The following is a 93,988-nucleotide window of genomic DNA, read 5'->3' as shown; positions in this document are numbered from 1 at the left end:
CAGTCAGGTCAATCTGTAAACGCTGGACTTCAGAGCCGGATCGATTCATCATAAACCCAATCCATCAAATGCCGGGACTGAACAGCTAGGCTCCGGGGCCAGAAGATCCATGGAAGCCGGATAGAGCGTAGGCACGTATTTCTGACCACCAACCCAGGCGTCGATCAGGTTGGCCCATTCCTGCATCATGTGGCGGCGCTGGTGCTCATATTCCGCCTTGTTGTAGATGCCCCGTGAGGATCGGCCATCCTCGTGCGCCAAGCACTTCTCGATCCAGTCGCTGTTGAAGCCCAGTTCGTTCAGCAGAGTCGAGCCGGTGCGTCGGAGATCGTGAACCGTAAAGGACTCCAGCGGGATTCCTTCCTTCTTGGCCCGCACCACCACCGCCGCCGTGACCCGATTGAACGTGGCCCGCGACATCGGCGCGTCAGCGTCGTAGCGCGACGGCAGGACGTATTTCGAGTTACCGGCGCAGGTCTTGAGAGCGATGAAGATGTCGAGCATTTGCTGCGATAGATAGACGTTGTGCGCCTTCGAGCGCTTCATTCGCTCCTTGGGGATCGACCAGACGGCGTTCTCAAAATCGACCTCGTCCCAGACTGCATCCTGCAATTCGCTCTTTCGCACCATCGAGAGCAGGATCAGCTTTATCCCGAGACGGATCGTCGGTATCGTCGGTAGCGTCGGGACATGCTCAAGCTGTCCGAGCATGATGCGGATCTCCGCGGGAGATAGCGACCTGTCCTTCGGCATGAAGGTCGCGATCGACGATGGGCCAACCTCGTCGGCCGGGTTGGCGACCTTCTCCCCGTGCAGGATGGCGAAGGCGAAAACCAACTTCACAATGTCTCTGACGTGGACCGCTGTTGCCGGCGCCCCGCGTTCCTTTACCTTCGTGCACAACCCGCGCAGATCCTCTGGCAGGATCTCGGTTAGCAGTCGATTGCGAAACGCCGGCAGGATGTCGCGCTCGAAGATCGACTGCCGCATCGCGCGTGTACTGTCCGCCATCCCAGCTTCCTGAAGCCAGCGTTCACCGAACTGGCCGAAGCTCTTGGCTTCCTTGATCCTCCGCTTCTCGCGCTGCTTTTCCTGCGCCGGCGAGCGACCCTCGGAAATCGCGCGCTTGGCATCAATCAGCTTCTCACGCGCTCGGGCCAGAGATAGACCCGCCGGGCCATAACGACCCAACGTCAGGGTCTCCCGACGGCCGTTGAGCCGGTAGTCCAAGCGGAACACGATTGAACCTGAAGGTTGGACCACGACGTACATACCGTCACGATCCACAATCTTGTATAATTTATCTTTTGGTTTCAGTGCCTCGATGGCGGCGTCGGTCAGCATCTGCACCCTCCAGATCGGTCAAAAAATGCAGGAGAGCACCCAATTATACCGTCAGGCCAAAATTGGACCGCCTGACATGGGTTTTATTCAACACTTACAAGTGCTTAAGCCAAAAAAATATACCGTCAGAAGCTCTCTTGCCCCTGACGGTATATGCGTTTTTCGGTTGAGACAGGACGCGCCATACGCCAGCCATACCGTCAAACGGGAGGCTAACCCGGCGATAGACGCCGAAAGCCTCAGAGAGATTTTTTCAGCATTTTCATTGGTTTATTTCGTATTATAGCGTGATGTTGGATACGCCCGGATGGGCAAAAATTATTCCCACTCGATGGTCAATGGGTTTGAGTTCGTATTGTAAATATTGGTCTTTCCGCCTGCGCTCCAAGTCCATACCAACTGCGATACCACCAAGCCAAGGGAACTGGATTCGTGGATTCTCTCCAGCGACCATCCCGCTATCAGCGTGCTCGCATCATAAACGAACGTCGGGAGAATGCGGAGCAAAAGAGTCGTAACTTCGAGAGCAGATGCCTCCCCTTCGTCAGCCTCGCTGGACCACGACCGATAGTGATGAGGATTACGTTTTCGTTGCAGCCACCGACCACCGGGCCGCTCAGTCGATACCGAGCTTGTTGAAGAAAATCTTGTTCCGCATTTCCGCGTCGCGCAGCAGCTTTGTCCAGCTAACCACCTCCATATAAAGGCTGATGTTGCCGAACCAGTTGAACCATCCGAGCCCGTCGGGCATCGGGGTAAAATTCTTCTCCTTTTGGAGCCAGTCTTTGACCTTTTTGGTCAGGTCGCAGACGACATAGCCGTAGAACGGTGTCGTATCGTTCACAAGGATGTCGCGTCCGGTCGGGGTCTTGAACTTGCCCTCCCGGATTTGATTGACGTAGCGGATAATCTGCTGAACTGGGTCTTCCTTCGAGGACGGGTCGGCAAAATCGTCCCGTTGCGGCTTCTTGAACTCGAAAATCGTGATGGGATTGCTGGCTTCATTGTCGCCACGATAGGCCACGCGGCGATTATAGACGGTGATGTCAGTGCGGTCCCTCGACGATTGCAGGGGTTTGTCGGACGATACATAGGATGTGAAATTCAGCCGCTCGTCCAAAATCCAGAGATTATGCGCGTCGTAATTCAATTCCTCAGAGTCCTTCTTGCGCGGCATGATGATGTCATGCACATCGCCTTCGGACTTGTGTTTTCCTTCGGCTCCGATTTCCAGCGACTTGGAAAATAACTCAAGGACGCATTTGCGCATGGAGACGTAGTGGATCAGGTCGTTCTTGCTGGTGTCTGAAATCTTTTCGATCAACTGTGAGATTTTCTCGCCAAGCTCATCGGGGTTTTCCGACTTCAGCAGCGCCGTGACCTGCGCTCGCGTCGTTATCTCCTGCTCATACTTTTTCTTTTGAAGGTGAAGCTCGATGTCCTGATTTGATGGCCGCATGGGCAAGGCGCTGAAATCCACCTCTTTTGCAAGGATGCGATGCCAGGGCGCGTCATTGGTCACATACTCAGCGATGCGCACCTCCTTGCGCTTCTTCCGTTCGGCGATCTCCGCGCCCACCGCCGATTGCGCGATCTCGGCGGCCTTCTGCTCGATGTCGGTCTGGGATATGCCGTTCAATAGGTCAGTGTCGGTTTGAAAACGAAACTCGCCTCTTTCGAGAGATACGTTATCGTTCAGGTAGTCGCCGAACACATAGGCTTTGATGACGAAGTTGCGTCCCTTGGCCAAATCCTGATCCGGCCCCGGCTCGAAGAACTCCTCCCCAAATTCAGGAATGTATGTTTGGAGCGGATTGTCCGTCACCTCCCGCCGATGCGCGACAAGACTGATCTTGCTCTTCGCCATTCGCGGCGCGAAGAATTTGAACACGCGGACCTGAAAGGATTTTTTATCTTCGTTCGCTGATAGCGAAAACGTCCCTTCGTCCACCTTCATCTCGACGATCTGGCTGTTCTCCTTGCCTAGATAGTCATTGAGGGAGAGGGAATCGGATGGATTCTTGGCTTCCCGGATCACCACGCTCGGACAGGGGCGATCTTGATCCACGAAATAGGACAGCAACCGCTCCACCACAACACGGCTGATGGTTTCCAGCTTCTTATCGGGAAATCTGACCGACTTGATACCAGAAATCTCGATGGTAGCGCCGGCCGCCTGCGCCTGAGACGGACCTTCCTTTTCATCGACGATGATGTCCTTGTCCAAGCCCATCCTGAAAGAACGGTCATGGAAGGCATCGCCTTCGGCGAAGGTGCTGGATACCTTCACCCGGTCAAAATATTTCAGGCAGGTGAAGCGGCCGAATCCTTTGCCTCCATCCGCGATTTTCTGCTCGGTGTAGAGAGTGTCGAAGGCGTCGCGGTTGGTCTTGGTGAAGCCTATGCCGTTATCCTTAACCCTAAAGCCGTCAACCTCCTCGAGGCGATCGATTATGTCGGCTTGTCCGTTTCGGAGAACTTCGATTTCGACCAAGCCGTTCTGTATGCCTTTTGCGTCGATGGCCTGAATCGCATTCACGACCAGCTCTACCAACGGTGTGTATATATTGGTGCCGGAACGAATGTTCTCGACCAGCCGCTTGACGTTGACATTGCTCATGCCAAATTCCCCGGCAAGGGCGACGCGCTGTGCTTTACAAGACTGGCGGTCTTCGGATCGTAGACAAATCCCGTAATCGTGCCGTCCTTGATCTTCTCCACCGCATCGTCGATCACGAACAACGGCACGAGGAACCATTCACGCGGGATGACCGGGTTGCCGAACCTATCCTTGATCTCGATGTCGAGCCGTGCGGGGCCGAAGATGCGGTGGATCAGGTTTTCCAGCCGGGTGCGGTTGATGTTGTAGAGCTTGTAGGTCGCTACGATCTCCACGTCCGCCAATAGGAAAGTCGGGTCCAGCTTGGCGTTGGCGATACGTTTTACGACATCGCTGCCGGTGACGCCGATCTTGTGAACGAGGTTGCGGTTGGCGGCGACAGTGGAATTGTCCGACTGGCTACGCAGCACATAAATGGTGCCGCTGGCGAGGTCGTCGGTTTCGCTTTCGCTGGCGAACAACGGCCCGGCGCTCGGCTCGGACACGCTGCGGCTGGTTTCGTCCTTGTAGAGCGCGCGTTGCAGGGACCGGAGTAGCAGGTTGCTCTCTGTGCCGTTGGAATAGATGACGCGCAGGCGGGCGTCGCTTTCGCCATTCGGCGCTTTGAAGGGTTCGCCGACTTCGGCGACGTAGGCGATCTGTCCGCCAAGGATAAAAAACTCCCCAGCCTTGATGTCGGTTTTCAGGAAGCCAGCGTCCTTGCGGATCGGTTGGGTGATGCGCGCGCCGCTGTCGATGTCAGCCTGGACGGTATCGAATAGCGGCTTGAAGCGGGGGAAGTCCTCGCACCGTTCACGGTTGGCGATTTCCTCGGCGGCGCGCTTTTCGGCGGTGGTGCGGACGTGGCGAACATCGGTGATGTCCGTCGTGCCTGCCGCGCCCTCCAGCTCGGCGAGCAATTCATCGTCGTCCATTTCCTCCGCCGGAGCGGCAACCGCATCCTCTGCACCCGCAAGCAAGCCTTGATGATCGAGTGATGTAAGAAGAGAACGGCACTCTTCCAGCGCGCGCAGGCGGTCGAGCCGCGTGGCGTAAAGCCGCTCGAAAATATCACGCTCCTCGCCATGTTGCGGGGCACGGCCATGCTGATCGACGAAACGCTGAATTTCCTCGAAGCCCGCGATGATGCGTTCCTCGCGTGCGGAGCGTCCGCCCTTCTTTTCAGGCTGGGCGAAATCCGCGAGTTCGTTGCGCAGTTCATCAAGGTCGAGGTCACTCATAGCGGCCCTCATCCTTGAAGCGCACGAAGGCGGCTGCGCCTTCGGCCAGCAGCTTCTCCCAGGCATCGGTCGAGCTGATTGAGGGCAGCCGTCCGCGCTCCTTCTTAAACTTGACCGCGCGCACGGCGTATTCCTTCGCCTCCTCCGGCGTCAGCGTGGTGCGCTTCGCGGCAATCGCGGCTTTCACCTGTTGCAAGCGTTCCTCGTTCATCGTTTTGGCGAGGATCGAATAAGCTTCCTTGAACGGGTTGATGCGGTCGATCAGGTCGATGTCGAGTTCGCGCACGTCCATCGCAAACTTGCGCACGCCATCGATCAGGGCGGTGTTGGCGGTCGGTTCGCCGTTCACGCGATCAAGCATGGATTGCTTGGCCTGCTGAGTGATGTTGAGCGCGGCGATAGCGTGCTGGCGGACCGCCTCCTGGTCTTCGTCGCTCAGCTCGGGATATTTGTCCTTCACGATCTTGCCCATACGAACCTGCGTCAGTTCCTCGGGCACCAGCTCGTCGTCGAACAGACCGCGCTCGATGGTGGTCTTGTCCTGAACGAAGGCGGCGATCACCTCGTTCAAATCCTGCTGGCAGATGCGCGCAGCCTCGTGACTCTTGGGCTCGACAAGGCCCTTGATCTCGAACTGGAAGACACCGCGCTCCTCGCTGAAACCAACATTGCACTTGTTCGGATCGTAGCCGCCTTCACCATAGTCGAAGCCTGGGGTCGGCCCGCTTTGCGGGTTCTTCGGCTTGAACTCAAAGCGCGGGGCAAGCACCTGCTCCATGAGCAGGCTGGCGGCGATGGCCTTCAACGTGTCGTTGACGGCCTCGGTCACGGCATCCTCGGCGGCATCGGGTTCGGCGATCAGATTGGTGAAGCGCGCGCGGGTCTTGTTCGGCGCATCGCGGGTCGCGCGGCCGATGATCTGCACGATCTCGGTGAGGCTGGAGCGATAGCCGACGGTCAGCGCGTGTTCGCACCAGATCCAGTCGAAGCCTTCCTTGGCCATGCCCAGCGCGATGATGATGTCCACATGGTCGCGGTTGTTCTTCTGCGTGGGGTCTTTCAGCGCCAGGGAAACACGGTCGCGCTTGTTCGCTTCGTCATCGACGAGATCGGCGATGCGGAGCGTCCGGCCACCCGGCGTCTTGACGAGCTGGAATCCCGTGGCAGCGTCGATGCCCTGCCAGTCGCCGAGCGCGCCGATGATGTGTTCCACTTCCTTGATCTTGTCCTTCGTGCTTTCGCGCGAATTGACGTTCGGAATATGGACGATGGTCTTCTCGGTGGGATCGAGTACCGCGAGGATGTCGTCTGCATAGGAGCCGGAATAGAAGAAATAACCGATGTCGAGCTGCTTCAGATATTCGTAGCCGTTGAGCTGTTCGTAATAGGTGTAGGTGACGGACTCGAACTTGGCCTCGTCCTGTGGGGCCAGCACCGGCACGGCGTCGCCACGGAAGTAAGAGCCGGTCATCGCCACGATATGCGTCTTTTCGCGGGCGATCAGTTGACCGAGGTGCTGGCCGAGCTTGCTGTCTGGATCGGCCGAGACGTGATGGAACTCGTCTATGGCGATCAGTCGGTCGTCGAAGGCTTCCACCCCGAACCTGTCCACGGCGAAGCGGAAGGTGGCATGGGTGCAGACCAGCACCTTGTCGTCGCTGTTCAGGAAAGCCTCGACCGAATTGACCTTGCCGCCATTGTCCGAGCCGGGGGCGTTGCAGAGGTTCCATTTCGGCGCGACCATCCAGTCGGTCCAGAATCCGAAGCGGGACAACGGCTCGTCGTTGAAGCTCGCGCCGATGCTTTTCTCCGGCACGACAATAATGGCTTGCTTGAGCCCCTGGTTGGCGAGTTTGTCGAGGGCGACGAACATGAGCGCGCGGCTCTTGCCGGAAGCCGGCGGCGACTTGATGAGAAGATATTGCTCACCGCGCTTCTCATAGACGCGCTCTTGCATGGGCCTCATGCCGAGCGAGTTGGCCTTGGTCGAGCCGCCGTTGTGCGCATAGGTGACGGAGACGGAGGGAATGGATTTGGCTTCTGGCTTCATTTTCTTTCCCCCGCTACGCTGGCAAGCGCCGCCTTCAGCACCTGAAAACAGACTTTCGCCGTATGTTCGTCCGGTGTGAAGCCGGATACCATTTGTTCGTATGGATGGATGTAGTTGCGAAAATCCCGAAGCCCGTGACTGAACTTCTTCACGTCCGGCTTCAGCAACCCAGCCTCACAGGCGACATCTATGAACTGTGCGAGGCTCCATTCGTGGAAACGCTTCACGCTGCCGTCCACGGCCTTCGGGCTGGCCGAAGCCCTGTTGAAGCGCGCAGGCTCTTTCTGTGCCGCTCCGAGAAGGACCGCCTCCAGCACGCTACCACACAGGAAGATAGTAGAGAGGTACGCGCCCGCGCCCATTGCCGCCCGCGCTTCGTTCAGGCGACTCTCGATGATCGGCACGGCCATCGCCTCAATCGGCAATTTCTGAATGTTGGGAATCGAAAATTCGCTATGCAGAAAGTCGTCAATGGTCTGGGTCGGTTTTGCAGGCGCGCGCACCCCTGAAAGACGCGCGACGATGCCGCGCGACTTTTCGAGAACCGACGCCTCTGCATCGCGATTGTTCAGGGTGCAGTCTGCCTCATAGGCATCCAGCATCTCTCCAAGCACTTTTCCGACCAGAACATCGGGCTCTTGTTCCCAGAAAGCCCGCATCTTCTTGGCCTTGGAACTGCCGTAGGTCTGATACTTCTGGCCGTGAATGTTGACCCGGTGGCGGTTGAAAAATTCGCCAAACGTCGCATCGGAATAGTCCAGAACATAGCCGCTCTGCATCCCGAGCAACTTTTCAAAATAGCGTTTTTCGATGTCGGTGAGGCTGCTCATGCGGCGCTCACCTTTCGTTTCTTCCCCACCCCTGCTTCGGCGGTCATCTTGGTGTAAAGCTCGAATAGCTTTTCCAGCCGCTCGGTGTCGTTGCGGAACCGGCGGCCGATATAGATGCGCTCCAACACTTCATCGTTGCGCTCATGGGCTTCGCGCAGGTCGGGGGGCATGTTGTCGGGATCGTAAAGGTCGGCGATGGTCGCCGGGAAATGCGCCTCGCGCGCCAACAAGATGTCCTCGACACAGCGAGTCAGATCGGCCTTGTTCTTCTCTGTGAGCGTCGGCACTGGAAAGGTATTCCAGCCGAGCGTGTTGGAATAACGGTATCGGGTTTCCAACTTGCCGCACACTGTTGCAATCCAGACGAGATGCAAACGTGAAGCGATAAGCGCGATGCTGAAAACGGGCGCATCGTATAGTGCATAGGCGAGATTGCTCAGAACTGCGCGCTTATCAAAGAGCGCGACAGGGAGGTACTCTCGACTTTCAGAGGAGACCCCTCCTACTCCTATCGTGTGAGAGCGCGATTGCCCAGCCAGATAAACGAACCTGTGCGGTCTATCCGCGAACTCCTGAGTAGAATCTAGGGGGCTTTCGGTTCGCATAAGGCGGACCTTTTCAAGCCTGTTTGCAATATAGGGAACTGTCGTGGCAACGGACAGTTGGTCGTCCTCTATCCAAAGACATTGGCGTTGATTGCCTTTGATCAGCTCATCGGTTCCAACATAGGGACGGATGAAATCTGCTGCGTGCGGATGCGCGTGCGTGAGTTCGGCTGCCTCATCGAATGATAGAATGAGGTGTCCCCCATCCCTAGGCATGCTGCCAGTAATCATGGGGGACAGTTGCGAGAGTGGCTTTGGAGAGGTGTCTACGAAGATGTTTGATGTAGAAAGTAGGTAAGGACTAATATTATTGACCGACCTAACTTGGCCTCCATCAAAGATTTTCCTGTCGGATCTGGATACAAGATTGGAGACGCCGACGATATTAACTGTAACACCTGCGTTGTTGGTGGCCAGATTCGCCCATTTGAATGGACGATACGCGAAGGTGATATGAATACCGCCCTGAAGTATCTCCTTCCAAAGTACTGAAACCTGGAGCCCCTCGCAATTTGAACTCGTGCAGACAAATGCAAATGTTGCGGGTTGCCTTTCGATATAGTCTTTGCCTTTAAGGAACCATCCAGCAACATAATCCAAAGACTTCCACTTTGGAATCCGCTTTCCGCATAACTGTAAAAGGTCATCCTTCTGGTGCTTGGTCTGTTTTCGGCTCCCGTAGTATGGCGGATTTCCGCAGATGTACGTTTCGCCGCCCTCGTTCACAAAGTCGATCTGCGCTTGATCGAGCGGCGTATGAAATAGGTCGTCGGCTTGATGCTTTACGCCGGTCCCAGTTGGAGGGCAGACGCTCAACCAGTCCAGCCGCAGGGCATTGTCGCAGGTGATCCAGTTCTCAGCGTCGAGCGGCAGGAAGTCCCGCAGGGCTTCCTTCTGGCCCCGATAAAGGACATCACACTGATATTCGGCGATGATAAGGGCCAGCCGCGCGATCTCGGCCGGGAAGCTGCGCAGCTCGATCCCCCGGAAATTGGTCAGCGGGATTTCGCTCCGCCTGTCCGGTTCGCCGCGCCGACTGTTGATCGTGGCCTCGATCTCCCGCATCTGCTTGTAGGCGATGACAAGGAAATTGCCGGAGCCGCAGGCCGGGTCGAAGACCCTGATCCGCGACATGCGCTTGCGTAGGTTCAGCAACATGCGGGGGTTGTCCCCGGCTTCGTCGAGCCGCGCGCGCAGATCGTCGAGGAATAGCGGATTGAGCACCTTCAGGATGTTCGGAACGCTCGTGTAGTGCATCCCGAGCGCGCCGCGCTCCTCGTCCTCCGCAACGGCCTGAATCATCGAACCGAAGATGTCGGGGTTGATCTTCTTCCAGTCGAGACCGCCGATGTGGATAAGGTAGGAGCGAGCGATCCGGCTGAAGCGCGGCACATCCATACTGCCGGAAAACAGGCCGCCGTTCACATAAGGAAACGCATCCGCCCAGCGGGGGATGTTAGCCGCCGCGCGATCCTCGATCTTCGTGTTCATGGCGCGGAACAGCGTCCCGATCACCTCATGGGTGTTGGACGAGTCCTTCGCGCCCATCTGCGCAACCGTCGCCGTGAATAGATCGTCGCCGAAAAAGATGTCCGTGCTTTCGGCGAAGAAGCAAAAGATCAGCCGCGCCATGAAGTGATTCATGTCGGGGCGGCGGTCGGCAGCGCCCCAATCAGGGTTGTCCTTCAACAACTCCACATAAAGCCGGTTCAGGCGGCCGGTCGCCCGGATGTCGAACGAGCTTTCGCGCACCTGCTTAACGGTGGTGATCCCGGCAAGCGGTAGGAAGAATCCGAAATGGTTAGGGAAGTCGGCATAGGTGCAGGCGACCGTTTCGCCTGTATCCAAATCTTCCGCCTCGAAGGCTACGCCGTCCGTGGCGAGGATGAAACGCGCCTTCGCCTTCGTCGTGGCAGGGCTGACTTTTAAGGCGGCCAGAGCCGCCGTCGCCGCGCCCGGCACGCAAACGGCGATATGAATGTGATTGCGTTGCAGGACGCCGCCGAGGTCGGAGCTATTCGACGCGCCGGCCCGCAGCCGCTTGATCGTGGCGTCCTTGTTGCCGAAGGCTTGCAGGAAGGCAAACGGGAACTCGCCGCCGTCGAACGGCAGTTCGGCAAGCGCCGATATGGCTTCCTCGATCTCGACGGCGTTCATCTGCCCCCTGCACCGGCCTTCATGCCGGCCGTTCTTTCTGTTGCTCCTCGACCTTGCGCTTGATCCAGCTTGCGATTGCCTGCCGCTCGAAACGCCACGATCCGCCGACCTTGAAGCCGGGAATCTCGCCCGCGAGGGCGAGCTTGTAGGCGGTCTTCTCATTGAGCTTGAGAAGCTCGGCCACCTCCCGGATCGTCAGGATTTCGTCGGTCATGCGCCCGCCGTGAGTCGCGTTCCATGAAGCATATAGAGGATCAGGGAAAATTCGAGAAGATAGTGGTGGTCGCTGTCCGCTCGGCAAGAACCGAAGCCGTAGCAGCATCATATTGGAAAATCGGCCTTGAAAGCGGATTTTCGAGTATGACTCATATGCGGAATCATATTGAAATTTCCGCTCTATAAGCGGATAATGGGATATGATTCGAATCGAACGATCAGCCTTATCCTCCTACGCTTCCGGCTTGCTTGCCAGGGGCCGGGGGGTCTTTTCTGCGGATGAGGCACAGAAGGAGATCGGCGTCAGCCGGGGCGCGTTCCTCGACGCCGCCGAGCGTTTGCAGCGGCACGGCCAGCTTATCCGGCCCCGACGCGGCTTCTATGTGGTAGTGCCGCCCCAGCACGCCACGGCAGGAGCGCCGCCGCCGGAATGGTACATCGACGCCCTAATGCGCCATGAGCAGCGACCCTACTATGTAGGGCTGCTGACGGCGGCGACGGCCCACGGCGCTTCCCACCAGGCCGTGATGGAGTTTCAGGTCGTCACGAATAAGCTCCTGCCCGACATCGAGGCGGGGCGGACGCGAATCGTCTTTTCCTACCGCAAGGGTATGACGGCGGTGGCGGCGGGAATCGAAGATCGCAAGACGCAATCGGGCTATATGAAGCTGTCCTCGCCGGAACTCACGGCGCTCGATCTGGTGCGCTACCCGCAGTCCGGCGCAGGTCTAGACAACATCGCGACGGTGCTTTCCGAGCTTGCCGAACGGCTGCAACCTAAAAAGCTCGCCGCCCTGTCGGGCGCTTTCGAGAAGGCGGTCGTGCAGCGCCTCGGGCATCTGCTCGGAAGGCTGGGGCATCCGCAGATCGCGGAGGCGATGTTCGTGGCGCTGTCGGCGCGCGGATCGCTGCCGTGGGTCGAACTCGATCCCAAGCAGGCGGGCGATCCTGATTTGTCGCCGCCGCCATCCGAACGCGATGCACGCTGGCGCGTGATCGTCCGCCGGCCGCCGGAGATCGACGAATGATCCCGCAGGATTACATCACTGCCTGGAGCCGTGTCGCGCCGTGGGCAAGCCAGCGGCAGGTCGAGCAAGACCTCATCATCAGCCGCGCGCTTGTCGCTATCTTCTCCGATCCGTTCTTGCGCGGCGAACTGCGCTTCCGTGGCGGCACGGCGCTCAACAAGCTGCATTTCCCCGCGCCGCTGCGCTATTCGGAAGACATCGACCTCGTGCGAACGAGCGCCGGCCCGATTGGGCCAGTCCTCGATGGTGTTCGCGCCGTGCTGGAACCGTGGCTTGGCAAGGCAAAGTCCGATCCAAGCCCCGTCGCTCCCAAGCTTCGCTTTCGCGTCGATGCGGAAGGCGAACCCGCCGACGTGCGCATCAACCTCAAAATCGAGATCAACACGCGCGAGCGGGAAGCCTACGATCCGCCCATCGAGATACTGTTCGGCATCGAAAATCCGTGGTTCATCGGCAGGGTCGCAATCCCGACATTCTCGCGGGAGGAAATGCTGGCGACCAAGTTGCGGGCCTTGCTTCAGCGCAACAAGGGCCGCGACCTGTTCGACCTCGATCACGCGCTCACCGTGTTCGATGGGCTGGACACCGCCAGGATCATCGCATGTTTCCGCCTCTATCTCGAAAAGGCGGAGACTACGATTTCGAGGGCCGAAGCGCAGCAGCGCATGTTCCAAAAACTTGCCAATCCGACCTTCTTCACCGACATGCGCCCATTGCTTGCAACGGATCGCGCCAAAGCTCTGACCGACGAAACCCTCAAGACCACGTTTGTCCGGGTGATGAAGGAACTGATCGACCGGATACCCGGCGACGAATGGGCGAAGGCCGCAGACATGCGGGAGCGGTTCGGAGTCTAAACATCCCCACGACGCTGTTGCGCTCAGCCTCGAACGCCTCTTTCCCCTTTGCGGCCCAGAGCGCCAATGCTTTCTCGCTCATCGCTTTGACGCTTGTCAGCCATCCAGAGCGTTGCGCCGTGACGGCTTTCCTTCCGTTCCATTTTTGCTTGCGTGTCTTTGCGCGGCGTTGCCGCGCGATGGCGGGCGGCGCTGCGATATGTGAGGTCTCCGCGCCGCCCGCCATCGGTCACGCCCGATCCTGCGGCGGTTGAGTTCTGCCATATGCGCCTGCCGGACGCTCCATCTCGAACGCCGTCTTTCCGAGTTTCGTCCATGTATCGCGCGCATGGTCGCCGTCCTCGCTGTTGAGCTTGTCGGCGATCCAGAGCAGCGCGCCGTAGATCATGGCGCGGTCGTCTCCGGTCAGGTCCACCATGCCCGCCTTGACGACGAGGCCGCCGAGTTCGATCAGATGCCGGGTGCGCTTGCGGCGTTCGACCTGCCACGTCCGCATATCATGCCGCGCCCGCGCCGCTTGATGCCGGGTGCACGCCGGCCGATTGCGTTGGAGCGCCGCCGCTGTCGCGATCAGGCGCTGATGCAGTTCGCCGCGACCGGCCCTGAAAGAACGCCGCACCGCGCTTGGCCCATGCCTCCCTCTTTGCGGCATCGGTCGTTTCCGCCAGCACGACCAGCGCACCAGCCAGTTCGTCGGCGGTGAGGCCGTCCGCCCCGGTAGCGATCACCAACTCGCCAAGCTGCTGCACCTTGCGGGTTTTCAGTTCCCGCGCCTTGTCCTCAAGCGCCTTCAATTCCGCATCGTAGTCCCGTGGTTTGCGCATCATCACCTCCATAAGCTGTTGATGCAGCGATGATAGTTGCGCGTGGCGCGAAACGCAGTATTGTTGCCGGGACGGTCTGGCACAGCCCGGTCCATCCCGAGATTTTTTCGAGGGAGGGCGCGCTTATACGTCGTTCCGACGTGCGCTTGGCCGTGGCAATGCTTGATCGCGATGGCGATCTATCATCTTCACGTCAAGGTCATTGGCCGCAAGGCCGGAAGCAGCGCGGTTGCGTCCGCCGCCTATCGTTCGGCCTCGCGGCTGCGCGACGAGCGCATCGACCGCGTGCAGGATTTTTCCAGCAAGCGCGGCGTCGTCCATTCCGAGATCATGTTGCCGGATAGTGCGCCCGAAGTCTGGTCCGACCGCGAACGGCTCTGGAACGACGTTGAAGCGTTCGAGGTGCGCAAGGACGCACAGCTTGCCCGCGAGGTGGAGTTCGCCATTCCGCGCGAGATGACGCAGGCGCAGGGCATCGAGCTTGCCCGCGACTTCGCCCAAGCCGAATTTGTCGATCAGGGTATGATCGCCGACCTCAATGTGCATTGGGACATCGGCGAGGACGGAAGCCCCAAACCCCATGCCCATGTCATGCTCACCATGCGCAGCGTGGACGAGAACGGTTTCGGCCAGAAGGTGCGGGACTGGAACCGCACGGAGATGGTGGAGCGGTGGCGCGAACGCTGGGCCGAGCATGTCAACGAGCGGCTGGCCGAACTCGACATAGATGCCCGCATCGACCACCGCAGCCTTGAGGCGCAGGGGATCGGGCTTGAGCCGCAAAGCCAGATCGGCGCGCCTGCGCAGCGGATCGAGGGCGAAGGGATCGAGGCCGCAGACCGCGCCGACATGCACCGCGAGATCGCGCGCAACAACGGCGCGCGCATCATCGCCGATCCTTCCGTTGCGCTGGATGCGATCACACATCAACAATCGACCTTCACGCGGCGCGACATGGCGATGTTTGCGCATCGGCACAGTGACGGCATCGACCAGTTCAACGAAGTCATGGGCGCGATGCGCGGCTCGCCCGATCTGGTCGAACTTGGGCAAGACGGCCGGGGCGAGGATCGGTTCACGACCCGCGAGATGATCGAGGCCGAACAGCGGTTACACCGCGCTGCCGAGATGATGGCCGAGCGCGAACGCCATGAAGTGAACGAGGCCGACAAACAGGCAGCACTTGCCCGCGCCGAACAGCGCGGCCTTGTCCTTTCCGGCGAGCAGGCCGATGCGCTGGCGCATGTCACTGACGGGCGCGACCTTGGCATTGTCGTCGGTTATGCCGGGACGGGAAAGAGCGCCATGCTTGGCGTTGCCCGCGAGGCTTGGGAAGCGTCGGGCTATGAGGTTCGCGGTGTGGCGCTGTCGGGCATTGCCGCCGAGAATCTGGAAAGCGGATCGGGCATCGCCTCCCGCACCATCGCCAGCATGGAGCACGGCTGGAAGAACGGCCGCGACATGCTCACGTCCCGCGATGTGCTGGTGATCGACGAGGCGGGCATGGTCGGCACGCGGCAATTGGAGCGGGTGCTGTCTCATGCGCAGGAAGTCGGCGCAAAGGTGGTGCTGGTCGGCGATCCGCAGCAGCTGCAATCCATCGAGGCAGGCGCGGCCTTCCGTTCTATCCACGAACGCCACGGCGGCGCGGAGATCGGCGAGGTGTGGCGCCAGCGTGAGGACTGGCAGCGTGACGCGACCCGCGATCTGGCAACGGGGACGACCGGCGCGGCGATCCATGCCTATGACGCGCACGACATGGTGCATGAGGCGCAGACCCGCGAGCAGGCGCGTGACGATCTGATCGACCGCTGGGACCGCGACCGGCAGGCATCCCCCGACAGTAGCCGCATCATTCTTACCCACACCAATGCCGAGGTGCGCAATCTCAATGAAGCCGCCCGCGACAGAATGCAGGACGCTGGCGATCTGGGCGAGGACGTGCGCGTAACCGTTGAACGCGGAGAAAGAAACTTCGCCGCCGGGGATCGCGTCATGTTCCTGCAAAATGAGCGCGGGCTTGGCGTAAAGAATGGCACGCTCGGCACCATCGAACAGGTCAGCACACAGTCCATGACCGTGCAGACCGATGACGGGCGCGGCATCTCGTTTGATCTGAAAGACTACGACCGCATCGACCACGGCTATGCCGCGACCATCCACAAGGCGCAGGGCATGACGGTGGACCGGACGCATGTATTGGCGACGCCGGGCTTGGACGCCCACGGCAGCTATGTCGCCCTGTCCCGGCACCGCGACGGTATGGACCTGCATTACGGCCGCGACGACTTCGCCAGTCAGGACAAACTCATCAACACCCTGTCGCGGGACCGGGCCAAGGATATGGCGACGGACTACGAACCGGCGCAGAGCTACGCTGAGAGGCGCGGTATTGCCTCCCATGCCCATGATGCTGCCGTTGAACGGATACCCGGCCCGGACAATGCCCTTGACCGGATCGACGATATTATCTTCAGCGTGCGCGAACCTCGTGACGGCGCAGAAGGGCTGGAAAGAGAGACGACCGGCGGGGGGATAAAGCAGGAGATCGAGGCGGTGGCGCGGGACGCCGGAATAGATTCGGAAGACGCCTTGCGCCACGCCCGCAGAATGGCGCTCATCCGCCATGCCCATGCCGTTGGCCAGGTCTTCAACGCCGAGGATGTCGGGAGCAAGGCAAGCCCCGCACAATGGGAAGAACTGGTCGATTCCCGTAAGGCATTCGATGAGGTGCGGCCCTATGGCTGGCAGGACGCGGAAGCGGCCTATGCCAAGGATGAGAGCCTTGCCCATGAGGCGGGATCGGGCAAGGTCAATCGCGCCATCCGCGCCCTCCAGCTCGAAACCGAGATTCGCACCAGCCCGGAGCGCCGCGCGGATCGTTTCGTGGAACGGTTCCGGGAACTCAAGCAGACCGGCAACCGGCAATATACGGCGGGCAACTATTCCGGCCACAGAGCCGCGCGCGCGGAGATGGGCAACATGGTCGCCACCCTCGAACGCGACCCGCAGCTCGAATCCCTGCTCGAAGGCCGCAAGAAGCAACTCGGCATCGGCATGGATTTCGACTCAGGGATGAGGCTCGGGCGTCAACTTGCCCTCAGTCACGGCCTCGGCAGGGGAAGAGGCATCGGATTGTAGATCGTAGAACCGTCCTTTTTGCCGCCCTTTGTACGCCGCAGTACTACGATGGCCAAATATCTCTTGCACCATGATAAATCGTTGTTCTGTCTGGTCCCTGTAATCGTCAGAAACAGCCAGCAGGAGGCAGCGCAGCCATGCGTGAACCAGACCGTATCGTCCGCCTGAAAACCGTCCTCGCCCGCACCGGCCTGTCCCGGTCCACCATCTATCGCAAGATTGCCGAAGGCACCTTCCCGCCCCAGCTCAGAATCAGCATCAACGGCGCAGGATGGCATGAATCCGACATCGACCGCTGGATCGCCGATCCTGCCGGCTGGCGGCCACCAATGACAACGGCTGACAGAATGGACGCGGGCCGCATGTAGTTCAGAGATCGTCGTCCAGTTCGTCATCATGGACTTCGGCGGCACGTCGCTTCGCGTCGGCGATCAACTCCCTCGCGGATTCGCCCTTCACCCAAGCATCGAGCATGTCAGCCCAGCACTGAAGCATGATTTTCCGCTCGGCGAGGTAGCGGTTCACATTGTAGATCGCCGCGATCCGGTTCCGAGGCGCGTGGGCCAAGCTCATCTCGATCCAACGATCATCGAACTTGGCGCGATTTAGGCCGGTCGAAAACGTGCGGCGCAGGTCGTGAACACCAAAGCTTTGAAAGTCAGGATCAGTCTCCCGGATGCGTTCTACGGCCGTGTCGATTACACGGTTGAGCGTGGCGTTGCTGATCGGCGTATCGCCATCGTACCGGCCGGGATGCAGGTATCGGCTGGCACCGAACATGATGCGGAATGCCGTCAGAATGTCGAGCGCCTGATCGCTCAGCGGGACGACATGCGCCTTGCCGGCCTTCATGCGCTCGGCCGGGATAGTCCAACGCGCGGCGGCGAAGTCGATTTCCTTCCATGTGGCGTCGATGAACTCCGACTTACGGACGCCGGTCAGCAGGACAAACTTCACCGCCGAACGTAGCGTGGGAGCCGCCGCCACATGATCCAACGCAGTCAGGACCGCGCGGACCTCAGACGGGGACAGGGCGCGCTCGCGCGGCTCGAAGGTGGCGATGGCGCTTGTGCGGATCGACTCGGCGGGGTTGCTCACATCCAGCCCGCATCCCTGGGCGTGGCGGAACACCAGCAACACGACCTCGCGGACATGTACGGCGACGGCCGGCCCGCGCTTCTCCTTAACCTCGTCGCACAGACGTTTGAGGCGTTGCGGCGTCACCTCCCCCAGCTTGAGCTTCGACAACTCTCCCGCGATAGCGCGATCATAGACGGATCGGCGCATCGTCAAGGTGCTGTCGGCCAGTCTTTCGGCCCCCGACTTGGGATCGGCCTTGTGCTTGAAATAGGCTTCCGCCCACCCGCCGAACGTGAACGCCTCGGCTGACGCGGTGCGCTTCTCCACCTTGGCTTTCGATGGCGACTCGCCCCGCTCGACCTGACGCCGGGCACGCGCCAGCAGCGTCCTCGCCTCCGCAAGCGACACCTCCATTCCGTATTCCAGCGCATCGGGCGCGCGTGTCAGCTTGCGCGCCGCCTCGGCGCTATACCGGCCGATGGTCAAGATCTCCTGCCGCCCGTTCACCCGGTACTGATACCGGAACGAGATGACCCCGGTCGGAGTGACGGCCGCGTGCATCCCGTCGCGGTCCGTCACCTTGTAAAGCTTGGCCCTCGGCTTCAGATTTTTCAGTTCTTTATCAGTAAGATCGCCCATAAATCCGCATCCGGTCTGGGGGCAAACGGATACCAACAAAGGGGTTGTTGGTAGCGAAAGCCCGTTTCTCGACCATCCTGCGCCATACCAACATCGCTACCAACAAAGTGGCTGGGTTGGGGTGACATGCAGCGATACGGGGTAAGAAAAATAATCCTTACTAATCAACGGGGTCGTGCGATTTTCGGCACGGAGCGAGATGGTCTGAAACCACCCTAATTCACTCCCACTCAATTGTGCCTGGCGGCTTCGACGTCACGTCATACACCACGCGATTTACGCCCTTGACCTCATTGATGATCCGTGTCGCCGTCGCGCCGAGAAATCGCATGTCAAAGGAATAGAAATCCGCGGTCATGCCGTCGGTCGATGTCACCGCGCGCAGGCCGACGACATAGTCGTAGGTACGGCTGTCGCCCATCACCCCCACCGTCTTCACCGGCAACAGCACCGCGAACGCCTGCCAGATGTCATCGTAGAGCCCGGCCTTGCGGATCTGGTCTATATAGATGGCATCAGCTTCACGCAGGATATCCAGCTTTTCGTTGGTGATCTCGCCGGGGCAACGGATCGCGAGCCCGGGACCCGGGAAGGGATGACGGCCGACGAAAATTTCCGGCAGGCCGAGCTCCCGCCCCAGCAATCGCACCTCGTCCTTGAAAAGTTCACGCAAGGGTTCGACCAGCTTCATGTTCATGCGGTCAGGCAGACCGCCGACATTATGGTGCGACTTGATCGTCACCGACGGTCCTCCGGTGAACGAAACACTTTCGATCACATCAGGATAGAGCGTGCCTTGGGCGAGAAAGTCAGCGCCGCCGATCTTTTTCGCCTCCGCCTCGAACACGTCGATAAAGAGACGACCGATGGTCTTGCGCTTCGCTTCCGGATCCGTGACTCCTTCAAGCTCGCTCAGGAACTGCTTCGACGCGTCAACGTGGACCAGCGGAATATTGTAGTGATGGCGGAACATATCCACCACCGTCTTGCCTTCATCCTTGCGCAGCATTCCATGGTCGACGAACACGCAAGTGAGCTGGTCGCCGATCGCCTCGTGAATCAGGATCGCCGCCACCGATGAATCAACGCCGCCGGACAGACCGCAGATCACCCGGCCCTGACCGACCTGCGCCCTGATCTTCTCGACCGCCTCCTCGCGAAAGGCGCGCATGGTCCAGTCGCCTTTGAGGCCGACCACCTTGCGCACGAAGTTGCGGAGCAGTTTTGCGCCGTCGGGCGTATGCACCACCTCGGGATGAAACTGCATCGCATAGAACCTGCGCGCGTCATCGGCGATCACCGCGATCGGTGAGCCCGGTGCTTTCGCCACGGCGCGAAAACCATCGGGCAACTTTGTCACCCTGTCGCCGTGGCTCATCCAGACGTCGTATGTGCCGGCTTTCTCCCAGACACCGTCGAACAACGCACAGGCGTCGATGACCTCAATGGCGGCGCGGCCGAATTCGCGATGATGCCCGGCCTCGACAGTGCCGCCGAGCTGCTGCGCCATGGTCTGCTCGCCGTAACAGATCCCGAGCACGGGCACACCGGCCGTGAAGATCGCCATCGGCGCCGCGGGCGCATCCCTGTCGAGAACGGAGGCTGGCCCGCCGGACAGGATCACCGCCTTCGGTTTCATCGCAAGAAACGCGGCTTCCGCCTTCTGGAAAGGCACGATTTCGGAATAGACGCCCTCCTCCCGCACGCGCCGCGCGATCAGTTGCGTGACCTGGGAGCCGAAATCGACGATCAGAATCTTGTCATGCGCAGGGGGCACGTCGGCAGAAGAATCCGACGCTGACACGAACGTTTTGCTGGAGGCTGTCATGGCCAGCAGATACGCGACCGGCCACAGCGTCGCAACCGCCAAAACGCGTCATGGCGGGGTTTATCCCGGCCATCCACGTCGTTGATACGAGGCCGAAGGCAAGACGCGGGCGCCGAGCATGACGAAAGCTTTCAGTCAGCGCTTCGTCAGAATCGAGACGAAAAACCCATCCGTTCCGGTCCGGCGCGGGGTCATCAGCAATCCCTCGTCCGACACATAAACCGCCGCAAGAAAGTCGTCCGTCCTGGCCCACAGTACGGAAGCGGTCTGCGACGGCGGGATTACTGAAAAATCCGGATGCCGTCCGATAAACTTACGGATTTGCCCGCTGTTTTCCTGCGGCAGTACCGAGCAGGTGATGTAGACGACGCGTCCACCCGGTTTCACGAGCGCGCACGCGCGATCAAGCACCTCGGCCTGATCCTTCAAACGGATATCGAGCGCGCCGGGCCGCATCCGCCATTTCGCGTCCGGGTTACGCCGCCAGGTGCCGGTCCCGGTGCAGGGCGCGTCGATCAGCACGAGATCGGCCGACGCCCGGATATCGGACAACGGATCGTCCTCGCCCTTCGGGGTTCGGACCTCGGCGTTATGCACGCCGGCGCGGGACAGCCTTTCGTGGATCGGCGCAAGCTGCCGCTTATCGCGATCGGTCGCGATCAGCCGGCCCCTGCCCTGCATCATGGCGGCCAGCGTCAGCGTCTTGCCGCCAGCGCCGGCGCAAAGATCGATTACCTGCTCGCCCGGCCTCGCTCCCGACAGCAGCGCCGCGATTTGCGAGCCCTCGTCCTGCACCTCGACGGCGCCCTTGATAAACTCTTCCTCAGCCTGAATGCCGGGATTGCGTGCATCCGCGCCCAGCATGATCCTCAAGCCCAGCGGCGACCACGGCGTCGCCGTCACGCCGAGATGTTGCAGCGATCCCAGAACCTTGTCGCGTTTCGCTTTCAACGTGTTGACCCGAAGATCCAGTGGCGCGCGGCACGCCATCGCGGCCGCCTCGGCGGCACGATCATCGCCGAACGCCTCATCCAGATAGACGTCGAGCCATTGCGGATAATCGCCGGCGATATGAGGGGGCGCATCCAGTAGCGAGCGCGAGGCCAACGCCTGCCGCTCCCCATCGGTCAGCGGTTCGGGCGCGAAACGGCCGCCGTCGCACAGTGACGCGATCGCGTCACTATTCATGCCGCGCTCCAGTTTCAGCATACCGAGCAGGCGCGAACGGGGGGTATCGTCGTCCATGATCCAGGCGCTGGACGCCTGACGGCGCAGTACGTCGTAAACCAGTCCCGAGATCGCGGCGCGGTCGCCGGAGCCGGCGAAGCGGTGCGCCGTGCCCCACTCCTTGAGCGCCTTCGCTGCCGGTATCCGCTGGCTGTCGATGGCCTCGATCACTTCGATAGTGGCGGAGAGCCGCGCGGCGGGTGTCATGACATGCTTTCGATTGGAGGCAATGTTAATCGCTCAGAACTGTAGCGTTTTCGAGCGACGTGGAATCCGGTTCGCTCGAAAACGCTATAGTGATCGCCCGCATGCCATTTCCGGCGAACGGAGCAATGAAAGCGCTGTCCGGCATAAAACGCCGGTGGCTTGACCCTAACCCATTTCTCGCGCCGCAGTGCGGTGCAATTGAGACGACCGTGGTCAGGCGCCGCCGGGATAGTTCGGGCTTTCGCGCGTGATCGTGACATCGTGGACGTGGCTTTCGCGCAACCCCGCACCGGTGATGCGGACGAAACGCGCCTTGTCATGAAATTCGGCGAGATTGCGCGCGCCGACATATCCCATAGCCGCGCGCAGGCCGCCCGCGAGCTGATGCATGACATTGCCGACCGGCCCCTTATAGGGCACCTGTCCCTCGATTCCTTCCGGAACGAGCTTCAGCGTATCCTTGATATCCTGCTGGAAATAGCGGTCGGCCGAGCCTCGCGACATCGCTCCCACCGAACCCATGCCGCGATAGGCCTTGTAGGAGCGCCCCTGCCACAGATACACCTCGCCGGGCGTTTCGTCGGTGCCCGCAAGCAGCGAGCCGACCATGACGATGTCCGCACCCGCGGCGAGCGCCTTGGCGAGATCGCCGGAGTACTTCACGCCGCCATCGGCGATCACGGGCACGCCGGCCTTTTTCGCCGCCTCGGCCGCATCCATGATGGCGGTCAACTGCGGCACCCCGACGCCAGCGACGATGCGGGTGGTGCAGATCGAACCCGGACCGATGCCGACCTTGATGGCGTCGGCCCCCGCATCGATCAACGCCTGCGCACCCTCCGCCGTGGCGATGTTGCCCGCGATGACCTGTACCGCATTCGACAGCCGCTTGATGCGGTTGACCGCTTCCAGCACGCGGCTGGAGTGGCCGTGCGCGGTGTCCACGACGATCAGATCGACGCCTGCGTCGATCAGCCGTTCGGTGCGCTCAAAGCCGCCTTCACCCACCGTGGTCGCCGCAGCGACACGCAGCCGCCCCTGCGAGTCCTTGCTGGCCAGCGGATGCGCCACCGCCTTTTCCATGTCCTTGACGGTGATGAGGCCGACGCAGCGATACTGGTCATCGACGACCAGCAGTTTCTCGATGCGATGCTTGTGCAGCATCCTCTTGGCTTCTTCCTGGCTGACGCCCTCACGCACCGTCACCAGGTTCTCGTGCGTCATCAGTTCGGAAACTTTCTGCCGCGGATCCGTGGCGAAGCGGACGTCACGGTTGGTGAGGATGCCAACGAGCCTGCCCGGAGAGGCGCCGCTGCCGCCGTTCACCACCGGAATGCCGGAGAATCCGTGATCACTCATCAGGGCCATCGCGTCGGACAGCATCGCGTCGGGGCCGATGGTCAGCGGATTGACCACCATGCCTGACTCGAACTTCTTCACCTGCCGCACCTGCGCGGCCTGCCCCTCCACATCGAAATTGCGATGGATGACGCCCAGGCCGCCGGCCTGCGCCATCGCGATCGCCATGCGCGCTTCTGTGACGGTATCCATGGCGGAGGCCATGATCGGGATGTTGAGCGGTATGGCGCGGGTAACGCGGGAACTGACATCGGCCTCCGAGGGCAGGATGTCGGACGCACCGGGCTTCAGCAGGACGTCGTCGAACGTATAGGCTTCTTTGATATCCCGATATCCGTTTTCAAGCGCCATCGCCAACTCCATTGGGCGGCGCGGCCGCCGCGAAACCCATCGGGATGGAATGGCCGACCAGCGACACCCCTGGCGTCGCCGTCGAATGAGGTTCCATCGAAGGGATTGGCGGTGGTCGATAGCACGGCGGCCACGGGAATCAAAGCATTTGGCTGCCCTGCGGGAGCTTTTCCAGCCCGTTCAGCGGGGATAGTTCGGCGGCGGTCCGTGCTCCCGGATCGCATCGACCACCTCCCGATGCCGGCGATCCTCCCGCTTCATATAGACGGCGATCACCGCATGCGCCGAAGGCACCAGGAACAGGATCGGGAAGATCAGCCCGAAAATCACGCAAACCACGATCACGACCACGTTCAGGATGGCCGAGAACGGCTGGCCGTTGAACAGCAATCCGAGCGGCGGCAGCAGGACGGCGAGCACGTAGATCATCGCAAGATCTCCCAGAGTTCACCAAGGATTTAGGAAGGCTCACGCGCCGCGCAATAGCGCACCGGCTCAAATAGGTGCTACAGCGCCGCCTCCCATCCGCTTGCCCCGCGAGCCCGCATGAACAAGGAACGCCTGGTCCCGCTCATCGTCGCCGCCGCCCTGTTCATGGAGAACATGGACTCCACGGTGATCGCGACATCGCTGCCGGCGATCGCCGCCGACATCGGCGCCAGCCCGCTGACGCTGAAGCTCGCGATCACGTCCTACCTCTTGTCGCTGGCGGTATTCATACCGGCAAGCGGCTGGACCGCGGACCGTTTCGGGGCGCGCTCCGTCTTCAGCGCGGCCATCGTGGTGTTCATGATCGGCTCGATCGGCTGCGCGCTGTCATCATCGGTGACGGATTTCGTGATCGCCCGAACCCTGCAAGGGCTGGGCGGCGCGATGATGACTCCGGTCGGCCGGCTGGTGCTGCTGCGTTCGATCGACAAGAGCGCGCTGGTCAGCGCCATGGCGTGGGTGACGATACCCGCCTTGATCGGGCCGGTGGTCGGCCCGCCGCTCGGCGGCTTCATCACCACCTATTTCTCATGGCACTGGATTTTCCTGATCAACATTCCGGTCGGCCTGATCGGCATCTTCATGGCGCAGCGCTACATCGACCCGATCGGCAGCGACAATCCCGAACGCTTCGACCTTTACGGCATGATGTTGGCCGGCCTCGGGGTGGGCGGCATTGCGTTCGGCCTCTCGGTCGCCGGTCTCAACCTGTTGCCGTGGACGGTGGTGACCGCGCTGATCGGGGTCGGGTCGACCTCGATGGCGGCCTATATGATTCATGCCCGCCGCATCGAACAGCCGGCGCTGGATTTCACGTTGCTGCGCCTGCCGACGTTCCGGGCCAGTATCTATGGCGGATTTCTGTTTCGTGTCGGCGTCGGCGCGATGCCGTTCCTGCTGCCGCTTCTGATGCAGGTTGGCTTCGGCCTGTCGCCGTTCGGCTCCGGACTCGTGACATTCTCGTCAGCCGTCGGCGCCATCGGCATGAAAACGCTGGCAGCCCGCATCATCCGCGCTTTCGGCTTCCGCAACATCATGACTGTCAACGCGGTGGTGAGTTCGGTCTTCCTCGCGGCCTGCGCGCTGTTCACGGTTACGACGCCGCTGCTGCTGATCATGATCATTCTCGTTGTCGGCGGCTTCTTTCGCTCGCTGCAGTTCACCGCGATCAACGCCCTGACCTATGCCGACGTCGAGCCCGAGCGGATGAGCCGTGCGACCACGCTGGCCAGCGTCAATCAGCAACTGGCGATTTCAGCTGGGGTCGCGCTCGGCGCATTCTCGGTGGAGACAACGATGCTGTTCCGCCACGGCACGGAATTGACAGCAGGCGATTTCGGCCCCGGATTTCTGGTCGTGTCCGTGCTGTCGGCGATGTCCACCTTCTATTTCATGCGGCTGCCGGCCGATGCCGGTCATCAGGTTTCCGGCCGGCGCATGGTCATCATTTCCGATCCTACCCGGGAATCCGAGGCTGAGGAGGAAGCGTCCCGCGAGACCGTTACGGCGCGGGATCAGCGGATAAGCTAAGCTTTTTTTCCTCAAGATCGCAGGAGAAATTCGACATGGACCCATTCTCGGGAGCGGCGGTGAATACCTACGCTGAAGGCCCACCTCGTCAGGTGCCGGGATTCGCCGATCTGCATCGGATGACGACGATGCTGCTCGCGGAACAAGTCCCCGAAAACGCTCGCGTGCTGGTCCTGGGCGCCGGCGGAGGGCTGGAACTCAAGACTTTCGCGGAATCGCACCCCGGCTGGTCATTCGACGCGGTGGACCCGTCCGCTCCCATGCTGCGGCTCGCTGAGCGGACAATCGAACGACATGCAAAGCGCGTGCGTTTGCACGAGGGCTATATCGACGATGCGCCACAGGGTCCGTTCGATGCCGCCACATCCTTGCTGACCTTTCACTTCATTCCCCGTGACGACCGGCCGGGAACGTTGAAGCAGATCCGCCGTCGTCTCAAACCAGGCGCGCCCTTTGTGGTTGCCCATATCAGCTTCCCGCAGACAGAACCCGAGCGGTCGCTCTGGATCGCTCGTCATGTCGCATTCGGTGCGCGACATGACACAAGCCCCGATCAGATGGAAAAGTCCCGACAGGCCATAGCCGACAGGTTATCAATACTCGCGCCGGAGGAAGAGGAAACGATGTTGCAGGAGGCCGGTTTCTCCAACATCAGCTTGTTCTATGCCGGTTTCAGCTTCAAGGGCTGGCTATCTTACGCGGACTGAACCGATCAAGACTTATCCCTCGTACCGCCGCGAAAGCCCGTCGCCATGACATAGCGTTCTGAGGAGTCCTGTCGGCTCGCGGCGGGCTTCACATGCCGGACCGTCTGGAAGTCGCGCTTGAGTTGCACGAGCAGACCGGCATCCGCCCCGCTCTGGAAGACTTTTGCGATAAACGTTCCGCCGGGCCGCAGCACGTCGGCCGCGAACGCCGCCGCGCTCTCGACCAGCCCCACGATCCGCAGCTGGTCGGTCTTACGATGGCCGGTCGTGTTGGCCGCCATATCGGAAAGCACGACATCCGCGGCCCCATCCATCATCGCGAGCAGCCTGTCGGGAGCGCTGTCGTCGAGAAAATCGAGCCGGGCAAAGGTGACGCCGACGATCTCCGGCATCTCCAGGAGATCAATGGCAATCACCTTGCCCTTGCCTTCAGCGGCCCCCACGCGTTTCGCGGCGACCTGACTCCAGCCGCCGGGCGCCGCGCCGAGATCGACGACCGTCATGCCGGGCTTCAGGAAGCGATGCTTGTCGTCCATTTCAATCAGCTTGAAGGACGCGCGGGAGCGCCAGCCGTCGCGTTTCGCCTGCGCCACGTAGGGATCGTTGAGCTGCCGCTCGAGCCAAAGCTTGGACGACAGCTTTCGCTTGCCGCCGGTTTTGACGGTCACATGCAGCCGGCCGGTGGTATCTTTCGCCATATCGAACCGTCGTGCCCGGACCTGATCCGGACATCCATCAGAAAACAAGCCGCGCTGCCGACATCATGGTCTCGTTCACGCGGATGGATTGCCGGGTCGCCTGCGCGAAGACGCGCTGCGCGCTTTGCCCGGCAATGGCGAAAGATCGTTCTTGTGCATCAACTCAGTTGAATGCGCCATCCTCGCGCATCATTTCAACCAGCATGCCCTCGCGCAGACCACGATCCGCGACCCGCAGACGAGGCAAGGGAAAGGCCCGTCGAATGGCATCCAGGATGGCACAGCCCGCCAGAACCAGATCGGCACGTTCAATCCCGATACAGCCGTTGGCGACCCGCTTTTGATAATCCATGCCGCAGAGTCGCGCGATGGCCTGGGTCACCTCGATGTCGTTCATCCAGATGCCGTCAACCTTGCGGCGATCATAGCGCGCAAGGCCAAGATGGAGACCGCCAAGCGTCGTCACCGTGCCCGAGGTGCCCAGAAGGTGCATTCCGTAAAGGTCGCGGCCATAGGCGTCCGCGAACGTAGCAATATGCCCGGCAACCTCTTTCACCATGGAGGCGTAAGATTGCGGCGTGATGTCGTGGCCGCCAAAACACTCGGCCAGCGTGACGACACCGACCGGAATCGAGATCCATGCGATGGTGCGCAGGTCGCCTTCGCGACGGCGTTCTATCCGCACGAGCTCTGTCGAACCACCACCGATGTCGAACAGGATCGCGCCGCTCGCTTTGGGATGAACCAGCGGGGAGCAACCGATCACCGCGAGCGCAGCTTCCGTTTCCCGATCCACCACCTCAAGCTGGATGCCCGTGGCGGCGACGACACGGCTGCGAAAGTTCTCGGCGTTCGACGCCGCCCTGCATGCCTCGGTCGCGATCAGCCTCAGGCGGCCCGCTTTCCTCGCGCGGATCTTGTCACGGCAGATCGCAAGCGCCGCGATCGTCCGCTCGATCGCCGCCTCGCTGATACACCCTGTCGATGAGATGCCTTCGCCCAGCCGGACAATTCGCGAAAACGAATCGATCACTCGAAAGCTGTCGCTTGCCGGCGAGGCGATCAGCAACCTGCAGTTGTTGGTGCCGAGATCAAGCGCGGCATAAACGCTGGCATCGCCGCTCGGCGAAGGACGGATAGCGCTTGCCGCGGTCATCGCGGCCTCCACCCCCCGAAAGCTGTCGCGTGATCCGGTCCCGGCATCAACGCAACGCTGGACATCATCATCCATGGATCCGTCTTTCCGCAGCCGCTCGGCAGCCTACGCGACAATGTTTTTCCCGGAAGTTTAGCAGCGCAGATCGCCAGCGCAACCGCCCATGGTTCCGTGGGTCATCGTCTTTCGGATCAACCCGGCCGTCTGGGCCATCGGCAAACTGAGAAAAGATCAAAAACCCCACGCAATTCCATAGCTTCACGCTCTATTGCGCTGCAAGGTCGCTTTCGCAAGTGGTCAAGCTATCTGGAATAAATCCAGTTCATACAACCATAGATATACGTTTGATGGCTACATGCACCTCTGCGACTTGAGACGTCAGCACCGTGCTCGCAATCCTTCCTCACATGGAGTAACACGCGCTGCCATGATGTCTGTGCAGCCGACGATCCGCCATTGACCGCCATTCGCCTCTACGTTGACGCCGATGCCTGCCCGGTGAAGGACGAAATCTATCGCGTCGCGGAGCGTCACGGCGTGTCCGTCAGCGTGGTGGCGGGAGGATATATCCGCGTCCCCGACCATCCCCTGATCGAGCGCATCGCGGCCGGACCCGGCATGGATGCGGCCGACGACTGGATCGCGGAACGCGCCGGCAACACCGATATCGTCATCACGGCGGACATTCCGCTGGCGAGCCGATGCGTCAAAGCGGGCGCCGGCGTGATCGCGCCGAACGGAAAGCCGTTCACGGAGCAGTCGATCGGAATGACACTGGCCGTCCGCAACCTGATGACCGACCTGCGCGCGAGCGGCGAAGTGACGGGCGGACCGCGCTCATTCCAGCCGCGCGACCGTTCCGCCTTCCTGTCGGCGCTGGACCAGGCCATTCGCCGCATCCAGCGCGCCTGCGCGGCACAGCAGGGCTGAAAACGATGGCGCCGCCGCTCGTCCAGTTGAAGGATATCGCGCTGACGTTCGGCGGCACGCCGCTTTTATCCGGCGTTGAACTCACGGTATCTGAATCCCAGCGGCTCTGCCTAATCGGCCGCAACGGCTCCGGCAAGTCCACGCTCCTGAAGATCGCAGCCGGCCTCGTGGCGCCCGACAGCGGCAGCCGCTTCGTGCAGCCCGGCGCCACGGTGCGCTATCTGCCGCAGGAGCCGGACTTCGCCGGATTCGAAACCACGCTGGCCTATGTGGAGGCGGGGCTGGGCCCCGGCGACGATCCCTATCAGGCCCGCTATCTGGTCGAACAGCTCGGCCTCACCGGCGAGGAAGATCCCGCGCACCTTTCCGGCGGCGAGAGCCGGCGCGCGGCGCTGGCGCGGGTGCTGGCCCCCTCGCCCGACATCCTGCTGCTGGACGAACCGACCAACCATCTCGATCTCACCACCATCGAATGGCTGGAAGGTGAACTCGGCGCGCGGCGCGGCGCGCTGGTGCTCATCAGCCATGACCGGCGCTTCCTGTCCAATCTCTCACGCAGCACCGCGTGGCTCGATCGCGGGAAGATCCGGCAGATCGACCGGGGTTTCGCGAAGTTCGAGGAATGGCGCGACGAGGTGCTGGCGGAAGAGGAGCGCGATCAGCACAAGCTCGACCGCAAGATCGTCGCCGAGGAACACTGGCTGCGTTACGGCGTCTCCGGCCGGCGCAAGCGCAACGTCAAGCGACTCGCCGGTCTTCATGAACTGCGCCAGCAGCGCCGCGACTATCGCGGCACGGCGGGCAGCGCGACCCTCGCCGCTGCGGAGGCCGATAAATCCGGCAAGCTCGTCATCGAGGCCAAAGGCATCAGCAAGCGCTACGGCGAGCGGACCATCGTCGACGGCTTCTCGATCCGTATCCAGCGCGGCGACCGCATCGGCATCGTCGGCCCCAACGGCGCAGGCAAAACCACGCTGATCAACATGCTCACGGGAGCCGACACCCCCGGCAGCGGCACCATCCGGCTCGGGGCCAACATCGAGATGGCGACGCTCGACCAGCACCGCGAAAGCCTCGATCCGAAATCGACGCTGACGGAGGCGTTGACCGGAGGACGCGGCGATCACGTCATGGTCGGCGGCAAGCCGAAGCACGTCGTCAGCTACATGAAGGATTTTCTGTTCGCGCAAGAGCAGATGCGCACGCCGCTCGAGGTGTTGTCCGGCGGCGAACGCGGCCGGCTGATGCTGGCGCGCGCTCTGGCAAAGCCGTCCAACCTGCTGGTGCTGGACGAGCCGACCAACGACCTCGATCTCGAAACGCTCGACGTGCTGGAGGACATGCTCGGAGACTACGAGGGCACCGTGATCCTGATCAGCCACGATCGTGACTTTCTGGATCGCGTCGTGACCTCGGTGATCGTCCCCGAAGGCAACGGCCGCTGGATCGAATACGCCGGCGGCTACAGCGACATGCTGGCGCAGCGCGGCGACGACCTCAAGCGCGAGGCAGCGAAATCCGCACCTGTGTCCGAGGCAGGCCATTCCGCGAAGCCCGCACCGGTCCCCGGCAAGCGGCGGCTCAGTTTCAACGAGAAACACGCGCTGGAGACGCTCCCGAAATCGATCGATAAGCTTCAGGCCGAGATGGCCAAGCAACAGCGGCGCCTTGACGATCCCGACCTCTATGCGAGAGACCGCGCGGCCTTCGATCAGGCTTCCGCCGCGCTTGCCAGGGCCCAGGCGGAGCTGCAACAGGCTGAGGATCGCTGGCTAGAGCTGGAAATGCTTCGCGAAGAGATCGAGCAGGCCTGAGAGCGCGCATCCATAGCGTTTCTGAGCGAAGCGGATGACCTGTTCGCGTGAGTCAACGCGTCAGATCAAAATCCGAGGCTCCCATCAGAAGCAGACTCTAGAAGCAGTCTCTATTTTGATTGAGCATGATCTTATCCGAAAACCGGTTCACCGCTTTGCGCTGACGCGCCCTTCGGGTCGGGAGCATGCTCTAACACCGCAACCATTTCAGCGCGCCTCGTCCGGCCGCAACGCCGGTCGCAAACGAGGCTTGCAACAGATAGCCGCCGGTCGGCGCTTCCCAGTCTAGCATTTCGCCTGCCACGAAGACGCCCGGCAAACGCCGGAGCATGTAATCCTCGTCAAGCTCGCTGAACGCAATGCCTCCGGCGGACGAAATCGCCCGCGCGAGCGGCGCCACACCGGTCAGCGTGACCGGAACAGCGCCGATCGACGCCGCAAGCGATGCCGGCTGCGCCGATGCCGGATGATGATCAGTCGGCGCTTCCCGCAATAGTCCGATCGCGACCGGCGAAAGACCCGCCGCTTTGCGCAACCAGTTGGACATCGACTGTTTTCCGCGCGACGTGCTCAAGCGCGCGGCGAGTTGATCCGTCGCGACATCAGGCCGAAGGTTGATGTACAAAACAGCGTTTCCCGCGATGTCGATGCGTTCGCGCAACACCGCCGAGAGGGCATAGATCCCTCCACCCTCGATGCCTTCACGCGTGATGAGAGCTTCCCCGCGTACCGTATGCGAACCTAGCGACAGCGCGACGTTCTTCAACGGCCGGCCCTCGAAGCGATCGCGAAAGACAGCGCTCCACGCTACGTCGAAGGCGCAGTTGGCCGGTCGCAGCGGCGACGTGGCGACCCCTTTGGACGCAAGCTGTTCGACCCACGCGCCATCGGAGCCAAGCCGCGGCCAGCTCGCGCCGCCAAGCGCCATGATCGCCGTATCCGCCGCCACCGTGCGCTCGCCGTCAGGCGTTTGAAATTTTAGATGACCGGCGTGGTCCCAGCCGATCCAGCGATGCCGCAGCGCCAACGTCACGCCAAGCGTATCAAGCCGCCTAAGCCACGCACGCAACAACGGAGACGCCTTGAGCGCTTTCGGAAACACGCGGCCGCTCGACCCCACGAACGTCGGCTGATCGAGATCGCCGGCCCATTTTCTCAGCGCTGCCGGCGTGAAGCTGTCGATCGCCGGCTTCAAATACGTTGCGGCCGCGCCATAGCGCGCGAGAAACTGCGGTAGCGGCTCGCTGTGCGTCAGATTGAGACCGCCGCGCCCCGCCATCAGAAACTTGCGGCCGGCCGACGGCATGGCGTCGAACACGGTCACGCGCACACCCCCGCGCGCGAGCACTTCCGCCGCCATCAGTCCGGCGGGACCCGCGCCGAGAACCGCGGACTGGATATGGAGGACGTCACGCATGCAAGCGGCACAGGGCGGTCGTCAGGAAAAGTACAGAATGGCAAGCCAGTCGGCGGCGAGCGCTGGCCGCGTCTCACCCTCGATCTCGACGCTGACGGCGGTGCGTGACAGCAGTTCGCCGGGCTTGCGAAGCGTCGCCTCGGCTAGCGTGAAGCGGCCCCTGACGCGCGATCCGGATTTGACGGGCGATATGAAACGGAGGCGGTCGAAGCCGTAATTCACCCGCATGGTGACGCCAGTGACCGGTGGAATCACCTCGTGCGACATGACGCTGAGCAGCGACATGGTCAGGAATCCATGCGCGACGGTTGTGCCGAAAGCTGTTGTCCGGGCCCGCTCCGGGTCGACGTGGATGAACTGATGGTCGTCGATCACGTCGGCGTAGAGGTCGATCCGCTTCTGATCGATCAGGTGCCACGCGGAAACGCCGATCTCCTGACCAATCATCTGCCTGTACGCTTCGAGCGAGACCGATGGCTGCTTCCAGACCTCATTCACGACCAGCGCCTCCGCCGTTCCTGACCTGGACGCCGGAATTTCAGGAAGGTCACCTTTACGAAAAGTGACGCCCCGTGGCGCATCATCCGCGCGACGCCACAACGGAAATTCGCGCCCTTCGCAAGCTCCGTCATCAGCCACCCCTGCTTTCCGCAAGAGCCCGGATATGCCGGATGATACCCGAGAAATCGACCCCGCCGTTTCCGGCCGCGTCGAACGCCTTGTAGATATCCTGCGCATGCTGTCCGAGCGGCGTCACCGCTCCGGTGGAATCCGCCGCCGCCCTCGCCAGCGTCAGATCCTTCAGCATCAGCGCCGAGGCGAAACCCGGTCTGTAGTCGTTATTCGCGGGCGATGCCGGAACCGGTCCCGGCACCGGACAGTAGCTGGTGAGCGACCAGCACTGGCCTGACGCCTTTGACGCGGCATCGAACAGCGCCTGATGCGACAGGCCGAGCTTTTCCGCCAACACGAAGGCCTCGGCGACCGCGATCATCGAAACGCCCAGGATCATGTTGTTGCAGATCTTGGCGGCCTGCCCCGTCCCGTCCCGGCCGCAATGGACGATCTTCTTGCCCATCGCTTCCAGGAAAGGCTTTGCGTCCTCGAAGGATTCAACTTCTCCCCCGGCCATAAACGTCAGCGTTGCATCCCTCGCGCCCGCGACGCCTCCCGAGACCGGCGCGTCGACCGAATGCAGGGAAGCCCTCGCCGCCAGCATATGGGCCCGCCGGGCGCTTTCGACATCGATGGTTGAACAATCGATCATCAGCGCGCCCCTGGTGGCCGCGGGCATGACATCGGTCCACACCGACACCACGTGCCGGCCGGCCGGCAGCATGGTGATGATGACGTCCGCATTAGTCACCGCGGCTCTTGCGCTGCCCGCGATCGTCACGCCGTTCGTTCTGGCCGCATCGCACAAGGCCGGGACCAGATCAAAACCGGCCACCGTGTAACCGGCCTTGACGAGATTGGCCGCCATGGGTCCGCCCATGTTGCCGAGACCGATGAATGCTATGGCCGCCATGCTGACCTCCAGTCGAGGTGACTTGTTCTTTTTATCTAGAGCATGATCCGATCAAATTGAATCGGACCATGCTCTAGAAATGGTTGTCTGGTCGCATTTTCTTGCGGCGAACCGGTATCCCCTTCGCCGGAAAATGCTCTAACTGAACACGAGTTCGTCCACACCGGCATTCGCAAAATAGGGTGCTATCATCTCCGGCGTAACATCGTCGACCGCGGCCGGCGACCATTTTGGATTGCGATCCTTGTCGATAATCGCGGCGCGGACGCCTTCGCGAAAATCGTCGCTCGCAAAGACCGCAAGCGCGGCACGATATTCCCGCGCCAGACACTCCTCCAGCGTGGCCGAGGCGCGCGCGAGCCGCAGCAGCTTTAACGTCACGACAAGGCCGCGTGGCGATTTCTCGTTCAGTACTCTGAGGATTGACCGCGCGAGTTCGGACCCATCACGTTGCAGCGTCGTCAGGATATCATCCATTCGGCCATGGGCGAACCACGCATCGATCCGGGGCCGGATCGCCGCGACAGAACTCGCGGACTCGCCGGTGGTAAATCCCGCGATCGCGGCTCTCACGCGGGCTGAATCCGCGCGCGCGTCAAGATCGACCAGCGTCTCGCGCAACGCGGCGAGTTTTCGCGACGGTACGCTCACATCGGCAAGGCCGGCGTAGATCGCCTCCGCTCCGTTCATGTTCTGGCCGGTCAGCCCGAAGTAAGTTCCGATCTCGCCGGGCGCGTGCGACAACAGCCAGGTTCCTCCGACATCCGGGAAGAAGCCGAGACCGGCCTCCGGCATTGAGAGTCTGGTTCTCTCGGTGACGACGCGGTGCGCGCCGTGCGCCGACAATCCGACGCCGCCGCCCATGACGATGCCGTCCATGAAGGCGACATAGGGTTTTGGAAATTTCGCAATCCGCGCGTTGAGAAGGTATTCCTCGCGCCACATCACCCTGCCGAGATCACCTCCGGCATTCGCGCTTTCCCAGAGCGAGCGGATATCGCCGCCCGCGCACAGACCGCGCTCGCCGGCGCCTTCGAGCAGGATCAGACCGACAGCGGGGTCGGCCTCGAACTCGTCCAGCGCCTTGTGGATCCCGCGAAACATATCCAGGGTGACGGCATTGATCGCCCTCGGACGGTTGAGGCGAACGATGCCCGCGCTCCCCTCGCGCCGCGTGATCAGATCCGGCTCATTGCTTATTGCGATCGTCATCGCGTCCCCTCGATCAGCTTGCGCGACACGATCAGGCGCATGATCTCGTTGGTCCCTTCGAGGATCTGATGCACGCGCAGATCGCGCACGATTTTCTCGATGCCGTACTCGCTGAGATAGCCGTAGCCGCCGAGAAGTTGCAACGCTTGATTGGCGACCTCGAAGCCGGCATCCGTGGCAAGCCGTTTCGCCATCGCGCACAGCATGGTGGCATCGGCGTCTCCACGGTCCAGCGCGGAAGCCGCGCGCCACAGAAAAGTTCGCGCCGCTTCCAGCTCGGTCGCCATGTCGGCGACCTTGAATTGCAATGCCTGGAATTCGTCGAGCCGCTTGCCGAACGCCTTGCGCTCCTTCATATAAACGAGCGCCTTGTTGAACGCCGACTGCGCGCCGCCGAGCGAACACGCGGCGATGTTCAGCCGTCCGCCATCGAGTCCGGCCATCGCGATCCTGAATCCGATACCCTCGTCGCCAAGACGGTTGGCGACCGGCACCCGCGCGTTCTCGAAGAGAACAGCACGCGTGGGCTGTGCGTTCCATCCCATCTTGCGCTCGTTGGCGCCGAACGAAAGGCCCGGCGTGTCGCGCTCGACCACAAGCGTCGAGATGCCGCCAGGCGCATCGTCTCCCGTGCGCACCATCACCACATAGAGGTCGCTCGCGCCGGCTCCCGATATGAACTGCTTCTGTCCGTCGACGACGTAGTGATCGCCATCGCGCCTCGCGCGAGTCCGCAAGGCAGCCGCATCCGATCCCGCGCCGGGCTCGGTCAGGCAATAGCTGGCCAGCAGCTCCATGGTGCAGAGTTTCGGCAGCCATTTTCGCCGCTGCTCGTCCGAACCATAGGCATCGATCATCCACGACGCCATGTTATGGATCGAGATGAACGACGATACGGTGGGGCAACCCCGCGCCAGCGCCTCGAAGATCAGCGTCCCGTCAAGCCGGCTCAAAGCCGAGCCGCCGACATCGTCGCGAATGCAGATGCCGCCGATCCCGAGCGCCGCCGCCTCCCGCATCACCTCGACCGGAAAGTGCTTCTCTTCATCCCATTGAAGCGCGAACGGCGCGATCTTCGCGGCGGCAAAGTCCCGCGCCATGTCGCGGACAGCGATCTGCTCTTCAGTCAGCGCGAACTGCATACGCGATCCCTGCCGGTCACTTGCTATGGAATGCGAACTGCGCCTCGTCCTTGACGCCGGAGGGCCAGCGCGAGGTGACGGTCTTGGTTTTCGTGTAGAACCGAACTGAATCCGGACCGTACTGGTTAAGGTCGCCGAAGGCCGAGCGCTTCCAGCCGCCGAAGGTGTAGTAGGCGACCGGCACCGGGATCGGCACATTGATGCCGACCATGCCCACCTGGACGCGCGAGACGAATTCCCGCGCGGCGTCACCATCGCGCGTGAAGATCGCGACGCCGTTGCCGTAGTCGTGCTCGGACGGCAACGCCACCGCTTCGTCGAAATCTTTCGCGCGCACCACCGAGAGCACGGGACCAAAGATTTCCTCCTTGTAGATCCGCATCTCCCTGGTGACGTTGTCGAACAGACAGGCCCCCATGTAGAATCCGTTCTCGTAACCTTGCATTTTGAAGCGACGGCCATCGACCGCCAGTGTCGCGCCTTCCCTGACGCCGATCTCGACATATTCCCTGACACGCTCCAGCGCCGCCCTGGTGACGAGCGGCCCGAAATCGGCGGACGCATCGGTGGACGGCCCGATCTTCAGGCCTTCCACGCGCGGGATGAGCTTCTCCATCAGCCGGTCGGCCGTGGCTTCGCCCACGGGAACCGCGACCGACACCGCCATGCAGCGCTCACCGGCCGCGCCATAGCCCGCCCCGACCAGCGCCTCCACCGACTGATCCATGTCAGCGTCGGGCATGATGATCATGTGATTCTTGGCGCCGCCGAAGCACTGGCACCGTTTACCCGTCGCGGCGGCGCGAGAATAAATGTAATGCGCGACCGAAGAGGAGCCGACAAAGCCGACCGCCGCGATATCGGGATCGTCAAGAATGGCGTCGACCGTCTCCTTGTCGCCGTTGACGACATTGAGAATGCCGGGCGGCAATCCGGCCTCAAGCATCAATTCGGCCAGCCGCATCGGCACGCCCGGATCGCGCTCGGACGGCTTCAGGATGAAAGCGTTGCCGCAGGCGATGGCCGGCGCGAACTTCCACATCGGAATCATCGCCGGGAAATTGAACGGCGTGATTCCGGCGACGACGCCGAGCGGCTGACGCATCGAATAGCTGTCGATGCCGGGACCGGCGTTCTCGGTGAAGCTGCCTTTCATCAGTTCGGGAATGCCGATGGCATATTCGACGACCTCCACGCCGCGGAAGATGTCGCCATTGGCGTCGGGAATCGTCTTGCCGTGTTCGCGGGCGAGCAGTTCGGCGATCGCATCATTGTCGCGCGCCACCAGTTCGAGAAACTTCATCAGCACGCGGACGCGGCGCTGCGGATTGGTCGCAGCCCAAGCCGGCTGCGCTGCCCTGGCATTCTCCACGGCCTCGCGCAGTTCGGCTTTCGACGCCAATGCGACCCTGGCCTGCACCTCGCCTGTCATCGGCTGATACACATCGGCGAAACGTCCCGATGCACCCTTGACATTCCTGCCGCCGATGAAGTGCCCGATGATGCGCATGTTTCCTTCCGGCTCGCTTGCATAGTCCCGTTGGGACGCCCCCTGATCCGTATACCCTTTGCCTCGCGTCTTGAGCGATGCACGTTGTTAGAGGCTATCGAAACGGCTCAAGAATCGAAACATAGTTCGCAACCGCCGCGCCACCCATGTTGAAGATGCCGGCGAGCCTGGCGTCCCTGATCTGCATGCCCTCGGGCGCCTCGCCCACGAGTTGCATCGCGCTCATCACATGCATGGAAACGCCGGTGGCGCCGATCGGATGCCCCTTGGCCTTCAGGCCGCCGGATGGATTGACCGGCAACCGGCCGTCTTTCTGCGTCCAGCCTTCCTTGATGGCGCGCGCCCCCTGCCCCTTCGGCGTCAGCCCCATGGCCTCGTACTCGATCAGTTCGGCAATGGTGAAGCAATCATGGGTCTCGACGAAAGAGAGATCGGACAGCGCGACCCCGGCCTTCGCCAGCGCCCGCTGCCAGGCCACCGTGCAGCCCTCGAACGCGAGAATGTCGCGCCTCGACATCGGCAGGAAGTCCTGCGCGTGACCGGTCCCGCGAATGCTGACCGCCTTGCGCGCTGACCTTGCCGTGTCGGCATCCGCCAGCACCAGCGCGGCCGCGCCGTCAGACACCAGCGAACAGTCCGTGCGCTTCAACGGCCCCGCCACGAAAGGATTCTTCTCGCTCTCGGAGCGACAGAAGTCATAGCCGACATCCTTGCGCATCTGCGCGTAAGGGTTGGCGACGCCATTCCTGTGATTCTTCGCCGCGATCATCGCCAGCGCATCCGAGGCGTCGCCGTACTTCTGAAAGTAGGCTTGCGCGATCTTGCCAAAAATGCCGGCGAAGCCGCCGGCGGTCTCGCCATCTTCGGGCAGATAGGAAGCGCGTAGCAGATTGCGGCCGATCTCCGGACCGGGCGTTCGCGTCATCTGCTCGACGCCGACCACCAGCACGATTCTCGCAGCCCCGGACGCAATCGCGCGGACGCCTTGATGCACCGCCGCCGATCCGGTGGCGCAGGCGTTCTCCACCCGCGTCGCCGGCTTGAAGCGGAGCTCCGGAGCGGCCTGCAGCACGAGAGCCGCGGTAAAATCCTGCGGTGAGAAGCCGGCATTGAAATGCCCGAGCACGATCTCATCGACATCGCCGGCGGAGACCCCGGCGTCGGCCAGCGCACCGGTTGCGGCCTTTACCACAAGGCTTTCGACGGTCTCGGTGTCCAGTTTCCCGAACGGCGTATGAGCCCATCCCACGATGTTGGCGCTCATGATCCTGCTCCCTATCCTGGCCCGGATCACGATGATTCCGGAGCGGATGGATTCCAAAAACCATCAACGTGATCGGCATCTATTTTGAGCGGGACGCGAGCGGATAGCTGCCACACTCTCCCTCCCGCCCTGGTCTCATGTCAGGATATATGGCGTTTCCCGGCGAATGAAGTACCGGTCTGCATGAATAAAACGCGTCAAGACAATATCTTAGAACCCCGCTTCTGATTCCATCAGAAGCAGAAAGGCTCCGTTCTGTCGGAAACACAGGGTTCAGGAGCGTTTACGGGATCTTTTCACAGAACTGCCCAACCTTCCCGCCACCGCCAACGCGGGGTCAAGGTGACCGCATGAAAGCGGCAACAGCAGATCAACGGTTTCAAGAAGGCTTCTTTGATCGTCCGCCCTTGGCGGTCGGCAGCGCCTTCGACTTCTTTGGAGCGGCGGAATGCGCCTTGTGCCCGTTCAGCTTTCTGCGGCCGCGCACGGCGCCGGCGCTCTTTTCAGCGCTCGCCAGAGAGTGTTTCTTTTCCTCGCGCGCCGCCGCACGCAGCTTCTTTCGCTTCCTTTCGCAGGCGTCGCATTTGCAGCCGATCGGCTTCAGATACTCCTTGAAATATTCGGTGCCGTAATCGTAGTTGATCTCCTCGCCAGGCGCGATGTCCTTGATGGCGCGAATATCAACGCGGCGCTTGACCTTGCGGACGTCCGACTCCGCGTTCGGTTTACAGGAATGGTTGATATAGCGCGCGATGTTCGAGCGCATGGAACCGTCGATGGTCCAGCGGCTGGTGATCTGGAAGAGATACTTGTTCTCGACCGCGTCGTCCTTCTCCTTGGTGCAATCGAGCAGGCGTCCGACGTATCGGATAATCTTCGTGCCCTTCTTGATTGGCTTGGTGGCGAAGAGGCCGAGCCCGGTGCGGGAGCGACCGATGCGGTAAGGCTTATTCGGAGAGATGACAGGCATGATCGGCTAACTGAAATGCTCACTGATGATGACGAGCTTCGTGAATGCGCTGTTTTGCATGATTCCACGGCAATTGTCAGGTGTCTCCCTCCATGCGTGTTGACCGTCCCTCACGGCATATGGGTTTATCTTCGCCCTGGTTTCTGCAATAAGCAACTCGTGCGCTGGAAGCGTAAACGATAATGGGGCTCTCGAAAAAGGACGAAGCATTGTTAAAGGTGGATTTCTCCCGGATCAATCAGGCCAAGGCGGTCTTCGATGACATCTACATCCAGGACGATCCAAGGTCGTATTTCTCGACCCTGGGCGACCTCGACTACATGATCACCGATGTCGCCGAGCCGGTCATCCGCCAGATACTATCCGCCAAGGCTTCCGTCACCGAATCCAAACCAGTCGTGCTCGATGTCGGCTGCTCATACGGCATCAACGCCGCCGTGCATCGCTTCCCGCTGACCTTCGGCAGCCTGCGCCATCGCTACGCCCGGCGCGAGATCAAGGCCGTGTCTTCCGAAGAGCTGATGCAGCTCGACCGCAACTTCTATGCGGGCTGGCCCGATCATGGTCTCGCACGGTTTATCGGCCTCGACGTATCTGCGCCGGCCGTTCGCTATGCGACGCGCGTCGGACTTCTCGATCAGGGTATCGTCGCCGACCTCGAGAGCCAGCCGCTTTCCGCGGAAGACACGCGCATCATCAAGCCTGTCGACGTCATTCTGTCCACGGGATGCATCGGCTATGTCACCGAAAAGACGTTCAGCAAGCTGCTCGATGCAACCGACAAGAAGCCATGGATCATTTCCTTCGTGCTGCGAATGTTTCCTTATGACGCGCTTGAAAAGACCTTCGCCCAGCGTGGCCTGGTCACGGAAAAGCTGGGCGGCGTAACCTTCATCCAGCGCCGTTTTCGCGATGCCGAAGAGTTCGAGAACAGCCTTGCGACACTTGCGGCCGCCCAGATCGATTCAACAGGACTTGAGTCCGAAGGTCTGTTTCACGCCGATTTGATCCTTTCCCGGCCAGAGGCGGATGCGCGCATCGCTTCGCTCGAAGACATCGTCACCGTGGCTAGCGGACGGGGTCGTCCGATCGCGCCGCGTTATGTGCATGTCGAGAGCGACGACGGCTTGCAGGTGACGCTGGAGCCGTGATCCGTGCCTCGTGCGCCCCGCGATTCCATGACTGTTCGGAGTACGCCATCAGGCCTTGAGACGTAGTTTGGCAGACTCGAATACGAACGTATCCACCGCCGACCAGCTTGATTGTTTTTTCGGGAGATCGTTGAATGACAAGCTCGCGCCGCTGCCTCACCGCCAGCCTTTGTGTTGCCGCGGCGACGATGCTTGCCCCTCTACCAGCCCTCGCCGACCGCTGCGACGATCTGGCCGCGCAACTTAAAAGCCAGATCGACGGCCTGAACATCGGCAAGACCGCAGCCAATGTGATTTACCTGTCGCATCCCGCGACCACGCAGTTGATCCTCGGTTGCTCCAACCGCAAGTTCACCAATGAACTTATCGCGGGCACAGACACCCGCAAACCGAATCCCGAGTTTTACGATCTGGTGGCGCGAGCCTCCGCCATCATCTTCACGATCCCGATCGCCGACACGTTGAGAGGCGCGACCCGCTGCATGAAACGCATGGGCCTGTTACGCGGCGACGACGTGCAGACGCGCTTCCGGCGGCTGAACATGCATTGCACCCGCACCAAGACCAGTTCCGCCATCGCGGTGTCCCGCGGCATCGACGAGTAAACGGCGCGAACCATCGGAACTGCCTCGGCCGGGATTCGCTGCCAGTCGTCGCGGCGATCTGGTATTCTCTCCAGGCTTTGCGTTGGAGGGTCAAAAATGCAGGATGAGAAAACTTACACAGGCGGCTGCCATTGCGGCCAGGTGCGCTTCGAGTGCACGACGGATCTTGCCATGGTGACCGCGTGCAACTGCTCGATCTGCACCAAGAAGGGATTGCACATCACATTTCTCGCGCCTCAAAGTTTTCAACTCCGGGCGGGCGAGGATAACCTCAGGGAATACCTGTTCAACAGGCAAATGATCCGGCATCAGCTTTGCATCGACTGCGGCGTCGAGGTATTCGCGCGCGGCAAGAAACCTGATGGCACCGAGGTGGTCGCCCTCAATGTGAGTTGCATCGACGGCATCGAGCTGTCCCGTCTTACATTGACGCCGGTCGACGGACGCAGTCTCTGAAACCCCGCGCTTTCGCCATAACGTTTTCGTGCCCGAGCCCTTCCGCTTCTGATGGAATCAGCAGCGGGCTCCATGATTTTGTTTTGACGCGTTTTCTTCACGCGAACCGGTGCCCGTCCTCGGGTCAGCCCGAGGACATGCTTCGCTTAAAGCCGCTCCAGAACATTTTCAGCCCTTCGTTCAGCGCAAAACAAAAAAGGCGCCACGATGCTATCGCGACGCCTTTCGATGATCATCCTGACCGGTCAGGTCTGCTGGATGGCCGACAACTCCCACTTTCCTCCATCCCGGCGCGCGAAGGTCCAGATCTCGGCCGCTTCCTGCGGCTGGTCGCCGCCATCCACGATGCGGCCGCTGGCGCGCTCAGTGGTCTTGTCGATCAGCGAGTAGCGCAGCGCCACCGTGGCATAGTCGGTCACGCCCTCGCGCCATGCTTCCGCAAGATCGCCCTGCAGAAGCTTGACGTCTGACACCGTGTTGACAACGCCGCGGGCCTCGTTGGCCCGGAGATCTTCGGTGAAGTACGACACCATTTCCGGCGTCGCCAGCGTGTGCAGGGTATTGACCTCTTCTTTCGACCACGCGGCCTGGATATCTCCGAGCAGGCGCTCAAAGGTCTCATAATCGGATGGCGTGATTTCCAGCGGCGCGGCGTTTGACATCGAACCGAAACCGAGACCGCTGCGGGCATTGGTTTGAGCAGCGGGTCCCGGCGTCGGTCCGGCATAGGCAGGCGCATTACGCCGCTGCCACCACGACATCGCAAAACGCACGAGGAGATAGATCAGGCCGACCTGGAGCACCAGGCCGATGATGGACGACAGACCTTCGAGGCCGCCGAACAGACCGCCGCCGAACAGCATGCCCAACAAGCCAGCGCCGAGAAAACCGGCGGCGAGACCGCCGAGCATCCCCATGCCCGGCCGGGCGGAGCGTCCAGCCGCCGCGGCGCCGGCGGCGGGACGGCCGGGTTGACTCATGGTGCGGTCGAACGGACGCGCCGCGTTCGGCGCGGTGCTGGTGGCGGGCGGCGCGGAGAAGGTGTGCGAGCCGCGCGACCCCATGCTCTTGCCTCCACCGATGCGGGCGTCCGCTGTCGAGACAGCGAACATCAAGGGCAGCGCCAACGACAGGACGACGGCGAAAGCCTTCATCAAGCCGGACGCCCGCTTAGCCAATTTCATACGTTGTTCCTCTTCTCTCTTTTCCTGCAGGATACGTGCCCCTAAAATGGTTAGCTCGGATCAAAAGAAAAGTCTTATCGAGGCATAAAACTGCGGCTCACCGTCGCGGGAAACTTCGGCTGTACTCCCTCATCCTCGCGCCAGGTCGAGAAAATGCCGCCCTGCCTTGTCTTCGATTTCAACGATCCACGCATCCGGATCGAATCGAACTTCTCTCGCAAGGCGATCTTCGATCGCCTGCTCGGCGACAGGCTCGGCCGACGAAGGCGCAAACACACGCTCAACGGGCCGACTGTCGTCGTATACGGCCTGCGGCGCGGGGGCGTAAAGCATCGCATTGCCGTCGAGCAACGCCAGCTTGACGAATACGGCGCCTGCCTCATCCGCGCCACGGCGGCGCACCGCCCCGAAAACGCCCTCGCCCTGGCAACGGCGCAGATAGGCAGCGACCCATATGCTCGACTTCAGACGCATCATGAACGACGATACGCAATTCGCGACGGCGATGCCAGTGCGGCCTGTGCATTGATGCGGCAGGGTCGAGCAGGCATGGGGTCCGCTCTTCAGCTTCCGTCGTTTGTCTGCTTCCGGCGGCTCTGCTAGAGCGTGAGCTTGAAAATCCTCCGAAATACTCAAGGACCGTTCATGATCCCCCGTTACGCCCGCCCGGAAATGGTTTCGATCTGGGAGCCGCAGACCCGCTTCAAGATCTGGTTCGAGATCGAGGCTCACGCCGCGGATGCCCAGGCCGAACTCGGCGTAATTCCGAAGGAAGCGGCCGAGATTATCTGGGCCAAGGCGAAAGACGCCACTTTCGATATTCAGCGAATCGACGAGATCGAGCGCGAAACCAGGCACGATGTCATCGCCTTCCTCACTCACCTCGCCGAAATCGTCGGTCCCGAGGCGCGCTTCGTGCATCAGGGCATGACGTCATCGGACGTGCTCGACACCTGCCTCAACGTGCAGCTCACCCGGGCTGCCGATATCCTGATCGCCGATATCGATAAGCTGCTCGGGGCGCTGAAGACCCGCGCGTTCGAACACAAGATGACGCCGACCATCGGCCGCTCGCACGGCATTCACGCCGAACCCGTAACCTTCGGCCTCAAGTTGGCTTACGCCTATGCGGAGTTCTCGCGCGCCAGGGAGCGCCTGACCGCGGCCCGCCGGGAGGTCGCGACCTGCGCGATATCGGGCGCGGTCGGCACCTTCGCCCAGATCGATCCGCGCGTGGAAGAGCATGTCGCGGGCGCGATGGGATTGATCCCCGAGCCGGTCTCAACCCAGGTGATACCGCGTGACCGCCACGCGATGTTCTTCGCGACGCTCGGCGTCATCGCGTCGTCGATGGAGCGGCTTGCCATCGAGATCCGCCATCTGCAACGCACCGAGGTGCTGGAAGCCGAGGAGTTCTTCTCCGAAGGCCAGAAAGGCTCGTCGGCGATGCCGCACAAGCGCAACCCGGTCCTGACCGAAAACATCACGGGGCTGGCGCGTATGGTGCGCGCCTGTGTGACCCCCGCTCTGGAGAATGTCGCGCTATGGCATGAACGTGATATCTCGCACTCCTCGGTCGAACGCATGATCGGCCCGGACGCCACCGTGACGCTCGACTTCGCGCTCAATCGCCTCGCGGGCGTCATCGACAAGCTTCTGGTCTATCCCGCCACCATGCAAAAGAACCTCGACCGTCTCGGCGGACTCGTGCATTCGCAACGCGTGCTGATCGCGCTCACACAAAAAGGCGCGAGCCGCGAGGATGCCTACAAGCTGGTTCAGCGCAACGCCATGCCGGTGTGGCGCGGCGAAGGTGACTTCGAGACGCTTCTGAAGAACGATGCCGAGGTGACGAAATATCTCACCGACGCCGATATTGCCGAGCAGTTCGACCTCAATTATCACCTCAAGCACGTCGATACGATCTTCAAGCGGGTGTTCGGAAGCGCTTGAGCGCGCAAGCCGCCATCCAATCGCCAAATCAGGCGGGGAGACATGCTTCGCTCGAAAACACTACAGGCTAACTCCGCGTTAACCCTGACAATCGTAGGGTTTATTGATACCGATCACCGGTCGACCGGCGGGCCGATTTATGGCGTTGGCGCAGAAAATCTCAAACCTACCGGTTGAGCGCCGGCGCTTCCAGCGGGTCAGGGTTCACCTGCTGGGCCGCTACATGCTGCCGGATCGGCGCGAGTTCCCCTGCCAGGTTATCAACATGTCCCCCGGCGGGCTGGCCATGCTGGCGCCCGGTATCGGCCATGTCGGCGACCGGGTTATTGTCTATCTCGACCACATCGGCCGGGTCGAAGGCAGGATTACCCGGATTATCGACAGCGGGTTCGCCATGAACATCAGCGCGACCCCGCGCAAGCGCGACAAGCTGGCCTCGCAACTCACCTGGCTCGCCAACCGCGATATCCTCAACCTTCCTGAGGATCGCCGCCACGACCGCATCGTGCCCCGCAACCCAATCGCGATCCTCGCCCTCGAGGATGGTACAAGGATGACATGCCGGATCATCGACCTCTCGATGTCAGGCGCCGCCGTCTCAGCTGAAAAGACACCCCCGCTGCAGTCCAGGGTCGCACTCGGCAAGGTGCTGGCCCGCGTGGTGCGAAATCTGGAAGAAGGTTTCGCGCTCGAATTCATCCACGAGCAACACCCCGACACGCTTGAAGACGACGTTACCGCCAGGTAAATGGCCTCACCCTCCGCGGTGTAATAAGCGTGTCATAAGCGAGTGAAATAACGCCTCCGGTTTCAATGGGTTCCAGTGACGGGATCTCTGAAAAGAGGCGAAGCAATAATGAATAAGAAGAAATTCAACGCGGCAGTATGCGGCTTTGGATTAGTTTTAGCTACATCCCAGCTCACCCCGGCCGGCGCCCAGGAAATGGAACTGTATGTCGATACAGTTACCAAGCAGGTTTACACGGAGCCCGGTAAGAACAGGGTGATGATGGGGACTTTTCAGCAGATAAAGAAGGGTTCAGGCCAGCGGGCGCAGAGGGGCTCAAGCCACCAGGCACAGAAAAATACAGGACAAGCCGTCGCAGACCGCACCGTCGCGCAGGATAATGATCTCCCGGTTGTAAAAACCAGGGAGAAAAAAGAGTGGTACGATAAGCTCAAAATTCGTGGCTATACGCAATTCCGCTACGCCAGCACCGTGGGCGGAGACAAGGATGCGGTCTCCTACTGGCCTGATCGCTCGGTAGGCGAGAATAGCTCTTTATTCATCAGACGGGCGCGTCTGATTTTGTACGGAGATGTCAGCGATAATCTCTATCTGTATCTACAGCCTGATTTCGCCAGTACTCCGTCCGGCTCCAGCACAGGTAATTTCGGCCAGCTAAGGGATGCCTACGCCGATATTGCCTTCGATGACAGAAAGGAATTCCGCGTCAGGGTCGGGCAATCAAAAGTCCCCTTCAGTTTTGAGAACATGCAATCCAGCCAGAATCGCCTTGCGCTTGACCGTAACGACGCGCTGAATAGTTGCTGTCGGGATGAGCGCGACATCGGCGCGTTCTTCTACTGGGCCCCGGCTCATATACGCGAACGGTTCAAAGACCTCGTAGCGAACAATCTGAAAGGATCGGGCGATTATGGCGTGTTCGCCTTCGGTTTCTACAATGGACAGGGCGCCAACCGGGTTGAACAGAATAATGATATGCATATGGTCGCCCGCGTCACCTATCCGTATATGTTCGGCAACGGTCAGATCTTTGAAGCAGGTGTACAGGCTTTACATGGGCGCTTCGTTACATCGACCGGCCCTGTAAACGGAATTACTCCGATCATGAACGCCCCCGCGAAAGGATTCAAGGATGAGCGTATCGGGGTGCACGCTGTCCTTTATCCCCAGCCCTTCGGGTTTCAGGCGGAATGGAACTGGGGACGTGGGCCTCGGTTGAACGACACTCAGACCATGCTTACCGAAGCTCCGCTCAGCGGCGGTTATGTTCTAGCAAACTACAAATATGATGCGGGACAGTGGGGCGTGCTGTTCCCGTTCGTTAAATGGCAGCACTTCGAGGGTGGGCAGAAGTTCGAGCGCAACGCTCCACAGAACTACGTCAATGATTGGGAGTTCGGCCTGGAATGGCAGTTTACGAAGGAGATTGAGCTTACAGCGGTTTATCACATGATGAATCGCACCGATGTGACGAACGCCCCTTACGAACGATACAGGGCTGATGTTGTGAGATTCCAGCTCCAGTGGAACTATTGATACGCTCAAAATTGCTGATGTCCTTCAATGACGCCCCTATGTCGTATGCCTGTCATAAATCATAAGTAGGCTTCCTCTTAGGTGCGGAAGATGCCGTTGAGTTGAGTTCAATGTTGCCTTTCCTCGAGTTTCACGGGACTTTACGCTCATCCAGGGTTGTAAAATGAACCGGTTGCAAAATTTTGTTGAACAGAGTGTGACCGGCGATAAGTCGAATCGCGCCGGATACGCCTTCGGACCGGAGAAATTGTCGCCATCGGGCGAAAACCTGGACGTGCGATGCAACCGCCCGGAGAATACGTTCTCCGGGCTGTCCTCTTGCCTTCCTTCGGCCTCTGCGGATCTTCTCGTCGGCCGAGTAACGTCGACATGTCTGTCGGCGGATGTTCTTCAGAACGTGGTCTGGCGGCGCCTCGACGGGCCGGGATCTGCTTTATCTTCGCACGTTGCGGCTAGGATGAACCAGAGACCCTCCCTTCGGAAAGTCCCTCAATCTGTCCAGGGCAATCTCTTATCAGGGTCGGTTCCCATGTACCGGTTCTGGGCCCCCCGAACAGCCGGCCTGGTCGCCAAAGGGCGCGAACAATAGCTGTAGCCATAGCTGTCATCATAGTTATAGGAGGACACGAACGGGTAGCCATAATCGGGGTGGTCCCAACCCCCGCCGCGCCAGCGTACTTCGGCAGTGTTCTGATAATTCATAGATTTTATCGTCGTTATATGTGTCGGCACCGGCCCGGCGTGGGCGCTCATGCCGATCATCACGATGATTGCAGCAAGGATGGTGGTGAGCAGAGAGTTCGAATACCTCATGATCAATCTCCGTGCTTGTGCGGCGCTTTAGCGCGGCCGACGCTATCCTATTGAGACCAGCGTTTTTGGGACATATTGCTCCCAATCGATGCTCTGCGCCATGCGCGTTGTTGTCGCCTAATAACTGCTATCTTTTAGGGCGCAGCCTGACCGCCAGATCAGTGTCGCCTCGGATTTGGCTGGCAACTCAAAAGGATGTGTCGGAGTGCTCAAGTTCACAGCTGCAGGTTCACAGCGGCAGGTCTGTGTAGGTAGGACTGCGAGGATCAGCACAGCTGCTAGAATAAGCGTATCCTGCACACCGTCGGTCCCAAGTATTCGTAGCCCCAAGTATTCGTAGCCCGGTGTCTCTACGACCTCCCTCTGCCCCGAATGCTCATGTTGGTGCCAGCAGAAGCTTGGGAAGCCGTATCAAATTATAGGCGGCAAGCGCCAAGGCGAAGACGGCACCCACCCGCTCACGGCCTCGTAGTTGACTTTGGCCCAGCGGAACTCTTGATCCAGCCGAGGCTGTCTTCAACAAATTGATATTGTCCGAGGTCCTTAGTTCCATCAGCTCCTGGCGAGAGACTTCGCGCCCGGGTTCATTCATGAGCCACTTTCCGACGCTCTCGCGAATAGCGTCACCGCCCGGTAAACGGCCGTTCTCGAAAAATCACCTCCCCGATCGCCGCCATCCGCTTCCGCCACGATAGAAGCTCGCGACCCTCAAGGTTAATGGCAGGCGTGTTTCAATAAGAAAATCCCGATTCCATCGGGATTCAATCGCTAATGCCTAAAGTTTGAATCAAGGACGATCGCTAAAATTTGAATCAATTTTGATTCAAGTATTGATTCAATTAGCTGCGAACTTGACTTGTATTTGCGTCGAATACACTTCGAGTACTTAGCGGCGGTGCAAATTCTTTGTGCGAAATGTGGTCCCAACAAGAAACGGGGGCCACAATGCTCAACAGGGGACAGGGAGTGGGACTGGCGGTCGTTGGCGCCATCCTGTGGGGAGTAGCAACATCAGCGGGCGCCGCGGAAGCAGAAAAGCTCTATGCAAGTCTCGGCGACGCCACACGGGCTCCGATCGGCTGGGTGGAGTTCTGCAACGACTCTCCGAAAGAGTGCCGTCCTGGCGCAACACAGCCGCGCGATATCGTCTTAACGCCAGACGCCTGGCGGGATCTTCTGAAGGTCAACCGCTGGGTCAACGAAACCATCAAGCCGATGACGGACAAGGATCACTGGGGCGTCGTCGAAAAGTGGTCGCTTCCCACCGACGGCCACGGAGACTGCGAGGATTACGTCCTGTTGAAGCGCAAGATGCTGATCGACGCCGGGTGGCCGCGTGAAGCGTTGCTGGTCACGGTCGTCCGCGACAAGCAGGGCGATGGCCATGCCGTCCTGACCGTAAAGACCGACAAGGGTGAGTTCATCCTCGACAACCAGAATGAGAACGTCCTGGCCTGGACGAAGACCGGCTATCGCTTCATGAAAAGGCAATCGCAAAGCGACCCTGATATCTGGGTCGCACTGGATGACAATCATCCGGCGGTCGCGACGGCCAGTTCCCGATAAACAACAATACGAGACCCGCGACCCGGTCATACCCCTCCCCGTCCCCAGACCGGCTCGCGCGCGGCCAGCCTTCCCCCAAGAGGCTGGCCGCACCCCTTTTGGGAAAGCTGACGAGGACTATAGCGTTTTCGAGCGAAGCATGTCCTCGGGCTTGAGCCCTAAGGATGGAATCCGGTTCGCGTGAAGAGAACGCGCCAGAACAACAATCCAGAGCTTCGCTTCTGATTCAATCAGAAGCGAAATACTCGAGGTCAACTTCAATATTTCTGAGAAGTGGAATGTGGACGGAAAACCGCACCGCACTTTTCTCTTTCCGCTGTGGAGCCGATCAGCGCGCTACCACATGAAACAGCGGTCGCCAGCGGCTCAACCTTTCAGGCCGAGCAACTCGACGTCAAAGATCAGCGTTGCATTGGGCGGAATGACGCCGCCGGCACCGCGCGCGCCGTAACCGAGTTCCGGCGGAATGATCAGCGTACGCTTGCCGCCGACCTTCATCGTCGCGACGCCTTCGTCCCAACCTGCGATCACGCGACGCTTGCCGATCGGGAACTCGAAGGGTTCATTGCGATCCACCGAACTGTCGAATTTCTTGCCCTTCTGCCCGTTCTCGTAGAGCCAGCCGGTATAATGCATGATGCAGATCTGGCCCGGCTGGGGCAACGGACCATCCCCGACCTTTGTGTCCGTGATCTGCAAACCCGATGCTGTCGTCATGGTTTTCTCCGCGGTTTGGGCCGCTGCCGTAGCTGAGGCCTCGATCAGAATAACGCTGCCGGACGCAACCGCGAGAACAAACGTCAAAACGCCCGCATATCGAAGCACCCGCATCGCTACGTTCTCCAGCCTGTTAACGGTCTCCACCTCTAACCCAAGAGACACGCGACGACCACGGCTTTTTGCGACCGCCAGCGTTGAGATTCCGCCGGGATCAGCCGGTTCGCTTCAGGCCCTTTCGGAAACGCAGGCCGTTCGCGGCGTAGGCCTTCGCGCCGCTTCCCATCGTCTCGATCTCGGAAGGCTCAAGCGTGCGGATCGCGCGCGCAGGCGCACCGACAATGAGGGAATACTCCGCGAACTGCTTGCCTTCGGTGATGAGCGCACCGGCGCCGACGATACAGCCGCGACCAACCCGCGCACCGTTCATCACGATCGAACCCATACCGATCAGCGCGCCATCTTCGATGGTGCAGCCGTGCAGAATAACGTTATGGCCAATGGTGCAGTCGCTGCCGATGGTCAGAGGAAACCCTTCGTCGGTATGACAGGTGCAGCCGTCCTGAACGTTGGAACCCGCTCCAACCTCGATCCACTCATGATCCCCGCGCAGCACCGCTCCGAACCACACGCTCGCATCCTCGCGCAGACGGACCCTGCCAATCACCGCGGCGTTTTCGGCGATGAAATAGCGCCCGCTTTCAGGAAGGTCCGGCCCCTGCCCATCGAGTTCGTAAGTCGCCATGACGGCCTCCTGCTATAGCGAAAATGCTCCAGGGGCGACAATGCCACAGCGCCGCTCAGACGAGCAGCCCCACCGCCTGCAGCGTCATCACCACGCAGGTGCCGGACATCAGGCTCCAGAACCCGGCGATCACCGTCGCCATCATGACGAACTCAAAACGGCGGCGCTCGATGCGTCGTCCGCGAAGTGTGTTGCGCATGATGATGAAAGGCGCCGCGAAGACCAGGAACGGCACCGCGGCAAACGCCCGGGCGACGATTCCCTGCTGCAGCAATCCGAATCCGGCCGGCCGTTTGACAAACGCCTGGTAACCGCTGGCAAGCGCGCCCGCGATGGCGAATCCGATGCACAGGGAGAAGAAGGAATTCAACGCATCCGGCGACATCAGAAGGGCATCCGTTCACGACCACGTCCCCTCCTTCGCAAAATGCCGACTGCCCCGCCACCTTATCCTTAAGAAACGGTTAACGCGACGCACACCGCGACAGTTGCACGGCGACTGCAAATGCCTTCGGCATGAAAACTTCATATTGCGTGGCATAGTCGCGGGCTGATTCGTCCTCTCGGAAATGTCCGTCCCATGGCCTTGCTGCTGTCCGCTCCGCGTCGGTCGCGCGGATCACATAAACCGCGCGCCAGTCACCTGATCCCCCTTCTCGCAGCCGCCGTGATCGCGATGCCTTCGATCACCGCGGTCGCCTATCTGTTGTGGCCAACCTGGACTCCCAAAGCACCTGACGACAACAAGCGGTTGCCGGTCAGCATCGGGCAAACCGTGTTCAATGTGCCGGAGCGCGCCTTCCGCGTGAAAGTTCAGAGGCATTCGGGACCGCAGGAGCGCATCGATCTGAGTTTCCTCTATCCTTCGCTGGCCACGCCGGACGCGCCAAGACGTGTCACCGCCGAAAGCGCCGAAGATGAACCGCAGGCGTTAGACCGCATCTTCCTGTCGATCACCGCCCATCACGATTCTCTGGCGCCGGACGCCCTCGTGCGGACAATCTACCCTCGTTACCTTGATACGGCCCGCACGCAGGCCGAGGACGGATTATCGATGCACGCATTCCGTGACGGAACGCCATATGCGGGAGAGGATCTGTTCATCGCGCAGACGCCAGCGCTGGTGACGCGATGCACGCGCGAGGCCATGACGCCGGGCATGTGCCTGAGTGAACGCCGGATCGGCGATGCCGACCTGACGTTCCGCTTTCCGAGACAATGGCTGACCGAGTGGCGCGACGTTGCCGGGGCGATGGAGCGGCTCGCGCAACAAGTGCGCCCGATGCAAGATCGTTAACCAACGTCGGCCAGATCCTCCTCAAGGATGGCCATCTGAAACTGAAACGAGCGGTCGTCATCCTCGTCATCGACGAACAGCACGCCAATGAACTCCTCGCCGATATAGACCTCAGCCGAGTCGTCCTTCTTCGGACGTGGCACCACACGAATCTTGGCGTTGCCGAACACGCGCTTGAGGTAGGCGTCGAGTTTCCTGACTTCCTGAACGTTCACGGCAATCTCCAGATGTTGAGGGTTCGCAGGGCTTCTAGAGCATCGGACCCGAAAGTGGGAACCGGTTTCGGGATAAATCCGATGCTCAATCAATTAACTGGAGCGGCGGAGCTGATTCCATTTGACCGGCCGCCGCTCCAGAGCATGATCCCGAAAAGTGGAAACCACTTTTCGGGATCATGCTCTAGAGAACCTTGGCAAGCTTATGTTTCGAGTGTCGCGTTCAGCATCTGATTCATGGTGCGCGAGGGCTCCGAGCAGCCGGCCGGACCGATCGTCCTGGCTGGAACGCCGGCGACGGTGACATTGTGCGGCACTGGTTTCACGACGACCGATCCGGCCGCGATGCGCGCGCAATGTCCGACCTCGATATTGCCGAGGATTTTCGCGCCCGCGCCGATCATGACGCCGTGACGGATCTTCGGATGGCGGTCCTCGTTCTCCTTGCCGGTGCCGCCGAGCGTCACGCCATGCAGGATCGACACGTCATCTTCAATAACGGCGGTTTCGCCAACCACAAACCCGGTGGCATGATCGAGAAAAATGCCGCGGCCGATCCTGGCTGCCGGATTGATATCCACCTGAAACACCGACGAGGAACGGCTTTGTAGGTAATAGGCAAAATCCTTGCGGCCTTTCTGGAAGAGCCAGTACGCAAGGCGGTGGGTCTGAATGGCCTGGAAACCCTTGAAATAGAGCAGCGGATCGATGAACCGCGCCGTTGCCGGGTCCCGGTCATACACCGCCACCAGATCGGCGCGAAACGCGTTGCCGATGTCGGGATCGTCGCGAAGCGCCTCATCGAAGGTCTGGCGGATCAGGTCGCCTGACAGGGCCGAATGGTCGAGCCGCTCCGCGACACGATGCACCACCGCAGCCTCAAGCCGATCATGGTGAAGAACGGCCGAATAGATGAAGGCCGCCAGCTCAGGCTCGCGGCGAACGATGTCTTCGGCCTCGCTGCGGACGCGATCCCATATCGGATCGAGCGCAGCGAATTTGGGGTTCTGCGGATTGACGTGCTGGATCGCCATGGTCGTCTCGAAACCTTGAACTCTGCCTCGCAGTTTAACATGGCGCGAGGTCGTTGTCCTTGCCGTTCAGCGAATATTCATTCGGCCTGCTTAGGATCCGAACCCTTGAGGGGTGTCCCCAGCGGGTCGATTTACCCCAAGCAAATTATGCATTTACGCCGGACACTCAATAGGCGTAACGGCGCGCCGCGCAACCGGAGGAAAACGCATTTCCACCCGAGTCCTACACAGGCGCTCCATGGAAGCACCTTGGGCCTGGATCGCGGCTGCCATCATTCCCATTCTTCTGCTCGCCCCCGCGATCTGGAACGGCTATCCGCTGCTTCAACATGATACCGGCGGCTATCTGGCGCGATGGTACGAGAGCCATCTCGAGATCAGCCGCTCGAACGCGTATGGCATCTACCTTCATCTGGGCCAGGGTTCCTACTTCTGGATCAACCTGGCATGCCAGGCGCTGCTGACGCTGTGGATCCTGCATTTGACCCTGCGCGTGCTCAACATGGCGCAGCCATTGCGACTCCTCACGATCGCCCTGATCCTGATCACGGCCACGGCGCTACCCTGGCTCGCCAGCATGCTGCTGACCGACATTTTCGCGGGGCTGGCGGTGCTCGCGCTCTATATCCTCGTTGTGCATAACGGCAAGCTCTCGATCGCCGAGAAGATCTCGCTGTTTCTGTTTACGTCCTTCGCGGCGGCAAGCCACACGGCGACATTCGGTGTTCTGTTGGGCCTGTGCTGCGCGGGCTGGATTGTCAAGCCATTGCTCGGCCCCAGGCTTCAGGTCGGAGGTCTGGTTCAGGGTTCCCTGACGATCGTGACCGGCGCGGCCATGCTGCTGGCCGCCAACTTCATGTTGACGGGTCAGCTTACCTGGACGCCCGGCGGCGCGGCCGTATCGTTCGGGCGCATGATGCAGGACGGCATCGTGGCGCGCTATCTCAACGACCATTGCGACAAAATCAAGCTGAAGCTGTGCCCCTATCGCGATCAACTGCCGGCAACGGCGGATGACTTCCTTTGGGGTAATGACAGCATCTTCGACAAGCTCGGCCGCTTCGAGGGCCTGAACGGGGAGATGGAGTTCATCGCCACGCACGCGCTGGTGGCCTACCCGCTCTGGCAGGCCGAAGCCGCGGTCGAAGCAACGGCAGAGCAACTGGTGAGCGTCGACACCGGCGAAGGCAATACCGGATGGATACCGCACACCTACGGCATCATCGAGCGCTATCTGCCGGAGCAAGTGAAGGTCATGCGCGCCGCGCGGCAGCAGCACTGGAATATGAAATTCACGGCTATCAACTGGATCCACGTCCCTGTCGCGCTTGCCTCGATGCTGTTGCTTGCCGCGATCGCCCTCGCCGCGCTGTGGCGCAGGCGGCTTGACGACGTCGATCTTCTAGCCGCCACGGTTACCGTCGCGCTGCTCGGCAATGCCTTCATCTGCGGCGTTTTATCGGGCCCCCACGACCGCTACGGCGCGCGCATGGTGTGGGTTGCGACCTTCGTCGTGCTGATCGCGGCGGCGAGATCTCTCGCCAACCGCTATGGTCCGCTTTACGGCCGGCGCGACAAAAACTTCAGCACGCCATCCTTATAGACCTTGTCGCCTACCGCCCGCATGTGGTCGCGGTTTGGAATATCCAGCACTTCCGCTCCGGGAATGATCCTCGCCAACGCCTGCGCGGAGCCTGCGATTTCGTCTTTGCTGCCGACCGCGATCAGCGTCGGCACGCTGATGCTCGCGGCTTCCGCTTCCGTCATCAGCCGCCGCGATCCGCGCAGGCAGGCCGCCAGCGCACGGCGGTCTGATCGGGTCTGATCGGCGAACGCGCGGAACGTGCGGCCGAAGGGATCGGTAACGTCGTCGAGCGAGGCTGCCTCCAGCGCCCTCGCCACGCTTTCGCCGGGACCGCCGCCCTCGATCAGGCCGACGCCAAGACCGCCGAAGATTCCGGAACGTACCCGCTCGGGTCTTGTATCCGCGAGGATTCCCGTCATCCTGGCGCCAAGCGAATACCCCATGATATCGGCGCGCGCGACGCCAAGGTGATCCATCAGCGCCGTGACGTCGCTCGCCATCGTGCCGATGTGATAATCTTCGGGATCGTAGAGCTTGGTGGAATCGCCATGGCCGCGATTGTCGAGGGCGATGACCCGGAATCCGCTCTTGCGCAATTCCGACACCCAGGTCGGATACACCCAGTTCACATTCTTGCTCGACGCGAAGCCGTGCACGAGAACGACGGGATCGCCCTCGCCCTCGTCGAGGTAGGAGATTTCAACTTCGCCGTGATGAAAGCTCGGCATCAGCGCTTCCGTGCTTTGAATGGAGACGGGATGGCCAGCAACGATCGGTAAGACGATTACGCCGGCGACGGCGCAGCGGATAGCCGCCGCAAACGCCTGGCCTTTGAACGTTGCAGCGATGAGCGCGTCAGGCGCTCGGTCGCGGTCTTGATCGATGACAGGAAACCGAGCAGCGCCAGCGCGGCGCTGAACACCCACATCGTGAGATTAAACGCACCGGCAGTGAGCAGCAGCGCCCCTCGCCCCAGGATCTTGATGATCGCGCGGGTCTGTCCGCCTTTGGCTTTTGCAAGGCGAGCGGCGCGCGCCACATCTTTCGGGCCCTGAGCGATCCGCAGGATGTCGAGTGCACCGCGCGTCCCTGTCTTCTCGCTGATGCGGCCGACATCCTTAGCGAGGCGCACCAGTCCGCCGGCTTTCTCGGCGCGAACCGCGGCCTTGATGGCGACCGCCGTCTGACGCGGTTGCGCCAGCGATCCCGCCGCTAAGGCCTTTTTCAGTTGCCGCATATCGACCATCTCGCGCGCCGAACGACCTGCCCACCGGCTCAGGCCCTCACCGAGACGCCCGGCCTTGCGGGCATCCTTGACCAGGGTAAGCCCGACCCGGGCCGGCGCAGCGCCGCCAACGGTCACGAAGGTGGCGCCGGTCACGGCGACGCCTGCGACAGCGAGCCCCAGCAACAGCCGGTCGGTATCCTCGCCCTTCGCCAGATGGCTTCCCTCCCGCACGATGTCCCGGACATCACCGAATACGCAAAGATCGCCGGCGAGCGTGCCCGAGAGACTGGCTCCATCGACGGCATTGCCCGTGACCAGCCCGGAGAAGAATCTCCTTGCGACGTCCTTGGTGGAATTCTCTTCTTCGGCGGCCTCGGTGACGCGTTGAGTCAAATCGCCGGGGATCGATATGCCCCTGGCTTCCGCAAGATCGACGAAACTACCCGCAAGGTCCGGATCCTGCGACGCCAGCGCCGCCTCGATGTTGCGCCCGATCAGCGCAGGATCGTTTCGAAGAACGGATTCAAGCTGAAGATCGGCGAGCCGCACGGGGTCATCCTGGGCAACCAGAACGGCGCCGGCATCCGTGGCGCGTGGCAACAGCACGGCGAACGCCGCCGCGCAGATTGCCGCTGCCGCCATCGCGCTGCCAATTCGCCGCTTGCTCATTGAAAATCCCGATCGCGGCGAGCCCTTCGTTGCACGCCCAGGGTGGTGAGCCGTTTTTCAAGCACAGCTTGTCCCACCAAAAAAGGGGCTCCCTCAAACGAAAGGGTTATGTCGAACTGCATGGCTAACGAACCGGCGGATTTTCCAGATCGGGTTCCGGGGAGCGATAGCATTTCGAGCGAAGCATGTCCGCGGGAGTGACCCTGTGGACGAGAAACCGGCTCGCGTGAAAAGCCTGTGAAAACAACAATCTAGAGCCTCACTTCAAATTCAGTCAGAATCAGGATTGCTCTGGAGCCTTTCACCACTTCACGAAAGCGGTGAAGGGCTCCAGCTTTTTGATCTGACGCGTATCTGATCGCAGAACCGGTATCCACTTTTGCGGAATACGCGCTAGGAATTCGAAGCGCCGGCCAGTATGGTGCCGCGCGATGTCGTTGCGTATCGGTGTATCAATGTCTCGCAACGACTTGAGGTTGAAAGCATGTCCGATCACGTCGTTCCCCACTTCCATAACGATACCGGCGTTGCCGTCATTGAAATCGGCTCGCGGGAATTCATGTGTGTCGGAGCCAATCCACCCTTCGATCATCCGCACGTCTTTCTCGATCTCGGCGACGACGGCGAAATCATCTGCCCCTATTGCTCGACGCTGTATCGTTTCGCGGCCGACCTCGGTCCCGGACAGTCCCGTCCTCCCGAATGCGTGGTGAGGGACAAGGCCGCCTGATCTAGCCTGTGCGCACGTTACGCACAGTCGTCATCGCCGGCGCCGGAATCGGAGGCTTGACGGCCGCGCTGGCGCTGGCGGCGAGAGGGTTTCGCGTTCTCATCATCGAAACGGCCGAACGCCTCGAAGAGGCGGGCGCGGGGCTGCAACTTTCGCCAAATGCAACGCGTATCCTGATCGAGCTCGGCCTGCATGAGCGGCTGTCCGCCCGCGCAGTCGTTCCGGAAGCCGTCAGCATCATGAGCGTAAGGCGCGGCGGCGAGATCTGCCGCCTCCCGCTTGGCGAGGCAGCCGCCTCGCGCGCCGGTGCGCCCTACTGGGTGATGCATCGCGCCGACCTGCAGGCGGCGCTGCTGGAGCAGGTTCACGATCATCCCGGCATCGAACTGCGTCTCGGAGCCAACGTCGAAGACGCGGCCGCGTATGCCACCGGCGGGAATGCCGAGGTGTGCGGCGGCACGACAGGCTCACGGGATACCGCATGGGCGCTGATCGGCGCGGACGGCGTGTGGTCCACTTTGCGCAGGCGGCTTTTTCCGGACGCCACGGCGCTGTTTTCCGGCCTAATCGCATGGCGCGGGACCGTCGAGACCGCACGGCTCCCGCGTGACATGACCGCGCCGCGCATACAGCTCTGGATGGGTCCAGACGCGCATCTCGTGACCTATCCGATGTCGGGGGGACACCGGATCAACCTGGTCGCGGTCGTTTCTGGCGGCTGGACTGAGCCCGGCCGGAACGCTTCGGGAGATGCCGCGGACATCCAACACGCGTTCGCGCAAGCGCACTGGTCCCGGCCCGCGCGCTTGATGATCGACGCGGTCGACCACTGGCGCAAATGGGCGCTGTTCACGATGCCGCCGATGGCGGCGTGGCACCGCGACACCACGGCGCTGCTCGGCGATGCCGCCCATGCGATGCTGCCGTTCGCCGCGCAGGGTGCGGGCATGGCGATCGAGGACGCCGCGGTTCTGGCGCAGTGCCTCGGCGAAGCCGCGAACGGAAACGCCGAAAGCGCCGCGTCCGCGCTCGCGCGTTATGCCGGGCTGCGGCGCGCACGCGTGGCGCGGGTGCAAGACACCGCGCAACTGAATGGACGAATCTACCATCTCGGGGGCGTCGCCGCCTCGGCGCGCGATCTCGCCATCAGGGCGATGGGTCCGCAGCGTATGCTGGCGCGTCAGGACTGGATCTACAGTTGGCGGCCCTGAAGCGGACGGACTCAAACTCAATAAACGGCCCTGTCGGAACGCCCCGGTGCAACGCAGGCGTCACCTGCGGGGGTCGCCTGCGGGCTTCTCCTGCGCCGCGGAAGCCTCGTCACACCTGTTTTTCCGCCACGTTTCATCGGCAAGTTTGGCCGAGGCGCGCGTGGTGATGTAGTCGTTGCGATACGCGACTTCGGCAACGGCGACACCCGCCACGCCCGTATGGGCCTTGTCAATCAGCCTCTGCAACTCCGCTGTGCGGGCCGCCAGATATTTGCGCTGCGCATCGAGTTGCGGACAGTCGTAAAGATCATACGTCGCGGGATCGACGAACGCGCCCGAGACAGCGCTGTCGCCGAGATTGGCGCAACCGCCGAGACCGCCACCCATGGTCAGCAAAGAAACGACCGCGAGCAGCTGCAAACGACGGTCATTCACGGTCAGGTCCGACATTATTCCCCATTGACGAAGCCGGACCAAGCGCCCGTTAAACTGCGAAAAAGCACCGGCTCGTGACCGCATTGAGGCCGATCGAACGATCAGGCGCGGGCGGCTTGCGCCCACTCGCCCTTGCGGAAAACGGGAACACGACGACCGTCGCCGCTGATGCCGTCGATATCGGTCTCGCCTGACCCGATCATCCAGTCGATGTGAATGAAGCTCTTGTTGCCGCCTTGCGCCGCGATCTGCTCCGGCGACAGCTTCTCGCCGCCGACGAAGCACTTCGAATAACACTGACCGAGCGCGATGTGGCTCGCCGCGTTTTCGTCGAACAACGTGTTGTAGAACAACAGCCCGCTCTTCGAAATCGGCGAGGAATGCGGCACCAGCGCCACCTCTCCGAGCCGCCGCGCGCCCTCGTCCGTATCCAGCACCTTGTTGAGCACGTCGGCGCCGCGCGACGCCTTGGCCTCGACGATCCGTCCCTGCTCGAAGCGCACCGCGATCCCCTCGATCAGCGTGCCCTGATACGACAGCGGCTTGGTGCTTCGGACATGCCCCTCGACCCGCAAGGCATGAGGCGTCGTGAACACCTCCTCGGTCGGGATGTTAGGATTGCAGATGATGCCATTCCTGGCCATGGAAGCACCGCCCACCCATTCATGGCCGTCGGCCAGGCCCACCGTGAGGTCGGTGCCGGGTCCGGCGTAATGCAAGGCATGGAAGCGCTGACCGTTGAGCCAGTCGGTCCGCTGGCGCAACGCCGCATTGTGCGCGGTCCAGTTCGCGACCGGATCATCGTCGTCGACGCGCGAGGCGGAAAAAATCGCCTGCGCAAGCTTCGCCACCGCGCCGTCCGGGCTGTCGTCGGGAAACATCAGTCTGGCCCATGCCGCGCCCGGATAGGCGACGATGTTCCAGTTGACGTCGAAACCGACAATCTTTTCAAGCGCCGGCTGGTAGGCCACGGAATTCGCCTTGTTGGCGCGGGCGACTTTCGCTGCGTCTTCACCCGACAGCAGCATCGGGTTGTCGCCGACGATGGCAAGCCGCGCGGTGTTGGCCGCGAACGCCTTGGCCATGCCCTCATAGAGCCATCCGGCGGCGCGATCGAAACTCTCGTCCGGCCCGAACCTGAAGCGCGACAACGTGATGTCTTCGTCGGAGAAGAACGGCGTCACCAGTTCCGCCCCCGCCCGGTAGGCATGTTCGGCGATCCGCCGGACCAGCGGCAGCGCCACGGCGGGCGCAGTGATCAGAAGGTCCTGTCCCGGCGCAAGCCGGAGGCCGACCTTGACCGCGACTTCCGCCAGACGATCCAGCTTCACCGGATCGATCGGCGTGACGATATCGCGCTGATGCTGGGTCATGCGAACTTATCCCAAAAAATGACGCCGGCTGAATCGGGACCGCCGACTAGAGCATGATCCCGAAAAGTGGAAACCGGGTTTTCGGATAAGATCATGCTCTAACAAAAAAATAAGCGACGAGTCTGATTCAACGCAGTTGAAACATACTCTAGCTGTTAGGCGTCGTCTTGAAGCGTCCGACCAGACGCTCCCCGTCCCACATTTCCACATGACGGACGCCAACCAATCTCTTTGCGGCTTCGATGGCCTGGGCGTCATCATCGCACACGATGAGTGTGTCGCTCTGGATGTGGCCTTTGTCGTTAAGGATGTAGACTCGATAATCGGTCACCTGTCCTGTCTCCAGATCTTCGTTATCACCGGCGCGCCTGCGGGCGGAGCGGGCCGGCGCCGGTTCACAAAATGGTGCCCCCAACCCGAGTCGAACGGGTACGTCCCTGACGGGACTACAGATTTTAAGTCTGTTGCGTCTACCAGTTTCGCCATGGGGGCGGTGATTTCAAGTCCCTTCGTCTACCGATTCCGCCATGCCCGCGCGCTTTTCTTTTCAGACACTTAGAGAGGAAATGCAATGGCGGTATTGCAAACGGCCCGCGCGTTCTGCAAATGCGTTCCCTCGGCAATGAAACGATGCAGGAGATGAACCCATGACCTCAACCGACGACGTGACGAACCTGGTGGAGCGGTTGCGGCAGGACGCCGAGATGCTCAAGGACGGCTATCAGAGCAACCTCACCGAGCTTTGGCATGGAGTCGTCGTGAAGGATGCCGCAAAGGCTTGCGCGGAAGCCGCCGACCTCATCGAATCCCAGGCTCAGGCGATGAACAACGCCAAGGCGGAATGGGACGCATTGGATCAATCCCACCGATCCATCGGCGAGCAACTCGGCAACGAGGGCAGGCGTCGTATCGCCGCCGAAACCAGACTGAAAGAGGCCGAGAAGGTGGTCGAGATGGTCGCGGCGATGCGAATTAACAACTCCGAGCAGATTCGACTGGTGACGCGCGCCCGCGCCTATCTCGCTTCAAAAGCGAAGGAAGAATAAGAAGCGTCGCGCGCATTACTACGCAGCTTTCTTCCGTTGCAGCGCCTCCCGGATCAGCGGCAGACGGTCGTTGCCGAAATACATGTCGGTCTTGTTCAGGAAGATCGTCGGCGACCCGAACGCGCCGCGCGCGATCGCCTCGTCGGTATTGGCCTTGAGTTCGTTCTTGATGCCCTCATCTCCGATACCGGTCAGAAGCGTTTCAGGATCGATGTTGAGCGACCTGCAGATCTCGGCCAGTACCGGCTCACGCGAGATGTCCTTGTCATCGCGCCAATAGGCTTCAAACACCGACCTCGCGAATGGCACCATCGCGTCATTGCCGAGCCATAGACAGCCGCGCATGGCCTTGACGCTGTTCACCGGAAACACGGTCGGCGGCATCCTGATCGTGAGTCCAGCCAGCCGCGCCCAATCCGCGAGATCCTTCTTCATGTAGTGAACCTTCGCCGCCACCGGATTTTCCCGTGCGGCCGAAACGCTCGGATTGACGTCATTGAATATTCCGCCGGCCAGAACCGGCCGCCACGAAATCTGCACGCCGAATTCTTTCGCCAGCGGCTGGATGTTGTGGAAAGCGAGATAGGTCCAGGGACTGGCGCAGTCGAAGAAGAATTCGATCATGGGCTGCTTCCTTTAATTCGTCCGATCGCATTGGCCCGCCGACCCATGGCTTGTCAACCTTGACTCAAGACGAGTGTGACGATCAGGATTCGATGTCACGATGGCGATCATAGGAAGAACCCGTCGCACTTTTATGTAACATCACGCGACGCCCGCAATTCGCGCACGGTGGATCACTGCGTGGCGCATGACCCCGTTTGAAACGGACGCGCGTTTTCCTTTCCTGTTGCTGGCAGCAACGGCGAAGAATTTCTACGCCGCGCCGTCGCGCAATGGCGGCGCGAAGGCAAGGTCGAGATCCCACGGGAAATAGATCCAGGTATCCTGCGAAACCTCGGTGATGAACGTATCGACCAGCGGCTTGCCGAGCGGCTTGGCGTAGACGGTGGCGAAATGCGCATCCGGAATCATGCTGCGCACCACGCGCGCGGTGGCGCCGGTATCAACGAGATCGTCGACGACCAGGAGATTCCTGCCTGAACCGCCGCCGAGTTTCACTGTCATATCGGAGATGCCTTTCAGCACCTTCAATTCGCTTTTGTGGAGATGATCGTAACTAGCAATACACACCGTATCGATCACGCGGACACCCAGTTCGCGCGCCACGATCGCGGCGGGAACGAGACCGCCGCGCGTAATCGCGACCACCGCATGGAAGGGCCCGGTCTCGTTCAACCGCCAGCTCAACGCGCGGCAGTCGCGATGAAACTGGTCCCAGGACACCGGAAAAGCCTTGTCGGGGGTTTTGTGAGCGATCACTTGTGATTTCCGTCAGGAGTGTTGTCTTGATAGCGCTTTTCGAGCAAAGCATGTCCCTGGACTTGAGTACAAGCACGCCAACCAGAACAACGAGTGACCGTTACTGAGGCACTTTGAGAGCCGCCAGCATCGCCTTCACGGCGTCCATTGCCGTTGTCAGGCTGGCCTGATCGCGGGATCGCACCACGATGCTCGTGTTCGGCGTTCCGTTCTCGTCGAGGAACGGATAACTGCCGATGGCAGTGTCCGGATGCGCCTCGGCGATCTCGCGCAGCGGCGTGCCGATGTCACCCTCACGGCAGTTGCCGCGCACCGATTCCGACAGCATCCGATCGCCGACCTGCAGCGTCGGCGCGACGATGTCCATCATCGCTTGCATGATCGAAGGCACGCCCGCCATGACGATAACGTTGCCGATGCGGAAACCGGGCGCCAGAATGGTTGCGCTTTGAATCGGTTCGGCTCCCTGGGGAATGCGCGCCATCCGCAACCGCGCCTCGTTCAACTCGCCGGGCTTCTGGTAGCGCTCCTTGAAACGCGCCACCACTTCGGGATCATAATCGATGCTGACATCCAGGGCTTTCGCGACGCTGTCGGCGGTGATGTCGTCATGCGTGGGACCGATCCCTCCCGTGGTGAAGACATAGGTGTAACGCGCCCGAAGCGCGTTCACTGCCGCGACGATATCGGATTCGTCGTCGGCGACGATTCGAACCTCCTTGAGATCGATTCCGATATTCGTCAGGTATTCCGCGATGAATCCGATGTTTTTGTCCTTCGTCCTGCCGGACAGGATTTCATCCCCGATCACCAGAACGCCCGCGGTGACAATATCACCCATCACCTCTCCTCGCCGTCAGCAGGCTCTTGTCCCTCGCCACGCAAGGAAACGATCGTGACACGGCTGCTCGCATTCGTGATCATCACATGACGCGCAGCCGCGCCAGCGTCAAGACGCGCACCTCCCACGGCGTAACGGTACGAGCCGGCGGCGTTCCATCGTGAGGCTCGCCTCAATGCAGACGGAACACGCCATCCACCGCGCGCAATTCCGCAGGTTTGATCAGCCTCGAATGCGCGACCGTTACTGAAAACAGCGGACCGTCGAGTTGCTTTTCCCAAAAGGCGAGGAAATCGCAGAGCGCCGGAAACTTCGGAAACATGTCGTAATTCTGCCAGACGTAACTCTGCAACAGCCACCGCCGGTCCGGCCGGCGGTACAGGATTTCCGCCGTCGTCAGACCGTAGCCGAGCACCTGCTTGCGAAAGTCGTCGGTAACGCCGCCGGGCCGCACATCATCCTTCGAAACCATGTTCAAACCTCCTTGGAAGGAGGCTGCGCCATCGGCGAAGTGACGGGCCGGCTTCCCCGATCGCGCCAATGCCTCCATAGACCCGGCTTCGAACCGTTGGCTGACGGCCGCCATCCGTCGACGGATCATCTGGAAAATGTGACGGCGCACCGCCCCGATCACAAGCCTGAAAGCAAATAATAATGTTGATTAACTTAGTTCTGGCAGCAACTTACCGCGCCTGCTAACACAGGTTACGCCTTGCGAAGGATTCGGTGAACCACGTTGGCAGTCTCCACCCTGGATTGCTTAAAAAATCCGCCTGTCACCCTTGTCCGCGTCCCGAGCGTGCCTTATGTCCTGTCCGGTCATGCTGGCACTCGCTGGCACTGACTGCTAGAATTCACAAACATCACAGATTTTCAATGTCTTAGGAGGACTGCATGAAATTCCGTCCGCTTCACGACCGCGTCGTGGTCAAGCGCATCGACGCAGAAGAGAAGACCGCAGGCGGCATCATCATTCCCGACACGGCCAAGGAAAAGCCCTCGCAGGGCGAGGTTGTCGCCGTCGGCCCCGGTGGCCGCGACGAGGCCGGCAAGCTGATCCCGATCGATCTCAAGGTCGGCGACCGCGTGTTGTTCGGCAAGTGGTCCGGCACCGAAGTCAAGATCGAGGGCCAGGATCTCCTGATCATGAAGGAATCCGACATCATGGGCGTCCTTACCGACGTCGCGCCCGCCAAGAAGAAGGCCGCCTGAGCGCCATTCCCTGCACGATCATTCAAAGGAACAACTCAACATGTCAGCCAAAGATGTCAAATTCGGCGTCGACGCTCGCGACAAGATGCTGCGCGGCGTGGACATCCTCGCCAACGCCGTGAAGGTGACGCTCGGTCCGAAGGGCCGCAACGTCGTGCTGGAAAAGTCGTTCGGCGCACCCCGCATCACCAAGGACGGCGTCACCGTCGCCAAGGAAATCGAGCTTGACGACAAGTTCGAGAACATGGGCGCGCAGATGGTGCGCGAAGTCGCCTCCAAGTCAGCGGACGCGGCCGGCGACGGCACCACCACCGCGACGGTTCTGGCCCAGGCGATCGTGAAGGAAGGCGCCAAGTCGGTCGCCGCCGGCATGAACCCGATGGACCTGAAGCGCGGTATTGATCTCGCCGTCGAAGCCGTGGTCGCGGACCTCAGCCGCAACTCCAAGAAAGTCACCTCGAACGAGGAAATCGCCCAGGTTGGCACCATCTCGGCCAACGGCGATTCCGAAATCGGCAAGTTCCTCGCCGACGCCATGAAGAAGGTCGGCAACGAGGGCGTCATCACGGTTGAGGAAGCCAAGTCGCTCGAAACCGAACTCGATGTCGTCGAGGGCATGCAGTTCGACCGCGGCTATATCTCGCCCTACTTCGTCACCAACGCCGAGAAGATGCGCGTTGAAATGGACGACGCCTACATCCTGATCAACGAGAAGAAGCTGTCCTCGCTGAACGAACTGCTGCCGCTGCTCGAAGCCGTGGTGCAGACCGGCAAGCCGCTGGTGATCGTCGCGGAAGACGTCGAGGGCGAAGCGCTGGCGACGCTGGTGGTCAACCGCCTGCGCGGCGGCCTCAAGGTCGCGGCCGTCAAGGCGCCGGGCTTCGGCGATCGCCGCAAGGCCATGCTGCAGGACATCGCCATCCTGACCGGCGGTCAGGCGATCAGCGAAGACCTCGGCATCAAGCTTGAGAACGTCACGCTGCAGATGCTCGGTCGCGCCAAGAAGGTGATGATCGACAAGGAGAACACCACGATCGTCAACGGCGCCGGCAAAAAGGCCGACATCGAGGCGCGCGTGGCGCAGATCAAGGCGCAGATCGAGGAGACCACCTCGGACTACGATCGCGAGAAGCTGCAGGAGCGTCTGGCCAAGCTCGCGGGCGGCGTCGCGGTGATCCGCGTCGGCGGCGCGACCGAGGTCGAGGTGAAGGAGCGCAAGGATCGCGTGGACGACGCGATGCATGCGACCCGCGCGGCGGTCGAGGAAGGCATTGTGCCGGGCGGCGGCGTCGCCCTGCTCCGCGCCTCCGAGCAGCTCAAGCGCATCAAGACCCAGAACGACGACCAGAAGACCGGCGTCGAGATCGTGCGTAAGGCGCTGTCCGCGCCAGCCCGCCAGATCGCGATCAACGCGGGCGAGGACGGCAGCGTCATCGTCGGCAAGATCCTCGAGAAGGAGCAGTATTCACACGGCTTCGACTCGCAGACCGGCGAATACGGTAACCTGATCTCCAAGGGCATCATCGACCCGACCAAGGTCGTGCGCACCGCGATCCAGAACGCCGCATCCGTCGCCTCGCTTCTTATCACCACCGAAGCGATGGTCGCCGAACTGCCGAAGAAGAACAGCCCTGCCCCGGCAATGCCGGGCGGCGGCGGCATGGGCGGCATGGATTTCTAAGCTCTCCTCTCCTTCTCCGCTCGCGGGGAGAAGGTCAGGATGAGAGGCAGTCCTAGCTCAAGCGATCAACGAAATCCGAAAGGCCCGGTGCAAACCGGGCCTTTTTATTTTATTGTGAAAGAATGGCTGAACCGACTGACCGTCTTCAGAGACTTCTTGAATATGTCGTAGCGGAGGGAAGAATCTGCCCTCAGCCGCAACGCTGGAATTTACTTTGGAGCAAACTACCAAATCGGGAACAACATAACGGTTCATGGGTCCTTTCCCCGCCCCTTATTCTTGCCGCTTGGCATTATTCGTCTGACGATGACAAGCAAGAACGACTGCGCGATCATATTCTTTGGGCAGAACGTTTTGGGGAGCTTGATATGGTGGATCAATTCTTAAGAAGCCTTGGCGACTTGGATTGGTATCGCGGTTAACTTGACAGCGTAAGCACCGCGTGCCGCCAGACAAATGAATCAAAATTGTATCAGCTACCGCAGCTCCACCGGCAGCGGCGCGAGCACGTCGCCCGAAGGCTCCGCCACCAGATTGATCTCGAAAGTCTCGATCGTCAGCGGCCCGCGCTTGCGTTGAAGCGTTGCAACTTTCTCGACGTGATTGAACAACTGCGAGACCGGCGGCCAGTTGCTAGAGCCGTCATCGACGAAAAGCAGCCGGCCCGCGAGCTGATCCGCATCCGGCGACGCCGCGTTGATCCAGCGGATGCGCTCGAAGTACTGCTCCACGCAAGTGCCCTCCGGCAGATAGAACCGGAGCCAGCCCGTCATGCCATACCCCTGAGCGAGCACGCAGCGCGCACCGTTTTTCTCACGCAACGCTTCGATCCCGGCGGCAAGCTCGCGCACCCCGACGCCGACGCTGCGCACCGAGGCATCGCGCCGATACCCGGAAAGAATGCCGGTATTCACCTGCACGACCAGGGCCACGAACATGCCGACGCCCACCGGCAGCGCCCAGCGGCGGCAGGCATCGGCGAAATGTCGGCCGCGCTGCTGCCAGCGCGCGACGTCGGAAGCGACCGCCGCCGCGATCGCGAGCGCCGGATAGATCGGCCCAAACCAGTTGGCCTCGACGCGGCCATGCAGCGAATGCCAGACGAAATAGATCGTCAGCGTCCAGACCGTCGCATTAATCAGTACGCGCGCGGCGCGCGTGCCCTCGCCGCGCCTCGACAATGCAAACAATCCCATCGCGGCGAGCGCGAACACCGGCGGCGTCGCGAAGGCGATCTGGGTCGGGATCAACTCGACGATATAGCGAAGGGTGAACTGATCGACGCGCGCGCGGCCGAACTGCTTGGCGAACGACACCCAATGGTGTTCGGCGTTCCAGATCATGACCGGCGAGAAGATCGCCAGCGCCACCAGTCCCCCGAGATAGGGCCACGGCGTCCGCAGCCAGCGCCGCAACTCAGGTACAGCCAACAGCCAGATCAGGATCACCGGTCCGAAGAACAGCGCGGTGTACTTCGACAGCAGCGCCGCGCCGACGGCCGCGCCCACCGCGAGCCACCAGGCCCCGCGCCCGCTCACCAGCAGTTCGGCAAGGCACAGCAGCACGAAACTCGATGCCGCCATCAAGGGCGCGTCGGGAGTTACGATCACGGTGCCGGCCGCGACCATCAGCATCACATTCAGAAAAACAGCCGCCGACGCCGCCGCGCACGCGCTGCCAAACAGCAGCATTGTCGCGCGATAGACCGCGAAGCTCATCGGCAGCACGAGCAGGATCGATGCCAGCCTTACGCCGAGTTCGGTATCGCCCGCGATCATGGTGCCGAGACGGATCACCACCGCCACCAGCGGCGGATGATCGTAATAACCGCCGGCCAGATGCTTCGACCATGTCCAGTAATAGGCTTCGTCGAAGGTCAGCGGCGTGAAGGTCGCGCAGACCAGCCGCAACGCTACCAGCGCGAGGACCGTAAGAACGACGGCGCGGACAGACCACGTCCCGGTCAGGCGCATCGCCGTGCTATCGCCTGCGCCAGACGAACAGGCTGGACACCGCGTAGTTCCAGACCACGCCCATCAACGCACCGGCCGCGCCTGCCAGCCACCATATCGGCTTCTGGTCGTAGACCGAAAACGCGACGCCGACATTGGCGAGCAGGCCGACGCTGCACACCAGATAGAAAATCAGGAGGCCGCGAAGGATCCCGAAGCCTTTCAGGCGCTGGTCGCGATAGGTCAGGAAATTGTTGAGCAGGAAGTTGCTCGTCATCGCCAGGATCGCGCCGAACGCCTGCGAGTGAGGAAATGGCCATGCCAGCACTTCGAGCGCGACAAACAGGCCGACGAAATGCACGACGACACCGACCGATCCCACCAGCGCGAACAGCAGGAACCGCAACGACACCGCATCATGGGTCAGCTTCGCTAGCACGAGACCGAGAAAGTCCAGCGCGACCATCGAATCCAGCTTGCTCTCGCCGTGCAGACGCGAGCCGAAGGTGTAGGGAACCTCCCGGACACGCAACGCGCCGCGCGCCGTCGCGATCACGTCGAGCAGGATCTTGAAACCCTGGGTCGAAAGCTCAGGCGCAAGCCGTTCGAAACGGTCGCGGCGAATCATGAAGAAGCCGCTCATGGGATCGGCGATTTCGATGCGCAGCAGCTTCCTCGCGACCGAGGTTGCCAGCATGCTGAAGCCCGCGCGCTGCTTGTCGAAGCTGTCGGCGCTGCCGCCGTCGATATAGCGGCTGCCGACGACGAGGTCGGCAGCATTGCTTTCCAGCAGCGCGAGCATGGTCGGCAGCCGGGTTTCATCGTGCTGCAGGTCGGCATCCATCACCGCGGCGCACGGCGCGCTCGACGCCAGAATGCCCTCGATGCATGCGCCGGACAGCCCGCGGCGGCCGACGCGCCTGATGCAGCGAACACGGGGATCGACCGCGGCCAGTTCGCGCACCACGTCCGAGGTTCCGTCGGGGGAATTGTCATCCACATAGATGACCTCCCACGCGATTCCCTTCAGCGCAGCGGTCAGTTTCTGGTACAACGCAACCACGTTGTCGCGCTCGTTGAAGGTGGGCACGACGACCGAAAGCTGGCGCGGCATACTGATTGATGGCTCGACCGGCTCCGGTCTGATGGCTTGATTCATGGCGCCAGCATATATCCGCGGCAGCTGGCAATGCCAAGATGACGGGCATCAGGTCAGCGGACGCAGGACCGAACCGGCCGCGAGCGGGAAGTCCTGATAAAAGCCAATCCCGATAAAAGCCGAAGATGTATGGGGAGCTGGCCGAAGCCAACGACCACGAACAACGGAGCGCGCGTACATCCGGCGCAGCCCAGTCATCCCGTGGTCGTTCCGGCGATGGAGCGGGCTTCGACATCGCCGTTGCGTTTAAGGTAGGTACGATCTGAGCGTCCGCAAGAGGCAGGGCCCCCATGGCGAGTAAAGCTGGCAACATTTATATCGGAATCGGCGGCTGGACCTTCGCACCCTGGCGCGGCGTTTTCTACCCGGAGAAGCTGGCGCAAGCGAAAGAGCTGGCATATGCCGCCTCCAGGCTGACCTCGATCGAGATCAACGGGACCTATTACGGATCACAGAAGCGGGAAAGCTTTCGCAAATGGGCGCGCGAGGTGCCGGACGGCTTTATATTCTCTCTGAAGGGTCCGCGCTTCGCCACCAATCGCCGGGTGCTGGCCGAAGCCGGCGATTCGGTGAAACGCTTCTATGATTCGGGCGTGCTGGAACTGGGCGACCGTCTCGGACCAGTGCTGTGGCAGTTCGCACCGACCAAGGCATTTGACGAGTCAGATTTCGGCAAGTTCCTGGAGCTCCTGCCGCGAAAGCTGGACGGGCGAGCGCTGCGGCACGTCGTCGAGGTTCGCCACGACAGCTTCCGCACGCCTGCCTTCATCTCGCTCCTGCGCCCATTCCAGGTGCCGGTCGTATTCGCCGAACACGGGAAGTATCCGGCGATCGCCGATATCGTGGGGGATTTCGTCTATGCGCGCCTGCAAAAGGGCAGCGACGGGATTGAGACTTGTTATCCTCCGAAGCAGCTCGATGCCTGGGCGAAGCGCTTTCAATCCTGGGCCGCGGGGGAGCAACCCGACGATCTGCCGCGCGTGGACGAGGCCCGGCCGAAGAAAGTGCCGCGCGATGTGTTCGCTTATGTGATTCATGAAGGCAAGGTGCGCGCGCCTGCGGGCGCGATGGAGTTGATTGCACGGGTGACGTAACGGAGCACAGGATGGCGTTGACGACGCCCCTCTTCACCATCGGTTACGAGCAGACCCCGGCCAATGCCGTCCTCGACGAACTGCAACGGGCCGGCATCAAGTGGCTGGTCGATGTCCGCGCGGTCACATCGTCCCGCCGCCCCGGCTTCTCAAAGAACCAGCTTGCTGCAAGCCTCGGCGATCGCGGCATCGCCTACCTGCACCTGCGAGGGCTCGGAACGCCAAAGCCAGGCAGGCTGGCCCGGCGCAGCGGCAAATTCGACCTGCTGCGCGAGATTTACGCCGCGCATCTGAAGACGCCGCAGGCCCGCGAGGAAATCGACGAACTCTCGGCGCTTGTGAGGCAGTCCGGACCGGTCTGCATTCTCTGCTATGAGCGCGATCATCAGCATTGTCACCGTCGATGGATCGCCGAGACCATCGAAACCCGCGACGGCGTCACGGTGGAAAACCTGGCCGCGCGGCCGCGTTGAGAGCTCGGACGGCTAAAAAAACCTTAAGGGTGTTTCCATATTGTTCACTACGCGATACCCCGCCCGCCTGCTATCAGTAGTTGTACGTAGGGGCGTTTGGAGCTTGCGGGGGCTGAGGTACGTTGGGGAGCGTGCGCGCAGTTTGCATGGCCGCCTTGCTGGCATGGCCGATGATCGGTCGGTCAGTGGCCCAGCCCGTAACCGGTCCACCGCTGACCGACAATCTCATCGGCGGCTCCAAACCCGAACGCTTCCTGTTTTTCAGCGGTGTTGACGTCTGGCGCAACGGACTGGCCGGATACGACGGAATGCTGCTGGCCCCGCAGGGTGACCTGAACAAGGATGGCTTTCTGGTTCGCCTGTTCATGTCCGACAACATAGAATTTTACGATACCGCGACGCGACGCTTCACCACCAACATCTTCCGCGCCTCGGCCCTGCCCGGCTGGCGGATCAAGCGCGGCGAACTCGAGGTCCGGATGTTTGCCGGTCCAACCCTCGAAATTCGCGGGTTCAAACCCGCCGTCCAGATCGACAAGCTGAGCGGAAGCCGTTTCGGCGTCCAGTTGGCGAGCGAGCTATGGTGGGAGCCCACGCCGGCGATGATGGTCGCCGCCGCCGCCGCGGTCACCACCGTCAACTCGGTTTACAGCGCCCGCGCCGCGGCAGGCTGGCGCTTGTTCGACCGGTTCTGGATCGGGCCCGAAGTATCCATGTCCACCGATCGGTTCAGCACCCAGTACCGGCTCGGCGCCCACCTCACGGGCTTCAGGACGGGGATACTGGAGTGGTCGGCCGGCGTCGGTCTCGTGCAGGACAGCTTCGACCGCAACGGCGTTTACGGACGCATCAGCGCCCTGTTCCGAAAGTGAGTTTTCAACGGGGCTCCTGACAGAACGGTATCAGCCGCGTTGAAGCGCTACCAATGCTTGAGGCGTATCGATATCGAGGAAGGCGCCGTGAGCATCGACAGAGACTTCAGCGACCGCCGCGGCATGACTCGCGAGCAGATGGCGCCCACCGATATCGCCGTCAAGCGACATGAGCTCGCCGAAGAAGCGCCGCGACCACAACACCGGGTTGCCCTGCCTGCCGTCGCTGACAGGCACGGCGATCAACTGGCCGAGATCCGGTGCAAAGGCCGCGATCAGCTGATCCATAAGATCCGCATCGACCAGCGGCATATCCCCAAGGCAGACCAGCGCGCCTCCTGCCTCTTTCGGGATCGCGCCGATGCCAACCCTGATGGAACTGGCAAGACCATCGGGGAAATCCGGATTGTAAACGAACGTGACGTTGAGTCCTCGCAGCGCGCGCTCGACCTCCGGGGCCTGATGGCCGGTGACGACGGTTACGCTCGACGCTTTTGATGCCAGCACTTGCTCTGTCACGATGCGCAGCAGCGGCTTGCCGCCCACCTCCGCCAAGAGCTTGTTGGGACCACCCATGCGGGTTGAACACCCGGCGGCGAGAATCAACGCGGCGATATTGCAGTTACTGTCAGCCGCAGGTGAGATACGCGGTTGCGGCCGCGTCACGATTTCCATCAACAGGCCGCCCACCCCCATGCCGGTCAGATCGCGTCTGGCGACCTTCAGTCCGGCGAGCAGGCGCATCAGCACCCAGTCGAACCCGTTCTCGACGGGGGACCGTGCGCAGCCCGGCGCACCCAGCACCGGCACGCCGCGCGCTTTCCCGATCATAAGCAGATTCCCGGGATCAACCGGCATGCCGAAATGATCGACCACGCCGCCGGCCCCGGTGAGAGCCGCGGGAATGACATCGCGACGATCTGCGATCGCGGATGCGCCGAACACGATGACCAGTTCGGCGCCGAGGTCGAGCATTTCCTTGATCGCGGCCGACAGCACGGACTCCTCATGCGGCACGCGTCGCTCGGCGATGATGGTCGCGCCTGCCGGCGCAAGACGCTCGGCGGTCACGCGCAAGGTCTTGTCGATCACCTTCGGCGCAAGACCGGGGAGCATGGTCGAAACGATGCCGACGCGCTTGATACGGTAAGGCGCAACCCGCAACACGTCACTTCGTGCCGCCGCCACCGCGGCATCGCGCAGCTTCGCCTCAACGCCAAACGGAATCAGCTTGACGGTGGCGACCATCTCACCCTGCACGACCGGCTTGTAGGCCGGCAGCGTGGCGAACGTAATGGCCTCATCGATATTGTTGATGCGGTTGACCGCCGGGCGATCGACCACCAGCACGCCGGCCCGCGCGGCGAACAGATTGGCCCGGCCGGTAAACGCCCGCTCCACCGTGACGCCATCACCGGCAACGGCTTTCGCGACATCCGCGGCCGCCACATCCTCGGACACATCGCCATCCTCGAGACGGACGACGACGACCTCCTTTACCCCCCGCTCTGTTGAGCGCCTCAACCTCCATCGGCCCGATGATCGTGCCCTTCTTGAGCACAAACGCACCCTGCCGCAGGGTATGAACGGTAACACCGCCAACGGCGTCGTCCGGAGTAGCAGGACCAAATTTCATGCCGTGCTCGCTTTCGGCAGCCTCAGCTGCGCCGTGATCTCCGCCATGATCGCGACGGCGATCTCGGAGGGCGAGATCGCGCCGATCTCCAGACCGATCGGCGCGTGAATGCGTTCGATGCTGGCCTCGGAAACGCCCTCTGCTCTCAGGCGAACGGCGCGCTGACCGTGGGTATTCCGCGAACCCAGCGCTCCGATGTAGAAGCAGTCGCGCTCCAGCGCGTGCAATAGCGCGGGATCGTCGATCTTGGGATCATGAGTGACGGCAACGAATGCTGTATAATGATCGATATTGAGCGGCGGCAGCGCAACGTCCGGCCATTCGGCGATCAGCCTCACGTCAGGAAACCGCTCAGGACTTGCAAATGCCGAGCGCGGATCCACCACGGTGACATCATAGCCGAGCGACCGCGCCAGCGGCGCCAGCGCCTGACTGATATGAACCGCGCCGATGATCACAAGCTTGGCTGTCGGCGCATAGACGTTCAGGAACAGCTCCCGGCCCTCGACTTCAATCACGCTGCTCTTGCCCATACGCAGATGTCGTTCCAGTTCGATATGCAGCGGATCACGGGCGATGTCGGCGGCCCTCACGAGGCGCTGCTCGCCATTACCGATATCGGTCACCACGATCACCGGCCTCCGCGCGGCTCGCTCGGTATTGATCGCTGAAAGGGTGGCAAGCTTCACAAGGAACGTCCGGGATCAAATGCGTCAACATACAGCAATGGCGCTACACGACTTTCTCGACAAATACCCGGATCCTGCCGCCGCATGACAGGCCGACAGTCCACGCCGTCTCATCCGCCACGCCAAACTCCAGCATCCTGGGCGCTCCGCTGGAAATCACGTCGAGCGCCTCGGTTACCACGGCGCCTTCGACGCAGCCGCCCGAGACCGAGCCCAGAAACGTGCCGTCTTCGTTGACGACAAGATTCGAGCCAGCCGGACGCGGCGCGGAGCCCCAGGTTTCGATGACCGTCGCCAGCGCAACGCCTTTGTCCACCTCCGCCCAACTTTCCGCCGCCTTCAGAATATCCTCATCGCGATCGAGCATGATGCCCCTCGTTCAAGCCGCGGGCGGCACCGCGACCATGTCGTCCCGGTGCTTGAGAAAGCGCGGCAATGAGTCCCTCGATAGATGACAGATTATGCACCGGGCGAAATTCGTCAACGTGCGGCAACATCATCTTAATGCCTTGCGCCCTGGGTTCAAAGCCATCATAGCGCAATAGCGGGTTTAGCCAGATCAATCGGCGGCAGGATCGGTGCAGCCGATCCATCTCGAACGCCAGCTTGGAGTCGGCCTCCCGCTCCAGCCCGTCCGTGATCATCAGAACCATGGCGCCCTGCCCGAGCACGCGCCTGCTCCACAGCTTGTTGAAATCGTGCAGTGAGGTCGCGATCCGCGTTCCCCCCGCCCAATCCTCCACCACCGAGGAACAGGCGGCCAGCGCCTCGTCGGGATCGCGCGCCCGCAGCGCGCGCGTGACATTCGTCAACCGCGTTCCGAACAGAAAGACCGAAACGCGCCCGCGCCGGTTTGTAGCGGCATGGAGAAAATGCAGGAACAGGCGGGTATAGTCGCTCATCGAGCCGGAGATATCGAGCAGGGCGACGATCGGAGCCGGCTTGTCGATCCTGCCAAGGCGATGAATATCGACAATCTCGCCCCCGGTGTGCAGCCCGCCGCGTAGCGTGCGACGCAAATCCAGCCGCAACCCTCGTGAATCGGGTCGGGTGCGGCGTATGCGCAGTCTGGCTTGCGGCAGCTTCATCTTCGCGATCATCCGCGTCACTTCGGCCAGTTCGGCTGCGCTCATCTGCGCGAAATCCTTCTTTTGCAGCACCTCCAGATCGGAGACTGAAGGCCGAATCTCCTGTCCCTCCGACGCCTCGCGCTCGCTCATGATCGCAGGCGGCGACAATGCTTCGAGAACGCGCCGGGACACCGACGGCGGCGATTTCCTGGCCTGGTCCAGCGGCTGGACCGGATCCAGCATGTCTTTCCCTTCCTTCGCGATGCGAAAGAAAAGATCAAATGCCTGGGCGAATATCAGCGCGTAGTCGTGGCGCGTGATCAAAACCGCCTGAAGCGTGCTGAAGACATCCGCACGATTGCCGATGTCGATCAGGCGCAAAGCCTTCAGCGCGTCGATGACCGCACCGGAACCCACGGGAAGACCACAGGCGCGCAGCGTACGGGCGAAACCGGCGACATTGTCCGCGATGTGACCGGCCGGCGAATCGAAGTGATTGATAGCCATGCGAATTCCGTCTCATGGCTCGGTGGCGGCTTCTTTCAGCAGGTTTTGCAAGACATCGTCCTGCATCCGGCTGATATCGTCCTGATATTTCAGGAGCGCGCCGATCGTATCGCCGACGATCTGCGGCGTCAGCAAACGGGTATCGAGTTCGGTCAGCGCCGTCGCCCAGTCGATGGTCTCTGCGACGCCCGGGTTCTTGTAGAAATCCCGGTTGCGCAGCGCCTGCACGAAACCCACCACCTGCTGCGACAACGCCGCGGAGATGCCGGGCACCCGTGACCTGACGATCGCAAGTTCACGCTCGGTGGAAGGGTAATCCACCCAGTGATAGAGACAGCGGCGCTTCAGGGCATCGTGAATTTCACGTATCCTGTTCGACGTCACGATGACGATCGGCGCCGATGCCGCCCTGACGGTGCCGAATTCGGGGATCGTCACCTGGAAGTCACTGAGAATTTCCAGAAGAAAGGCCTCGAAAGCCTCATCCGCGCGATCGAGCTCGTCGATCAGAAGCACCGGCGGGCCGCGGACATCCGGCTCCAGAGCCTGGAGCAGCGGCCGTTTGATCAAATACCTCTCCGCGAAGATGTCGCTGGACAACCGCTCGCGATCGGTGTCACCCGCCGCTTCAGCCAGCCGGATCGCAATCATCTGAGCGTGGCTGTTCCACTCATAGGCGGCGGAGGCGAGATCCAGTCCTTCGTAACATTGCAGCCGGATCAATCTGCGACCCAGCGCCGCCGACAGCACTTTAGCGATCTCGGTCTTGCCGACACCCGCCTCGCCCTCGACGAACAGAGGCCGCGCCATGCGCAGCGAGAGAAACACCACGGTCGCCAAGGAACGCTCGGCGAAATAGCCGTGCTTCGCCAGCAGGTCGAGCGTGGCATCGACGGACGATGGCAGCGCCGATTCCGCTATCATGAGATCCGGCCCGGCGCGGCGAGCATCTCGCATGTCATGCCCTATCATTCGCTGCATCAACGGCGCGGCGCGCAAGCACCCCGATCAAATGCGCGCGATATTCCGCGCTGCCGTGCAGATCGCTGTTGAGTCCGTCGGAGGGAACGCTCAACCCCTCAAGAGACTTCGACGTGAAACTCTTCTTCAGAGCCTCCTCGAACGCCGCCAGGCGGAACACGCCGTCGGCCCCCGCGCCGGTGACGGCGACACGCACATCCGACGGCAATCTGGCAACGAACACGCCTACCAGCGCGTAGCGCGAGGCCTGGTTGCGAAACTTCTGATAGGAGGCCTGCTTCGGCAGCGGAAACATCACCTGTGTGATGATCTCATCCGCCTCCAGCGCAGTAGAAAACATGCCCTGGAAATAGTCATCCGATTTCAGGCGCCGCTTGCTGGTGACGATGGTGGCGTCGAGCGCCACACACGCCGTCGGATAATCGGCGGTAGGATCGTTGTTGGCCAGCGAGCCTCCGATGGTGCCCTTGTGGCGCACGGCGGGATCGCCGATCATCGCCGCGAGTTCGGCCAGCGCCGGGATGGCCTCGCCCACAATCGAGGAGTCCGCGACATCGGCGTGCGTCGCGGTCGCGCCTATCGCCAGCAAGCCTTCCCTCATCGCGATACTATCGAGCCCTTCGATATGAGAAAGATCGATCAGGTGCGCGGGGCTTGCAAGCCGCTGCTTCATGACCGGCACCAGCGTGTGGCCTCCCGCGATCAGCATGGCATCCTCGTTCTCGGCCAACAGGTTGACGGCCTGTTGCAAGGTCTCCGGCCGATGATACTTGAATTCATACATGGCTCAGGTTCTCTGATGTCGTCCCCGCGGTGCTGGCCAATCTCACGCGAAATCGGATTTGGCCATCGCCGTCGCGCCGGCCGCAATCGATGCGACGATATTCTGATAGCCGGTGCAGCGGCAGAGATTGCCCTCCAGTTCCTCGCGAACGGTACGCTCGTCGAGATCGTAGCCCTTGCGGCGAACCATATCGATTGCGCTCATGATCATGCCCGGCGTGCAGAAGCCGCACTGGAGACCATGGTGCTCGCGAAACGCCTCCTGCATCGGATGCAGCGGGGCGCCGTCGGCTGCGAGACCTTCGATGGTCCTGATCTCGTGTCCGTCGGCCATCACCGCCAGCGTGGTGCATGACTTCACCGCCTTCCCATCGAGATGCACGATGCAGGCGCCGCACTGCGAGGTGTCACACCCGACATGGGTGCCGGTGAGACGCAGGTTTTCGCGCAGGAAGTGCACCAGCAACGTGCGGGGATCGATATCGGCGGTGGTCGGTTCGCCGTTCACGATCAGCGAAATCTTGGCCATTGGCGCTCTCTACGGTCGCACGTCGGAATGATCGCGCTTTATAGCACGATATGAGCCACCCTAGAGCCTTTTCGCTTCTGATGGAATCAGAAGCGAGGCTCTATGATTTTGATTTCACGCGTTTTCTTCACGCGAACCGGTGTCCACTTCGCTTGAAAACGCTCTAGTAACGGGTTCATGCGGGCAGCGCCGGTCGCGCCGATAAAGAGATCGTCGATGGGTCTGCCCCAAAGTCGCTTTTATCCCTCAACGGCTTTGGCAAACTTCGCAAAAAACTCACCGGCCAGCTTCCTGGCCGTACCGCTGATCAGCCTTTGCCCCAATTGCGCCAGCTTGCCGCCGATCTGTGCCGCGGCTTCGTATTTCAGAAGAGTGCCGCCATGATGATCGAGCAGCACCACGGTTGATTCACCCTTTGCAAACCCGGCCAGGCCGCCTTCCCCCTCGGCTGCAATCCTGTATCCGTTCGGCGGGTCGATATCGCTGAGCATCACCCTGGCCTTGAAGCGGGCGGATACCGGACCGATTTTCAATCTGGCGACAGCCTGGAACTGGTTCTCGTCGACCTTGATGAATTCCTCGCAACCGGGAATGCAGCTTTTCAAGACTTCAGGGTCGTTGAGCCGGGCCCATACAAGATCGCGAGAGGCTGCGAGCTCGACCTCGCCGTTCACTGTCATCGCCATGAGCCTGCCCTCTTGGTCGGCGGTCACGCTGTTCCGAAAGCGCCCACCCTTGACGTAGAGGACGACGGCCGCAAAAGAAAGAGACGGCGGGAATCGCTCCCGGCTCAGACGCTTGAGGCTGGCAGGAGAAACGACAATGCCCATGATCGATGCGGATGGCTGCCTGCTGAATGTTTCCGTCGAGGGGCGCGACGGCGGCCCGACTCTGATGCTGTCGAACGCGCTCGGCTGCACGTTGCAGATGTGGGAGCCGCAGATGGCGGCGCTGTCTAAGCTGTTCCGGATCATCCGCTATGACCGGCGCGGCCACGGCAAGTCCGGCGTGCCGCCCGGTCCCTATTCGATGGAGCGCTTTGGCCGGGACGTACTGGCGATTCTCGATGACCTCAACATTGCGAAGACGCACTGGTGCGGATTGTCCATGGGCGGCATGGTCGGCCAATGGCTCGGAGCACATGCGCCGGAACGTTTCGACCGCATCATTCTCGCCAACACGAATTGCTACTATCCCGATCCGGCCAACTGGCACGCCCGCATCAAGACCGTGAAGGAAGGCGGCATCGCCGCGATCGCCGAGACCGTGATCAGCGGCTGGCTGACCACCGGCTTTCGCGAACGCGAACCTCAGGTCACCGCGAAGATCAAAGCCATGCTGAGCGCTTCTCCGGTGGAAGGCTACATCGCCTGCTGCGAGGCGCTGAGCACCCTGGATCAGCGCGCGCTGCTGCCCCGCATCAAAAGCCCTACGCTGGTCATCGCCGGACGGCACGACCAGTCGACGCCTGTCGCGGCCGGAGAATACATCCGCAGCCGGATTCCTTCCGCGAGCATGACCATTCTCGATGCCGCGCATATCTCCAACGTCGAACAATCACATGCCTTCACCGAGGCGGTGACCGGATTTTTGATGCAGCAATAGAGCGTTTTCGAGCGAGTGGATGACCTGTTCGCGTGAAGAAAACGCGTCAAATCAATATCTGAAGCCCGCTTCTGATTCCGTCAGACGCGGGAAGGCTCTCGCCAAGCGGCCAGAAAACCGGCGTGATAATTCAGGAACTGGAACTGGTGAAAGGCTGGACGTCCGGCTGCGAAGCCCATTGCCGCACCGGCGGCGGATCGCGCTGGAACGGCGGCTCGGTCGCCATCAGGATCGCACCGCCAAGCAACAACAGCAGTTCGGTCGCATGCAGGCGCAACGCGGCCATCTCGCCGACCTGTGACGCCATCACCATGCTGGCGAAGGTAATGAGGCTGCCGATGCCGAGCGCCAGCGCCAGCGCCTCGTCAAAGCTGCCTGACTTCCGGACCGAAGCGCGCGTGGTCATCACCAGAAAAACCGCGAAGAACACAACCACCGTCATTTTTCCGAGCGCCAGAAGCCAGGCAAAACGCACAAGGTCCATCGCCACGACATGCAGATGGTCGCTGAGAAACAACGCGACCGACACATTGGCCAGATCGTAAAGTCCGTGCACCGGCGACGCCACGATCTTGAATGCGACGAAGGTCCAGACCGGAATGAAATAGAGCGCCAGCAACGCTCCGTTGACGGTGCTGATGCGCCAGGAACTGGTCATGCGCCATCCCCGCTTTCGCGTGGCCGCCGTGTCGAAGAGCCGGCGCGGCCTTGACGGTGATTAACGCCGGGTAAATGCGGGAGCGCAAAGGAAACCCTTTGTTAACCTTAACAAGACCCGCTGGCCTGTGGACAACCAATCCCGCCATCCCCGGTCGCGAATCTCTGAAATGAAAGCTGGAACTAGCAGTCGGCGGCCTCCGGCCCGCCTGCCCGCCGGATAGCGGCCGGAATGCAGGACATTCCCATCGCCGCCCTTGCTATTCTCCACCCGACCAGTGCCGGCAAGACCCGGAGTGGGCAAAACCTGCGAAATGCACAGCCTTTATACGCTGCCGTCGGCCCCGCTGAATGGCTGTGGTTGCCGCACGCGACCGCCACTGTTAGACATTGATTCAAGACGCGCCGGTCGGCTGCCGGAGCCCGTCACCGCGTTTGATACAGGTCGCATTCGAGATACGCAGATTACGGCGGCGCATGGACTATTTTGCCCAGCAACTGATCAACGGCGTCGTGCTCGGCTCGATCTACGGGCTGATCGCGATCGGTTATACGATGGTTTACGGCATCGTCGGCATGATCAATTTCGCTCACGGCGACATCTTCATGATTGGCGGTTTCATCGCGCTGATCACCTTCCTGATCCTGGTGTCGATGGGCCTCTCCGCCGTGCCGCTGATCCTGCTCGTCATGCTCATCGTTTCAATGGCCGTCACCGCCGTTTACGGCTGGGTCGTCGAGCGCATCGCCTACAGGCCGCTGCGCCAGTCGTTTCGACTCGCGCCGCTGCTGTCGGCGATCGGCATGTCGTTCGTGCTCATGAATTTTTCGCAGGTTTCCCAGGGCGCGCAGGTCAAGCCCATTCCGCCGCTCATCACCGGCGGATACACGCTGCACGACTCCGGAAACTTCGCGGTCCAGCTATCCAACGTCCAGATCATGGTGGTGGTCACCACCATCGTGCTGCTCACGATCTTCAGCTACATCGTATCGCGTACGCGCTTCGGCCGCGATATGCGCGCCTGCGAGCAGGATCAGACCATGGCGGCGCTGCTTGGCGTGAACGTCGATCGCACCATCTCGATGACCTTCGTGATCGGGGCATCGCTCGCCGCCGTCGCCGGAATGATGTACCTGCTGTATTATGGCCTGGTCGATTTCTTCATGGGCTTCGTCGCCGGCATCAAGGCATTCACGGCCGCGGTTCTCGGCGGCATAGGCTCGCTGCCCGGCGCGATGCTCGGCGGCCTCGCGATCGGGCTGATCGAGACGTTCTGGTCGGCCTACTTTTCGATCGAGTATAAGGATGTCGCCGCCTTCTCGATCCTGATCGTCGTGCTGATCTTCATGCCGACCGGCCTGCTTGGCCGTCCCGAAGTCGAAAAAGTCTGACGGTCCGGACGTGGCAGCGCCCGCTCTGAACCAACAAACCGCCACGCGCGATCGTAGCGTCGCATCCATCATCAAGAACGCTGTCGTGAGCGCGCTGCTGGCGCTGGTGCTGTTCTCGCTCATGATCGGCATCCGCACCGAAACCGGCCCATCCGGACAGTTGACCTACTGGACCCGGTTCGGCGAACTCGCGGCCGTGGTCGGCGCGGTGTTTGTCGGCAGCATCATCGTCGAAACAATCAAGCGCTGGACTGGCCCCCTCGGCAGCGTCGAACTGCCGGATACCGTGCGCCGTGCATTCTCGGTGCTGGGCCGCGTGCTGATACCCGCGCTCCTGATTTTCGCCCTGCTGGTGCCGGTCATTTTCTACAATCAACGCTACCTGCTCGACCTCGGGATTCTCGTTCTGACCTATGTGATGCTGGGTTGGGGTCTCAACATCGTGGTCGGTCTCGCCGGCCTTCTCGATCTCGGCTACGTGGCGTTCTATGCCGTCGGCGCATACTCCTACGCATTGCTGGCGCAGAGCGGGCTGCCGTTTCCGTATTTCATCGAGACCTACCCCTACGTTGCGATCGACTTCCTGCAACTCGGCTCCTGGGCGTTCTGGGCGCTGCTGCCGGTTTCCGGCGTGCTGGCCGCATTCTGGGGGGTGCTGCTCGGCTTCCCGGTGTTGCGGCTTCGCGGTGACTATCTAGCAATCGTCACGCTGGCGTTCGGGGAAATCATCCGGCTTGTCATCCTCAACTGGCAGGATCTCACCGGCGGGCCGAACGGAGTCAGCGGCATCCCGCGCCCCACGGTGTTCGGCATTCCGCTCACGCCGGGCGAAGACGGCTTCGCGGCGCTGATCGGCGTTCCGTTCTCACCCACGCATCGCCTCGTCTTCCTGTTCTACATCATCCTGGCGCTGGCGCTGTTGACGAACTGGGTCACCATCCGCCTGCGGCGGCTGCCGATCGGCCGCGCCTGGGAAGCGATGCGCGAGGATGAGGTGGCCTGCCGGGCGCTCGGCATCAACATCACCACGACGAAACTCTCGGCCTTCGCGATAGGCGCGATGTTCGGCGGCTTCGCGGGCGCTTTCTTCGCGACCCGGCAAGGCTTCATCAGCCCTGAGTCCTTCACCTTTCAAGAATCGGCGCTGGTGCTCGCCATCGTCGTCCTGGGCGGCATGGGCTCGCAACTCGGCGTGGCGCTCGCCGCGATCGCAATGATCGGTGGATTCGAATTGTTTCGCGGCCTTGACCAGTTTCGCATGCTGGTGTTCGGCGGCGTCATGGTGCTGTTGATGATCTGGCGGCCGCGCGGTCTCGTCAGCCATCGCGCTCCATCCGTCTTTCTCGGCAGACAAACCGCGATCCCATCCTCGATGGTCAAGGAAGGCGACGGATGACTGGCAACCCCACCGCCAACATTCTTGAGGTCGATCATCTTTCGATGCGTTTCGGCGGTATCGTCGCCGTTAAAGATCTGTCGTTCACCGCCAAGCGCGGCGACATCACCGCGCTGATCGGGCCGAACGGCGCCGGCAAGACCACCGTCTTCAACTGCATCACCGGCTTCTACAAGCCGACCACCGGCATGATCCGGATGATCCATGGCGACAGCCGCGAGTTTCTGCTCGAGCGACTGTTCGACTTTCGTATCTCAAAACTCGCCAAGGTCGCGCGCACGTTCCAGAATATCCGCCTGTTCGCCGGCATGACAGCGCTGGAAAACCTTATGGTTGCCCAGCACAATGGATTGATGCGGGCATCCGGCTATACCTTTCTCGGCCTGATCGGCTCGCCGGGCTTCCGCTCCGCCGAACGCAGCGCAATCGATCGTGCGCGCTACTGGCTGGACCGTATCGGTCTGCTCGCGCGCGCCGACGAGGCCGCCGGCAACCTACCGTACGGCGACCAGCGCCGCCTCGAGATTGCCCGCGCGATGTGCTCCAGGCCGGCGCTGCTGTGCCTTGACGAACCGGCTGCCGGCCTTAACGCCCGCGAGGGCGAAGCGCTGAGCGAATTGCTGCGTCTGATCCGCAATGAACATGACACATCGATTCTCCTGATTGAGCACGACATGAGCGTGGTCATGCAAATCTCTGACCGGATCATCGTTCTCGATTATGGCGTCAAGATTTCCGAAGGTACGCCGCAGATGATCCGCGACGATCCGAAAGTAATCGCGGCCTATCTCGGGACGGATGAGAAAACCGCCATCGCGGTGATGGCGGGCGGCGCATGAGCGCCTCTTCCGCCACGCCGCTGCTTGCCATTCGTGGCCTGCGCGCTGCCTATGGCAACGTCGAAGTCCTCAAGAACGTAGATGTCGATGTCGCGCCGGGCGAGATCGTCGCCCTGATCGGCGCCAACGGCGCCGGTAAATCGACCTTGATGATGACCATTTTCGGCCGTCCCCGCGCACGCGCCGGCCAGATCCTGTTCGACGGCTATGACATCAGCGCCCTGCCAACGCACGAAGTGGCGCGGCTGCACATCGCGCAATCCCCCGAGGGCCGGCGCATCTTCCCGCGCATGAGTGTCGCCGAGAACCTGCACATGGGCGCTGATGCCGCCGACGGCAACACCAGCGAAAGCGACCGCAGCGCTGACCTTGACCGCGTCCTGGCCCTATTCCCCCGCCTCAAGGAACGCATGACCCAGCGCGGCGGCACATTGTCCGGTGGCGAACAACAGATGTTGGCAATCGGCCGCGCATTGATGAGCCGTCCGCGCCTCCTGATGCTCGACGAACCGTCGCTCGGGCTCGCGCCGTTGATCACGCGACAGATTTTCGACGTCATCCGCAGGCTCAACCGCGAAGACGGGCTGACGGTACTGATGGTCGAGCAGAACGCCAACCATGCACTCAGGCTCGCCCATCGCGGTTACGTCATGGTCAACGGCCGGATCACGCTCAGCGGCACCGGCGAGGAACTGCTAGAACGACCGGAGGTCCGAGCGGCCTATCTCGAAGGTGGACGGCGCTGATGAGCGAATATTACTCTAATGAATCCCTCATTCAGATCGCGCTCATTACGCTGGTACTCGGTGGCGGCTGCGCCATTCTCACCGGCCGCACCATCGCACTGACCTGGCGCAGCATCTGGACGGCGGCGATCACCATGATTCCCATGGGTCTTGCTGTCCGCTTTGTCCACTTTGTCTTGTTCGATGAGACGCTGCTGGCGCCACGGACGCTCGTCATCGAGATCGCCATCCTGATCGCATTCTCGTGCCTGGCGTTCCAGCGCACCCGCGCGCTGCAGATGGTGCGCCAGTATTACTGGCTCTACGAACCGCGTGGTCCGCTGGGATGGCGTCCGCGCCAAGATGCGTCATCGCCAGCCCCTCAGCCCTGAAAAATGCCCTTGGTTTCGCGGACAAATCAGCGGACAACGCGTCCGGCTCGCTCGGTCCCGGTTCCGTTCCAGACGTCCGATCGGCATCTGACATGATCAGTATGAGGATCACCTTATGAAGAAACTTCACATCATCGGTCTGGCCCTTTGCGCCTCCCTAGCGCTTTCGGCCACGACCTTCGCCCAGGACATCACCGTCGCGGTGGCCGGCCCGATGACGGGCAGCGAGTCCGCTTTCGGCCGCCAGTTGCATAACGGCGCCGAACAGTTCGTCGCCGATGCCAACGATAAGGGCGGCGTGCTCAACAAGAAACTCAAGCTGTTCGTCGGCGATGACGCCTGCGACCCGAAGCAAGCGCGCTCCATCGCTGAAAGAATCTCAAGCCGGGGCATTCCGCTCGTCGCCGGACACTTCTGCTCGTCGTCATCCATTCCAGCTTCCGAAGCCTACGCCGACGGCAATACACTGCAGATCACACCGGCCACGACCAACCCGCTGTTCACGGAACGCAAACTGTGGAACGTGCTGCGCGTCTGCGGCCGCGACGACCAGCAAGGCGTCGTCGCCGCCGAATACATCGTCAAGAATTTCAAAGACAAGAACATCGCCATCCTCAACGACAAGACCACCTACGGCAAGGGTCTCGCCGACGAGACCAAGAAGGCGCTGAACAAGGCCGGATTCCAGGAGAAAATGTTCGAGTCCTATAACAAAGGCGACAAGGACTTTAACTCCATCGTCTCGCGCCTGAAGCGCGACAACATCGATCTGGTGTTCATCGGGGGCTATTATCAGGAGGCCGGACTGATCCTGCGCCAGATGCGCGATCAGGGACTCAAGACCATCCTGATGGCGGGCGATGCGCTGAACGACAAGAAGTTTGCCTCCATCACCGGCCCGCTCGCCGAGGGTACCTTGTTCACCTTCGGCCCGGACCCGCGCAACAAGCCAACCGCCAAGGCGGTCGTCGAGAAATTCAAGGCCAGGGGCATCGATCCGGAAGGTTACACGCTCTACACCTATGCGGCGATGCAGGTGTGGGCGCAGGCCGCCGCGAAAGCGGGCACGACGGATCCGATGAAGGTGATGAAAGCCATCAAGGCGGGCGCGTGGGATACCGTCCTCGGCATGCTGGAATTCGATGCGAAAGGTGACATCAAGCAGATCGACTATGTCATCTACAAGTGGGACGACAAGGGCAATTATGCCGAGATCGACCCTGCCCTCTGAGCCGGTCCACGCCTCTCGGTTTCCGGCGTCTCGCAATATTCCCGCGATCAGAGCGTTTTCGAGCGAAGCATATTCTCGGGCTTGGTTCGAGGATGGGCACCGGCTCGCGAGAAGAAAGCGCGTCAAATCAAAATCATAAAGCCTCGCTTCTGATTTCCATCAGAAGCGAAAGGACTCCAGTGGGAATGACCGTGCACCGGTCTGAGAACAAACCGCAACGCCTCATCCGAAGTTCTGCAACGCCGGAAAGGTCTCCAGCAGCCAGATGCTGACGTTGGAGATCGTTCCGGTGAGGAAGGCTATCCCGGTCAGCACCATCAGCACGCCGATTCCGCGCTCTATTGTGGTGAGGTGACGTTTCAGCCGGTTGAACAGCGAGGAAAACCTTTCAATCATGAGCGCCGCCAGCAGAAACGGAATGCCGAGCCCGGCTGAATATACCGCAAGCAAACCGGCTCCCTTTACGACGGTGTCCTCCGCCGCCGCCACCGACAGGATCGCCGCCAGGATCGGCCCGATGCACGGCGTCCACCCGAACGCGAAAGCGAGCCCCATCACATAGGCGCCCCATAACCCGACCGGCTTCGGGGCCGTGAGCCGTCCTTCGCGCATCAAGAAGCCGATTCGCGTCAGCCCGAGAAAGTGCAGGCCCATGATGATAATGACGATGCCGGCGACGATCGACAACTGCGCCGACCAGGCCCGGATAAAGCTGCCGACGAAGCTCGCGCTGGCGCCGAGCGCGACGAAAACCGTGGAAAAGCCGAACACAAACATCAAGGCGGCGAGCATCACGGCCCGCTTCGGGGTCTTGGCCGTCTCGTCGTGAGAAACGTGTTCGATGGTGGCGCCTGTGAGATAGATCAGGTAGGGCGGCACCAGCGGAAGGACGCAGGGCGACAGGAAACTGACAAGGCCCGCGACCATGGCGGCGGGAACGGAGACGTCGTGAATCATGCGGCTACTTGCCCTGCCATCGCCCGGTGATGCAAGGGCCTCGGTTCCTTCCGCGACATTTGTGATCAGACGTGATCGATTGACCCGCCCTCGCGACTGCCGTCATCTGAGAGCAGCCGTTTTCCACCCGCCCGCGAACGAGACTGAACCATGAAGAACCTCCTCACCGACATTTCCGGGGTCCGGGTCGGCCATGCCGACGACGCACGGCTGGCGTCAGGCGTGACAGCGGTGCTTTTCGACACCCCCGTGGTGGCCGCGATGGACGTGCGCGGCGGCGGGCCGGGCACCCGCGACAGCGCCCTGCTCGATCCGGTCAACACGGTGGAGCGGATCGACGCCCTCACGCTGTCAGGCGGCTCAGCTTTCGGGATCGAGTCAGGCGGCGGCGTTCAGGCCTGGCTCGCCGAACAGGGGCGCGGCTTTGTGATCGGCGACGCGACCGTCCCCATTGTGCCCGGCGCGGTGGTGTTCGATCTCCTGAACGGCGGCGACAAAAAATGGGGTCGTTTCGCGCCTTATCGCGATCTTGGCTACGCCGCCGCAGCAGCAGCGGGAGACGATTTCGCGCTCGGCAGCACCGGCGCCGGACTCGGCGCGACCACCGCCAATCTGAAAGGCGGCATCGGCTCCGCTTCGGCGGCCACGCCCGGCGGCGTGAAAGTGGCGGCACTCGCCGTGGTGAACGCGGTCGGCAGCGTCACCGTCGGAGACGGCCCCTGGTTCTGGGCAGCGCCATTTGAATCGGGCGACGAATACGGCGGACGCGGGTTGCCGCCGTCGTTCACGCCGGAGATGCTGGCGATGCGATTGAAGGGCGGCGCGACAGCGAATGCCGGTGAGAACACCACGCTCGCCATCGTCGTCACCGATGCAGCGCTCACCAAGCCGCAGGCCAGGCGGCTCGCGATGATGGCGCAAACCGGTTTCGCGCGCGCGATCTATCCGGTTCACGCTCCGCTGGACGGCGATATCGTGTTCGCTGCCGCTACCGGAGCCAAACCCATCGATCCGTTCGTCGAATTGACCGAACTCGGAATGATCGCAGCCAATACGGTGGCTCGCGCGATCGCGCGTGGCGTCTATGAAGCAACAGCACTTCCGTTTCCGGATGCATTGCCGGCATGGAAGGACCGGTTTGCGCCATGACTACTACCGAGGGCGCATAGGTTTTTCTCCTAAGCAGAGCGGTATGTAATTAAAGTATAATTGGTGTATTTACGTGGATTATCCGGGGTATTTAAGGTTAGTTTACAGTACAACTTGAAGTAGCAGTTTGACCGGCGGATGCTCTCTCGTGCGCAGTGTCGCGCATCTAACAAGGAGAACCGTCATGAAGAAAATTCTCGTTCTCGCCGCAGTCGTCAGCGCGTTCATGAGCGCGCCGGCTTTCGCCAACAAGGGCCAGGGCATCGGTATCGGAGCGAACGTGCTGACCGGCCGCGGCGGCGTGGTGGGGCTGCTCAACGGACGTAGCGCGCTCGTGGTCAACACCGCGGTCACCACGGGCAAAAACGGCGTGCTGGGCGCGGTGCTCGGCCGCAGCCTTTCTTCGGGCGGACTGCTCGGCGGCGGATGCGGCTGCCACTAGCTATAGCGTTTTCGAGCGAAGCATGCCCTCGGGCTTGGCCCGAGGATGGACACCGGTTCGCGTGAAGAAAACGCGTCAAACCAAAATCTAGAAATCCGTTTCTGATTCAACCGGAAACGAAATTGCTCTAGCTAGGTTGGTGGAAGGCGGACGGGGCATCCCCGTCCGCACGCCGCTGGTCCGGCGGCCGCGCCTTTGTTCGGCTCCGGCGGGGCCGCGGAGAAGCGCTTCGTGATCGAGGACATCACGACGAGCCCGTTCAACTGATCACCCGAGATCAGCAAGCCCCTTGCATAGGCGACATCGACGCTAACGCTCAGGTCATGGTCAAAGTCGCGGATCGCGCCGACGCCGCAAGTGAGAGTCTGCGCACGGAAGGGCGAATCCAGATACTCGGAAATCGAATAGCCCACTGAGGCCGCCAGTGTCACCTTCGGATCCCAATTCCACGAAACCCTCGCTGAATATGCCGTGTCGATGGTGATCGGCGAAATGGGAAACGTGGTTTCACTCGCGCGCCGCCATGCCGTCAGATCAATTCCGAAAGGCGCGGCGCGCCAGCTTAAACTCGCATCGAACAGAATTCGATCGACATTGGTGAAATCGGGATCGTGCCACGTCCCGTACAACCGTGAAACGGAGCCAAAGGCAGTCACGGCACCGCCACCATATTTGGCGAACAGAAACGGCTGCACCCTTTCATTGTCGCGACGATAGCCGAACACATCGAACTCTTGCAGGTAGCGCCGCGCCGACAGGTTCACGGACGCGCCGATTTCGAACTCTCCGCTGACGAGACTCACGCCGGGGATCAGCGTGCCCCGCAGATGTTGCTGCGGGTCGGGGAGAAAATCCTGAAAGATCGCGTTGGCCTGATTCAGGCTGGTCCGGCCTCCCTCCGCGGTGGCGAACAGCTTGATCGGCCCCCGCCTGGATTCAGCCCTCACCGATTGGATCAGTTCGGACGAGCGCAAAGTGTAGCTGCTGACGTCGGCAATGGTCGACGTGGAGTCCAGTCTCAGATCGTCATCACCGATCGAGCCGCGCAGGATCACCTTGCCGCCGCGCGTGGGCGTTATTTGCGGCTGCGCATAATGCATTGCGGTCGCTTCCGCCGCGACGCCCAGAGTGTAGCCATCGGCCTTCATGCCCGCGGCCAGCGCCGTGTCCGCGGCGACGAACAGGCTGCCGCCGCTCTGACCGATTGCCAGCAGCGGATTGGTGTCGAATCCGCCGCGCAGCCGGAACGAAGCGGTGAAGTCGCTTTCGGCGCAGGCGTGGGAGCCGACAAGGCCGAGGCAGCAGGCGATCAGAAATACTTTCGGTATATACATACAGCCCCGTATTACTTCGAAACAAGGACCGAATACTTGGGGTGCATGGTTATCGGATCATGAAAATCGACGCCTACCGCGCAATGATGCGGATGCGGCGAACCCAAGATTACCGCTCATAAAGACGACCGCCGAAAAGACGACCGCGCATTGCCCCCGGGCGCGGCCCATGTTACGCGGGGCTCTCCCAAGCTCCGCTGAAATTTCCGGAAAACTTCATGTCCCAGACTTTTGCGCCGCGTCCTCTCGTCATCGCACCGTCGATCCTGGCCTCGGACTTCTCGAAGCTTGGCGAGGAGGTTCGCGCCGTCGATCAGGGGGGGGCCGAGTGGATCCACCTCGACGTGATGGACGGCCATTTCGTGCCGAACATCTCCTACGGACCCGATGTCATCAAGGCGATGCGTCCGCACACCAAGAAGATCTTCGATGCCCATCTGATGATCTCGCCGTGCGATCCGTACCTCGAAGCCTTCGCCAAGGCAGGTTGCGACCACATCACGGTTCACGTCGAAGCGGGACCGCACCTGCATCGCTCGTTGCAGGCCATTCGCAACCTCGGCAAGAAGGCGGGGGTCACGCTCAATCCCGGAACGCCCTTGTCCACCGTCGAATACGTGCTCGACATGGTTGACCTGGTGCTGGTGATGTCGGTCAATCCCGGTTTCGGCGGCCAGAAGTTCATCTCCTCGGCGGTCGACAAGATTCGGGATTTGCGCGCGATGATCGGGGGACGGCCGATCGACATCGAGGTCGACGGCGGGGTCGGACCCGACGTCGCCGGTGATCTGGCCGCCGCCGGCGCCAATGCCTTCGTGGCGGGCTCCGCGGTGTTCAAGGGCGGCACGATGGAATCCTACAAGGCCAACATGGACGCGATCCGCAATGCCGCCGCGGCCGCGCGCGGCGAAATAGTCTGACGCAAACGCGGGCGCCGACTGCTTGCAGTTCTGTCAGGCCGCACGCGTTTTCTTCACGCGAACCGGTGTCCATCCTCGGGCCAAACCCGAGGACATGCTTCGCTCGAAAACGCTCTTGAGCCTTTCCGCTTCTGATGGAATCAGAAGCGGGCTCCATGATTTGTTTTGTCGCGTTTTCTTCACGCGAACCGGTGTCCACTTCGCTCGAAAACGCTCCAGTTGCTCCTGCTGCGGATATGCAACGCCACGGGGAAAAGCCGGAACTCGCTCGCCTCGTCGATTGACATCGACTTTGTTCCCCCCCAAACAAATCGGCGACGGTTCTCCCTCGGGAGATCAAAAGGGAACGTGGTGCGGACATCCCCAACGCCACGGCTGCCCCCGCAACTGTAAGCGGCGAATCTGCGTCACACGCCACTGGGACATCTCGGCCCCCGGGAAGGCGACGTCAGGTAACGACCCGCGAGCCAGGAGACCTGCCGTCAACCCGTGGTCACACGCGAAGATGTCAGTCGGGGACTACAGACATCCGCTTCATCGGCGCCGGCGCAGGCTCCCGTGAAACCTCGTTCGCTGTGACGTGCCACTGACGTCCTGCCGAGGTTTTTCATGTCCGTCGCCTTCGTGTCCGGGGCTTATCGCAGAAGCCTGCTTGCCTCCGCCCTCCTCGCCTCGCTAGGCTCGATCGGCCTGATGACGCCTTCGGCCGCGCAGCAATCCGCCTCTCCCAACCTGTTGCCTCCGATCCGGATCGCGCCACCCCCTGATCGAGCGATAGCACCCGCACACCGCACGACTTCGCGATCACGCCGTGTCGCCCGCCCCGCCCCCCGGCAAGCTCCTGTCGCTGATACTCGTGTTCCGGGCACGATGGGTTCCACCGTGGTCAGCCCCACGGGAGTGGTGACGCCCGCGGGCCAGCTGGCCAGTTCCATCACCATCGTCACCGAGCAGGATATCCAGACCCAGCAACACCGCAGCGTTCCGGATATCCTCAGGACGGCTCCCGGCCTCAATGTGGTGCAAGCCGGCGGACCTGGCGCCCAGACCTCGATCTTCATGCGAGGCACCAACGCCAACCACACCAAGGTGATGCTCGACGGAATCGACATCGGCGATCCCGCCAACTCGAATGGCGCGTTCGACTACGCGCACCTTCTCACGGCGGACATCCAGCAGATGGAAATCCTCCGGGGTCCACAGAGCGGACTTTACGGCTCCGACGCGATCGGCGGCGTCATCTCCATCATCACGAAAAAGGGCGAAGGTCCGGCGCGGGTCACCGGCTCACTCGAGTCCGGCTCGTTCAAAACCTTCAACCAGACGCTCGGACTGAGCGGCGCCGAACGAAACTTCAACTACGCGGTCAACGTCGCCCATCTCCATGCCGGAGACGTTCCTGTCACGCCGCCGGAGCTTCTCCCGCCGGGACGGCAGGCGATCGGCAACAACTATGACAACATGACCTATTCGACCAAGCTCGGCGTCGATCTCAATGAGTATCTGACCGTCAATTCGGTGGTCCGCTATACCGACTCGACGCTGCTGTTCACGGGCGACGGCGGATTTCCAAGCACTCCCAACGCCAGCCAGAGCACGCACGCGGTCCAGCAACTCTTCAACCGTCAGGAGGCCGTATGGTCACTATTCGACGGGCGCGTCCAGAGCTTCTTCGGTCTCAATTTCACGAACAGCAGAGCCTATGACGTGGGTCCGGGCGACCCGGCCGCGACGGTCACCACGGGCGAGCGCCTCAAGTTCGACTGGCGCACCGTGACCGAGATTACGCGTGACAATCATCTGATCATCGGCGCCGAGCATCAGACCGATCGCATGGATA

General features: G+C 61.4%; 91 protein-coding genes, 1 tRNA gene, 2 pseudogenes and 1 riboswitch (1 of these 95 running past the window's edge). Of the genes and pseudogenes, 38 read left to right on the top strand and 56 right to left on the bottom strand.

Going from position 1 to position 93,988, the window contains the following annotated elements; translation table 11 throughout:
* Positions 1–48: 48 nt before the first annotated feature.
* Together NWI01_RS03680 and NWI01_RS03675 are read right to left on the bottom strand one after the other, a co-directional pair.
* Positions 49–1,344 (bottom strand): tyrosine-type recombinase/integrase, encoded by a 1,296-nt coding sequence (locus NWI01_RS03680; protein WP_141382585.1) that lies wholly within the window; start codon positions 1,342–1,344, stop codon positions 49–51.
* A gap of 616 nt (positions 1,345–1,960) precedes the next feature.
* Positions 1,961–3,577 (bottom strand): ATP-binding protein, encoded by a 1,617-nt coding sequence (locus NWI01_RS03675; RefSeq protein WP_244613628.1) that lies wholly within the window; start codon positions 3,575–3,577, stop codon positions 1,961–1,963.
* Positions 3,578–3,592: 15 nt separating this feature from the next.
* Here NWI01_RS03675 and NWI01_RS19515 point away from each other — a divergent pair, with 15 nt between their 5' ends.
* Positions 3,593–4,027 carry a hypothetical protein gene (locus tag NWI01_RS19515; protein ID WP_244613629.1) on the top strand — a complete coding sequence of 145 codons (435 nt, stop codon included), beginning with the start codon at positions 3,593–3,595 and terminating at the stop codon, positions 4,025–4,027.
* Here the strand turns inward: NWI01_RS19515 and NWI01_RS03670 are convergent.
* The 5 genes from NWI01_RS03670 to NWI01_RS03650 are packed head-to-tail and all read right to left on the bottom strand — an operon-like array spanning position 3,961 to position 11,040.
* Positions 3,961–5,184, bottom strand: coding sequence for a GIY-YIG nuclease family protein (locus NWI01_RS03670; RefSeq protein WP_141382583.1), 1,224 nt, complete (start codon positions 5,182–5,184; stop codon positions 3,961–3,963). The genes NWI01_RS19515 and NWI01_RS03670 overlap by 67 nt on opposite strands.
* Positions 5,177–7,234 (bottom strand): DEAD/DEAH box helicase, encoded by a 2,058-nt coding sequence (locus NWI01_RS03665; RefSeq protein ID WP_141382582.1) that lies wholly within the window; start codon positions 7,232–7,234, stop codon positions 5,177–5,179. The genes NWI01_RS03670 and NWI01_RS03665 overlap by 8 nt, the downstream gene beginning before the upstream one ends.
* Positions 7,231–8,064 (bottom strand): hypothetical protein, encoded by an 834-nt coding sequence (locus tag NWI01_RS03660; RefSeq protein ID WP_141382581.1) that lies wholly within the window; start codon positions 8,062–8,064, stop codon positions 7,231–7,233. The genes NWI01_RS03665 and NWI01_RS03660 overlap by 4 nt, the downstream gene beginning before the upstream one ends.
* The gene (locus NWI01_RS03655; protein WP_141382580.1) at positions 8,061–10,826 is read right to left on the bottom strand and encodes a class I SAM-dependent DNA methyltransferase; all 2,766 of its coding nucleotides are present in this window, start codon (positions 10,824–10,826) and stop codon (positions 8,061–8,063) included. The genes NWI01_RS03660 and NWI01_RS03655 overlap by 4 nt, the downstream gene beginning before the upstream one ends.
* A 19-nt stretch (positions 10,827–10,845) precedes the next feature.
* Positions 10,846–11,040, bottom strand: coding sequence for a helix-turn-helix domain-containing protein (locus tag NWI01_RS03650; protein WP_141382579.1), 195 nt, complete (start codon positions 11,038–11,040; stop codon positions 10,846–10,848).
* 202 nt (positions 11,041–11,242) lie between these two features.
* Between NWI01_RS03650 and NWI01_RS03645 the strand changes: the two genes are divergently transcribed.
* Both NWI01_RS03645 and NWI01_RS03640 read left to right on the top strand, forming a co-directional pair.
* A complete protein-coding gene (locus NWI01_RS03645) occupies positions 11,243–12,070 on the top strand; it encodes a type IV toxin-antitoxin system AbiEi family antitoxin domain-containing protein (RefSeq protein WP_141382578.1) in 828 nt (275 codons plus the stop codon).
* Positions 12,067–12,927 (top strand): nucleotidyl transferase AbiEii/AbiGii toxin family protein, encoded by an 861-nt coding sequence (locus NWI01_RS03640; protein WP_141382577.1) that lies wholly within the window; start codon positions 12,067–12,069, stop codon positions 12,925–12,927. The genes NWI01_RS03645 and NWI01_RS03640 overlap by 4 nt, the downstream gene beginning before the upstream one ends.
* A gap of 229 nt (positions 12,928–13,156) precedes the next feature.
* Here NWI01_RS03640 and NWI01_RS03635 read toward each other — a convergent pair whose 3' ends face one another.
* Together NWI01_RS03635 and NWI01_RS03630 are read right to left on the bottom strand one after the other, a co-directional pair.
* On the bottom strand, positions 13,157–13,423 hold the full coding sequence (locus NWI01_RS03635; RefSeq protein ID WP_141382576.1) for a conjugal transfer protein TraD: 267 nt from the start codon (positions 13,421–13,423) through the stop codon (positions 13,157–13,159).
* 1 nt (position 13,424) lies between these two features.
* Positions 13,425–13,751 carry a conjugal transfer protein TraD gene (locus NWI01_RS03630; protein ID WP_181410356.1) on the bottom strand — a complete coding sequence of 109 codons (327 nt, stop codon included), beginning with the start codon at positions 13,749–13,751 and terminating at the stop codon, positions 13,425–13,427.
* A gap of 171 nt (positions 13,752–13,922) precedes the next feature.
* Here NWI01_RS03630 and traA point away from each other — a divergent pair, with 171 nt between their 5' ends.
* Together traA and NWI01_RS03620 are read left to right on the top strand one after the other, a co-directional pair.
* Positions 13,923–16,892 (top strand): Ti-type conjugative transfer relaxase TraA, encoded by a 2,970-nt coding sequence (traA, locus tag NWI01_RS03625; protein WP_141382574.1) that lies wholly within the window; start codon positions 13,923–13,925, stop codon positions 16,890–16,892.
* A gap of 137 nt (positions 16,893–17,029) precedes the next feature.
* The gene (locus NWI01_RS03620) at positions 17,030–17,260 is read left to right on the top strand and encodes a helix-turn-helix transcriptional regulator (RefSeq protein ID WP_141382573.1); all 231 of its coding nucleotides are present in this window, start codon (positions 17,030–17,032) and stop codon (positions 17,258–17,260) included.
* 1 nt (position 17,261) lies between these two features.
* Here NWI01_RS03620 and NWI01_RS03615 read toward each other — a convergent pair whose 3' ends face one another.
* The 5 genes from NWI01_RS03615 to NWI01_RS03595 all read right to left on the bottom strand — a co-directional run bounded on the left by NWI01_RS03615 (position 17,262) and on the right by NWI01_RS03595 (position 24,012).
* Positions 17,262–18,611, bottom strand: coding sequence for a tyrosine-type recombinase/integrase (locus tag NWI01_RS03615; protein ID WP_141382572.1), 1,350 nt, complete (start codon positions 18,609–18,611; stop codon positions 17,262–17,264).
* 220 nt (positions 18,612–18,831) lie between these two features.
* A complete protein-coding gene (guaA, locus tag NWI01_RS03610) occupies positions 18,832–20,439 on the bottom strand; it encodes a glutamine-hydrolyzing GMP synthase (RefSeq protein WP_141382595.1) in 1,608 nt (535 codons plus the stop codon).
* Between the two features lie 135 nt (positions 20,440–20,574).
* Positions 20,575–21,873, bottom strand: coding sequence for an RsmB/NOP family class I SAM-dependent RNA methyltransferase (locus tag NWI01_RS03605; RefSeq protein WP_141382571.1), 1,299 nt, complete (start codon positions 21,871–21,873; stop codon positions 20,575–20,577).
* A 213-nt stretch (positions 21,874–22,086) separates the two neighbouring features.
* Positions 22,087–23,583, bottom strand: coding sequence for an IMP dehydrogenase (guaB, locus tag NWI01_RS03600; protein ID WP_141382570.1), 1,497 nt, complete (start codon positions 23,581–23,583; stop codon positions 22,087–22,089).
* 180 nt (positions 23,584–23,763) lie between these two features.
* Positions 23,764–24,012, bottom strand: coding sequence for a hypothetical protein (locus NWI01_RS03595; RefSeq protein ID WP_141382569.1), 249 nt, complete (start codon positions 24,010–24,012; stop codon positions 23,764–23,766).
* 117 nt (positions 24,013–24,129) lie between these two features.
* Between NWI01_RS03595 and NWI01_RS03590 the strand changes: the two genes are divergently transcribed.
* Positions 24,130–25,602: an MFS transporter gene (locus NWI01_RS03590; protein WP_141382568.1), complete on the top strand. Its 1,473-nt coding sequence runs from the start codon at positions 24,130–24,132 to the stop codon at positions 25,600–25,602.
* 35 nt (positions 25,603–25,637) lie between these two features.
* Entirely contained in the window at positions 25,638–26,309 is a 672-nt protein-coding gene (locus NWI01_RS03585) for a class I SAM-dependent methyltransferase (RefSeq protein ID WP_141382567.1), read from the top strand.
* A 5-nt stretch (positions 26,310–26,314) separates the two neighbouring features.
* Here the strand turns inward: NWI01_RS03585 and NWI01_RS03580 are convergent, their stop codons facing one another.
* Together NWI01_RS03580 and NWI01_RS03575 are read right to left on the bottom strand one after the other, a co-directional pair.
* Complete coding sequence (locus NWI01_RS03580) at positions 26,315–27,007, bottom strand: RlmE family RNA methyltransferase (RefSeq protein ID WP_141382566.1); 693 nt, start codon at positions 27,005–27,007, stop codon at positions 26,315–26,317.
* A gap of 163 nt (positions 27,008–27,170) precedes the next feature.
* On the bottom strand, positions 27,171–28,238 hold the full coding sequence (locus tag NWI01_RS03575; RefSeq protein WP_141382565.1) for a Ppx/GppA phosphatase family protein: 1,068 nt from the start codon (positions 28,236–28,238) through the stop codon (positions 27,171–27,173).
* A gap of 381 nt (positions 28,239–28,619) precedes the next feature.
* Here NWI01_RS03575 and NWI01_RS03570 point away from each other — a divergent pair, with 381 nt between their 5' ends.
* A complete protein-coding gene (locus NWI01_RS03570) occupies positions 28,620–29,093 on the top strand; it encodes a YaiI/YqxD family protein (RefSeq protein WP_141382564.1) in 474 nt (157 codons plus the stop codon).
* A gap of 5 nt (positions 29,094–29,098) precedes the next feature.
* On the top strand, positions 29,099–30,907 hold the full coding sequence (locus tag NWI01_RS03565; protein ID WP_141382563.1) for an ABC-F family ATP-binding cassette domain-containing protein: 1,809 nt from the start codon (positions 29,099–29,101) through the stop codon (positions 30,905–30,907).
* A 190-nt stretch (positions 30,908–31,097) separates the two neighbouring features.
* Here the strand turns inward: NWI01_RS03565 and NWI01_RS03560 are convergent, their stop codons facing one another.
* The 8 genes from NWI01_RS03560 to NWI01_RS03525 form a co-directional block, all read right to left on the bottom strand.
* On the bottom strand, positions 31,098–32,324 hold the full coding sequence (locus NWI01_RS03560; RefSeq protein WP_141382562.1) for an NAD(P)/FAD-dependent oxidoreductase: 1,227 nt from the start codon (positions 32,322–32,324) through the stop codon (positions 31,098–31,100).
* A gap of 21 nt (positions 32,325–32,345) precedes the next feature.
* Positions 32,346–32,822 (bottom strand): MaoC family dehydratase, encoded by a 477-nt coding sequence (locus tag NWI01_RS03555; protein ID WP_141382594.1) that lies wholly within the window; start codon positions 32,820–32,822, stop codon positions 32,346–32,348.
* Positions 32,823–32,955: 133 nt separating this feature from the next.
* Positions 32,956–33,852 (bottom strand): 3-hydroxyisobutyrate dehydrogenase, encoded by an 897-nt coding sequence (gene mmsB, locus NWI01_RS03550; RefSeq protein ID WP_141382561.1) that lies wholly within the window; start codon positions 33,850–33,852, stop codon positions 32,956–32,958.
* Between the two features lie 138 nt (positions 33,853–33,990).
* On the bottom strand, positions 33,991–35,064 hold the full coding sequence (locus NWI01_RS03545) for an enoyl-CoA hydratase/isomerase family protein (protein WP_181410355.1): 1,074 nt from the start codon (positions 35,062–35,064) through the stop codon (positions 33,991–33,993).
* Positions 35,061–36,206, bottom strand: a complete 1,146-nt coding sequence (locus NWI01_RS03540) for an acyl-CoA dehydrogenase family protein (protein ID WP_141382560.1) — start codon at positions 36,204–36,206, stop codon at positions 35,061–35,063. The genes NWI01_RS03545 and NWI01_RS03540 overlap by 4 nt, the downstream gene beginning before the upstream one ends.
* A 16-nt stretch (positions 36,207–36,222) precedes the next feature.
* The gene (locus tag NWI01_RS03535; RefSeq protein WP_141382559.1) at positions 36,223–37,716 is read right to left on the bottom strand and encodes a CoA-acylating methylmalonate-semialdehyde dehydrogenase; all 1,494 of its coding nucleotides are present in this window, start codon (positions 37,714–37,716) and stop codon (positions 36,223–36,225) included.
* Between the two features lie 94 nt (positions 37,717–37,810).
* Positions 37,811–38,980: an acetyl-CoA acetyltransferase gene (locus tag NWI01_RS03530; RefSeq protein ID WP_141382558.1), complete on the bottom strand. Its 1,170-nt coding sequence runs from the start codon at positions 38,978–38,980 to the stop codon at positions 37,811–37,813.
* A 379-nt stretch (positions 38,981–39,359) separates the two neighbouring features.
* A complete protein-coding gene (locus tag NWI01_RS03525) occupies positions 39,360–39,950 on the bottom strand; it encodes an SET domain-containing protein (RefSeq protein ID WP_141382557.1) in 591 nt (196 codons plus the stop codon).
* 182 nt (positions 39,951–40,132) lie between these two features.
* Here NWI01_RS03525 and NWI01_RS03520 point away from each other — a divergent pair, with 182 nt between their 5' ends.
* From NWI01_RS03520 to NWI01_RS03510, 3 genes are all read left to right on the top strand, one after another.
* Positions 40,133–41,101: a class I SAM-dependent methyltransferase gene (locus NWI01_RS03520; protein ID WP_141382556.1), complete on the top strand. Its 969-nt coding sequence runs from the start codon at positions 40,133–40,135 to the stop codon at positions 41,099–41,101.
* A gap of 134 nt (positions 41,102–41,235) precedes the next feature.
* A complete protein-coding gene (locus tag NWI01_RS03515) occupies positions 41,236–41,706 on the top strand; it encodes a hypothetical protein (protein WP_141382555.1) in 471 nt (156 codons plus the stop codon).
* 96 nt (positions 41,707–41,802) lie between these two features.
* Positions 41,803–42,162 (top strand): GFA family protein, encoded by a 360-nt coding sequence (locus NWI01_RS03510; RefSeq protein WP_141382554.1) that lies wholly within the window; start codon positions 41,803–41,805, stop codon positions 42,160–42,162.
* A gap of 245 nt (positions 42,163–42,407) precedes the next feature.
* Here the strand turns inward: NWI01_RS03510 and NWI01_RS03505 are convergent, their stop codons facing one another.
* Both NWI01_RS03505 and NWI01_RS03500 read right to left on the bottom strand, forming a co-directional pair.
* Positions 42,408–43,346, bottom strand: coding sequence for a Tim44 domain-containing protein (locus tag NWI01_RS03505; RefSeq protein WP_141382553.1), 939 nt, complete (start codon positions 43,344–43,346; stop codon positions 42,408–42,410).
* Between the two features lie 129 nt (positions 43,347–43,475).
* The gene (locus tag NWI01_RS03500) at positions 43,476–43,820 is read right to left on the bottom strand and encodes a DUF1491 family protein (RefSeq protein WP_141382592.1); all 345 of its coding nucleotides are present in this window, start codon (positions 43,818–43,820) and stop codon (positions 43,476–43,478) included.
* A gap of 171 nt (positions 43,821–43,991) precedes the next feature.
* Between NWI01_RS03500 and purB the strand changes: the two genes are divergently transcribed.
* From purB to NWI01_RS03485, 3 genes are all read left to right on the top strand, one after another.
* A complete protein-coding gene (gene purB, locus NWI01_RS03495) occupies positions 43,992–45,299 on the top strand; it encodes an adenylosuccinate lyase (protein WP_141382552.1) in 1,308 nt (435 codons plus the stop codon).
* A 139-nt stretch (positions 45,300–45,438) separates the two neighbouring features.
* Entirely contained in the window at positions 45,439–46,047 is a 609-nt protein-coding gene (locus tag NWI01_RS03490) for a PilZ domain-containing protein (RefSeq protein ID WP_141382551.1), read from the top strand.
* Positions 46,048–46,155: 108 nt separating this feature from the next.
* On the top strand, positions 46,156–47,583 hold the full coding sequence (locus tag NWI01_RS03485; RefSeq protein ID WP_141382550.1) for a porin: 1,428 nt from the start codon (positions 46,156–46,158) through the stop codon (positions 47,581–47,583).
* 489 nt (positions 47,584–48,072) lie between these two features.
* Here the strand turns inward: NWI01_RS03485 and NWI01_RS03480 are convergent, their stop codons facing one another.
* Together NWI01_RS03480 and NWI01_RS20240 are read right to left on the bottom strand one after the other, a co-directional pair.
* Positions 48,073–48,396, bottom strand: coding sequence for a hypothetical protein (locus tag NWI01_RS03480; RefSeq protein WP_141382549.1), 324 nt, complete (start codon positions 48,394–48,396; stop codon positions 48,073–48,075).
* Between the two features lie 376 nt (positions 48,397–48,772).
* Positions 48,773–48,917, bottom strand: a pseudogene (locus NWI01_RS20240) (IS5/IS1182 family transposase); the annotation flags it as partial.
* Between the two features lie 424 nt (positions 48,918–49,341).
* Here NWI01_RS20240 and NWI01_RS03470 point away from each other — a divergent pair.
* A complete protein-coding gene (locus NWI01_RS03470; protein ID WP_141382547.1) occupies positions 49,342–49,962 on the top strand; it encodes a transglutaminase-like cysteine peptidase in 621 nt (206 codons plus the stop codon).
* 366 nt (positions 49,963–50,328) lie between these two features.
* Here NWI01_RS03470 and NWI01_RS03465 read toward each other — a convergent pair whose 3' ends face one another.
* From NWI01_RS03465 to NWI01_RS03455, 3 genes are all read right to left on the bottom strand, one after another.
* Positions 50,329–50,793 carry an FKBP-type peptidyl-prolyl cis-trans isomerase gene (locus NWI01_RS03465; protein WP_141382546.1) on the bottom strand — a complete coding sequence of 155 codons (465 nt, stop codon included), beginning with the start codon at positions 50,791–50,793 and terminating at the stop codon, positions 50,329–50,331.
* Positions 50,794–50,893: 100 nt separating this feature from the next.
* Positions 50,894–51,424, bottom strand: coding sequence for a gamma carbonic anhydrase family protein (locus NWI01_RS03460; RefSeq protein ID WP_141382545.1), 531 nt, complete (start codon positions 51,422–51,424; stop codon positions 50,894–50,896).
* A 55-nt stretch (positions 51,425–51,479) separates the two neighbouring features.
* Complete coding sequence (locus NWI01_RS03455) at positions 51,480–51,809, bottom strand: DUF6949 family protein (RefSeq protein ID WP_141382544.1); 330 nt, start codon at positions 51,807–51,809, stop codon at positions 51,480–51,482.
* 195 nt (positions 51,810–52,004) lie between these two features.
* On the opposite strand from NWI01_RS03455, the gene NWI01_RS03450 reads away from it, so the two are divergent.
* Positions 52,005–52,721 carry a hypothetical protein gene (locus tag NWI01_RS03450; protein ID WP_141382543.1) on the top strand — a complete coding sequence of 239 codons (717 nt, stop codon included), beginning with the start codon at positions 52,005–52,007 and terminating at the stop codon, positions 52,719–52,721.
* On the opposite strand, the gene NWI01_RS03445 is transcribed toward NWI01_RS03450, so the two are convergent.
* Positions 52,718–52,936 (bottom strand): DUF3126 family protein, encoded by a 219-nt coding sequence (locus NWI01_RS03445; RefSeq protein WP_011315398.1) that lies wholly within the window; start codon positions 52,934–52,936, stop codon positions 52,718–52,720. The genes NWI01_RS03450 and NWI01_RS03445 overlap by 4 nt on opposite strands.
* Before the next feature lie 203 nt (positions 52,937–53,139).
* A complete protein-coding gene (gene cysE, locus NWI01_RS03440; protein WP_011315399.1) occupies positions 53,140–53,970 on the bottom strand; it encodes a serine O-acetyltransferase in 831 nt (276 codons plus the stop codon).
* 238 nt (positions 53,971–54,208) lie between these two features.
* Between cysE and NWI01_RS03435 the strand changes: the two genes are divergently transcribed.
* Positions 54,209–55,573, top strand: a complete 1,365-nt coding sequence (locus NWI01_RS03435; protein WP_181410354.1) for a hypothetical protein — start codon at positions 54,209–54,211, stop codon at positions 55,571–55,573.
* Here NWI01_RS03435 and NWI01_RS03430 read toward each other — a convergent pair.
* Together NWI01_RS03430 and NWI01_RS03425 are read right to left on the bottom strand one after the other, a co-directional pair.
* Complete coding sequence (locus tag NWI01_RS03430) at positions 55,531–56,283, bottom strand: alpha/beta fold hydrolase (protein WP_141382542.1); 753 nt, start codon at positions 56,281–56,283, stop codon at positions 55,531–55,533. The two genes, NWI01_RS03435 and NWI01_RS03430, sit on opposite strands and share 43 nt — an antisense overlap.
* Positions 56,284–56,339: 56 nt before the next feature.
* Positions 56,340–57,452 (bottom strand): hypothetical protein, encoded by a 1,113-nt coding sequence (locus NWI01_RS03425; RefSeq protein WP_141382541.1) that lies wholly within the window; start codon positions 57,450–57,452, stop codon positions 56,340–56,342.
* A 484-nt stretch (positions 57,453–57,936) separates the two neighbouring features.
* Between NWI01_RS03425 and NWI01_RS03420 the strand changes: the two genes are divergently transcribed.
* Together NWI01_RS03420 and NWI01_RS03415 are read left to right on the top strand one after the other, a co-directional pair.
* On the top strand, positions 57,937–58,182 hold the full coding sequence (locus tag NWI01_RS03420) for a zinc-finger domain-containing protein (protein ID WP_141382540.1): 246 nt from the start codon (positions 57,937–57,939) through the stop codon (positions 58,180–58,182).
* A gap of 8 nt (positions 58,183–58,190) precedes the next feature.
* Positions 58,191–59,393 (top strand): FAD-dependent monooxygenase, encoded by a 1,203-nt coding sequence (locus tag NWI01_RS03415; protein WP_141382539.1) that lies wholly within the window; start codon positions 58,191–58,193, stop codon positions 59,391–59,393.
* Positions 59,394–59,453: 60 nt separating this feature from the next.
* Here NWI01_RS03415 and NWI01_RS03410 read toward each other — a convergent pair whose 3' ends face one another.
* The 4 genes from NWI01_RS03410 to NWI01_RS03395 form a co-directional block, all read right to left on the bottom strand.
* Complete coding sequence (locus NWI01_RS03410; RefSeq protein WP_141382538.1) at positions 59,454–59,843, bottom strand: twin-arginine translocation pathway signal; 390 nt, start codon at positions 59,841–59,843, stop codon at positions 59,454–59,456.
* A gap of 86 nt (positions 59,844–59,929) precedes the next feature.
* Positions 59,930–61,201, bottom strand: coding sequence for an aminopeptidase (locus NWI01_RS03405; protein ID WP_141382537.1), 1,272 nt, complete (start codon positions 61,199–61,201; stop codon positions 59,930–59,932).
* A gap of 148 nt (positions 61,202–61,349) precedes the next feature.
* Positions 61,350–61,532 (bottom strand): hypothetical protein, encoded by a 183-nt coding sequence (locus NWI01_RS03400; RefSeq protein ID WP_141382536.1) that lies wholly within the window; start codon positions 61,530–61,532, stop codon positions 61,350–61,352.
* Between the two features lie 72 nt (positions 61,533–61,604).
* A tRNA-Leu gene (locus NWI01_RS03395) sits at positions 61,605–61,693 on the bottom strand.
* Between the two features lie 155 nt (positions 61,694–61,848).
* Between NWI01_RS03395 and NWI01_RS03390 the strand changes: the two genes are divergently transcribed.
* Complete coding sequence (locus NWI01_RS03390; protein WP_141382535.1) at positions 61,849–62,247, top strand: hypothetical protein; 399 nt, start codon at positions 61,849–61,851, stop codon at positions 62,245–62,247.
* Positions 62,248–62,265: 18 nt separating this feature from the next.
* Here the strand turns inward: NWI01_RS03390 and NWI01_RS03385 are convergent, their stop codons facing one another.
* The 4 genes from NWI01_RS03385 to NWI01_RS03370 form a co-directional block, all read right to left on the bottom strand.
* Positions 62,266–62,871 carry a 2-hydroxychromene-2-carboxylate isomerase gene (locus tag NWI01_RS03385; protein WP_141382534.1) on the bottom strand — a complete coding sequence of 202 codons (606 nt, stop codon included), beginning with the start codon at positions 62,869–62,871 and terminating at the stop codon, positions 62,266–62,268.
* A gap of 252 nt (positions 62,872–63,123) precedes the next feature.
* Complete coding sequence (gpt, locus tag NWI01_RS03380; protein WP_141382533.1) at positions 63,124–63,630, bottom strand: xanthine phosphoribosyltransferase; 507 nt, start codon at positions 63,628–63,630, stop codon at positions 63,124–63,126.
* A gap of 100 nt (positions 63,631–63,730) precedes the next feature.
* Positions 63,731–64,471, bottom strand: coding sequence for a competence/damage-inducible protein A (locus tag NWI01_RS03375; RefSeq protein ID WP_141382532.1), 741 nt, complete (start codon positions 64,469–64,471; stop codon positions 63,731–63,733).
* Positions 64,472–64,643: 172 nt separating this feature from the next.
* Positions 64,644–64,943 carry an usg protein gene (locus tag NWI01_RS03370; RefSeq protein ID WP_141382531.1) on the bottom strand — a complete coding sequence of 100 codons (300 nt, stop codon included), beginning with the start codon at positions 64,941–64,943 and terminating at the stop codon, positions 64,644–64,646.
* Positions 64,944–65,365: 422 nt separating this feature from the next.
* Here NWI01_RS03370 and groES point away from each other — a divergent pair, with 422 nt between their 5' ends.
* The 3 genes from groES to NWI01_RS18775 all read left to right on the top strand — a co-directional run bounded on the left by groES (position 65,366) and on the right by NWI01_RS18775 (position 67,786).
* Positions 65,366–65,683, top strand: coding sequence for a co-chaperone GroES (groES, locus tag NWI01_RS03365; RefSeq protein WP_011315414.1), 318 nt, complete (start codon positions 65,366–65,368; stop codon positions 65,681–65,683).
* A gap of 40 nt (positions 65,684–65,723) precedes the next feature.
* Positions 65,724–67,364: a chaperonin GroEL gene (gene groL / locus NWI01_RS03360; protein WP_141382530.1), complete on the top strand. Its 1,641-nt coding sequence runs from the start codon at positions 65,724–65,726 to the stop codon at positions 67,362–67,364.
* A 122-nt stretch (positions 67,365–67,486) separates the two neighbouring features.
* The gene (locus NWI01_RS18775; RefSeq protein WP_181410353.1) at positions 67,487–67,786 is read left to right on the top strand and encodes a hypothetical protein; all 300 of its coding nucleotides are present in this window, start codon (positions 67,487–67,489) and stop codon (positions 67,784–67,786) included.
* Between the two features lie 54 nt (positions 67,787–67,840).
* Here NWI01_RS18775 and NWI01_RS03355 read toward each other — a convergent pair whose 3' ends face one another.
* Positions 67,841–69,337 (bottom strand): glycosyltransferase family 39 protein, encoded by a 1,497-nt coding sequence (locus NWI01_RS03355; protein ID WP_141382529.1) that lies wholly within the window; start codon positions 69,335–69,337, stop codon positions 67,841–67,843.
* Positions 69,338–69,344: 7 nt separating this feature from the next.
* The gene (locus NWI01_RS03350; protein WP_141382528.1) at positions 69,345–70,475 is read right to left on the bottom strand and encodes a glycosyltransferase; all 1,131 of its coding nucleotides are present in this window, start codon (positions 70,473–70,475) and stop codon (positions 69,345–69,347) included.
* Positions 70,476–70,765: 290 nt separating this feature from the next.
* On the opposite strand from NWI01_RS03350, the gene NWI01_RS03345 reads away from it, so the two are divergent.
* The 3 genes from NWI01_RS03345 (at position 70,766) to bcsS (ending at position 72,914) form a co-directional block, all read left to right on the top strand.
* Positions 70,766–71,569: a DUF72 domain-containing protein gene (locus NWI01_RS03345; RefSeq protein WP_141382527.1), complete on the top strand. Its 804-nt coding sequence runs from the start codon at positions 70,766–70,768 to the stop codon at positions 71,567–71,569.
* 11 nt (positions 71,570–71,580) lie between these two features.
* On the top strand, positions 71,581–72,042 hold the full coding sequence (locus tag NWI01_RS03340; protein WP_141382526.1) for a DUF488 domain-containing protein: 462 nt from the start codon (positions 71,581–71,583) through the stop codon (positions 72,040–72,042).
* Between the two features lie 185 nt (positions 72,043–72,227).
* A complete protein-coding gene (gene bcsS / locus NWI01_RS03335; RefSeq protein ID WP_244613625.1) occupies positions 72,228–72,914 on the top strand; it encodes a cellulose biosynthesis protein BcsS in 687 nt (228 codons plus the stop codon).
* A gap of 30 nt (positions 72,915–72,944) precedes the next feature.
* Here bcsS and NWI01_RS03330 read toward each other — a convergent pair.
* The 8 genes and pseudogenes from NWI01_RS03330 to NWI01_RS03295 form a co-directional block, all read right to left on the bottom strand.
* A pseudogene (locus NWI01_RS03330) lies at positions 72,945–74,550 on the bottom strand (NTP transferase domain-containing protein).
* On the bottom strand, positions 74,547–75,239 hold the full coding sequence (locus tag NWI01_RS03325; protein WP_141382524.1) for an XdhC family protein: 693 nt from the start codon (positions 75,237–75,239) through the stop codon (positions 74,547–74,549). The pseudogene NWI01_RS03330 and the gene NWI01_RS03325 overlap by 4 nt, the downstream one beginning before the upstream one ends.
* A gap of 43 nt (positions 75,240–75,282) precedes the next feature.
* Positions 75,283–75,606 carry an XdhC family protein gene (locus NWI01_RS03320; protein WP_141382523.1) on the bottom strand — a complete coding sequence of 108 codons (324 nt, stop codon included), beginning with the start codon at positions 75,604–75,606 and terminating at the stop codon, positions 75,283–75,285.
* Positions 75,590–76,816: a vWA domain-containing protein gene (locus NWI01_RS03315; RefSeq protein WP_141382522.1), complete on the bottom strand. Its 1,227-nt coding sequence runs from the start codon at positions 76,814–76,816 to the stop codon at positions 75,590–75,592. Before NWI01_RS03315 ends, NWI01_RS03320 begins: the two co-directional genes overlap by 17 nt.
* Positions 76,817–76,828: 12 nt before the next feature.
* Complete coding sequence (locus NWI01_RS03310) at positions 76,829–77,773, bottom strand: AAA family ATPase (protein WP_141382521.1); 945 nt, start codon at positions 77,771–77,773, stop codon at positions 76,829–76,831.
* Between the two features lies 1 nt (position 77,774).
* Positions 77,775–78,581: an FAD binding domain-containing protein gene (locus tag NWI01_RS03305; RefSeq protein ID WP_141382520.1), complete on the bottom strand. Its 807-nt coding sequence runs from the start codon at positions 78,579–78,581 to the stop codon at positions 77,775–77,777.
* Positions 78,582–78,623: 42 nt separating this feature from the next.
* Positions 78,624–79,109 carry a (2Fe-2S)-binding protein gene (locus tag NWI01_RS03300; protein ID WP_141382519.1) on the bottom strand — a complete coding sequence of 162 codons (486 nt, stop codon included), beginning with the start codon at positions 79,107–79,109 and terminating at the stop codon, positions 78,624–78,626.
* 239 nt (positions 79,110–79,348) lie between these two features.
* A complete protein-coding gene (locus tag NWI01_RS03295; RefSeq protein WP_141382518.1) occupies positions 79,349–79,795 on the bottom strand; it encodes an SRPBCC family protein in 447 nt (148 codons plus the stop codon).
* A gap of 136 nt (positions 79,796–79,931) precedes the next feature.
* On the opposite strand from NWI01_RS03295, the gene pcaD reads away from it, so the two are divergent.
* A complete protein-coding gene (gene pcaD / locus NWI01_RS03290) occupies positions 79,932–80,714 on the top strand; it encodes a 3-oxoadipate enol-lactonase (protein ID WP_141382517.1) in 783 nt (260 codons plus the stop codon).
* A gap of 130 nt (positions 80,715–80,844) precedes the next feature.
* Here pcaD and NWI01_RS03285 read toward each other — a convergent pair whose 3' ends face one another.
* Positions 80,845–81,372, bottom strand: a complete 528-nt coding sequence (locus NWI01_RS03285) for a hypothetical protein (protein ID WP_141382516.1) — start codon at positions 81,370–81,372, stop codon at positions 80,845–80,847.
* Between the two features lie 476 nt (positions 81,373–81,848).
* Between NWI01_RS03285 and NWI01_RS03280 the strand changes: the two genes are divergently transcribed.
* From NWI01_RS03280 to NWI01_RS03255, 6 genes are all read left to right on the top strand, one after another.
* On the top strand, positions 81,849–82,763 hold the full coding sequence (locus NWI01_RS03280) for an ABC transporter permease subunit (protein ID WP_141382515.1): 915 nt from the start codon (positions 81,849–81,851) through the stop codon (positions 82,761–82,763).
* Positions 82,735–84,159, top strand: coding sequence for an ABC transporter permease subunit (locus NWI01_RS03275; RefSeq protein WP_375782167.1), 1,425 nt, complete (start codon positions 82,735–82,737; stop codon positions 84,157–84,159). The genes NWI01_RS03280 and NWI01_RS03275 overlap by 29 nt, the downstream gene beginning before the upstream one ends.
* Complete coding sequence (locus NWI01_RS03270) at positions 84,156–84,998, top strand: ABC transporter ATP-binding protein (protein ID WP_141382513.1); 843 nt, start codon at positions 84,156–84,158, stop codon at positions 84,996–84,998. Before NWI01_RS03275 ends, NWI01_RS03270 begins: the two co-directional genes overlap by 4 nt.
* Entirely contained in the window at positions 84,995–85,744 is a 750-nt protein-coding gene (locus NWI01_RS03265; protein ID WP_141382512.1) for an ABC transporter ATP-binding protein, read from the top strand. Before NWI01_RS03270 ends, NWI01_RS03265 begins: the two co-directional genes overlap by 4 nt.
* Entirely contained in the window at positions 85,744–86,115 is a 372-nt protein-coding gene (locus tag NWI01_RS03260) for a DUF6867 family protein (RefSeq protein WP_141382511.1), read from the top strand. The genes NWI01_RS03265 and NWI01_RS03260 overlap by 1 nt, the downstream gene beginning before the upstream one ends.
* A 115-nt stretch (positions 86,116–86,230) precedes the next feature.
* A complete protein-coding gene (locus NWI01_RS03255) occupies positions 86,231–87,346 on the top strand; it encodes a branched-chain amino acid ABC transporter substrate-binding protein (protein ID WP_141382510.1) in 1,116 nt (371 codons plus the stop codon).
* Positions 87,347–87,568: 222 nt separating this feature from the next.
* On the opposite strand, the gene NWI01_RS03250 is transcribed toward NWI01_RS03255, so the two are convergent.
* Positions 87,569–88,303, bottom strand: coding sequence for a cytochrome c biogenesis CcdA family protein (locus tag NWI01_RS03250; RefSeq protein WP_141382509.1), 735 nt, complete (start codon positions 88,301–88,303; stop codon positions 87,569–87,571).
* Positions 88,304–88,453: 150 nt separating this feature from the next.
* Between NWI01_RS03250 and NWI01_RS03245 the strand changes: the two genes are divergently transcribed.
* Positions 88,454–89,452: a P1 family peptidase gene (locus NWI01_RS03245; protein ID WP_141382508.1), complete on the top strand. Its 999-nt coding sequence runs from the start codon at positions 88,454–88,456 to the stop codon at positions 89,450–89,452.
* Between the two features lie 184 nt (positions 89,453–89,636).
* Positions 89,637–89,894 (top strand): hypothetical protein, encoded by a 258-nt coding sequence (locus NWI01_RS03240; RefSeq protein WP_141382507.1) that lies wholly within the window; start codon positions 89,637–89,639, stop codon positions 89,892–89,894.
* Positions 89,895–90,025: 131 nt separating this feature from the next.
* Here NWI01_RS03240 and NWI01_RS03235 read toward each other — a convergent pair whose 3' ends face one another.
* Complete coding sequence (locus NWI01_RS03235) at positions 90,026–91,228, bottom strand: outer membrane beta-barrel protein (protein ID WP_141382506.1); 1,203 nt, start codon at positions 91,226–91,228, stop codon at positions 90,026–90,028.
* Positions 91,229–91,446: 218 nt separating this feature from the next.
* Between NWI01_RS03235 and rpe the strand changes: the two genes are divergently transcribed.
* Together rpe and NWI01_RS03225 are read left to right on the top strand one after the other, a co-directional pair.
* Positions 91,447–92,148: a ribulose-phosphate 3-epimerase gene (gene rpe / locus NWI01_RS03230; RefSeq protein ID WP_141382505.1), complete on the top strand. Its 702-nt coding sequence runs from the start codon at positions 91,447–91,449 to the stop codon at positions 92,146–92,148.
* A gap of 303 nt (positions 92,149–92,451) precedes the next feature.
* Positions 92,452–92,646: riboswitch (cobalamin riboswitch) on the top strand.
* 111 nt (positions 92,647–92,757) lie between these two features.
* Positions 92,758–93,988, top strand: the 5' portion of a protein-coding gene (locus NWI01_RS03225; RefSeq protein WP_141382504.1) for a TonB-dependent receptor plug domain-containing protein. The gene runs 848 nt beyond the window's last position; only the first 1,231 of its 2,079 coding nucleotides appear in the window; the start codon lies at positions 92,758–92,760; its stop codon lies off the right edge, out of view.

It is taken from the genome of Nitrobacter winogradskyi (assembly GCF_006539545.1).
GTDB classification, from domain to species: domain Bacteria; phylum Pseudomonadota; class Alphaproteobacteria; order Rhizobiales; family Xanthobacteraceae; genus Nitrobacter; species Nitrobacter winogradskyi_A.
This window is presented reverse-complemented; position numbering and strand designations above follow the sequence as displayed.

Bases quoted from the DNA above. Each gene is read 5' to 3' on its own strand.
- pcaD (WP_141382517.1), top strand. From the start codon at position 79,932: ATGCCCATGATCGATGCGGATGGCTGCCTGCTGAATGTTTCCGTCGAG.
- NWI01_RS03665 (WP_141382582.1), bottom strand. From the start codon at position 7,234: ATGAAGCCAGAAGCCAAATCCATTCCCTCCGTCTCCGTCACCTATGCG.
- NWI01_RS03520 (WP_141382556.1), top strand. From the start codon at position 40,133: ATGGGGCTCTCGAAAAAGGACGAAGCATTGTTAAAGGTGGATTTCTCC.
- NWI01_RS03635 (WP_141382576.1), bottom strand. From the start codon at position 13,423: ATGCGGACGTGGCAGGTCGAACGCCGCAAGCGCACCCGGCATCTGATC.
- NWI01_RS03565 (WP_141382563.1), top strand. From the start codon at position 29,099: ATGGCGCCGCCGCTCGTCCAGTTGAAGGATATCGCGCTGACGTTCGGC.
- NWI01_RS03680 (WP_141382585.1), bottom strand. From the start codon at position 1,344: ATGCTGACCGACGCCGCCATCGAGGCACTGAAACCAAAAGATAAATTA.
- NWI01_RS03645 (WP_141382578.1), top strand. From the start codon at position 11,243: ATGATTCGAATCGAACGATCAGCCTTATCCTCCTACGCTTCCGGCTTG.
- groES (WP_011315414.1), top strand. From the start codon at position 65,366: ATGAAATTCCGTCCGCTTCACGACCGCGTCGTGGTCAAGCGCATCGAC.
- NWI01_RS03620 (WP_141382573.1), top strand. From the start codon at position 17,030: ATGCGTGAACCAGACCGTATCGTCCGCCTGAAAACCGTCCTCGCCCGC.
- NWI01_RS03640 (WP_141382577.1), top strand. From the start codon at position 12,067: ATGATCCCGCAGGATTACATCACTGCCTGGAGCCGTGTCGCGCCGTGG.
- guaA (WP_141382595.1), bottom strand. From the start codon at position 20,439: ATGACAGCCTCCAGCAAAACGTTCGTGTCAGCGTCGGATTCTTCTGCC.
- NWI01_RS03435 (WP_181410354.1), top strand. From the start codon at position 54,209: ATGGAAGCACCTTGGGCCTGGATCGCGGCTGCCATCATTCCCATTCTT.
- NWI01_RS03480 (WP_141382549.1), bottom strand. From the start codon at position 48,396: ATGAGGTATTCGAACTCTCTGCTCACCACCATCCTTGCTGCAATCATC.
- NWI01_RS03370 (WP_141382531.1), bottom strand. From the start codon at position 64,943: ATGGTTTCGAAGGATGATGTGCGGCCCGGCGGCGTTACCGACGACTTT.
- guaB (WP_141382570.1), bottom strand. From the start codon at position 23,583: ATGGCGCTTGAAAACGGATATCGGGATATCAAAGAAGCCTATACGTTC.
- NWI01_RS03420 (WP_141382540.1), top strand. From the start codon at position 57,937: ATGTCCGATCACGTCGTTCCCCACTTCCATAACGATACCGGCGTTGCC.
- traA (WP_141382574.1), top strand. From the start codon at position 13,923: ATGGCGATCTATCATCTTCACGTCAAGGTCATTGGCCGCAAGGCCGGA.
- NWI01_RS03505 (WP_141382553.1), bottom strand. From the start codon at position 43,346: ATGAAATTGGCTAAGCGGGCGTCCGGCTTGATGAAGGCTTTCGCCGTC.
- NWI01_RS03385 (WP_141382534.1), bottom strand. From the start codon at position 62,871: ATGATCGAATTCTTCTTCGACTGCGCCAGTCCCTGGACCTATCTCGCT.
- NWI01_RS03540 (WP_141382560.1), bottom strand. From the start codon at position 36,206: ATGCAGTTCGCGCTGACTGAAGAGCAGATCGCTGTCCGCGACATGGCG.
- NWI01_RS03315 (WP_141382522.1), bottom strand. From the start codon at position 76,816: ATGGCTATCAATCACTTCGATTCGCCGGCCGGTCACATCGCGGACAAT.
- NWI01_RS03240 (WP_141382507.1), top strand. From the start codon at position 89,637: ATGAAGAAAATTCTCGTTCTCGCCGCAGTCGTCAGCGCGTTCATGAGC.
- NWI01_RS03605 (WP_141382571.1), bottom strand. From the start codon at position 21,873: ATGACACCCGCCGCGCGGCTCTCCGCCACTATCGAAGTGATCGAGGCC.
- NWI01_RS03355 (WP_141382529.1), bottom strand. From the start codon at position 69,337: ATGCGCCTGACCGGGACGTGGTCTGTCCGCGCCGTCGTTCTTACGGTC.
- cysE (WP_011315399.1), bottom strand. From the start codon at position 53,970: ATGGCGATCCAGCACGTCAATCCGCAGAACCCCAAATTCGCTGCGCTC.
- NWI01_RS03320 (WP_141382523.1), bottom strand. From the start codon at position 75,606: ATGCTCGATCGCGATGAGGATATTCTGAAGGCGGCGGAAAGTTGGGCG.
- NWI01_RS03270 (WP_141382513.1), top strand. From the start codon at position 84,156: ATGACTGGCAACCCCACCGCCAACATTCTTGAGGTCGATCATCTTTCG.
- NWI01_RS03470 (WP_141382547.1), top strand. From the start codon at position 49,342: ATGCTCAACAGGGGACAGGGAGTGGGACTGGCGGTCGTTGGCGCCATC.
- NWI01_RS03660 (WP_141382581.1), bottom strand. From the start codon at position 8,064: ATGAGCAGCCTCACCGACATCGAAAAACGCTATTTTGAAAAGTTGCTC.
- NWI01_RS03530 (WP_141382558.1), bottom strand. From the start codon at position 38,980: ATGAGCGCCAACATCGTGGGATGGGCTCATACGCCGTTCGGGAAACTG.
- NWI01_RS03675 (WP_244613628.1), bottom strand. From the start codon at position 3,577: ATGGGCTTGGACAAGGACATCATCGTCGATGAAAAGGAAGGTCCGTCT.
- NWI01_RS03295 (WP_141382518.1), bottom strand. From the start codon at position 79,795: ATGGCGATGACAGTGAACGGCGAGGTCGAGCTCGCAGCCTCTCGCGAT.
- NWI01_RS03300 (WP_141382519.1), bottom strand. From the start codon at position 79,109: ATGGCCAAGATTTCGCTGATCGTGAACGGCGAACCGACCACCGCCGAT.
- NWI01_RS03260 (WP_141382511.1), top strand. From the start codon at position 85,744: ATGAGCGAATATTACTCTAATGAATCCCTCATTCAGATCGCGCTCATT.
- NWI01_RS03490 (WP_141382551.1), top strand. From the start codon at position 45,439: ATGGCGTTGGCGCAGAAAATCTCAAACCTACCGGTTGAGCGCCGGCGC.
- NWI01_RS03485 (WP_141382550.1), top strand. From the start codon at position 46,156: ATGAATAAGAAGAAATTCAACGCGGCAGTATGCGGCTTTGGATTAGTT.
- NWI01_RS18775 (WP_181410353.1), top strand. From the start codon at position 67,487: ATGGCTGAACCGACTGACCGTCTTCAGAGACTTCTTGAATATGTCGTA.
- NWI01_RS03450 (WP_141382543.1), top strand. From the start codon at position 52,005: ATGGCCTTGCTGCTGTCCGCTCCGCGTCGGTCGCGCGGATCACATAAA.
- NWI01_RS03340 (WP_141382526.1), top strand. From the start codon at position 71,581: ATGGCGTTGACGACGCCCCTCTTCACCATCGGTTACGAGCAGACCCCG.
- NWI01_RS03515 (WP_141382555.1), top strand. From the start codon at position 41,236: ATGACAAGCTCGCGCCGCTGCCTCACCGCCAGCCTTTGTGTTGCCGCG.
- NWI01_RS03390 (WP_141382535.1), top strand. From the start codon at position 61,849: ATGACCTCAACCGACGACGTGACGAACCTGGTGGAGCGGTTGCGGCAG.
- NWI01_RS03460 (WP_141382545.1), bottom strand. From the start codon at position 51,424: ATGGCGACTTACGAACTCGATGGGCAGGGGCCGGACCTTCCTGAAAGC.
- NWI01_RS03405 (WP_141382537.1), bottom strand. From the start codon at position 61,201: ATGACCCAGCATCAGCGCGATATCGTCACGCCGATCGATCCGGTGAAG.
- NWI01_RS03235 (WP_141382506.1), bottom strand. From the start codon at position 91,228: ATGTATATACCGAAAGTATTTCTGATCGCCTGCTGCCTCGGCCTTGTC.
- NWI01_RS03280 (WP_141382515.1), top strand. From the start codon at position 81,849: ATGGACTATTTTGCCCAGCAACTGATCAACGGCGTCGTGCTCGGCTCG.
- NWI01_RS19515 (WP_244613629.1), top strand. From the start codon at position 3,593: ATGGAAGGCATCGCCTTCGGCGAAGGTGCTGGATACCTTCACCCGGTC.
- NWI01_RS03510 (WP_141382554.1), top strand. From the start codon at position 41,803: ATGCAGGATGAGAAAACTTACACAGGCGGCTGCCATTGCGGCCAGGTG.
- NWI01_RS03545 (WP_181410355.1), bottom strand. From the start codon at position 35,064: ATGACGATCGCAATAAGCAATGAGCCGGATCTGATCACGCGGCGCGAG.
- NWI01_RS03650 (WP_141382579.1), bottom strand. From the start codon at position 11,040: ATGACCGACGAAATCCTGACGATCCGGGAGGTGGCCGAGCTTCTCAAG.
- NWI01_RS03345 (WP_141382527.1), top strand. From the start codon at position 70,766: ATGGCGAGTAAAGCTGGCAACATTTATATCGGAATCGGCGGCTGGACC.
- NWI01_RS03595 (WP_141382569.1), bottom strand. From the start codon at position 24,012: ATGATCTACGTGCTCGCCGTCCTGCTGCCGCCGCTCGGATTGCTGTTC.
- groL (WP_141382530.1), top strand. From the start codon at position 65,724: ATGTCAGCCAAAGATGTCAAATTCGGCGTCGACGCTCGCGACAAGATG.
- NWI01_RS03575 (WP_141382565.1), bottom strand. From the start codon at position 28,238: ATGGATGATGATGTCCAGCGTTGCGTTGATGCCGGGACCGGATCACGC.
- NWI01_RS03285 (WP_141382516.1), bottom strand. From the start codon at position 81,372: ATGACCAGTTCCTGGCGCATCAGCACCGTCAACGGAGCGTTGCTGGCG.
- rpe (WP_141382505.1), top strand. From the start codon at position 91,447: ATGTCCCAGACTTTTGCGCCGCGTCCTCTCGTCATCGCACCGTCGATC.
- purB (WP_141382552.1), top strand. From the start codon at position 43,992: ATGATCCCCCGTTACGCCCGCCCGGAAATGGTTTCGATCTGGGAGCCG.
- NWI01_RS03630 (WP_181410356.1), bottom strand. From the start codon at position 13,751: ATGCGCAAACCACGGGACTACGATGCGGAATTGAAGGCGCTTGAGGAC.
- NWI01_RS03500 (WP_141382592.1), bottom strand. From the start codon at position 43,820: ATGCGTCTGAAGTCGAGCATATGGGTCGCTGCCTATCTGCGCCGTTGC.
- NWI01_RS03375 (WP_141382532.1), bottom strand. From the start codon at position 64,471: ATGGGTGATATTGTCACCGCGGGCGTTCTGGTGATCGGGGATGAAATC.
- NWI01_RS03455 (WP_141382544.1), bottom strand. From the start codon at position 51,809: ATGTCGCCGGATGCGTTGAATTCCTTCTTCTCCCTGTGCATCGGATTC.
- NWI01_RS03250 (WP_141382509.1), bottom strand. From the start codon at position 88,303: ATGATTCACGACGTCTCCGTTCCCGCCGCCATGGTCGCGGGCCTTGTC.
- NWI01_RS03585 (WP_141382567.1), top strand. From the start codon at position 25,638: ATGGACCCATTCTCGGGAGCGGCGGTGAATACCTACGCTGAAGGCCCA.
- mmsB (WP_141382561.1), bottom strand. From the start codon at position 33,852: ATGGCGGCCATAGCATTCATCGGTCTCGGCAACATGGGCGGACCCATG.
- NWI01_RS03590 (WP_141382568.1), top strand. From the start codon at position 24,130: ATGAACAAGGAACGCCTGGTCCCGCTCATCGTCGCCGCCGCCCTGTTC.
- NWI01_RS03655 (WP_141382580.1), bottom strand. From the start codon at position 10,826: ATGAACGCCGTCGAGATCGAGGAAGCCATATCGGCGCTTGCCGAACTG.
- NWI01_RS03615 (WP_141382572.1), bottom strand. From the start codon at position 18,611: ATGGGCGATCTTACTGATAAAGAACTGAAAAATCTGAAGCCGAGGGCC.
- NWI01_RS03670 (WP_141382583.1), bottom strand. From the start codon at position 5,184: ATGAGTGACCTCGACCTTGATGAACTGCGCAACGAACTCGCGGATTTC.
- NWI01_RS03350 (WP_141382528.1), bottom strand. From the start codon at position 70,475: ATGAATCAAGCCATCAGACCGGAGCCGGTCGAGCCATCAATCAGTATG.
- NWI01_RS03535 (WP_141382559.1), bottom strand. From the start codon at position 37,716: ATGCGCATCATCGGGCACTTCATCGGCGGCAGGAATGTCAAGGGTGCA.
- NWI01_RS03525 (WP_141382557.1), bottom strand. From the start codon at position 39,950: ATGCCTGTCATCTCTCCGAATAAGCCTTACCGCATCGGTCGCTCCCGC.
- NWI01_RS03410 (WP_141382538.1), bottom strand. From the start codon at position 59,843: ATGTCGGACCTGACCGTGAATGACCGTCGTTTGCAGCTGCTCGCGGTC.
- NWI01_RS03425 (WP_141382541.1), bottom strand. From the start codon at position 57,452: ATGAGCAAGCGGCGAATTGGCAGCGCGATGGCGGCAGCGGCAATCTGC.
- NWI01_RS03310 (WP_141382521.1), bottom strand. From the start codon at position 77,773: ATGCGAGATGCTCGCCGCGCCGGGCCGGATCTCATGATAGCGGAATCG.
- NWI01_RS03430 (WP_141382542.1), bottom strand. From the start codon at position 56,283: ATGCCGAGCTTTCATCACGGCGAAGTTGAAATCTCCTACCTCGACGAG.
- NWI01_RS03580 (WP_141382566.1), bottom strand. From the start codon at position 27,007: ATGGCGAAAGATACCACCGGCCGGCTGCATGTGACCGTCAAAACCGGC.
- NWI01_RS03465 (WP_141382546.1), bottom strand. From the start codon at position 50,793: ATGCGGGTGCTTCGATATGCGGGCGTTTTGACGTTTGTTCTCGCGGTT.
- NWI01_RS03265 (WP_141382512.1), top strand. From the start codon at position 84,995: ATGAGCGCCTCTTCCGCCACGCCGCTGCTTGCCATTCGTGGCCTGCGC.
- NWI01_RS03560 (WP_141382562.1), bottom strand. From the start codon at position 32,324: ATGCGTGACGTCCTCCATATCCAGTCCGCGGTTCTCGGCGCGGGTCCC.
- NWI01_RS03255 (WP_141382510.1), top strand. From the start codon at position 86,231: ATGAAGAAACTTCACATCATCGGTCTGGCCCTTTGCGCCTCCCTAGCG.
- NWI01_RS03245 (WP_141382508.1), top strand. From the start codon at position 88,454: ATGAAGAACCTCCTCACCGACATTTCCGGGGTCCGGGTCGGCCATGCC.
- NWI01_RS03305 (WP_141382520.1), bottom strand. From the start codon at position 78,581: ATGTATGAATTCAAGTATCATCGGCCGGAGACCTTGCAACAGGCCGTC.